The following is a 114,958-nucleotide window of genomic DNA, read 5'->3' as shown; positions in this document are numbered from 1 at the left end:
TCTTATGCCGTATGGGATAGAGCATCGTCGGCGAGCCCCGATAAGACTAAAATCGCGATCATCGAACAGACAACTCTGCGACTACTGCATTAGCTATCCCCATGCCCACCCACCCCACCCTCCTCACCACCGAGCGCCTCCTCATGCGTCCGCACACCCAGGACGATTTCCTCGATAGCTACGCAATGTGGTCCGATCCCGAAGTGATTCGCTACATCGGCGGGCGGCCGTTCACGCGCGAAGAAGTCTGGGCGCGTCTGCTGCGTTACGCCGGTCACTGGGCAATGCTGGAGTACGGCTATTGGGTCGTGCGGGAAAAGGAGAGCGGCCGCTTCCTCGGTGAAGTCGGCTTTGCCGACTATCACCGTGAGATCGAGCCATCGTTGATCGGTACACCGGAAGTCGGTTGGGCGCTCGACCCCGCCGTGCACGGTCGCGGCTACGCGACCGAAGCCGTGGACGCCGCGCTTGCCTGGGCCGACAGGCAGTGGCCCGGCGCAGACACCGCCTGCATCATCGCGCCGGAGAACCTGCCGTCGCTGCGCGTCGCGCAAAAATGCGGGTATCGCGAGCGGCTTCGCACGACATATAAAGGCGAGCCGACCATCGTGTTGCGGCGCGCGGCAGGCTTAGGCTGAAGCTGAAGCTTTTGAAGCCTCTGCTCGTTGCCGCGCGATCAGATCGACCAGCCGTTCCTTCTGCTGAGCTTGCGCATCGAAGTTGCCGGTGTCGAGCCATTGCGTGTAGCTCGGACGCAGCGCCGGCCATTCGCTATCGATGATCGAGAACCACGCGGTATCGCGATTGCGCTCGTGATACACGATCGCCTGACGGAAAATCCCCTCGAACGTGAAGCCGTAGCGCAGCGCCGCGTTGCGCGACGGGCCGTTCAGCGAATCGCACTTCCATTCGAAGCGGCGATAGCCGAGGTCGTCGAAGACATGCTGCAAGAGCAGGAACATTGCCTCGGTCGCAATGCGCGTACGCTTCAGCCGCGGCGAATAGGTGACATGGCCGACTTCGATCACACCGTTCGTACGATCGATGCGCATCAACGCCAGCGTGCCGATCGCCTTGCCCGTCGCCAGATCGATCACCGCGTGATGCAGCGGATCGGCTGACGCGGCCGCACGCGTCAAATGCTCGCGATACGCGGCGAGGCTCCCGAACGGGCCGACGTTCAGATAAGTCCAGTCGCGGCCGTCGGCGGCCGACGAATACGCTTCGTACAGGTCCGCCGCGTGGCGCTCCACGTCCACCCGCTCGATCCGGCAATACTGCCCCGCCAGCGGCTCGCCGCCGGGCGCCTGCGCGCCGTTCCAGCCCGGCACCGGAGCGCCGATCGGCTGCTCGAATGCGTTACGTCTGGGTTCCATGTCTGCTCTCCTGTGAGTGGTTGTCTTCAGGAACGATACGGCAAACGTGGTATGTTAAAAAGATCCAGTCCAAACCTATTTCATGGGTCCAGAGGCGATGATCGAGATCATTGGCCCGCTCAGCGGTCCGGCCAGCAGCAGCGGAACGGCGAGCGCCAGCGCGAAGCACGCGACACTGCAGAAACAGCTGATCGAGCGATTGCAGCAGGCGATTCTCACGGGGCGTCTGCCGGGGGGCTCGCTGTTGCCGTCGTCGCGGTTGCTGGCGGCGGAGATGGGCGTGTCGCGCAACACCGTCGTGATCGCTTACGAACATCTGGCCGCGGTCGGCTACGTGATTGCCGACAAAAAGGGCACGCGCGTGAGCCCGCTTTCCAGTCCGACGGCGCGGGGCGAGCCACAGGCGTCGTCGGGCGTGCCGGACGTGGCTTATGCCGCACGCGTCGACCGGTTCGCGGCGACCCGCACGCACGTCGCCAACAGCTTGCCCCTGACGCCCGGCACGCCGGCGCTGGATCGCTTTCCGCTGGGCGCGTGGCGGCGCTCGCTCGAACGGTCGATGGAAAGCGCGTTGCCGCGCGCGCTCGGTTACGGCGACCCGGCGGGCGAACCCGCATTGCGCGACGCGATCGCGGCGCATCTGCGGATGGCGCGCGGCGTGCGCTGCGACGGCTCGCGGGTGGTGATTACCGAAGGCGCACAGGAAGCGCTGAACCTGTGTGTGCGGCTGTTCACGAATCCGGGCGATATCGCGTGGATCGAAGACCCCGGTTATCGCGGCGCAAAGGCGGCGTTCAATCTCGGCGATCTGACGATGGTGCCGATGCCGGTCGATCCCGAAGGCATCGCCGTGCCGTCCGACGCGTGGCGCACGCACGCGCCGAAGCTGATCTACACGTCGCCGGCGCACCAGTATCCGACCGGCGCGGTGTTGTCGGTCGCGCGGCGGCTGGAATTGATCGCGCAGGCGCGGCGCTGCGGCGCGTGGCTGATCGAAGACGACTACGACGGCGAGTTTCGACACACCGGTGAGCCGATCGCAAGCATGCAGGGTCTGGTCGACGATGCGCCGGTGTTGTACGTCGGCTCGTTCAGCAAGACGATGTTTCCTGCGCTGCGTATCGGCTTCGTGGTGCTGCCGCGCGCCATCGCCGCGCACACCGAGGCGGCGTTGCAGGAAATGCTGCGCGGTGGGCATCGGCTGGAGCAACTGGCGCTCGCGCATTTCATCGAGAGCGGCGAATTCGGCCGTCATCTCGGCCGTATGCGGCGTTTGTATCGCGAGCGGCAGCAGGCGCTGCGCGACGCGCTCAGCGAGTATTTCGCGCCGGCGCAGATTCTCGGCGGCGATTGCGGGATGCATCTGACGCTGCGTCTGCCGCCGGACATCCGCGATCGGACCCTGGTCGAACGGGCGTGCGCGACAGGGCTCAACCCGCGCGCGTTGTCCGGTTTCGCGCTGCAACAACGCGCCGACACGAACGGGCTGGTGATCGGTTACGGCAGTACGCCCGCCGATCGGCTGGCCGCGTCGGTCCGTGTGCTGGCCGAGCTGGCGGGGCTCCCGGCCGATCGTCGCAGCGTGTAACTTTTTGCGTTTGTCCGCGTGGCCCATGTCGCGCTATCGTGTCGTTTATGCGCGGCGATTCCTGAGCGCATCGCATCGACGAATCGCCCGCAGCTCATGCCCCGCGTCACCGCTCTGCCGGATCGGCCGGCAGGTGGCGCGCGGTCACCGGGTCGTAGTCAGGCCCGGGCATGAAGAATGCCGTTATGTGCTTATCTATGACGATCAATCCGACTGGAGACGACATGAAGGAAATCGAACCGACCGCGTGGTTTGAGCTGGCCGCCCATACGCCTGTCCGTGAAGGCTGGTACGAAGTGCAACTGACGAGCGGGGACACGGCGTTTGCGAAATACGGGGACGGCGTCTGGACCGAAAAACCGTTGCTGGTCTTCACGCACTGGCGCGGTTTGTCTGCGGATCCTGCGAAAGCCGCCGAGGGCGAGGCGGAATCGATTGGCGCTGAGGCCACCGCGGCGCAAGGCGTGCGCGCTGCGTGGAACGCATTTTTCCCGGGGCTCGGCGAGGAGCAGCATAAACCGCTGGATGCCGTGCCTAACGGTAAAGCGCCGCATTGATGTTTTCGAAGCGGCGGCCTTGGCGGCTGCCGCTTTGTCTGTGTTTCACCGTTGCACCATGCCTTACCACGCTTCGGCAGTCGGCCAACCGATGTCTGGCGACCCGGCCGTTTTTACTACGCCATCAACCGCGCGCCGAATTTTTCTTCGGGTTCCTGCGCAACTTTCAGCATCGCAAACTTGCCATCCGCGACCCGAACATCGCGTGTCAGTTCGCGAGGGAAGCGGCGCGAACGACGGCGGCCAGCGCCGCCTCGGGACTCGTCAACGGCTTGTCGCCGCGGGTGACCAGCGCGGCCGCGCCGGTCATCGACGCTTGCGCCAGCGCGACGACATCCGCGCCGTCGGCATAGGCGGCCTCGGCCGCGGCAGCAATCGTCGACAGATAGCCGGCCGTGTCGCCGGCTCTGAAACGCTCCCATGCGCGTTCGACCAGTTGCACCCGGAGGTCGACTGCAACGCCGGCATGCGATGCTGCTTCCGCGAACAGGCGCGTGGTGGGCTCGCGCGTAGTGGACACGGTGTAGAGCACGACGACCTTACCGCCGTTTTCTACTGCCCGTTGCGCCAGCGCGGCGTCGACGCGGACCACGGGCACCGGCGCGGCTCGCGCGGCGAGCGTTTCATCGACAACCGGACCGAGCGTCGTACAGTTGAGCAACACGGCGTTGGCGTCGCGACACAGCGCGAGTACGACTTCGCGGGTTTGCGCGGCGATCGCGTCGGTCAACCCGCCAACCTGTTCGGCCGCGGCGAGCAGATCCGCGCGCACCCTGTGCTCGAGTTCGAGCGAGTGGAAGCGGGCGGCGCGAGCCGCTTCGTCGAATATCGCGATGTTGCTGTCGGCGGTATGGAGGCAAACGATGCGCACGGTCTTTCCAGCGAGTTTGAACGAGCGGGCATTCTCGCCTGAATTGCGCGGCAACGGTGCGCGCACGCGCATCATCCTGCGACGCTACAATCGCCGTCATCCATTTGACGCGGAACGTACGTATGAATATCACCCGGGAACCCGTCGCATTGTCGCGGGCCACGCAGTTACTGAATCACGGACCGGTCACGATCATCACCAGTGCACACGGCGGGCGCTCGAACGTGATGGCGGCTTCGTGGGCCATGCCGCTCGATTACGATCCGCCGAAGGTGGTCGTGGTGGTAGACAGCCGGACATTGACGCGCAAGCTGATCGAAGCAGGCGGCGTATTCGGCCTGCAATTGCCGAGCCGCGGATTTGCCGCGCAAACGCTGGCGGTCGGCTCGAACGAAGGCACCGAACTCGACAAGTTCGCGGCTTTCGATCTGGAGACGTTCCCCGCACAAAAAATCGACGTGCCGATGCTCGCCGGTTGCATCACGTGGATGGAATGCAAGCTGATTCCGGACGACAGCCAGCGGCACGATCTGATCATCGGCGAAGTGGTCGCAGCCTATGCGGACAGCCGCGTGTATTCGAACAACCGCTGGCATTTCGGCGACGATCCCGATCTGCGCACATGCCATTACGTGGCAGGCGGAACGTTCTTTGCCACTGGCGATGCATTCGAAGTCGAGCCAGTGGTGAGCGGCGCGGCCAAGTGATCAGGTAACGCGGCGCGGCGCGTTGCGATGGCATGCCGCGAAAACCTTTAGACCTCACTCTCCGCGAACGCCTTCAGCGCGTCACCCGCGAGCCGATAGCGTACCCATTCGCTTTGCGCGCTTGCGCCGATCGATTCGTAGAAACCGATGGCCGGCTCGTTCCAGTCGAGCACGCTCCATTCGAAGCGGCCGCAGCCGGTGTCGCAAGCGACGCGCGCGAGATGCCGCAACATCTGTTTGCCCGCACCGCTACCGCGCGATTTCGGCGATACGTACAGGTCTTCCAGATAGAGACCTTGTTTGCCGAGCCACGTCGAGTAGGAAAAGAAATAAACGCAAAAGCCGATGGGTTCGCCGTTCATCTCGCAGATCAACGCATTGGCAGTGGCGCCTGCGGAGAACAGGCTCGCTTCGATGTCTGCGACACCGGCGACGACTTCGTGCTCGGCCTTTTCATACACCGCGAGTTCGGTGATGAAGCGGAGAATCAGCGCGGCGTCGGCTGAAAGGGCGGGGCGGATCTGGATGCTCAAGATAAGATGCTCGTTCGGTTTGGACTCTCCATCCTATCGTTTATTCTGTTGCGCTGGCGAGCAAACTCCAGCTTTCTACGACAATTAAGTACTCCGTGTTCGAGGTTTTATGATGAAGCGAATGTCCATTCTGATTGCCGGCTGTCTATGGTGGTGCGGTAGCGTTCAAGCTGCAACGATCGATTGCAAGAACGCGTCGGACCAGGCTTCTCTCAACCAGTGCGCCGACCTCGACTACCAGGCTGCGGACAAAAAACTGAACGACACCTACGGCAAATTGCTGAAGAAGGTGAGCCCGCAAGGCAAACAGCGCTTGCAGAAGGCCGAGCGTGCCTGGGTTACTTACCGCGACGCGCAATGCGATTTCCTGAGCTTCTCACCGGACTCGTATAGTGCTCGTCCGATGATTCAACTGGCGTGTCTGAGCCGTCTCACGCAGGAGCAGACCCGACTGTTCGACGAGCAACTGCATTGCCAGGAAGGCGACATTGGCTGCGGACAGCAGTGAGTTTAAAAAGCGGTTGAAGTTGAATTGACGATTGACGTCTCTGTACAAGATCGTTTACTGTCGAACCATGGACTTCCACTCGATTCCCTTCGCTGCCGTCACCACCACGACGACCACCTTCACAGGCGGGTCGTCTGGAGGTTGCGCACGCTAGCAGCACGAAGCAGTGGCAGACCACCAAAGGCCCCGCCGGAAACGGACGGGGCCTTTGGCGTTTTATGGACCTCCGTTGACGGCATCGATTGCGATATCTGCTGTACTAACAAATGGAGCGTCACCATGCACGACATCGACCATCGCGTACTCGGCAACAAACTCGATCTATTTCACCAGCAGGAAGAGGGCGCCGGCATGGTGTTCTGGCATCCGCGCGGCTGGGAGCTGTATCGCGTGCTGGAGGACTACATTCGTGGGCGCATGCGTCGGGCGGGCTTCCGCGAGATTCGCACGCCGCAACTGCTGGCGCGTTCGTTGTGGGAAAAGAGTGGCCATTGGGAGAAGTTCGGCTCGGCGATGTATTCGCTTGCCGACGCGGAAGGAGGGCGCGCACTGAGTCTGAAGCCGATGAGTTGCCCGTGTCACGTGCAGGTGTTCAATCAGCGAGTGCGTTCGCACCGCGAGTTGCCGGTGCGGTATAGCGAATTTGGCGCATGCCATCGTGACGAACCATCGGGTTCGCTTGAAGGGCTGAAGCGCGCGCGTGCCTTCGTGCAAGACGACGCCCACGTGTTCTGCATGGAGGCCCACATTGAAGACGAGGTCGCGCGCTTCTGTGAATTGCTGCGGCAGGTCTACGCAGACCTTGGCTTTCCTTCCTTCAAGGTCGCGCTGGCGACGCGCCCTGCACAACGCGCGGGCAGCGACGAAGGATGGGACCGCGCGGAAGCCGCGTTAGCGAAAGCCGCGCGCGCGGCGGGCCTGGAGTTCGACGTCCTGGAAGGCGAGGGCGCCTTCTACGGTCCGAAGCTGGAGTTCCATTTAATGGATAGCCGTGATCGTAGCTGGCAATGCGGCACGGTCCAACTGGATTTTGTGCTGCCGGAGCGGCTGGAAGCGGAGTATGTCAACGAGCGCAACGAACGCGAGCGACCGGTGATGATTCACCACGCGGTGCTTGGGAGCATGGAACGATTTATAGCGATGCTGCTGGAGCATTACGAAGGATGGCTTCCGCTATGGCTTGCGCCAGATCAGGTAGTAGTCGCGACGATCAGTGAGGCAAACCTGGCTTATGCGGAAGAGGTGGTGCAAGCACTGGAGGAAGCGGGCATCAGGGTGGTGCAAGACAGCCGACCAGAGCGCTTGGAAAAGAAGATCATGGACGCACGCGAGAGGCAGATACCAATTCTGGTGGCATTGGGATCGCGGGACGAACGCGACGGAACGGTCAGCATTCGGGAGAGAGATGGCCAACAGCAGACGCTTGTGCTAGAGGAGGGCGTGGCGTGGTTGCGAGAAGCCGCACGACCACCGGCAAAAGACGGCGCGATAGCATTTGAACGCACCGCACCTTGATTAACCGCGGACGTCGGATCTTTCTTGAAAATCATTCGGATTGTCTTTATTTTGGACTGCGATTTTCTACTCGGAAAACGACTGCAAATATCCCAAAAACATAGGCATCAGGCAATCTGCTAGGTTTACGCCGTCACATACGAAGGAGACAACGTGGCGGCGCCCTACTCTTTTCAGGAAGGCAGCATTACTCCACCGAGCGACTGGAAAGACCAGTCCATGACGGTTTTTCGCTTTGCGGGTTCAGGCAACACGGGTGGTCGTGACGCAGCCCTTGTCATTACCCGCGATCACGATGCGGGCGACGATCTGACGGGATATGTCAATCGCCAGCACGAAGCGTTTCGCAACCAGTTTCCCGGCTATACCCCGCTTGCCCGCAATCACATCACACTCGGCGGCTTGCCGGGCTACCTGATCGACTATCGCTGGCAGGGACCCAATGCGGTGATGCGTCAGTGCCAGGCCGTAGTACGTATGGGAACGACCAATCTTATCTTTACACTCACGGCGCATGTCGATGACTTCGAGCGTCACCTGCCCACATGGAATGCCGTGCTGGCTTCGTACAGGCAAAGTGGGCAGACACCGGAACTGCTTGAGACCATCGGACCCGACGTCGCGAGGTTTCCTGCCGAAGTCCTGCGGTCTTATGTGTTCGCACTCGCCGTTGCATCGCATGAACTGTATGTGTATGCGGATGCGGGTTATGCGGCGTCCCGTGTTTCGCCTTACGAGGTTGGCGAGGGGCAGTGGTTGTTTTTTGCCAGCGACGGCACGCCGCTTGAGCCGCACGTTAGCGGACAACCGTTTCGCCGCGGCATCGTCGATGGCATATACACTCTGCGTAGTGGGACAGACCGGCCCGGCGATATGCTGCAACAGCACCTGTCCTTCATTCAGACCGTCAAGGGTCTTGCGCCGCTGGATTCCCTGGATACTGTGCGGGCATGGCTTATCGGGTCAGCCAAGGCGGAGCGCACGGCGTGAGCGTCGGCGCAACGAGTTTTGGCGCGGCCCGTGAGGGTGATGAGATCGGCCACGACTTCGGCATGATGGGGATGGTCGCAGGCATGCTGGCCGGTGCGGCCATCGGGGCCGCTATCGTTGCTGCCGGCGTGGCTACGGGCGGTCTCGCTATTGCGGCAATTACGTGCGGTGCCGTGGCGATGGGTGGTCTATCGGGGGGCTCGCTTGCTCACGGAATACAGACCTTGTTCGGTATTGCCGATCCGACGACCGGCGTGCTTGCAGGCGGTTCGTCCGATACCTACGTCAACGGCAGACGCTCGCAGCGTGCGGGTGTGGATGGAGCGAGTTTCTGCAACGGCCTGTTCGGTTTTAACCATACGCCGATTCGCGTAAAAATCGCGCAAGGGTCGAAAACAGTGCGGGTCAACGGAAAGCCGATGGCCCGCGTCTCGAGTCAGATGACGTGCGGTGCAGTCATCAAGACGGGCAGTTCGAATGTACGCATCGGCGGCCCGACGGAGACCGTACTCGAAATCGATGACGCTGAATCCGAACTCGAAATGGCACTCGGAGTGCTCGGTCTTGTGGCACTTGGTCTTGGTGGCGCGGCTGCGATTTCGGCGGGCCTGCTTGCGACGGTGACTTTTGCCGGTTTGGTAACCGCATCCGGCTTCGGCATGAAGGCGCTGAAATCCTGGGGTGATTCGCTGGCTCCTGGGGTTGGCGATATCATGGTTGGCGTCGTCGGGTTCGCGCTGCTTGGTTTGGGGCCAAGGCTCGATGGTGAGGTCACTCCTGGTGCAATCAAACCCATCGTAACGGCGAAAGGCGAAATCGGCGGCACAGTGTTTTCTGACGTCAATCAGACTGCTAGAGCAACTGAGCTAGCTGATCCGAACAAGCCAACGCTTATTGCCGACCGTGTATCAGCCAAGGCCGAAGCAACGGGAAAGGCCTTGCCAAACGGGAACATGGCGGACGCTCACGCTGAAATTGGTGCAATCCAACAAGCGTTTGACGCTGGTACGACTCAAGGGGCGAATATGTCTATGACAGTGACAGGAAAGGATGTCTGCGGATTTTGCAAAGGCGACATTGCGGCCGCAGCCGACAAAGCTGGCTTAAATTCTCTTACTATCCAGGCCGAAGACGACGTGACAGGGTTGCCTAAAACGTATTACTGGTCGCCTGGAATGAAATCAATTAAGGTGCGTCCATGAGAACGATATTGGGTGGTTACTTCATAGGTGCAGACTCATCGCGCACGCGACTTGACGTCATGACTGATCCAGATGACGTGACAATTGAAAAGACAATCGCGTCTGTTGCCCGACGTGCTGCCGTTCTCGGTATGCGGCGTGATCCAATTCCTGAGTTCGGCCCTTATGAACTGAGCCTCTATGCCCAGGATGGTCAGTTCCTGATCATGCTTAACGAAGTTATCGAGGATGGGGAGAACAATACAAAAACGTTGACGAACCACACCGCTGCAAATGACAAGTTCATTGTTATCCTGGGGGAGAAATATCCTGCGAAGGCAGTGATAGATGACATTGAACTCGTACGCTCGATTTTTCTGGAATTTGCACACACAGGATCCGTCTCGAACGATCTGCTAAGCTAAATTGTTCCGCGCAGATCGTCGAGTCAATCCTCACACGATCAAATCACCTTATCCAACGTAATAGGCAAATCGCGAATACGCTTGCCAGTGGCATTAAAAACCGCATTCGCAACCGCAGCCCCCACCCCCGTAATCCCGATCTCCCCAACACCGCGAGCACCCATCGGCGTATGAGGATCCGCGTCTTCGCTCCAGATAACATCGATCTTCGGCACGTCGAGATGAACCGGCACGTGATAATCGGCAAGCGAAGGATTCATCACGCGGCCCGTTCTCTCGTCGAATTCGGTTTCCTCCATCAGCGCAAGGCCGAGACCCATGATGATCCCGCCGCGAAACTGACTGGCAGCGGTTTTGGCATTGATAATCCGACCGCAATCAAACGAACCAAGAAAGCGGCTCACCCGAATCTCGCCGGTGACGGCATTGACCCGCACCTCGCAGAACAGCGCGCTATGGCTATGCATGGACCAGTGCTGCAACTCGAACGGCATCGGTGCATCCGCCTCGACAGAGATTTCTTTCCGCCTCGCACGGGCGAGTATCGACGTGTAGCTCTCGAATCGGCTCTCATCCTCGAGAGCACAAAGACCGCCATCCCGTCCGCCGACTTCGTCCGGTAACAGGCCGGAAAGAGGCGAACTGTTGCCCGCGAGCTGGAGCAGTTCCTTGACGAGCTTTTGATGCGCCGCACTCACGGACGCGCCGATAGCAGCCGTTTGCTGCGAACCGCCCGCCAGCACCACGCCAGGCAATCGGGAGTCCGCGTATTCGAAGTCGACGTCGTCCATGGTCAACCCGAGGCGCTCGGCGGCGATCTGGGTCTGCGCGGTCGAGGTGCCCATGCCCATTTCATGCGCGGCGATGCCGACGGTGGCGCGCCCTTTGTCGGTCAGCGTGATCCGCGCCGTGCCGCCCGGCATCCGGTAGTAAGGATAGGTGCCCGTCGCACAGCCCATGCCGACGAGCCAATCGCCCTCGCGCCGCGCGCCCGGTTCCCCACGCGCGTCCCAGCCGAATCGCTCGCGCCCGGTCTTCCAGGCCTCGACGATGCCGCGCTGGGAAAACGGCAGCCCCGTCGTCGGATCCTTGTCCGGCTCGTTCCTGATCCGCAGTTCGATTGGGTCCATTCCCATCGCGTGGGCGAGTTCATCGATACCGCATTCCAGCCCGAATGTGCCCACCGCTTCGCCAGGCGCCCGCATGAAAGTATTGGCCGTCATGTTCATTTTGACGGTCTCGACATCGAGCAGAAAGCTTCGGGAAGCGTAGGCGCTTTTCGCGGGCAGAATGAAGGGTTCCGGCATGTTGTTGTGTGGCGTCATCGCGACCGTGCCGGTGTGGATCAACGCATCCAGCGTCCCATCGGCCTGGGCGCCCAACGCCACGCGTTGTTCGGTGAGCGTGCGCCCGCCGACGATGCGAAACACGCCTTCCCGCGACAGCATGATTCGCACAGGGCGCTTTACCAGCTTCGCCGCCGCTGCGAGCAGTTGATGCTGCCACACCGTCTTCGAACCAAAGCCGCCGCCGACATATGGCGAAGTGACGTGCACGTTTTTCTCGTCGATGCCGAACACCTGCGCGACAGTCCACGCTTCGTGCGCGACTGCCTGCACGGTGTCGTGGATCCGCAGCGTGTCCCCGTCCCAGGCGAGGGTCGCTGCATGCAGCTCGATAGGATTGTGATTGTGACGAGGGGTCGTGTAGCGCACGTCGATCTTGTGGGGCGCGGCGGCCAGCATGGCCTCCGCATCCTTGATCTCGAGCTTCAGCGGCTCGCCCTGAAAAACACCGGGCTCTGAACCGTTCGCCTTGGCCGCGTCGAGCGATGTCACGCCGTCGCTGCCGGTCTCATAGGCGACCCGGATCAGAGACTGCGCGTGGTCCGCCTGCTCCTGCGTGTCGGCCAGCACCAGCGCAATGGGTTGGCCATTCCAGTGAACCTGATCGTCCTGCATGATCGCCAGGTCGTCGCCCCCCGCGGCTTTGGGCTGAGTCATGAACGCCGGCATGGGCTTGAGGCGAGGCGCGTTTTTATACGTCATCACGAGTGCGACACCCGGCGCGGCTTCGGCGGCGGCAATGTCGATATCGACAATACGCCCACGGGCGATAGACGAGTACTTGAGCGCCGCGTAGGTCAACCCTTCCATTGGGAATTCCGCGGCGAAGGTCGCGCGACCGGACACCTTCAACGGCCCGTCGATCCGGCTCACCGATGCACCGATCAGACCATGCTTGTGGAGGATCAGGGGGTCCGGCTTGCCGCCGGGGACGAAGCTGTCCGGCGCGAGGGCAATGGCCTTTTTCATGACCGCTTGCATGGCGTCTTTGAGGATAGGCATCAGCGAATCTCCTGAAGAGCGGTCAACTTGAGCAGCGTGTCGGCGATCACGCGCTGGGCCAGGTCAATCTTGAAGGCGTTGTCGCGCAGACCTCGTGCGGAAGCGAGCTCCGCCTGCGCCGCCGCACGAAATGCCGCCGCGTTTGCCGGACCGCCGATGAGTGCTGCCTCGGCCGCTTTGGCGCGCCACGGTTTGTGAGCGACGCCACCCAATGTGATCCGCACCTCTTTCACGATGCCGTCCTGCACGTCCAGGACCACCGCGACCGAGATCAGAGCGAATGCATAGGAAGCGCGGTCGCGTACCTTCCGATAAGTGGAAAGGCCCTTGAGGCCGGGTGGCAGCGAAACGGCGGTGATCAGATCGCCTGGTTCGAGCACTGTTTCGATGTGTGGCGTTTCGCCGGGCAGCAGGTGGAAATCGATCAGCGGAATGTCGCGTGCGCCGTTGCAGCCTTCTACCGTGACGGACGCGTCGAGAGCGGCCAGCGCTACCGCCATGTCCGAAGGATGGGTGGCGACACAGGCAGCGGAGGCGCCAAGGATCGCATGCATGCGGTTGAAGCCGTCTATCGCGTCGCAGCCCGCTCCGGGCGAGCGTTTGTTGCAGTGCGCGGCCTCGTCATAAAAGTAGCCGCAGCGCGTGCGCTGCAGAAGATTGCCGCCCACCGTCGCCATGTTGCGGATCTGGGCTGAAGCCCCTGCGAGGATGGCTTCGGCCAGCATGGGGTAGTGCTCGCGAACGTGCCGGTCAGCCGCCACCGCCGTGTTCTTGACGCCAGCGCCGATTCGCAGGCCACCGCCGTCCGTTGGCTCTATCGCGCGCGATAAGCCTGTGACGTCGACCAGCGCAACAGGATGCTCGATGGTCTCGCGCATCAGGTCGACGAGATTGGTGCCCCCGCCCAGGTATTTGACTCCGGGACGAGCGCCCAGCGTTAGCGCCGCCTGCTGGTCGGAAGCGCGTTCATAGGTAAAGGGGTTCATTGTGCGGCCTCGCGCTCGCCGGGTTCGGTGCCAGCAGCTGCACCGAACGTGTCCTGAATCGCGTCGACGATACCGTTGTAGGCGCCGCAGCGGCATAGGTTGCCGCTCATTCGTTCGCGCAGTTCTGTGCTGGTCAGCGTGAAGTGTTGTGCGGCCACGTCTTCGCTGACATAGCTGGGCACGCCGCACTTCAACTCCTGAACCATGCCGATCGCCGAGCAAATCTGGCCGGGGGTACAGTAGCCGCACTGGAAACCGTCGTGTTCGACGAACGCGGCCTGTAGCGGGTGAAGATTGCCGGGTTCCCCCAATCCTTCGATGGTGGTGATCTCGCAATCCTGATACTGCACGGCCAAAGCGAGGCAACTGTTGATGCGTGTGCCGTCCACCAGCACGGTGCATGCGCCGCACGCGCCCTGGTTACAGCCCTTTTTTGCGCCGAAGAGGTGACGGTGTTCACGGAGCAAATCGAGGAGCGATGTCCTGGGATCGAAGTCCAGTTCCACCTCGTTGCCGTTGATGACGAAATGCATGCTTGCTCCCGTTCGGTATTGGCCCTCAGGTTGTGAATTGGAGCAATTCCCGGGCCTTCTGGCGGGGCGCCGAGGCGTGCAAGTTTTCGTTCGTTCGAAGGGTTTGGGCGTGGACAGCGTGTAAAAAGCGCAAGTGCCAATGGCTTTTCTTACGTGGCGTCGGCGAGAGCGCTGGGACGGCACATGTCCGTGTGTTGGTCTGGAACTGCCTTGCCGTCGCAAATAAATAATCTCTTTCGTGTAACCCGGAGCACTCTTTGAACGAAATCAAGGGTCGAGGTCGAACCGGCACAACACGTCGACCGCGCGAAACAAAACGGATAATCGGTCGCTTGTCGCGGCTTCCCGTTTGCCCGAAATGTCCCGGAGAGATACTTCCATTGCGGCCATGACTCCAAAGAAAATACTCAGCCTCGTTTCGCGTTTCTTCGGCCAGTCGGAACCGGCACATAGTGCGGATCAACCGCTTCTTGATAGTCTGCTCGCCCTTGCGTGGGTGGTAGAGGCCCGCGATCCCTACACCGGCGGCCATTTGTGGCGAGTCTCCCGTTACGCGAGTCTGCTGGCACGACAGATGGGTCTTTCGGATCGCGATGCGGCGAACGTCTCGGTGGGTGGATTCGTGCACGATCTCGGCAAAATCGCGATTCCCGATTCGGTCTTGCTCAAAACGGAGCGTTTGACCGATGCGGAGTATGCCGTCATCAAAACGCACCCTGAAATCGGCAAACGACTTCTTGCGAAACACCCGTTCGGCGAACGCATTGCGGACGCGGTCTACGCCCATCACGAGCGGCCCGACGGCAAAGGTTATCCGTTAGGCCTCACTGGCAACGAGATCACGCCTATGGCTGCGATCATCGGCATCTGCGACGCCTTTGACGCGATGACCAGCACACGCTCATATCGCAAGGCGATGTCGATTGACGATGCCTTTGCCGTAGTACGCGACAATCTCGGCACCCAGTTCAATCGCGAATATGGCGAAATGTTTTTGAAACTGGGGGGAAGCGTCAATCTGTACCACATCGCAGGCCATAGCGATGAAGGAATACCGCTCCAGCATTGCCACACATGCGGTCCAACGATTGTCGTCAGATCGGATACACCTTTGGATGCCGAAGTATTTTGCCCGGCATGCACGACCGGCTATCGGTTCAAAGGTTTGTTCTCCACCCCGCGGCCGACGGGAAACAAGGCGAATGCCGCCGATCTGGCTCCCTCACCGGACCTGGCGCTCATCGAGCGCGTTGCGGGTCAGCTACGCACCTTGTCATGACACCGTCTGCCTGGCGAGTCATGCGAATGCGGGATTGCTGACTCTTGACAACGAAAAGGACAGCGAGCGTCCGGTGGGCCGTCTTACCCCACGCGGCGAGCGTGCCTCGCATTCCGGTGAAGCGGCGGCCGATTTCACGTTCGGATGTAACCGAAACAGGTTTCAGATCGAACTAGCAAAGGATCGATTGCAGCCGAGGTTGGGCTGTCTTTCGTTTCCCTTGCGTGTACCTGTATTCAGGTTTCTGAACCTCGAGATCGATATGGCCATGGATATAAGCTTCGCATGCACGATGTGCGGCCTTTGTTGTCACAACCTGCGCCTGCCCCTTAGCGTTCACGAAGCCATACGCTGGTTAGAACGAGGAGGGGACGTCCAGGTGTTTTGCGAAGCGATGCCGTGGCCCGTTGAGCCATCGACAGACGATGGCCAGGTAAAACACCGGCGAATCCGATCTTTTGCCGCCGAAAGCGGTGAACTTGCAATCCGCGTGATGGTGACAGTCGTTGCCGCCTTCGATGGCGCCTGCCCGCACCTGCAACCGGATATGCGATGCGGCGGATACGAAGCAAGGCCGAACGTGTGCAGAATTTATCCGGCTGAAATCAATCCTTTCATTGAACTGATGCCAGCACACAAGGCTTGCCCGCCTGAAGCCTGGGCCGTCGACAGGCCCTCATTCATCAAAGGCGGTCAAATCGTGGATTCCATCACGGCGGACTTGATCCAGAACTCGCGTGATGCAGCCATCCACGATGTTCCTGTGAAAGAGCGTCTGTGCGGCAATGCTGGTTTTCATACCGCCTCTTTGGCCAATGAGGGATTTGTGACGTACACGCTCCCTCGTCGTGCCATGCTCGACGAGTTATACCGGGCGTTGGATCCGGCCTTGCCTGCTACGCAGGCGGGACCGTGGCGCATCCTGTCAAATCGACGCTCTACCGTAGACACCCTCAATTCGGTGGGCGCTCATTCGGAAATGCACACGGCTCTGTTGCCGACCGAGGGGTACATTCCGCTCTTTGAGGCGAACTAGTGCTGTCCCATTGGATTCCGAAGGGCCGCAGGCTAATCTTTGTACGTGCGATGCCACGCGCCACAAACTCGAGTGTTTTTGCCGCTACGTCAACCGCCCGTACGTCGAAACCGGTACTGATGGCGTACCCCGGAGCGACGGAAACGACCATGATGCAAAATTCGCGTGCCGGGGCCGAGCATGAGAACGGATGATCTTGTCGAATTGCTCTCGACCGGCATAACCCCCGTAAAAAGCGGCACTGCGGCCCGTCGGTTCGGCATCTCGGTGCCGGTTGCCGTCATTGGCGCGACGGTGTTGATGGCTGCGGTATTTGGCATTCGCCCTGACCTGGGCGTCGTCGTCGACACTGCTATCTTCTGGGAGAAACTTGCTTTCCCCTTGTGGCTCGCAATCGGTGCCCTGATTGTATCGGCCCGGTTGGCGCGCCCAGGCGCGAAGGTCGGAGCGGGATGGCTCGTCGCGGCGATACCTGTGGTTGCTGTCTGGATCGCGGCAATATCGGTCCTCGTCGCCGCCGCACCAGAAGACCGGTTGCCGGACATCCTCGGGCAGTCCTGGCGCTCGTGCCCGTTTAATATTCTTCTGCTCGCTGTTCCAGGCTTTGTCGCCATATTCTGGGCTGTCAAAGGTTTGGCGCCGACTCGTCTACGGCTCGCCGGCGCCATCTCGGGCCTGCTCGCAAGCTCGATCGCCACCGTTGTGTACTGCTTTCATTGTCCTGAGATGAACCCGGCGTTCTGGAGCATCTGGTATATGGCCGGCATGCTGCTTCCGGCCGCGCTCGGAGCAGTGCTCGGACCTTTCCTCCTTCCCTGGTGACGGGTGCGCTGCGAGGGGCAATCCAACGGCCAGTCGAACGGCTGAAGCCAAAGCATCAGAAATCGAAATAAAAAAGAAATTCTCCCTGTAACCCGAACTCCGAATCTCCCGAATTTACTGGTGTATCCGCCACGGGTACCTTCCAACTCAACTTCTGGAGAGATTCAATGTCCGCAAAGATCACTGTCAGTTCCACCTTGCTCGCCGGTGTTGTCGCAAGCCTGCTCGCGTCGGTCGCCCACGCCGCACCGCTCACAAAGGCAGAAGAGGGCGCAGCCATCGCTGCTCATAAGGAAAAGTGCTACGGCATCGCGTTGAAAGGGCAGAACGATTGCGCCGCGGGTCCCGGCACGACGTGTCAAGGCACGTCCGCGGTGGATTTCCAGGGCAACTCGTGGAAGTTCGTTCAGGGCGGCACGTGCACGAACATCGAAGTGCCGGGCGGCGGCCACGGCTCCCTCAGCCCGATCAAATCCTGATCCAGCGAACGGCAAGAGGAATAGGGGCGGCTATGAATGACTCCAGGCAAGCGCCGGTAGTGAGTGAGCGGGGTCGCCCCCTTGGCGGGAGCACGGGTGTCCCGGACCTCGTCGGTACCAGTTTCAAGCACGAACACCTGGCCGCAATTCTCGCGGACAGGCTGAAGGACGGTTTCTTCGAAGTTCATGCCGAAAACTATATGGGCGCCGGCGGCCCGCCGCATCGGGCGCTCGCGGCGATCCGCGAGGCCTATCCGATCTCTGTTCACGGCGTGTGCATGTCGATTGGCGGATCCGGCCCGCTGGATGTCGTGCATCTCGCGCGCTTTCGCGATCTGGTGATGCGTTACGAGCCGTTGCTGGTGTCCGAGCATCTGGCGTGGTCGTCGCACGGTGGTGCATTCTTCAACGATCTCCTGCCTTTGCCATACACGAAAGCAACGCTCGACACCGTCTGCGAACACATCGACCAGGTTCAGGAAGCGATCAAACGCCCGATGCTTCTCGAGAATCCGTCGACGTATATTGCGTTTGCGTCTTCGGCGATGAGCGAAACCGAATTCATCCGCGCAGTCGTACAACGCACCGGCTGCGGACTATTGCTGGACGTCAACAACGTTTTTGTCTCGGCCACCAATCACGGCTTTTCCGCGCAAGCTTATCTCGACGGATTGCCGCTCGAACAGGTAGGTGAAATACATCTTGCCGGACATAGCGAGCAACGCGACGACGAAGACGAACTGCTGCTGATCGACAGTCACGACTGCGCGATTTCCGATCCCGTCTGGAGCCTCTATTGCAATCTCGTCGCGCGGATTGGCCCGCGTCCCACGCTAGTCGAATGGGACAGCAAGCTTCCCGCCTGGCCCGTGTTGCGCGCTCAGGCGCTAGCCGCGCGGCAAATCATCGCTGAAGAAGCGCTTTCGCTCGCGGCGGAGGTCAGCGGTGCAGCCTGAAAACGCTTCATACCAGTACACCACCGCATTTGCGCGGGGTTTGACGGACCCTTCGATCACGGCGCCTGACGACGTGGTTGCCGCGCCGGGCAAACGCGTAGTCAAGCGGTACAACGTCTATCGCAACAACGTCACGGTCAGCCTCATCGATGCGCTTGCAGCGGTCTATCCTGCGATTCAGCGTATCACTGGCGTCGACTTCTTCAGGGCGATGGCGCGTTTCCACGTCCGCGCGACGCCGCCCACTTCGCCGCTGCTGTTCGAGTACGGACGAGACTTTCCTGCGTTCATCGAAACCTACGAATTCGCCCGCGAAATGCCCTGGCTCGCGGATACCGCGCGTATCGAAAGGGCGTGGCTGGATGCTTATCACGCCGCCGATCTGCCCGTGCTTACTGCCGAAGCGTTAGCGGAGATCGACCCGGAATCTCTCGCCGAAATCCGCTTCACGCCGCATCCTGCTACGCGCGTCGTGCGCTCACCGTATCCGACTGTCGCGATCTTTGCGATGAATCGAACGGATGGCCCCGTTACGCCGCTGCGCTCGAGCGAAGCCGAAGACGCACTCGTGACACGCCCTGAGCAAGAAGTCCTGGTATCGCGCCTGCCGCCCGGCGGCGCGAAATTTCTCATCCGTCTTATCGAAGGCACATCGCTCGGCGAAGCGGTTGCAGCAGCACTCCAGGAGGCCCCCTCCTTCGGTATCGAGGCCAACCTGGCCGGGATGCTTTCAGCCGGCGCCTTTACCGGCATTCAACACGGAGATCGACCAGAATGTCCGACCACCAGAACATGAAACTGCCCCTTCCGGCCGTACTCATCTCCGCGATCGGCGCGTTGAACCGGCTGATCCAGACGCTCGCGCAACCGTGGCTGGTTCAGCTCGTGCTGCGGCTCGCGCTGGCCGTGCCGTTCTGGAAATCGGGGATTCTGAAATGGCATGGCTTCTTTCAGCTTAGCGATACGGCCATCGATCTGTTCACGCAGGAGTTCCAGTTGCATCTGCCTGGCGGTCCCTATCCGTTTCCTGCGCCGACGGTTTTTGCGTTTCTGTCGGGATGTGGCGAGGTCACGTTTCCGGTAATGCTCGTGCTTGGCTTCGGAACCCGCTTCGCGGCAGCCGGCCTGATCTTCATGACCGCCATCGTCGAGCTGACCGTGCCCGAAGGCTGGCCGATTCACCTGACCTGGGTGGCGATGGCGCTCGGCATCGCGGCCTGGGGACCGGGCCGGTTATCCATTGATTATCTGCTTGGCGATAGGTCGTTCAGATCTTGACCCGAGGTATCCGTATTGGACAGCGTATCGCTCTCGGAATGTCAGGATGTTTTCCAATGAACAAGATGAGAACTTCAGATCTGATACTCAGGCTCGGTAACGATCTGACGCCGGTTGAGCCGAACTTCGCTTCGAAGAGGCTCAATCGTGCGCTAAGTACTGGCCTCGCCGGCAGCACGGCATTGCTGGTGGTGCTTTACGACATCCGCAGCGATATGCCGGAATTGCTGTTGACGACGATGTTCTGGGTTCGGCTGGCGTTTCCGGTAGCGGCACTCGTCACGGCATTGAACCTCGCTGAACGTCTCGGGCGACCCGGCGCACCCGTCAAACTGGCGTGGTTCGCGGTCGCACTACCATTCATTCTCATGTTGCTCGTTGCCATGGTGATGGTGCTCGCGACCCCGCCAGGCTATCGCCTGCAACTGATGTTAGGTACAACCTGGCGAGTCACCACCGCGAATATTGTCCTGCTCTCTCTGCCATCGCTTGCCGCGGTGATGCACGCGCTGAAGGGACTCGCTCCTACCCGCCTGGTACTGGCGGGTACAGGCGCCGGGCTGCTCGCTGGCGCGCAGGGTCTGCTGGTGTATTCCCTTTACTGTTCAGAGATGTCGGTACCGTTCTGGGGTGTCTGGTACGTACTGGGCATCGTCATAACCGCGGGTATAGGCGCCCTGTCCGGTCCGCTCTATTTGCGGTGGTAGTCCCGAAAGACCGCAAGGTGAAGTCACGTTGCTGGACAGCACGTTGCCTGGTCAATACGGGTTGTATGTGTTGACTGCCTGCTGAGTCGACGCTCGTCGCAACCCATACGCGAAGGAAAATCGTGAGAATTACCGGTAACCTCAAAATCGGCGTTCGCCTGGGAATCGGCTTTGGCGTCACGCTCGTTTTGCTATGCCTGGTGGGCGCACTGGGTTTGATCCAGGCCTCCCACATTTATGATGGCACACAGGACCTTGCAACCGACCTCCTTCCCAGTGTCCAGCGCCTGGGCAATATCCGGGCTCTCGCCGATGAGACCCGCCAGGCCTCCTTAAGTTATCTGATTGCAACGAGCCCTTCGGAACGTAAGTTTCAGCGGTCGAAACACGACGCAGCGCTGAATGAATTGCTGCGGGTGTGGCCGCAGTACGAGGCGGTGGTCGGCTCTGCTGAAGAACTGCAATTGTCGAACCAGATCAAGGCAGCATGGAGTACCTATCTCTCTCTGGACAAACGGCTGAACGAGCTTGTCGACAGTGGAGATGAGCATTTCAGTGACGCACGGTCTTTCGCTGGGGGTGAGTCTTTGCGCGCGTTCACCAAAGTCACTGAACTCATTGCGCGGGACATTGCCCTCAATAGCCAGGGAGCGGACGATTCCAATACCGTGGCCGCGGCCGCCTTCCACAGCGCGTTGCTCTCTACGAGTGTGCTGATCGGAATAGCCATCGCGTTGAGCCTGATTGTTGCGTTCATCATCACTCGCTCCATCACGGCTCCAATCCGTATGTCCGTAAAGATTGCACAAACGGTCGCGCAAGGCGACCTCACCTCGACAATCGAAGTACGCGGCAACGACGAAACGAGCCAGCTACTGCGAGCGCTCAAACATATGAATGAGAGACTCGCGGAACTGGTTGGACAGGTACGATCCGGCAGCGAGACCATTGCAACGGGCGCTGCGCAGATCGCAGCAGGCAACACCGATCTGAGCCAGCGCACGGAAGAACAGGCTGCGTCGATTGAGGAAACCGCAGCGAGCATGGAGGAGCTGACTTCCACCGTCAGGCAAAACACGGAAAGTGCCCGGCAAGGCAGTGCACTTGCGGCAAATGCGTCCGATATCGCACAGCGTGGCGGCAATGTCATGGGCCGCGTGATCGAGAACATGCACGCGATATCGGACAGCTCGGCCAGGATTACCGACATTATCTCCGTGATCGAAGGCATCGCTTTTCAGACCAATATCCTCGCGCTCAACGCGGCAGTAGAAGCGGCGCGTGCGGGTGATCAAGGCCGTGGTTTTGCCGTAGTCGCTGCAGAAGTAAGGACGCTTGCTCAGCGAAGTGCCAGCGCCGCAAAGGAGATCAAAGGACTCATCACGCATTCAGTCGACCGTGTGAAAGCCGGTTCGGATCTGGTGAGCGAAGCAGGCACGACCATGGGCGAGGTAGTCCAGGCGGTCGGGCGAGTCTCGGACCTGATGGAAGAGATCACGGCAGCCTCCCTCGAACAGCACACCGGTATTGAACAGGTCAACACGGCCGTTGCCCAGATGGACCAGGTGACGCAGCAGAACGCCGCCCTGGTTGAAGAGGCCTCGGCCGCAACGCAATCAATGTCAGCGCAATCCAGCACGCTGCGCGAGGTCGTGTCAATTTTCAAGCTGGGAATCATCCGGTAGACCGCTGCAACGAGCGGTCGCTTCGGTCCTTCCTGAGCAGAGGCTTTCAATCCGCTATGGCAATGGGTCTTGGAGCGGGCAGGCCCACTACGCTACGTCGATTTCATTTCAAGCGATCCCGAGTGCCTGCAATATCGGTAGATGAATCTGGGCAAAGCGGTTCGCTTTCGTTGTCAGATCAGCCAGAGAAACCGCTGCGCCCGATGGCTGCCCTGTTTGCGGAGTCGCGCGTAACACGGACTCCGCGAACGCAGCCCATTGCGACGGCTGCTGCATGTGTCGCAGCCGTGCCAATAAAAAGAGTTGCGCCACACGCGGCACCGAAACTCCTGAACCCGAAACTGGACTCACCAGAAACTGAACTTCCTCATGATGGCACGCGTGTTCGCAGATCGCCGCGTTCAGCCTTTTCGCCAACGGCTCGGCGGCACGGATTTGCGCATCGTTTTGGGCATTCAGCAATACGCCCATACCAACCAGTAACATCACGGCCTCGACGATCTGCGTCAGTATGATGCCCTGTCCACGAACGCAGTTTTCGATGCCCGACAGGGTCATCGGACGATAGCTGTGCAGCGCGTCGAGAATAGGGCCGTATAGCTTTTCCGGTAATAGCGTCTCCCCCAGCGCACCACGCACTTTCAGCATCACGGAAGCTCTCGGCAGTGCCAGGATCACCCGATGGGCGCGCAGATTGGCGTCCCGCTCTTCCTCATTGATCGTCTGTGGGGACTTGATCCAGTAATCGCGCCGCAGCGATCGGTTCACGCAAAAATCGCGCACCGTTTCTCGCAGACTCGTATCCGCAATATCCGCCAATAAAGCGCACTGCGCTGCGTTGAGGTTAATCTCATCGACGTGATCGCGATAGTCCGCAGATCCTCCATAAGTCAAACCCGCCGCAGCAAGCGACGAGTTGACCTGCAAGAAAGACATGGGGTGCCAGTCACGGTTGAAATATTCATGCGCGAGATAGTTAGGTTTTTCTCCGGACAACGCGTCGACCCGCTCGGCAAGCAGTGGGCTAACCAGTGCATAGCCCGGCTGCGTCGCAAATACGGCCCGCGCAAAATCGACGGCGGCTTTAATGCGCACCCGCGTGCGCTCTTCGGCACCCGTGTCGTCGTGAGGCCCGGATACTGAACCGATTTGAAAATGCCGCTGCATCAATTCGCGCACGGGCAGCATCGCAGCCCATCCGGGCTGGGTGTTGTAACTCAGATACAGCACGCCACCGGTCTTGAGCTTGCGGCGTATGAATTCAACAATCAGCGCACGACTCTCGTCAGAAACCCAGCTCCAGATGCCGTGCATGCCGATGAAATCGAAATCCGGCAAATCGTCACGCCGACAGAATTCCGAAAAAGGCTCACCGAACAATTGCGCCTGCGATTCGGCACTGTCTGCCAGTTGTCGGGCGAAGTTCGCGTGAGGCGGGTGGAAGTCGGTGCCGTACCATCGCGTCGAGGAGCCGGCCGCGTGAATATTGACACTCACGCCGTGGCCAAAGCCGAGCTCGCAAGCAGTATGTACAGTTGGCAAAGCAAGTCCAGCTCGCAGCAACGGAAGTCTCAGCCGTAGCGGATTCAGCTCGTCGCAATAGCCGAATGTGTACGCAATCTCATCAATGTAGCCTGTGTCCGACTCACTCACGTTTTAGCTCTCGTTCTTTGCGCGGGTACCCGCGTGGGCTCCGCCGATTTCCGAACCGCCAGCGAACTGGAGATATCTCTGCGCTAGAAGTGTTGGCATTTGCTTGCTGGCCCCGTTCCTGAAAAAAGAGCCGCAATGCTATCTGCGTTAGCAAATTTTCTCCGTTGAGTTGTAAGAAGTGCGTCGTCGCACCGACTAAGCACGGCCAATGAACCTATTGCGACCCTGCGACAGACGAAACTGCGATGACAAAGAAAATCGACCCGGCGCTCGCGCGCCTTGGCGAAGAACGTTTGCGAGGCCTTCTGATGCGGGCGCTCGACGGCGATTGCGCCGCGTATCATACGTTCCTTGCCGATCTGACTGGGCATTTACGCGGCTTTCTGCGCAAGCGGCTCTATTACCTTCCAGACGACATCGAAGACATTGTCCAGGAGATTCTGCTTGCAGTGCATAACGCACGGCACACCTATCGCCAGGACGAGCCGCTGACCGCGTGGATACATGCAATTTCCCGCTACAAACTCGCGGATCACCTTCGCGCGCGCTCGCGACGAGAGGCACTGCACGATCCGCTCGACGACGAGTCTGAACTGTTCACCGAATCGGACGTCGAGCCAGCCGATGCGAAGCGCGATCTCGAAAAATTGTTGAGCCATTTGCCGGACAAGCAGCGCCTGCCGATCGTCCATGTCAAATTGCAAGGTTTGTCGGTAGCGGAAACGGTCCTGCTGACCGGTCTTTCCGAGTCCGCGATCAAGGTCGGCGTTCATCGAGGTTTGAAAGCATTGGCATTGAAGATTCGCGGTGCTGCCGCATGATGTCCGCTCTGGCTTTCTTCAATGCGGAAATGATGGCGTCGCGGTTCGCCGGATGATTGACCGCGTAATCGTACGGCCTAATTCGTGTTGCAATGCTCCGCCGTTACAGTTGCTGCGAGAAGAAATTATTTAGAGCCATTCCCAACCCCGCTCGATAGTCTTTTCAGGACTTTCGCCGGGTCACCGCACGCCACGCGAAAAATCGCACGCCGGCCGTAACCGGTTCAACGTTCACAACGAACTACACGTCGGGCTGACGTTCAGCCACCAGAAGCCGTCGCGGCCCAACTCGTCCACATCGGGCGGCATTCGGTTTTATTCCGGTACACCAACAACATGACGAGGCTTCGATGAATAAAACGCTTGCGGTAACAGCGGCGATGTCAACCCTACTTGCGGCGTGCGGCGGCAGCAGTGACAAACTCACCCCCGCTCCGGTTTCACAACTCTTCGCGCAGACTAACGACAGTACGAATGCCGTGGTCCAGTTCATTCGCAACGCCGACGGCACGCTCACGTCGAAGGGCAGTATTCAGACCGGTGGAAAGGGGACCAACGGTGTCAATTACTTCATGGGCAATATCGTTGCGCCCGATGCGCTGACCAGCAACAACAGTCTGATCCTATCGACCGACAAAACGCGCCTGTTCGTTGCAAACGCTGGCGATAATACGGTCAGTACGTTTTCCATCAGTAGCAGCGGCGATATCAATCTGCTCGCCGTGTCTCCGACCGGCGGCACGCGGCCTACGTCCCTCGCTTATTTGAATGGCGTGTTGTACGTGACGCATCAGCAAGGCGCACAGGAGCTGGGCGCCTATCGCGTCGGACAGGACGGCAAGTTGACTGCGATCGCTCAATACACCGTGGTCCAGCAGGACGCGCTGCCCACACAGGTCGCAGTCAGCCCCGACGGAAAATTCGTGGTGGTGAATGGTTTTCTGAAAACCGTTAATCCTGTTCAACCGGCCAACGCATTGCTCGCGTTTCCGATCAACGCCGACGGGTCGCTGGGCACGGCCGTGAGCAGCACGTCAGCGGGGATCGGTCCGTTTGGCGGCCGCTTTGGATCCGGCTCACTTGCGAGCTCGTATGTGGTCACCGAGGCTGCCGGCGACACTGCGAGCTCGTATTCACTCGCGTCGAATGGGACATTTTCGACAGTGAGCGGCCCCGTGACGGTCACCGGCCAGGCCGCGCCTTGCTGGCTCGCTATCACTCCGGACAACAAGTTTGTGTACGTCAGCAGCGGCAGCGGCACAGTGTCGCTGTTTTCGCTCGACGCTAGCGGAAAACTGACTCTTTCAAATGCGACTGCCGCAACGGAGGCAGGCGTGTCGTCCAGCACATCGAGCTTTGCCAACGATTCGTGGATCAGTCCAGACGGCAAGTATCTCTACCAGGATTATGCCGGCGACGACAAGATTGTCGCGTACTCGATCGCGACAAATGGAGCACTCACAAAGATCGGTGAGGGGCCCGTCACCACCCAATCGAAAATCAGTCTGCAAGGTCTGACCGGAACGTAATGTCATCAGGCGGCATCTGTCGATGCCGCCTACATCGGTGTCCAGGCCGTACATGTTGACGCGCCTGTTCAGCATCCTGATGGTCAGCCCGCCTTGCCATCCCCCCAAAAACGACCTACAACCAAAACGCGCGTCCCCACCCTAAGCCGACGCCCCCATTCTGCTATCCTTTTCAGCGTGCTCCGGCGTGTGGCGTATGAATTCGACGTCGGTACCACTGGCAGGCGGTATCCACTCAAGAGGGTTGAGATCATCATGACCAGTAGCCAGTCGAATTCGCGGGGCGTGATCGTCGTCATCACATTGCTCTTCACTGCCCTGACCGCGCTGTATCTGCTGATCGGCGGCGCATGGCTGCTGGCGATCGGCGGCTCGCCGTACTACGTCGTCACAGGGGTTGTGTTGTTGGGCGTTACCTGGCTGCTTTGGCGCCGCAGTCCCGCAGCACTCCTGCTTTATGCGCTCGTGCTAATCGGCACCGCAATCTGGGCACTCTTCGAGTCGGGTCCCGACTTCTGGGCACTTGCACCGCGCGCCGGCGTGCTCGTCGTCTTCGGCGTGTGGTTGCTGCTTCTCGTGAGCTGGCGGCTGGAGGGGCCGCGCAATCTGGGTGTCGCATCGCTCGTCGTCGCGCTGGTGGCATGGGCGGGCATCCTCGTCTACGCGAACTTCAACGACCCGCAGCAAATCAACGGCACGCTCAGTGCAGCCGCGTCAACGAGTGCGCGAGGCACCCCAATCAATCCTGCCGACTGGCCCGCTTACGGCCGTACTCAGGAAGGCACGCGCTACTCGCCCTTGCAGCAGATCACACCTGGGAACGTGAAGAATCTCCAGGTTGCCTGGACCTTCCGCACCGGCGACATCAAGGGTCCTAACGATCCTGTCGAGATTACGAACGAGGTCACGCCGATCAAAATCGGTGACCTGCTTTACCTGTGTTCGCCGCATCAGATTCTGTTCGCGCTCGACGCGAAGACCGGCGCGCTCAAGTGGAAGTTCGATCCAGAACTGCGGGCCGATCCATCGTTCCAGCACGTGACCTGTCGCGGCGTTTCCTATGTCGACCTATCGGCGAGCGCCGCGTCGGGCGCACCCGCAAGCGACGCAGCCGCAACGCCCTCGACTGCCGCGTGCACACGCCGCATCTACCTCCCAGTCAACGACGGCCACCTCTACGCGCTTGACGCGCTAACCGGCGAACGCTGCGAGGGCTTCGGCAACCACGGCGACCTCGACCTTCAGCATGCGCAACCTGTCACGACGCCGGGCATGTACGAGCCCACGTCGCCGTCGATCATCACCAGCAACGTGATCGTCGTGGCGGGCGCGGTCGAGGATAACTTCTCGAGCCGCGAGCCGTCGGGTGTGATCCGCGGCTTCGACGTGCGCACCGGCGCAATGCTCTGGGCGTTCGATCCCGGCGCCAAAGATCCGAATCACATGCCTGGCGAGGGCGAGCATTACACCTGGAATTCGCCGAACTCATGGGCACCCGCTGCCTATGACGCGAAGCTCGACATCGTCTATCTGCCGATGGGCGTGACGACGCCGGACATCTGGGGCGGCAATCGCACACCGGAGCAGGAGCGCTACGCGAGCGGACTGCTGGCACTGCATGCATCGACGGGCAAGCTTGCGTGGTTCTATCAGACCGCACACCACGATCTGTGGGACATGGACCAGCCGTCGCAGCCCACACTCGCCGATATCACCGACAAGAACGGCAAGACCGTGCCGGTGGTGTACGCGCCGGCCAAGACCGGCAACCTGTTCGTGCTGGACCGCCGTACCGGCGCACTGGTCGTGCCGGCGCCGGAAACGCCGGTGCCGCAGGGCGCGGCTCCCGGCGATCATGTCTCGCCGACGCAGCCGTTTTCGCGACTCACGTTCCGTCCGTCGCAGAAGCTGACCGACGCCGACATGTGGGGCGCGACGATGTATGACCAACTGGTGTGCCGTGTGATGTTCCACAAGCTGCGTTACGAGGGCACGTTCACGCCGCCGTCGCTACAGGGCACGCTCGTGTTCCCAGGCAACCTGGGCATGTTCGAGTGGGGCGGGATTGCTGTCGACACCGACCGCCAGATTGCCGTCGCAAATCCGATCGCGCTGCCGTTTGTCTCGCGTCTGATTCCGCGTGGTCCGGGCAACCCGATCGAGCCGCAGCAGGGCGCGAAAGGCAGCGGCACGGAGTCGGGGATTCAGCCGCAGTACGGCGTGCCGTATGGCGTGACGCTCAATGCGTTCCTCTCGCCGCTGGGCCTGCCCTGCAAGCAACCGGCCTGGGGCTACATCTCCGCGATCGATCTGAAGACCAATGAGATCGTGTGGAAGAAACGCATCGGCACCGTGCGCGACAGTTCGCCGATTCCGTTGCCGTTCAAGATGGGTATGCCGATGCTGGGCGGTCCGATCGTGACGGCGGGCGGCGTCGTGTTTATCGGCGCGACGGCGGACAATTATCTCCGTGCGTTCGACGTGAACAACGGCAATCAGCTTTGGGAGGCTCGTCTTCCCGCAGGCGGTCAGGCGACGCCGATGAGCTATTCGATCGATGGTCGTCAGTACGTGGTGATCGCCGCGGGCGGGCATGGCTCGTTTGGCACGAAGCTCGGCGACTATGTGATGGCGTACGCGTTGCCGCAGCAGTGAGCGGTCGGTGTCGCGTTTTATTGTTCGTCCCAAAGTTGTTGAACCCTTGGCGAATAGTCTTGCATCTCGTCGAGGTGAGAATGTGTGGACCCCGGAGTGATCGACTGATCGGTATTTAGATGGCTTCCTGTGTCGGATTTCTACCAGGCTATGTCCGAGCGGGCAAGTGATGCCGTAGGGCTAAGCGCGTACTCCTAGCGAATTTTCCGATTTGAAATCTCGATATGGGATTTCCGAATTTTCTTATTTCTGCGCCAGTTCCCGGTGTTGCAGTGTCGTGATTCTTACGAATTTCTAACGACGTTTTGCAACCGGGAGACTCATGAAACCAAGTAGCTTATTTAACGGCCCTGCGTCGGACCTGGTCCGTTTGCTGACCGCGTTCTTTCTGCTTGCGTTCGCCTTCGGCGTCAACGCGCAAAGCAGTTGCATAGACCTATACGCAAAATCCGGTGGGATTCCAGGGACTGCACAGTGCGTCCTGACCGTTGCAAGCAATACCCCTGGTGGGATGGGGAGCTACGGGTGCAGGAATGACATCGACGCGATCACCGCATGGTGTGCAACACCCTCCGCGGAAGAGCCCGAACAGAGTTGCCCGGTAGCCGATCCTGTGTATCCCGGTAGCGGTGCTGTTTCGCTGACCTCTACTGATTTCAGGAGTGGCGACGATACGCCGATGCTGTTCACTCGCAGTTACCGGTCAAAGCCGCTAGTTAAAAGCGCTAACGCTATGGGACCGGTCTGGTTTCATAGCTGGCAGCGCAAGCTCGACCTCGCTAATGCAAATGCCGGTAGTTCATCCAAGGTGCTGGCGTTGCGTGAGAACGGCGACGCGGTAACGTTTAACTGGTCGGGTGGCTATTGGAAGACAGCGGCCTATAGCGGCCTGGTACTGTTGCAGATTGGGAATGACTGGACGTTCACTGACACGACTACAGGTGTAGCCGAGACGTACTCGTCGCAAGGCATTCTGCAAGCAGAAAGGAACAGAGTCGGGTTCACCAGAACGCTGGTATACGGCGGCGCCGGGCAACTTGCAACCATCACACAGCATGTTAATGGCACCAGTGCAAATGCGGACATAACGCTCCGTCTCGAGTACGACGACAAGGGGCGCCTCTCAAGACTGAACGACCCCATGGGCGGAATGACGCAATACGCCTATGACGCAAATAACAATCTGGTGTCCGTCACGTGGCCTGACGGTCATGTGCATCGATACATCTATGACGATTTGCGCTTCAAAAACGCGATCACCGGAGAGATCGATGAAACAGGTACGCGCATAGCCACATGGACCTATGACGTTCGGGGGCGAGCAAGTTCGGTCAGTCATCCTGACACATCGCGCAACGTGCAGTTCGCATACGGTGACAAATCGACCGCGATAAGCACTAGCCAGAACACGACTACGCTGAGATTTTCTTCTGTCGCTGGAGTTTTGCGTCCTATCGGCAGCAGTTCGCCGTCTGTGACGACCAGTTCCGTTTACGACGCATTGGGCAACGTGCTGAAAGACGTGACAGCAAGTGGTGGCGTTGTCGAATACGGTTACGACGATGCAGGCCGCCCTATAAAGCGAACCGTACGCTCCTCTGGGGGCACAGCGTCTTTCTCGGTCAGGTATGCCGACGCAACCAGTCTTCGTGCCTCGATGATTGCGATGCCTGGCAAGATCCAGTCATTCGTTTACGACGCAAACGGCAACGTCACAGGGTCTAGCGAATTTAAAACCAGCGATCTAACCGGTGAAGCTGGATTCGATGCCATTGCAACAGGGCAGCAAAAATCGATCGGTGTGCACTACAACGCATCAAACCGGATCGACACGCGGCTGGATTTTGCCAACGGGGAGAACATTGCCACGTGGCAGTACATCTACGATGCGACGGGCAATCTGCGACTCGCTGTCGAGCAAAAATCCGGTTGGACATGGGGTGTTATTCAGCGAGACAACGCACACAGACCCACTTATCTGGCTGGCGACAATCGCGAAGCAACGGCTGCATATGATGCACGTGGGCACGTGACACGATTTATCTATCACGAGTATCCGACCGTGGCGAACGGAAGTCTCTATCGAGTCCTGACCGTCAACTACGGATATGCAGCTGATGGACAACTCGTTTCCAGAATGGGCACGGTCGCACAGAACGGCGGCGGGTCTACGCCGATGGGCACTCCGGGCGCAATCGGCGACGACGAGCTTGATCTGTGGCTTGATAATTATGAGCGCGGTGTGAACCCTATCTCACCGCCGGCAAACCGGCTGGGGTGGATGCGGTCTTTGCTCGGAGCGTCTCGGGAGGAGGGGTTGATTCCAATCTGTATCGAGTGCATGTTCAATCCTGCTCTCGGTTATGGATGGACCCTGTCTTCGGATAATGATGATCCGTTCGGGATACTCGGGGTTGCGGGAACGATTCGAGGATGGGTGAATAAGGGCGCGCCGCAATGCAAGGCGACGCAGGTCAGCAAGGACGAACTACTGGCGGCAGCGAATAAACCCTTCAAGGAGGGGCAAACCATGTCTGCGGCTGGCAGAGCGGCCACCAAGCACCCGGAGTATTTTGGGTTCAATTCCGCCGAGGATTTGCGCCAGACTTATCGGACTACCGACCAGCTAAACCAATTGGCATCCGACGCAGTGAAAAACGCATTGGATAATGGAGTGCGCAAAACAGGTATAGGGGGGCGTTACGTGGACGGATGGGTGACCTATACTCCTCCTACCGGACCTTCGGCGTCTTTCCATCCAAACGGCGATTTTATCGGATTCAGGAAATAAATTGGCTACTCTATATTTTGAGTTATTCGCTGATGTCACCGCGGTGCACCCATACATCGCGGTCCATCTTTTTGAAGATGGCGAGTCTTACGATCCCGGCAAGTTCAATCCCTTTATGGAGCTTGCGGTTGAGCAGGACAAAAGTCTTGTTCTTACGGTCTATAAGACAGATAAGGCTCAGTCCTTGACCATTGAACAATGGGACGAGATTTCGAGGCGCGCACGCGCCTATCATGCAGAAATTCTGGCCGGTGGAGAAGACTGGTAGCACGACCGAACCAATAAAAAAAGAGGCGCGATTTCTCGCACCTCTTTTTTTATTGATTCAGACGCTCACACAAAAATATCAATGATGCCACCCAGCAAACCGACTACCGGCGTGATGGCCGCTGCCACGACAGCAACATCGCTGGCGATGCGCCCGACGGTTTGAATGATATTCGAAGTGGATGCCGTCGACCGCGGATTTGACGATGCTGTCTGCTGATAGGCAGGTGCACCCACGGTGTTTGCCACGGTACTGAAATTCATGCACACCTCCGGTAAGGACAGGTTACGGCATCAACCAGCGGCTCTTGCGGACGCCCGGCGTATGCACGAAACGCTGAAATAATATGGAACATTACCCTTACCCGCAAGTGAGCGCCCGTAATTTTTTGTGAGCGTCGACATGAACGGGTCAAAATTCACCGGCGTCCCCGGCACGCGTGGCGGCGCGATCACCAAGCTTAACGAGATCGACAAAAAAAGCCGTCGCGTACGCCAGCACCTCCCTCAACCCCTCATTTCAGCGAGAATCTGTTCAGCGAGAAAATCACAAGGCGGCCGCCCGGACCTGGCACTGCGAGCCAGCACGACCTCAATCTCATCCAGTTGCGGCAAGCCGTCGTTCTGCGATAGCTGCACCAGATGGGGAGGCACGCTGCATTTTGCAAGCGGCGCGATCGCAAGCCCCGCTTCGACCATGCTGATCAGGCCCAACAGGCTCGGGCTTTCGTAAGACATCCGATATTTGATACTTTCCCGCTGAAGTGCGCTGATAGCGAACGCACGCGCAGTACTGCCGTGTTCAAAAACGGCGATTGGAAGCGGGCGCTCCTGCCACACTTTTCTTGCGGGCGACCCGACCCACACCAACGGCTCGAAGCGGATGAATTCCGCCGCCACGCCTTTCATTTTCGTGAAGCAGGCGAGGTCGAGCGTGTTGTCCTTGAGTAATGGAACGAGTGCGCTGCTGGGCAATCCGATGACCCGAATCTCGACCCGCGGATGAGCAATCGCAAACTTCCCAAGAACCTGCGGCAGCAGCGATGACGCGTAGTCGTCGGGAACCCCGATGGTGACGCGACCTTTCATTTCGGGGCGAACTATCGACGCCCAGGCTTCATCGCGCATGGCGAGCATTCGACGAGCGTAGTCCAGAAGCATCTTGCCTTCTGCCGTAATCGCGACGTTACGTGTGCTGCGTAAGAAAAGCGGTTTTCCGAGCGCTTCTTCAAGCGCCTTGATTTGCATGCTCACGGCCGATGGCGATCGATGCACGGAGTCCGCACCTTGAGCGAACGATCCGGTGTCGGCAATTGCCACCACCATCTCGAGCACATCCAGATCGAGTTTTTTCATTCTGGTCAGAAAATCTGATTAATTGGTTCAGTTTAATTCGTTTTACCGGATGATGAACGCGTCCGATACTAGGCTCGATCAGCACCTGGAGAGCCAGAAAAATGCACGCTACGGCATCGATTTACGGGTTTCTTGCAGTCGGCGGAATGCTGGCGGTGACACCGGGACCGAACATGGTCTACGTGATGTCGCGCTCTATTGCGCAAGGCCGCAGGGCCGGACTTATTTCGCTTGCGGGCGTGATGCTCGGCTACCTGTTCTATATGTTCGGCGCGGCGTTCGGCATCACGGCGCTGTTTCTGAGCGTGCCTTTTGCGGGCAGCCTGCTCGGCGCGGGCGGCGCGGCGTATCTGTTCTATCTCGCGTGGCAGGCTGTGAAGCCCGGCGGCCGTTCTCCGCTGGAGGTTCGCGAACTGCCGCGGGAACAGCCCCGCCGGCTCTTCGCGATGGGCGCCGCGACCAGTCTGCTGAATCCCAAGCTTGCGATGATCTTTCTGTCACTGCTGCCGCAATTCATCGACTATCAAAACGGCAGCGTTCTCAGGCAGTCGCTCGTGCTCGGTTCGTCGCTGATTGTCGCCTTTGCGTCGGTCAATGGTTTCGTGGCGATCTGCTCCGGCGGTATGGCGACGTTCCTCGCCAACCGGCCGGGACTTCTGCTGGCTCAACGCTGGACGATGGGTGTCGTTCTGTTTGCGCTCGGCGCCCACATGAGCATGGACGCGTTGAGGCTGGCGGGCATTCATTGACGGGTCTTGCCGGAGATTGAAAGCAGCCCTTCTGCTGTTCCCGACACGGATGCAATTTCAAGTATTCGCATCCTTTATGTGATCGCATGGAATATTTCGTTTCGCCGCGTGTTCTCGTTAGCGCCAAGTGTTCTTTGCATCGCTACCGCGGACCTCTCTCCGAATATGAAATTTTCCGATCTGTCGTCGCTGTCGTTTTACGAGAATCCCTATCCGCTCTACGACGACCTGCGGGCCGAGGGTCCGCTCGTGCCATTGGGCCCCCACTCGCTGATCTCCGGACATTACGAAGTCGTCGAGGCATTGCTGCTCGATCGCAGGATGGGCAAGAATTATCTGGAAAGCGTTCGCGTTCGGTACGGTGACGAAGCCGCACGGCAACCCGTGTTTCAAGGCATCAGCCGCATGTTCCTGATGTTGAACCCACCGGTTCACACGCGGCTGCGCAGCCTGATGATGAAAGCCTTCAATGCACGGCAAGTCGAAGTCATGCGCGAAATCGCGTACAGCACGGCAAACCGGCTCATCGACGCATTCGTTCACGACGACACCGTCGACCTCGTGCGCCAATACGCACTGCCGCTGCCGGTGGAAATCATCGCGCGTCTGCTCGACGTGCCGATCGAAGACGCAACGAAGCTAGGCGAAGCCACCAGCCAGTTCGTGCGGGTGCTCGAGGCCGCGCCGTTGCCGCCGGACGAGCTCAGCGCGGCGAACAGCGCTTATGAAACGCTCGAACGTTATTTCGTGGAGGTCGTCGACACCCGGCGCACGCGGCTCGGCTCCGATCTGATTTCGATGCTGCTGAGTGTCGAAGAAAACGGCGAAGCATTGACCCCCGATGAAGTCGTGTCGAACGTCATTCTGTTTTTTGTCGCCGGTCACGAAACGACTTCGAACATGATCGGCAATGCGCTGATCGCACTCTATCGGCATCCGGAGCAACTCGCCGCGCTGAAGCGCGATCCGTCGCGGCTGCCGGCCGCGGTCGCCGAGTGCGTGCGCTACGACTCCGCTGTGCAAATGGTCGTGCGCATCGCGCAGGAAGATGTCGAGGTTGGCGGTATGACCGTGCCGCGCAATACGCTGGTGTTTCTGGCGCTCGGCGCCGCGAATCGCGATCCGTCCAGGTTCGACCAACCGGAGCGCCTCGATTTCGAGCGGGAGCCAAGCCGTCTGCTGTCCTTCGGCGGCGGCATTCACTATTGCCTCGGCTACCGCCTCGCGATGCTGGAACTCGAGGCCGCCCTCGGCACGCTGCTCGCGCGCCTTCCCAATCTGCGGCTTCTCAATCTCGATGAACTGCGCTGGCATCGCCGTCTCACTCTGCGTGGCGTCGAGACACTCACGGCGAAGTGGTGAGGCGTCAAGTTCGACGCCGTTTTTATGCACATTCGGTGCTGCGGCGATCAGGAATTCGCCGTGAAAATAATTTCATTTTCAATTCTCAATTCCTTCAAATCAATTCGATAAGCGGGCGGTAGTTAATAAAACGAAAGCAATTTTTCACGTCCGTGACACGTATCTGTCCCTGTTTTGATGCGCGATCAATAAAAGTGGGGTACTAAGGGTTTACACCTGGTTAAAGTTTCCGGTCCCGGCCGTTATCCGCGGTAACCGGGCTAGGGTCATCCCCTATAGGGTAAGGCAAACGTTTGCTAATCGCCGTCATGAACGGGCGATGGGCGACTGACCGGTGTGGTGAATGAATTAGCGTGCGAACGCCCGTGCCTGCCGGCCGGGGGTTCGTGCGTCGTAGGACAGGGGCGGCGCGCCCGATTCGGGCGGCCTTGAGCAACGAAATAAGACGGAAAAAACTGGAAAAATCAACATGCGCAAAAATGTTAGGCATTCCGCCTGGCAGGGTGCGGGTTTGTTGCTCCTATGGGGGCTCTTCCTGCTTTCCGCGATGCAGGCGCGAGCGGCCGTAACACTGCCGCCGAGCAATCACATCCGGATCAATCTGGGTGCGACACCGTGGAGATACATCAAGGACGTCGACAATCCGAACTCGAAGTGCCCGACTGCGGGCGATTCGAGCGTCGGTTGTGCGCCGTTCGACGACTCCAGCTGGCAGTCGATCGGCGTGCCGCAAACGCCTGCCGACAACGACACCTTCATCAACATGGAATCGGGCGGTGGCCAGGGCCAGTTGACGGGTAACACCAACTGGTACCGCAAGCACTTCAAGCTCGATCCGTCGTACGGACCCGACCAGCTGAATCGCAAGATCCTGATCGAGTTCGAAGGCGCGCATACGGGCGTGCAGGTGTACATCAACGGTCACTTCATTCCCGGCAACAGCCAGGTGCAGGCGAACGCGCAAGCGACGCACGTGATCGGCTTCATTCCGTTCATCGTCGATATCACGCCGTATGTGAAGTTCAAGGACGCGAACGGTCAGCCGGTCGACAACGTGCTCGCCGTGAAGGTGTCGCGTGGCGACAGCTTCTTCGAGTCGCCGAGCTTCTCGGGTGCGTTCCGTTTCGGCCAGGACGACACGGGTCTGTTTCGTCCGGTGTGGATGCACATCACGGACCGCGTGCACATTCCTGAGAACATCTACGCGGTGTTGAACACGTGGGGCACGTATGTGTCGACGGTGTCGGCGAACGACGCGTCGGCGACGATCCGCGTGCAGACCAACGTGCTCAACGAATACTCGACGACGCAGCCGGTCACGTTGACGACGCAAATCGTCGACGCGTCAGGCAACATCGTCGCGACCGCGCAGGATTCGCAGACGATCCCGGCAAACAGTTCGGGACCGCTGACTCCGACGTTGTTCGATCAGGTGCTGACGGTCAACAACCCGACGCTCTGGTATCCGAACAACAGCATCTACGGTCACCCGTACATGTACCGCGTGATCCACTCGGTCAGCCTGAACGGCGTGGTGGTGGATACGAAGGAGAGCCCGCTCGGCATCCGCACCATCACCTGGGACAGCAACTTCCCGATCATCAACGGTCATCCGCATTACCTCTGGGGTGCGTCGGGCCGTTATGACTATCCGGCGCTCGGCTCGGCCGTGCCGCCGAATCTGCAATGGCAGGATTTGTCCCTGCTCGCGCAGGCAGGTGGCAGCTCGTATCGTCCTGGGCATTCGAGCCAGGGTCGTGAGTGGCTGGACGCCGCCGACGAGTACGGGATCATGATGCTGCAGCCTAGCGGCGACGGCGAGAACGGCTTCGGCGCGATCTGCGCCACCGCCGGTCAGGGCAACTGCGCGACGCCGGACAACATCACGTTGAAGGAAGAGCTGCATCGCGACATGATCATCCACGATCGTAACCATCCGTCGGTGCTCGCGTGGGAAGCGAACAACGGCACGATGGACGAGAGCGTCGCGAAGCAACTCAAGCAGATTTCGCGGCAGTGGGACTTCGTCAATACGCGCGCGCAGGCCGACCGTACGCCGGATCCGGCAAACGGCGACATGCTCGGCTGTAGCGGTCAGGGCTGCGACATTCACGTCAAGGCAACCTATCCGAATTCGCCGGCCTACGGCTCGGAATACTGGGGCGACGGTCTCGGACGCTGGAAGTACAACTTCGAGATCCAGTTCGCAGCCTCGTACATCCGCGACTGGGTGCATAGCGTGGCGGGCAAGTCGTTCGGTATCGCGCACTGGTATCTCGCGGATACGCCGGGCGAAATCAACACGCAGACGGACGGCACGCTGAACAGCGAAGTGCGTTCGAACGGCGCGTCGATGATGGACTGGAACCGCTTTCCGCGGCTCATCTACTACATCTACGAAGCCGTCTGGACGCCGTATTCGATCAAGCCGGTGGTCAAGCTCGCGAACACCTGGAACCAGTCGGGCAGCGTGCGCGTGAACGCGTTCAGCAATTGCCCGACGGTGCAGTTGCGCCTGAACGGGCAGCTGGTCGGTGGCGCGCAGCCGCCTAACCCGGTGAACTCGGATCCGTCCGCGGACATCACGCAGAACACGGTGCTGCTGCCGGGCCAGGTTCACTGGGACAATATTGCGTTCCAGCCGGGCACGCTCGTCGCCGAATGTCTGAACACCAACGGTCAGGTTGCCGCGACCGACACGCTCGTGACGGCCGGCCCGGCCGACCACCTGGTGCTGACGGTCGATCCGCAAATAACCAAGCCGGACGGCGATCAGTTCCAGTTGACGGCAAACGGCACGGATGCCGCCACGCTGACGGCGAAGGTCGTCGACGCGAACGGCAACCTTGTGCCGGACGCGGGCCAGACCCTGACGTTCAGCGTCAGCGGCCCGGGTACCTATCGTGGCGGTTCGGACCACTACGTGGTCGACAACCAGCCGCAGGGCTACCACGCGCCGGGCGATCCGAACCTGTCCGCGGAAGGCGGGATGGCGAAGGTCGCGGTCCGCACGCAGTTCACGACGGGCGCGGTGCAGGTGACGGTCACGTCGCCGAATCTCGGTAGCGCGACGGCCTCGTTCAACGTGGTGCCGGCAGTCAACGCGCAGGCGTTCGACGGCAACGGCACGGTCGTCGGCCAGCAGGATCAGACGGCGCCGCAGATCGTCACGCAACCGGCCGACCAGGTCGTCACGCTCGGCCAGCCCACCACGTTCACGGTGCTGACGGCCGGTGCGACGCCGATCAGCTATCAGTGGTTCAAGAACGGCCAGCAGATTCCGGGCGCGAACAGCTACACGTACACGACCCCGGCGCTGCAGCAGGCCGACAACGGTGCAACCTTCAGCGTGGCCGTCAGCAACACGATCGGCAACGTGTCGTCGCGCAATGCTGTCGTTACGCTGGTGCAACCGGCTGCGCCGCAGATCGTGACGGCGCCGCTCGCGAAGAACATCACCGCGGGTCAAAGTGCCGAGTTCGCCGTGGTCGCGTCGGGTTCGCCGGTGCTGTCGTATCAGTGGCTGAAGAACAATGCCCCGATCGACGGCGCCAACTCGCCGGTCTACGACACCCCGGCCATGGCTGTCACGGACAGCGGCGCGCAGTACAGCGTCGTCGTCACGAACAGCGCGGGCTCCATCACGTCGACTCCGGTGACACTGACGGTTAGCGTTGCGACGCCGCCGGTGATCGTCTCGGATCTCGCCGATCAGAGCGTGCCGTTCGGTCAGGCCGTGACGTTCAGCGTCAGCGTGACGGGTTCGAATCCGCTCAACTATCAGTGGACCCACAACGGTCTGCCGGTGGGCGACAATTCGGCCAGCTTCCTGATCGCGCAGGCGCAAGCCAGCGATGCGGGCAGCTACGCGGTGGCGATCAGCAACGGCGCGGGCACGATCAACAGCCGCACCGCGACGCTCAACGTCAGCGGCACCGACGCGTCCAATCTCGCACTCGGCGGCATCGCGAAGTCGAGCAGCGATCAGAATGGCGGCCTCGTCGCGGCCAACGCGATCGACGGCTCCATCAGCACGCGCTGGTCGTCGGCACCGGGCATCGATCCGTCATGGCTCGAAGTCGACCTCGGCTCGGTGAAGACCTTCGACAAGGTCGTGCTGGTCTGGGAAAACGCGTACGCGTCGCAGTACGACATTCAGGTGTCGAACGACGAAAAGACGTGGACGACCGTGTTCCCGAACGGCCAGCCTGACGGCGCGGGTAATACCACGGCTCCGGTCGACGGCGTCGGCGGCACCGAGACGCGCTTCTTCCAGAGCACGTCGGCGCGCTACATCCGCATGCTGGGTCTGAAGCGTGCAACGCAGTACGGTTACTCGCTGTTCGAGTTCGAAGTGCTGGACGCGCCGCAGTGTGGCGCCGATACCGAGCGCTTCACGCCGATCCCCGCGCAACCGGGTATCTGGCAATCGACGATTCCGGGCCTGCCGAACGGTCCGTATATCCCGACCGTGAAGGACAACGTCAGCGGCTTGACGTGGCAGCAAACGTACACGACGTTCGCGGCCGACGGTGCGCAGTTCACGCAGCAGATCGCCAGCCAGTATTGCCAGTCGATCGGCATGCGGGTTCCGACGCTGAATGAAGCGCTGACGGTGGCGCGCGCGAATTATTCGTCGTGCGCATTCCCGTCGCCGTGGCGCACGTGGACGACCACGCCGGTTCCGGGCCTCGCGAACAACGCGTGGCTCGTGGACTCGTCGGGCAAGTCGTGGCCTGGCATCATCAACAACACGCCGGCATGGGTGATGTGCGTGTCGGGTCCGACGGTCCCGGCTCCGGTGATCGCCGTGTCGCCGGCAAGCACGACGGCCAATGAAGGTCAGAGCGCGACATTCACGGTTGGCGTGACCGGTACCGGTCCGCTCGACTTCGAGTGGCAGCGTAACGGCCAGCTCGTGGGGATCACGACGATCCCGTCGTACACGACGCCGGCTCTGACGGTCGCAGGTGACAACGGCGCGGTGTATAGCGTCAACGTCAGCAACGCGGGTGGTACGGCTTCGAGTGGGACCGCGACGCTGACCGTGGTGCCGGCTCCGGTGAACACCGGTGGTAATGGTGGCAACGGTGGTAATGGCAACACGCCTCCGCCGCCGCAGCCGCAGGCTCCGAGCGCGAACCTTGCGATCGGCAAGCTGACTACGTCGAGCGGCAACGAGAGCGACGGCTATGGTCCGGCCAATGCAACGGACGGCAGCCTGAATTCCCGCTGGTCGTCGGCATTCTCCGATCCGCAGTGGATCGAGGTGGATCTGGGCTCGGTCCAGACGGTGGATCGCGTCGTGCTGCGCTGGCAGGATTCGTTTGGTGTGGATTACAAGATCCAGACCTCGACGGATAACCAGGCGTGGACCGACGATGTGACGAAGACCGGCGACACCGGCGGCGTCGAGGACCTGCATTTCGGCGCACCGGTCCAGGCTCGCTACGTCCGCATGTACGGGACGAAGCGCGCGACGCAGTTCGGTTACTCGCTGTTCGAGTTCGAGGTGTACAACACCGCGAACACGCCGCAGCTCCCGATCACCGCAACGTCGACGGGTAGCGGCACGCTTTCGCCGGTCGGCAACACCACGGTGTACCAGGGCGGCGTGCAGACGTATCAGTTCGTACCGGCTGCGGGTGTCGCAGTGACGGGCGTGCAGGTGGACGGCCAGGACATCGGTATCGTCAATCAATACACGTTCGACAACGTGCTTGCTGCCCATACCCTCAACGTCGTGTTCGGCTCGGCTTCGGCTGCGGTGAACCTGGCGCTGGGTACGACGGCAACGGCGAGCGGTCTTGAGAACGCCGGCTATCCTGCGTCGAATGCGATCGACGGCAACCTCAACACGCGCTGGTCGTCGAATTTTGACGACAACGCGTGGATCACGATCGACCTCGGCAAGGAAACCGCGTTCAATCGCGTGGTGCTCAACTGGGAGAACGCTTACGGTAAGCAGTATCAGATTCAAGCCTCGCACGACAACGTCGACTGGTCGAATACCATCTTGACCCAGAGCAACGGGCAAGGCGGCATTGAAGATCTGACGCTGCCCAACACGACCGCACGTTATATCCGTCTGCAAGGGGTGCAGCGTGCGACGGGTTACGGCTACTCGTTGTTCGAGTTCTCGGTCTATAACGATCCGGCGAAGGCTGGGTCGGGAAGCGGAACGGGTACGGGCACTGGCACCGGCACCGGTACGGGCACTGGAACGGGTACCGGCACCGGTACTGGAACCGGCACTGGAACCGGCACTGGAACCGGCACCGGCACTGGCACTCAACCTCCGCAACCGACGGGTCCGTTCGTGCTGCAACCGGCGACGCAGACTGTGCCGGTCGGCCAGAACGGCCACTTCGCGGTGGTGATGTCGGGTACGGGGCCGTTCACGTATCAGTGGCAGCTCAACGGCCAGCCGATCGTCGGCGCGACGAGCCGGACGTACGACACGCCGCTCACCGTCGCTGGCGACAGCGGCAAGGTGTTCAGCGTGGTGGCGACCGGCCCGGACGGGACGGTCACGACGTCCAGCAATGCAACGCTGACGGTCAACACGACGGTACCGACGTACACCGTCAAGCCGGGCCTCATCGGCGTCGACCTGCAGAACAACACGCAGGGTGCGTATACCGACGACCAGGTGTATATCGCGGTCATCGCGCGCGATCCGGCAACGGGTCAGTTCGCGTGGCTCAAGCCGGACGGAACGATCGTGGCGTCGCTAGCTTCCGACAACGACGCACCGAACCACCTGACGGCGCCGAACGGCCAGAACTACAGCAACTACTTCTTCACGCTCGCACAGAGCAAGACGTTGCAGTTGCCGCCGCTGGCCTCGGGGCGGATCTTCGTGTCGCTCGGCAATCCGTTGTATATCAAGATCATCGCGGACCCCAACACCGGAATCATCGGTTTTGCTCCGCCTGATCCGAACAACGCTACGGATCCGAGCCTTGCCATTCCGTTCGACTGGTATGAGTTCTCGTATGGAAACAACGGTCTGTGGATCAACACGACGCAGGTCGACGAGTTTGGCTTCCCGCTGACGCAGGACGTCTACTCGAAGAACGGCACCGTGCATCAGCAGACGGGTATCACGCAGCGTCGCGCCGATCTGTTCCAGGCGTACACACGTGAGGTGTCGGCGGCGTTCCAGCCTCAGTCGTCGTCGAACATCCGGATCATGGCGCCGGCCCACGGGTCGTTCGCTGCGGGCCAACCGAACGGGAACTACTTCGACGGTTACGTGAACGACATGTGGACGTATTACGCGTCGAATAACCTGCAGGTAGTGGCGGGCGCTCGCAAGTTCGTCGGCAATACGCAGGGCACGCAGTTGGTGTTCACGGAAATCGACCAGGGCAACGGCCAGTTCGTCGGCAGCACGTATGCCGTCAACAAGCCGAGTACGCAGGACGTGCTGCTTTGCAACGGCATATTCCTGGATGGCGACGGCACGCAGCAGCAGATCGAGGCGCAGCTTTGTGCCGCGATCAACCGTCACGTGATGGGCGACACGAGCAAGTGGAATGTTCCGTCCGCCTACTACGCGGCGTCGCCGTCCAACGAGTACGCACGCTTCTGGCACGACCACGGCATTAGCGGTCTGGCCTACGGCTACGCATTCGACGACGTCAACAACCAGAGCTCGACGGTTCAGGTGGTGAATCCGGAGCACATCACTCTCGGTATCGGTAACTGATGTCGTAGCGGTACTTGCGATGAAATCAGGGCGCCCGAAGTACGGGCGCCCACTAATTTTTTCAGATGGGTGATCGATGAGTAACGTGACGGCTGTCCCAATCATGGGTAAGCGAAATGAGCGGCTCGCGCCGCGGCGCCGCGCGAAGGGTTTCACGCTGCTCGAATTGCTGGTGGTGCTCGTCATCATCGGCATGCTGGCGGCGATCGTCGGACCGCGTTATTTCGCGCAACTGGGCAAGTCGCAGGTGACGGTTGCGCGCGCGCAGATCGACGTGCTGAGCAAGGCGGTCGACAACTTCCGGCTCGACGTCGGCCGTTTTCCGACGGCTGAAGAAGGGCTTCAGGCGCTGGTGGTACGTCCGGCCAGCGCGGACAAGTGGAATGGTCCGTATCTGAAGAAGGAAGTGCCGCTCGATCCATGGGGGCATCCGTACGTCTACCAGGTGCCCGGCACCAAGGGCGACTACGCGGTGATCTCGTACGGCCGCGACGGGCAACCGGGCGGTTCCGGCGAGGACGCCGACATCAGCAGCGAATGAAGTAGCGAATGAAGTATCGAAGGGTCCGCCACCGGCGGACCCTGCATGGCGGTGCGCCCCGCAACGGACGCACCCCCATGCAGCAGGCAGTTCCGACCAAAGGTAACGCGGCACCATGCAATTTGAAGTCAGAGCGCTTTCGCCGGAGAACCGGATCATCGCCCTCGTCGTCGACGCTCAGGACGAGGCTGGCGCGCGCGCCCACACCGAGGCGCGCGGCCTTCACGTGACGCGCGTCGCGCCGATGCGCGCGCTGCGCCGGCCGGCCGGTTCGCGCGGCCGGATCTCGCTGGTGCTGTTCAGCCAGGAGTTGCTCGCGTTGCTGAAGGCGGGTCTGTCGATTGTCGAAGGGCTGGAGGCGCTGCTCGAACGCGAAGGCGGCGCGCGGCTGCGCGGCGTGCTCGGACGCCTGCTTGCCGGACTGCGCGAAGGCAAGCGTTTCTCGAGCTTGCTCGGCGAGCAGCCCGATGTGTTTCCGCCGCTTTACGTCGGCATCGTGCGCGCGGCCGAAGGTACGAGCGACCTGCCGCGCGCGCTGCAACGCTATGTCGATTATCAGGAGCGCATCGACACGGTGCGCAACAAGCTCGTCAGTTCGGCGATCTATCCGAGCATTCTGCTGGTGGTCGGCGGCGGTGTGTCGACGTTTCTGATCACGTATGTGGTGCCGCGCTTCGCGACCATCTACGAAGACACCGGCCGTGCGTTGCCGTGGATGTCGCAGATGCTGCTCAACTGGGGCAAGTTCGCGGCCGCCCACGGGTTGCCGTTGGTGCTCGCCACGCTCGGCGTTGCCGCTGCGCTGTTCATGGGCGCGCGCGCGGCGATTGCGCGGGTCGGCCTCGTCAGTCTGCTCGGCCGGCTTCCGCTGCTCGGCTCACATTTGCGGATTTATCAGTTATCCCGACTGTATCTGACGCTCGGCATGCTGCTCGAAGGCGGCATTCCGATCGTCGCCGCGATGGAGACGGCCTGTGGCACCGTTTCGCCGGCGATGCGCGACGGGCTGCTGAACGCGCGCGCGTCGGTCACGTCGGGCGAGCCGTTGTCCGCGGCGTTTCTCGCACAGAACCTGACCACACCGATTTCGTTGCGGATGCTGAGGGTGGGCGAACGCTCGGGCGAACTCGGCGCGATGCTGACCCAGTCGGCCGCGTTCTACGACGGCGAGATCAGCCGCTGGATCGACCGCTTCACGCGGATGTTCGAGCCGCTGCTGATGGCGGCGATCGGCGTCGTGGTCGGCACAATCGTCGTTCTGCTTTACATGCCCATTTTCGATCTCGCGGGGAGCCTGTCATGACCATGCAGGAGACGCACGCTCCGCTGCATACGCCGTCGGAGGCGCCGTTGCACGCGCCGTTGCACACGCCTCTTTTCGACGCCGATCTGCTGGTTCGCGCGCGTGCGGCTGCGGCCGCCACGCAGCGTCATCTCGTCGAAGAATTGCAGGCGCTGACGGGCGCCGAACCGTTCGAACTGCTGCGCGCGCTCGCGGCGCAGCTCGCGATGCCGGTGATCGAGACCGCGGGCATGCTCGCGCTCGCGCCGGCGTTCGACCGCGTGCCGCTATCGCGCGCGATGCAGCGCCGCTGCGCGTTGTTGCGCGATACGGACGGCGCGCTGGTCGGTGTCGTCACGAGCCCGTTCGATCTCGATCTGCAGACGTGGCTCGTATCGCAGTCCGGCGCGGCCGTCGAAATGCGGCTTGCGCTGCATGGCGATCTGCTCGCGTATCACACGCGTATGGAGGAATCGACGCGCGCGGTCGACAGCCTCGTGTCCGTCGACGACGGCACGCAAGTGGACGGCCGCGCCGCGCAGGTGCTGTCGTTCCAGACCGTCAACGAAGCGGCGAGCCCCGCCGTCAAGCTCGTGAACTCGACGCTTTACGATGCGTTGAAGGCCGGCGCATCCGACATCCACCTGGAAAGCACGTCGACCGGACTTTCGCTGAAGTATCGCGTCGACGGCGTGCTCGATGCAGCCGCGACGATCCAGGGTGTCGAAACGGCGGAGCAGGTGATCTCGCGGCTCAAGGTGCTCGCGGAACTCGACATTGCCGAGCGGCGCGTGCCGCAGGACGGCAGCTTCCGCGTCGCGGCGGGCGGCCGCGACATCGACCTGCGCGTGTCGATCATGCCGAGCATTCACGGCGAAGACGCGGTGATCCGGATTCTCGACAAGCGCGCGATGATCGAGGCCTATGGCTCGCTGACGCTCGAGGCACTCGGCTACGACAGCGAATCGCTGGTCGCGCTGCGCTCGCTGGCCGAGGAACCGTACGGGATGCTGCTCGTGACCGGTCCGACCGGCTCGGGCAAGACCACCACGCTGTACGCGGCGCTGACCGAGATCCACAACGGGCGCGACAAGATCATCACGATCGAGGACCCGGTCGAATATCAACTGCCCGGCATCCTGCAGATTCCCGTCAACGAAAAGAAGGGGCTGACTTTTGCACGCGGGCTGCGTTCGATCCTGCGGCACGACCCGGACAAGATCATGGTCGGCGAAATCCGCGATCGCGAGACCGCCGAGATTGCCGTGCAATCGGCGCTGACGGGTCACCTCGTGCTGACGACCGTGCACGCGAACAACGTGTTCGACGTGTTCGGCCGCTTCAGCCACATGGGCATCGATCCGTATGCGTTCGTGTCGGCGCTGAACGGGATCTGGGCGCAGCGGTTGTTGCGCGTGAACTGTCCGCGCTGCGCGGCGCCCTATGTGCCGACCGACGCCGAGCTCTCGCGTCTGGGGCTGACGCGGGAAGGCGTCGCCGATTACGCGTTCCGCCAGGGCACCGGTTGCGGCGACTGCCGCGGCACCGGTTATCGCGGCCGGCGCGCGATCGCCGAAATCCTGATTCTCGACGACGAAATACGCGATCTGGTCGTCGAAAAGCAGCCAATCCGCGTGATCAAGGAAGTGGCGCGCCGCAACGGCACGCGGCAGTTGCGCGAAGTCGCGCTCGGTCTCGTGAAGCGCGGCGAGACGACGCTGGCGGAAGTGAAGCGGGTGACTCTCAATGCTTGAACGCTGGTTGAAACGGTTTGCGCGGCGCGGCTACTGCCGGCTCGCGCTGTCACGCGGAATGCTGACGGTGCGACGCGTCGGTGCATCGCGCCATGTACCGGCGCAGTTTGTCGAACGGCTGCTGCCGGCCGGCGCCGATGCGTCGCAGGAGACACTCGCCGCGCTGATCGGCGCCGCGCTCGACGAGTCGGGCGGCAGCGGTTTGCCGGTGCATGTGACGTTCGCCGACGAGCTGGTGCGCTATTTCATCGTCACACCGGCCGACAACAGCGTGCGGATGCAGGATCTGCGCGCGGCTGCCGGCGTGCGCTTTCACACGCTTTACGGCGAAGATCCGGCCGGCTGGCAACTGGTCGCCGACTGGCAGGCCGCAGAGCCGTTCCTCGCGTGCGCCGTGTCGCGCCGCTGGTCCGACGCGTTGCAGCAGGCCGTCGTGGCCGGGCGCGGTTGCGTCGTGTCGGCGTTGCCCGAATTCGTCGCCGCGTGGAACCGCTCGCGCCGCGAGCTTGGCGCCGACACCTGGCTCGCGACGCGCGGCGAACGCGCGCTGACGCTCGGTCTGATCGCGGCCGAGCCGCGTCCGCGTGTGGCGGCAGTGCGCACGCTCGCACTGCCCGATCCTGTGCCGTCGATCACGTGGCTGCGCGAGCAGGTCGCGCGCGCGGCGTTGCTCGACAATCTGCCGGCGCCTGCGGCGCTGCTGCTGCACGGTCCGCGCTGCGACGTGTGGCTGCCGGGTGCGACCGACTTCACCGATCCGGGGATGACCGTGCGCTGGAGCGAATCCGCCGATCGCGCGACGCCTGGTGCAAACGCCGCCACGGCGCAGCCCGCGCCGCTCGCATGGAGCGGCACCACGTCATGAGGAGCCTGCCTATCGATCTCGCGCCGTTCAGCATACGGCGCGAGTGGTACCGGATTCGTCCGTCCGCGCGCGCGCTCGCGCTGGCCGGTGTGCTGCTGTGCGGTGTCGCCGCGTACCGTGCGCAGACGCTGCTCGTGCATCTGCAAACACTCGACGGCGAATCCGCGCGAATCGTCGAACGCAACGATCGGGCCGCGCATGCGTCGCAGCGCATGCATAGCGAGCCGGTCGACGTGAAACAGGCTACGGCCGTCAATCTCGCTGTTGCGCGGTTGAATCTGCCGTGGGACAACCTGCTCGACGCAATCGAGGCCGCGACGCCGACGCAGATCGCGCTGATGTCGATCACGCCGGAACCCGGCCGCGCGCTGATCCGGATCGAGGCCGAGTGCGCGGCCAGCAAGGACATGCTCGATTACCTCGGTTCGCTCGGTCAGCAACCGCTGCTGGGACGCGTCACGCTAACCCGGCACGAGCTCGTGAAGGACGGCATGGACAGCCTGTTCCGGTTTCAGGTCGAGGTGCAGTGGCGGGGGACGGTATCGTGACGATGCAGTCAGTTATCCGCAGCTTGTTGCGGCTTCGTCTCGCGCTCTCGCGTTTCGGCACCGGCACGCTGCTGGCGGCCGCGCTACTCGCCGCGGCGGCGCTGCTGTGGCTCGGCGTGCTGCCCGGCATGTCGGCGCGTGTCGCCGACGAGACGCGCTCAGTGGCCCGCCTGCGCGCGCAGCCGGTGCCGAAACCAGTTGTGCCGGCGCCCGTGCTCGCGGCCGGCCGGCTCGCGGATTTCTACGCGGGGCTCGGCGATTCCGCGCATACCGGCGAGATCGTGATGCGGTTGTTCGACGCGGCCGCGGCCGCCGGTGTCACGCTCGATAAAGCCGAGTACAAGCCGGGGCACGATGCGCCCGGTCGCTTCGACACTTACACGATCGTGTTGCCGGTCAAAGGCGACTACGCGCGCTTGCGGCAGTTCAGCGAGAAGGTGCTGGTGACGGTGCCGTACGCGGCGCTCGACGATATGCGCTTCCAGCGCAACTCCGCGAACGATCCTGGTGTCGAGGCTAATTTGCGGTTTACGGCGTTTCTAAGGCCGGTGACGATTGCGCCCGTTAGCGCGTCGGCGGTGGCTGCGGCTGCGGTTAACGCCTCAGCGGCTGCGGTCGCTGCTGCGTCGGGCGCATCGGCCACGGCGGTTGCTACGTCCGGCGCTTCAGGGGCTGCTGTTGCGGTGGCCGCTGCGCCTGGAGCTCCGACGAGAGCTGCTGTGACGGCCACTGCCTCGCCGGAAGCCTCGATGGCCGCAGTGACGATTGCTGCCCTGCCGTTAGCCGCGCCTGCGGTCGTCGTATCGGCCGTGCCATTACCGACGACTGCTGCGACAACTGCGGCAACGCTCGCGCACACCTCTGCGGCACAACTGAAATCCGGCTTGCCGCAGCCGCACAAACCATCACCCGCATCGGCACCAGCATCGCCAGCTACCGCGCGAAGCGCGTCGGCGCCATCGGCCGCCACGCCGCAAAAAATCGCCGCATCGCAAGGAGCCACGCGATGAAACGCCAGCACATCGTCATGGCCGTGCTGTTCGTCGCGTGCGCACTGGTGCTCGTATTCACGAACCATTCGCAGGACGACTCGATCGTCGAGGCCGCCCCGCACGCGGCCGCCGCGCCGTCGACATCCGTATCGAGCGCGGCGCCAGGCGTACGCGCCACGACCGGCGTCGTCACGATCCTGTCGGTCCGCGCGCGCGAGGATCGCACCGGTTCCGGCGCGCATCCGCTGTTCAACACGCTGATGCTCGCGCCGCCGTTGCCGTCCGCCGCGCCCGCGCAGGCCGATGTGCCGCCGCTGCCGAGCACGCCGCCGATGCCGTTCACCTACATCGGCAAGCAGCAGTCGGCCGGGCATTGGGAGGTCTATCTCGCGCGCGGCGACGACACGCTGATCGTGCACGACCAGATGCTGATCGACGGCGATTACCGGGTCGATTCGATCGCCCCGCCGAACATGACACTTGTCTACTTGCCTCTGAAACTTGTCCAGACGCTGGATATCGGCAATGCCGACTGATCCGCGCGTTACGAGGAACGAACCGTTGCCCAAGTCACTCCCGATTCGAAACCGACCGCGCACCGCGGGCGCCGTCGCGATACGCCATCTGCGGCGCGGCGCGCTGCTCGTTGCGCTGCCAGCGCTGCTGGCTGCGTGCGTCGAGCAACAGTCCTATCGCGACGGCCAGAAGCTGCTCGCCGCCGGTCAGGTCGACCAGGGCGTCGCGAAGCTCAAGGACGCGTCGAAGCAGGAGCCGGAGGACGCGAAGTACCGCGAGGTCTGGCTCGCAGAGCGTGAGAAGCAGATCAACGATCTGATGGATCAGGGCGACCGGCTCTCCGCGAACGGTGCTCGTGACGCCGCGCGTGCCGCTTATCAGCACGTGCTCGCAATCAGCCCCGGCAACGAGCGTGCGTTGGCCGACATCGCCACGCTCGACACCGACGCGCGGCTCAACCTGATGCTGAGTCGCGCCGAGGCGCTTTTCGTGCGGCACCAGCCCGACGACGCGCGGCATCTGCTCGACGCCGTGCTGACCGAGGCGCCGACCAACCGCCGCGCGCTCGAACTGCAGCGCAAGCTCGCCGCCGAGACGGGTTCGGCGCGTGTCGAAGCCGCGCTCGCCGCTGCGTATCGCAAGCCGATCCGCATCGACTTCCGCGATGCGCCGCTCAAGCAGATATTCGACGTGATCTCGCGTTCGTCGGGTATGAACTTCCTGTTCGACCGCGATGTGAAGACCGACCAGCGCACCACGATCTTCCTGAAGAACAGCACGATCGACGCGACCGTCCGCTACGTGCTCGCGACCAACCAGCTCGCGCAGCAGGTGCTCGACGAGAATACCGTGCTGATCTACCCGAACACGGCGCCGAAGGTGAAGGACTATCAGGAGCTCGCGGTCCGCACGTTCTTCCTGTCGAATACCGACGCGAAGACGATCGCGAACACGCTGAAAACGATCCTGAAGATCCAGAACGTGGTCGCCGACGAGAAGCTCAACATGGTGATCGTGCGCGACACGCCCGACGCGATCAAGATGGCCGAGCGGCTCGTGTCACTCGAAGACGTGCCGGAACCGGAAGTGATGCTCGAAGTGGAAGTGCTCGAAGTGCAGCGCAACCACGAGGTCAACCTGGGCGTCGCGTGGCCGAGTTCGGTCAACGTGACGCCGTTGCCGCTCGGCAGTGTGATCGCGCCGGTTACCGGGCAGTCCAGCAGCGGCTCCAACGTGTCGTCGATCAATCCGTACGGCAGCGTCTCGTCCGGCAGCAACGGCTCCTCTCCGGCGCTGACGCTGAACGATCTGGTGCATCAGACGGTACGCACGATCGGTTTGTCGTCGCTGCAGGCGACCGTCAACGCGAACGTCACCGACTCCGACGTCAAGCTGCTGACGAATCCACGGATTCGCGTGCGCAATCACGAGAAGGCGAAAATCCTGATCGGCGAGCGCGTGCCTAACATCACGTCGACGGCGACCTCGACCGGCTTCCTGTCGCAGTCGGTCAACTATCTCGACATTGGCCTGACGCTGAACGTCGAACCGACCGTCTATCTCGACGACACGGTCGGCATCAAGCTCGCGCTGGAGGTGAGCAGCCTCGGCAACGCGGTGACCACCACCACGGGCACGGCCGCATACCAGATCGGCACGCGCACGGCCAGCACCGTGCTGCAACTGAAGAATGGCGAGACCGATGTACTCGCCGGCCTGATCGACAACGAGGAACGCGTGTCGGGCAACAAGCTGCCCGGCATCGGCCAGTTGCCGATTCTCGACCGCCTGTTCGGCGCCAACGACGACCAGGCGAAAAACACCGAAATCGTGCTCGCGATCACGCCGCATCTGGTGCGCAACATCCGTCGCCCGGATGCCGATCTCGCCTACTTCACGTCGGGCACCGAGACCAACATGCGCAGCATGATCCAGTCGAACGGGCTGGCGCTGCCGGCTGCGTCGTCGAACTCGCCGGGAGCGTCCGCGTCGGGTGGCAGCGGCGATGCGGCGCGTTTCGGCGCGGGCGGGCAGCCGAATAACACGAACGGTGCGTCCGGCGCGGGAGTGGGCGGCTATAGCGGCACTGGCGCGTATAACGGCTCCGGTGCGTATAACGGCGGCGACGGTCTGTCCGCGCCGGGCGCGGGCCCTGTGGTCGGCACTGCGCAGATGACGATCGAAGGGCCGCCGCAGGTGAAGACCGGCGATTCGGTCACCGTGTCGCTATCGATGTCGGCCGATCAGCCGGTCGCGAGCGCGTCGTCGATTGTCGGCTTCGACGCGACGAAACTGCAGTTCGTCGGCGTAACGGAAGGCGACTTCCTGAAGCAGGGCGGCGCGCCGACCTCGTTCTCGAGCCGCGTGAGTACTGGCCAGGTGCAGTTGTCGGATTCGGTGCAGGGCGGCTTGGGCGCTGCGTCGACGGGGACTTACGCGGTGCTGACTTTCCGCGCACTGGCGCCGGTATCGCAGACCGCGATCAAGATCACGCCGGGTTCCGTCGTCGGCCTGACCGGCACACCGATCACGCTGACGCCGCCATCCGCGTACACGTTCACCATCATCGCGACACCATGATGCGTGCTTCACTAACTCGCGGCGTGGGCGCTTTACACGCGTTTCGTGTGCTTCGTGCGATGCCTGCGGCCCGCTTCGGGCGTCGCGCGGCGGCCGGCTTCACGCTGATCGAGCTGCTCGTCACGCTCGCGATCCTCGGCGTGCTCGCGAGCATGACGGTGCCGGTCGCGCAGGTGATGCGGCAGCACGAACGCGAGCAGGAGTTGCGCGACGCGCTGCACCAGATCCGCGGCGCGATCGATGCGTACAAGGCGGCTGCGAAAGACGGCCGCGTGCCTGTCGAGATCGGTACGTCGGGTTATCCGCCGAAGCTGAACGTGCTCGTCGACGGCGTGAAAGACCAGAGCGATCCGAAGGGCGCGAAGATCTATTTTCTGCGCCGTTTGCCGCGCGACCCGATGAGCAACGACCCGCAACTCGACGCCGTGGACACCTGGGGCAAGCGCGCGTACGCGAGCGAACCCAGCGATCCGCAGGAAGGCGACGACGTGTACGACGTGTACTCGATGTCGAACGGCGTCGGGCTGAACGGCATTCCCTACCGGAACTGGTGACGGCGATGAGAAACCCGCTACGCAAACGGAACGGCTTCACGCTGATCGAACTGTTGATCGTGCTGTCGATCATCGCGTTGATGCTGACGCTCGCGCTGCCGCAGTATTTCCACTCGATCGATGCGTCGAAGGAGAAAATCCTCGCGGAGAATCTGCACGTGACGCGCGATGCGATCGACAAGTTCTACGGCGATCTGGGCCGTTATCCCGATTCGCTCGACGAACTCGTCGACAAGCACTATCTGCGCGCGCCGCCGTTCGATCCTGTCACGGACAGCGCGACCACCTGGCATATCGTGCCGCCCGACGAGCAGTTTCCCGGCAAAGTCTACGACCTGAAGAGCGGCGCCGAAGGCACGACGCTCGACGGGCAGCCGTTCGATTCGTTATGACGGAGCAAGAGGCGCACGAGGCGCACGAGGCACGGGACGCGCAAGAGGCACGAAGAGGGCGGCGCGGCTCGTCCCGGACCCGCATCGCGCGGCGGTCGCGGCGAGGGCAGCGCGGCTTGGCGTATCTCGCGTTGCTGATCGGCATCGCGATTATCGGCGTCGCGGCGGCGGGCACGATCCAGCTTGGCGCGCTTTACCAGCGGCGCATGGCCGAGCGGGAACTGCTGTATATCGGCGATCAGTTCCAGCGCGCGCTGCTCAGTTACTCGGACAACACGCCGCTCGGCCAGCCGACCCAGCCGCGCACGCTCGACGAACTCGTGCGCGATCCGCGCTATCCGAATCCGATGCGCCATCTGCGCCGTGTCTATGCCGATCCGATGACGGGCAAGGCCGACTGGGTGCTGGTTCTATCGCCGAATGGACAGACGATCGTCGGCATCCATAGCGCGTCGCAGGAGCATCCGATCCAGCTTCGGCAGTTTCCAGACCGGTTTCGCGGTTTCGAGGACAAGCGCAGTTACACGCAATGGGTGTTCATCGCGCGACCGCCGCAACTGGCGCTGGGGCAGCGGCCGCCGAACTCGGGTGTGCCGGGGGTGCTGGGGGTGCCTCTGCCTGGTGTGCCGGTGCCGGTCGGTGGGGCGAATGATGGGGTGCAGCCGGGTGGGGATGATTCGGGGAATGCGGGCGGATCCGCGAACGGCGGGTTTTCTAACGGTAGTGGTTTTTCGAATGGCGGCGGATTCTCGAACGGCAGTGGCTTTTCAAACAACGGTGGTTTTTCGAATGGCAGTGGCTTTTCGACGAATGGAGGTTCATCTTCCGGAAGCGGCTCGTTGAACGGAAGCGGCTTTTCCAACGGAAGCGGTTTTTCCAACGGAAGTGGCTTCTCCAACGGAAGCGGCTTTTCAACCGGCGGCGGCTTTTCGTCGAGCAGCGGCACGGGCAACTGAGAAAACACGCCGACGCTCGTCCCGCCGTGCTCAAGCGCTATCACGATACGCACTGCACCACGCGTCGAGTTCCGCCGCCATCGCCTGCCGGAGCGCCGCATAGGCCTCGACGAGCCGATCAAGCGGGAAGGCACGATTGAGCCCGCTTGGATTGGGCAAAACCCAGACGCGGGCGTCCGCGAACGTCGTAGTCTGCGGTCCCCATTCGATATCGCGCTGGCCGCCGATCGGCACGAACGCCGGCTTGCCGAGGAACGCAATCATGCGCGGCCGGAAGTGCGCGATCTTTTCGCGGAACGGCGCGACCGCATCGCTCATCTCGATGCTGCCCACCTCCGCTGCGCGGCGCGTCGGACGCGTCGCCATTGCGCTGATTCCGCAGCCGTAGTGCAACAGCGAGCGATCGTCGTCGGCGCGCAGCCGCGATGGCGTGAAGCCCGCCAGATGCAGCGCGGGCCAGAACCGGTTCGACGCCGATCCGAAGTTATGCCCCGATTCCGCCGCGCGCGGGCTCGGGTTGATGCCGCAGAACAGCACCGGCAGATCCGGCAGAAGGACGTCGAATGAAGACAGGGCGATCGGTGTGTTCAAAACGTGAGTCTGTCAGGTGGCAATGGCGGGTATCTTGCCAGAGCTTCGTTCAGACCGATCGTATGGCGAGCGACTAGCCGCGTGTCTTCCCCGAACCGATCTTGTCCAGCGACGACAGGACATCCGCCGGCAAGCTGAGGTTCACGCTGTCGATGTTCTGCTTCAGATGCTCGACCGACGACGTTCCGGGTATCAGGAGAATATTCGGCGCGCGTTGCAACAACCATGCAAGCGCGACCTGCATCGGCGTTGCGTCGCACTGGTCCGCGGCGTCATTCAGTGCATCGGCCTGTAGCGGAGAGAAGCCGCCGAGCGGGAAAAACGGCACATAAGCGATACCGTCTTTTGCAAGGGCGTCTATCAGCGTGTCGTCGTGCCGATGAGCAAGGTTGTACATGTTCTGCACGCACGCAATGCGCGTAATCGAGCGGCCTTGCGCCACCTGCGTCGCGGTCACATTGCTGAGTCCGATGTGACGAATCAGGCCTTTCGCCTGAAGCTCGGCGAGCGCCGTCAACGGCGCTTCGATGTCACCTTCGCTCGGTGCCAGCACGCTGAACATAACGCGAAAATTCACGACATCGAGCACATCGAGACCGAGATTGCGCAGATTGTCGTGCACCGCCGACTCCAATTCGGCCGCCGATGACGCAACGTTCCATGAAGCATCACTGCCTCGGATCGCACCAACCTTCGTAACAATCGTGAGCGCGTCGGGATAGGGTCGGAGTGCCTCGCGGATGATCTGATTGGTAATGTGAGGGCCGTAATAATCGCAGGTATCGATATGCGTGATGCCGCTTTCCACCGCGGTACGAAGCACGGCTATCGCGGCGGCACGGTCTTTCGGCGGCCCGAATACATGAGGTCCCGCCAACTGCATCGCGCCGTAGCCCATGCGCGTAACCGACGTGTCGCCGAGTTGAAAAGTGCCTGCTCGCGTAACTTCAGTCATTGATGTACTCCTTCGTACAAATTGTCGTTTCAGTCGTTCCAGGATGTTCGGATAGAATACGAATAATTATTCAGATTGTGAATTCGCATATGCGCACGGATAACGGACAGGGGCTGGACGCCCGCAAACAGCCGCAGCAGGCGCGTTCCCAGGTGACCGTTGACGCGATTTTCGACGCGACTATTCAGGTTTTGCTGGCGGAAGGCTTGCAGCGGCTTACCACCATCCGCGTGGCCGAACGGGCCGGCGTATCGGTCGGAACGCTTTACCAGTACTTTCCGCAGAAGCAGGCGCTTCTTTTTGCCGTGCTGCAGCGGCATCTGGAAAGGATAGTGAAAGCCGTCGAAGATGCCGCTGCATCAGCGCACAACGAATGTTTGTCGACGATGGTGAAGGCGGTCGTTACTGCATTCGTGAAGGCGAAGACGCAGGATCTGGACGAATCGCGCGCGCTGTACGCGGTTGCCCTCGAACTCGATTCACGCAGCTACGTTCGCAAGTTGGGGGCTCGCAACCGCGCGGCGCTGCAGGCTATGCTGAAGACCGCGTCCGACGTGCATTTCGACGACATTGCGATGACCACGTTCATGCTGATGGGCGCATTGATCGGTCCCGTGCGTTTGCTGCTGGAAGGGAAGTCGTCGCAGTCGATGATCCGGAAGTTTCGTGATCAACTGGAGTCGCTCTGTTTGGGGTATCTGGAACGCGAGGCGCGTTCCAAGTGAGTGGTAGGCTCGGCGACAGCGGTGAAGGTCTATTCCTATAACTTCAACGATGCTTCACTCACTGGCACCGAGCGTCGCGCTTACGCGGCAGCCGGATCGCTGACGAGGTCGTGTCCATTTTCGAGGCGCCCCGCGAAGCGGCGCAGAAACGCTGGCTGGGTATCGACTGTCACCGTGAAGTCGTACCAATTGCCACTTGCCGATACGGGCCACGTGTTGCTCACATTGCCGCCCGCCGGCACGGAAACCGTCAACGGACGTTTCTCCGTGCGATAGGCATTCGATCTGACGGTAAAACGGCACCCCACACGGCCTGAATTCCGCAGGTTGACGCAGACAGCGTTATTCGCGATGTCGTAGCTCACCTCGATTTCTGGTTCTGCTGTCATCAGCCCCGCCTTTCTGCCGAGATCCCCGCGAAAGATCCGCAGGAAGCCATTCGCACCATGTAGCGCTATCGAATACTTCGTGCCGTCGAGCCCGGATCGAGTCCAGTTATCGGAGAGTTGCGTGCCGGGATCGAGCGCATAGCGGCGCGGCGAGTGGGTACCCTTTGCGAGGTCGTAAGCAGAAAACGCCGCGCCCGCTTTCCCGCTGTTGACGAGTAGAAGCGAGAACGTACGCGTGCTCGCATCCACACTCCCATTCGCGTGAAACTCATAAGGCAACGCCCGCGAAGGGCGCGTACCGGGTTCCTGTTTCGGCATGGACTGCACTGCTGGAACTGCGGGTGGCGGCAGCGAACTGCATTGCAGATTGGCACGCGCAACGTAGGCGCTCGTTTCCGGTAACGCAGGCCAGCTCGAATCAGGATTGTCGAAGTTGAACGCCGACGTCAGATCGCCGCAAATAGATCTTCGCCATGCGCTGATATTGCGGCAATGAAGCCGGAACCGTCGTTCGATAAACTGAATAATCGATGTGTGATCGAACACTTCCGAACAGACATAGCCCCCTCGCGACCACGGCGAGACCACCGTCATCGGCACACGAAATCCAAGCCCGATCGGCAGACCATCATAGAGTTCGCCGGTCGTCGCGACGGTTGTTTTCCCCTCGGCGTCGTTGCCTGGCGGCGTGGGCGGCGGTACGTGATCGAAGAAGCCACCTTGTTCGTCGTAGTTCAGAAGAAACACCGTGCGCGACCAGACCTCGGGTTTCGCCGCCAGGGCCGCCAGCAATCGCGCGCTCAGATCCTCGCCGGCTTGCGGATGGTAGTTCGCGTGCTCGGACAGTGCCGTCGGCGCGATGATCCACGAAACCTGCGGCAGCTTGCCCGAAGCGATGTCCGTGGCGAAGGCGTGGGCGATGTCGTCGACCGTCGCCATGCCTTTCCGGTAAAGCGCGCTCGTCGGCGAGGCCGACTTGAAGTTGTGAAATAGCGCAAGGGCGTTGTCGTCGAAGTTATCGGGCTGCTGATAGACGCGCCAACTGACGCCCGCAGTTTCGAGCATCTCGGCGACCGTTTGCCACTTGAATCCCTGGGTCGGCTCGGCATTGTCCAGCGTCGGTTCGAATCCCGCCGACAGGCCGCTGCTGCCGCTGAACAGGTGCAGTCTGTTCGGATTGGTCTGCGTAAACGTCGACGCATAGTACTGGTCGCAGATCGTGAAGGCGTCGGCGAGCGCATAGTAGAACGGCAAATCGTCCCGCGAAAAATAACTCATGCCGAGACCGGGCAGGCGCGCCGTATTCCACGCGTTGCAGAGACCCTTGTTCCACATCGCGATGTCGGTCAGATAGCTCATCGAGGGCGCTTTCGCGCAGGTCGCGCTGGTGGTCGCCGTGTCGAGATGGAATGGCAGGATGTAGTTCGTGCTCGTCGGCTGTTTCCAGACGGGATCGCCGTTGGGTAATCGGATCGCCATCCGGTCGTTGAAGCCGCGCACGCCGCGAAGCTTGCCGAAGTAGTGGTCGAACGAGCGGTTTTCCTGCGTGAAGATCACGATATGCTGGACGTCGTCGATCGTGCCGGTGGTTTTGTTTGCCGGAACCGCCAGCGCTTCCCGGACCCAGCACGGAAGCAGTGTCGCCGCGATCGAAGCGCCAAGCGAGCTTGCCGTTATGCGCAGGAAATCACGGCGTGGCGCAGCGGACTCCCGGTTGTTTTCCTGGGCCGGAGATACCGACCCCCCCGATAATTTCCGGTGACGTCCCCTATCCATCGCACCACCCGCTCAGTTATTACGCGCCGGGTCCCGCGACGGTCCGACGCTGGGCAGCATTCGCTGCAACACATGATCTTTTAGAACACGACGCCCTGAACCACCCCGATCGACGAAGCACATGGCCCGGAATTCTTCAACCGGCGCTATGGATCGGGCATCGTGCAAGTTCTTTGAGCCTAGCTAAATTACCTTAAGGAAACCTGATGGAACGGATCGCGACATGATCAAGGAGAGCCCGCGCGGCTGACTACATCGCATCCCATCGCCCTGAGCAGAATCATCATTTCAACAATACTTGAAATATAGAAATGAATCGTTTATTGTTCCTGCCATGGACTCAAATCTCGTTGTACGCGCGTTGAGCGCGCTGGCTCACGAATCGCGCCTCGCCATCTTCCGCTTGCTGGTCGTGGCCGGCCCTGAAGGCCTGGCGGCCGGCGAAATTGCGCAGCAGGTCGGGCTATCGCCGTCCAGTCTCTCGTTTCACCTGAAGGATCTGTCACATGCAGACCTGGTGACGCCACGACAGGAAGGACGTTTTGTCATCTACACGGCGAATTTCGACGCGATGACGGGCCTGATCGGCTTCCTGACCGAGAACTGCTGCGCGGGCACACCTTGCGCCGCAAGCGAGCGCCCCAAGTGTTGCGGAGACTCGGCATGAAGCGGATTTACATCAACATTGCTGTAGGCGAGCCGAAAAATGAGCAGCACTGAGACAACCGTCCGCGCAGCACGCCTGGCAATCGGATTTTTCGAGCGTTACCTGACGGTCTGGGTCGCGCTTTGCATTGTCGGCGGCATTCTGCTCGGGCAACTACTTCCGCCACTCTTTCAGGCGATCGGCCGCATGGAGGTGGCGGAAGTCAATCTGCCGGTCGGCGTACTGATCTGGGTCATGATTGTCCCGATGCTGGTCAAGATCGATTTCGCGGCCATGACACAGGTGAAAAGCCAGTGGCGCGGTATCGGCGTGACGCTCTTCGTCAACTGGTTCGTCAAGCCTTTCTCGATGGCGTTGCTCGGCTGGATCTTCATTCGCCATGTGTTTGCGCCGTGGTTGCCTGCGGATCGTTTGGATAGCTACATTGCGGGTTTGATTCTGCTGGCTGCTGCGCCATGTACAGCGATGGTGTTTGTCTGGTCGCAACTGTGCAAGGGCGATCCGTATTTCACGCTATCGCAGGTCGCGCTCAACGATTCGATCATGATCGTCGCGTTCGCACCGCTCGTCGCGCTGTTGCTGGGCCTGTCCGCGATCACGGTGCCGTGGGACACGCTGATTATCTCTGTCGGTCTCTACATAGTCATTCCCGTCATATTTGCCCAGATACTGCGCAGGCAGCTACTTGCAAAAGGCGACGCTCATTTCCAGCGAGCTGTCGCGCATCTCGGCCCGTATTCGATCTGCGCGCTTCTGGCGACGCTGGTGCTGCTGTTCGCATTTCAGGGGCAAGCCATCGTCAGGGAACCGCTCGTTATCGCGATGCTGGCCGTCCCGATCCTGATTCAGGTGTTTTTCAATTCCGGTCTTGCCTACGTGCTCAATCGCAGACTCGGCGTGGCGCACTGCGTGGCGGGACCATCGAGCCTGATCGGTGCGAGCAACTTTTTCGAGCTTGCGGTAGCCACTGCCATCAGTCTGTTCGGCTTTCAGTCGGGTGCGGCACTCGCGACCGTGGTCGGCGTGCTGATCGAGGTACCCGTGATGCTGCTGGTCGTTGGCGTGGTTAACCGGTCGCAGCACTGGTACGAAACAGGGAGCAGGTTCAAGGGGCAGCAAACATGAGCGTCACGATTTATCACAACCCGGACTGTGGCACGTCACGGAATACACTCGCAATGATCCGCAACGCGGGCATCGAACCGGAGATCGTCGAATACCTGAAAGCGCCGCCGGATCGGGAGACGCTAAAGATGCTCATCAGTCGTGCCGGCCTGACCGTGCGCGCCGCACTGCGCGAAAAAGGCACGCCATACGCCGACCTCGGTTTGGCCGACGTCTCGTTGCACGACGAAGAGCTGCTCGATGCAATGCTGTCCAATCCCATTCTCATCAATCGGCCATTTGTGATAACTCCGCACGGCGTGCGCCTGTGCCGCCCTTCCGAAGTCGTTCTGCAAATCCTGCCCGAAGCGCTGAACAAGCCATTTACGAAGGAAGACGGTGAGGTGGTGATCGATAACGAAGGACGGAGAGTGGGAATTGATTGACGGCCTGCCGAACATCAGTAGTTCGCATCTCGATACGCCGGACCTGCAAAAGCTTACGCCGCCTGCGGTATCGCAGCATGCACCGCGGATTCTGCTCCTCTATGGGTCGCTGCGATCCACGTCTTATAGCCGTCAGTTGACGTTCGAGGCTGAACGCATTCTGCGTCACTTCGGCGCCGAGACGCGAGTGTTCGACCCGTTCGGCCTTCCAATCGCCGATAGCGTAGCGGCGGATCATCCCAAGGTTGTAGAACTTCGCAAACTGTCGGAGTGGTCGGAGGGTCAGGTTTGGTGCAGCCCTGAACGTCACGGCACGCTCAGCGCGGTGTTCAAGAACCAGATCGACTGGTTGCCGCTGGAAAGTGGTGGTGTCCGTCCGACTCAAGGGCGCACGCTCGCCGTGATGCAGGTGTGCGGCGGGTCTCAATCGTTCAACGCGGTGAACGCACTGCGCGTACTCGGGCGCTGGATGCGCATGGTGACGATCCCCAATCAGTCGTCGGTGGCGAAGGCATGGCAGGAATTCGACGCGGACGGACGAATGAAGCCGTCCGCGTACTACGACCGGGTTGTCGATGTGATGGAGGAGTTGTACAAATTCACGCTGCTTGTGCGCGACCGCTCGGACTATTTGACAGATCGCTACAGTGAGAGAAGGGAGGCCCACCCGGAACTTGCGGAGCAACTGGCCGCGGCTGCGATGGATCATGAAGCCGATGCCAACCATGTCGACACCGACGAATGAAGGTTCGGTGGCTCTTCGCCGTCTTCATGGCGGAGGCAGCAACGCTCGCCGCGTTCCGATGAATAGTGACGGATTGAACGGTGGGCAACCGTCAGAATGTCCGCAGTTCACGGACATAAGGAGCCGACGCAATGGTGCAATTCACGACGCCGGGCGAATATATCGTGCTGCCCGCGAGTACGATCGAAGACGTGCCCACCTCACCAGGAAGCGTTTAAACGATCCGGCGATACTTGCGGGTGCGGTGAACCTGCCTAGCGGTTCATAGCCTGCGCATAACGAGCGCAAGCGCTGATCGTGCCGTCATACGACATGTTCGTCATCACGTCCCGGCTATCGACTTCGATGTCGATCTTGCAACTGACATTCGTCGGCACCATCGTTCCGCCAAAGGTGTTGGCCGTGTAATGACCTCCGCCTGATCCTCGGGATGCATTGGCCGTCGTAAAGCTGCTTGACGCCTGATAGGTCGACACCGTTTGCGACGTCGTCCATGTGTAGACATGACGACCCGCGAGGGTCCGGTCGCTGTTCGGCACGCCGAGCCTGTCGACGGCCATTGACAGCGGTTGCCCGCGCAGACGCTGCCAGCCCGTGTCCAACTGGTTTCCCACGCATGCCGCAAGCGGCAATAGCGTCAGAAGCGAAAATTTTCTCTGCGTTGATTTCGAAGGAAGCCGCTTGAGCACGGCGAATGCACCTTTGTGCGCCTTGATGATCGAGATCGCGTCTCGAAGAAGGAAAGTCGACATATCGGCCCGTCATTGAATGAGGAGGTTGTCATGCTGCAAGCAGCCTGATTCGTGCCGTGCTTGCCGGCATGGCGTCGATTATAAACCGATATGGTTTATGTTCAACCGATATGGTTGGTTGTTGGCGCGGGGATTCGAGTGAGCCCGCTTGTGAGCTCGTGGACGCTCACTCAGCCCGCGCCCGATAGATGGGCGCGGACAAAGCGCGCCACTTCCGCGCGCAGTTCCCGATCTTCCGGCGCGCCCATGAAGCCGCCGTGGGGCATTGCTTCGAAGACATGCAATTCGCAGGGTACGTCGGCGCGGCGTAGCGCACGGTGCAGTCGTACCGCATTCGACAGGAACAGGTCGCGCGTGCCGCTCTGAATAAAAGTCGGCACGAAGCCTTTGGAAAAATCGCCGAACAGCGGTGACAGATACGGATGAGCGAGGTCGGCGCCATTGGCATACAGCAGGTTGTTGGGCATCAGCGACTTAGGCAGCAGGACATCGACAAGCTGGTTCAGCACGAAGCTGTCGCCCGACTCGGTCAGGTCCACTTCCGGCGATAGCAGTACGAGCGCCGCCGGCAACGGCAAGCCTTCGTCGCGTGCTCGCAGCAGCATTGCGGCGGCCAGATTGCCGCCCGCAGACCGGCCGCCGATGACGATCTGGCGCGCCGGATACTGTTGCAACAGCCGGCGATACACGGCGATGCAATCGTCGAGCGCGGCCGGATACGGATGCTCCGGCGGCATCCGGTAGTCGATGCCCCAGCAGCGCAGGCCCAACTGCTCGGCTTGCATTTGCGCGCCGATGCGGCAGACGTCGCCGCCGCCAAACACGAGGCCGCCGCCGTGCAGATCGACATAGATCAGGTCGTCGGCGACAGCGCTTGTCGGTGTCGCGATGTGTACCGTGGCGTCGTCGATCTGAACGGTTTCCACGGCCGCGCGCAGTTGGCCTGCCAGTTGCGCGACGGCCGCGCCGTATTGCGCGTCGGCGGCGGCCTTGAAGCGCATCCAGCCGTCGAAATCGTCCGGCTCGGGTGGGTTGTACAACGCGTTCAGTGGGACGCCATCGGCATTGACCAGGCGGCGCAGCGCGGCCTGAGCCTCGGCGCTGATGCTGCGCGGAAACGGGATGTCACGGGCCGGAACGCGGACGCCGTCGGCTGGAGTGGGATTCATTGCAGAACTTTTTTAAAGGACTTCGGGGGCGGACGGCCACTGCTCAAGCGCGACATGCAGCGCGTCGAGACTGCGCCGCCATGAGGTTTCGCTGTCGGGCACGCTGTGGGCAAATGAGCTCGACAGTTCGAGCGTGACATAGCCCATGAAAAAGCCGCCGAGAAAGCGGATTGCGTGGACCTGTTCGGCGTCGGGCAGCGCATAACCGCGCAGCACCGCGCGACTCAGTTGCGCCAACTGAGGGCCGGCACTGGCTGCGGCGAGTTCGGGGGACAACGGTTGACGGGCGGCGGCGAAGCGGCCGGGATACTGGCGCGCATAGTCGCGATGCGCATCGGCCAGCGCCACCAACGCATCTTTGCCGGCGCGGCCGGCGATGGCCTGGGCCGCGGCATCGGCGAGTTGCCTGAGCGCGAACAGCGCGACCTGGCATTTCAGCCAGTCCAGGTTTTCCATGTGCGAATAGAGGCTGGCCAGCCGCACATTGAATTTGCGCGCCAACGCGGCGCCGGTCAGTTGCTCGAAGCCGATTTCGTCGGCGAGTTCAGCCCCGCCTTCTATCAGTCGCGCAACCGTTAGCCCTGTTTTGGCCATGGGGTTCCTCGCACGATTCCTAACTCAATAAGTTATTTTCCTAACTATATTAGGAATCGTGGAGGCGGTCAATTCGTCCAGGCTGACTGCGGATCTTCAGGCCGCCGTGCGTCCCCCCAGATGCTGCGCGAGAAACACTTCCATCGCCTCATAAAATTCGAACTGGTTTTCTTCGTTGCGGAAGCCGTGTCCTTCGTTGTCCTTGAGCATGTACTTGACCTCGACGCCGCGCTCGCGCAGCGCGTTGACGATCTGGTCGCTTTCCGCCTGCTTGACGCGCGGATCGTTCGCGCCTTGTGCGACAAACAGCGGCGTCACGATGCGGTCCGCGAAGAACAGCGGCGATGCATCGTGCAGCGCCTGCTTGCCGGCTTCGGTCTGCGGGTTGCCGATCATTTCATACATCATGTCGATCATCGGCTTCCAGTACGGCGGCAGCGATTCGAGCAGCGTGAACAGATTCGACACGCCCACATAGTCGACTGCGGCCGCGTAGCGTTCGGGCGTGAACGTCACGCCCGCGAGCACCGCATAGCCGCCGTAGCTCGCGCCGTAAATGCCCACGCGCGCAGGGTCGACGAGACCTTGCGCGACGAGCCAGTCGATGCCGTCGTCGATATCGTTCTGCATCGACTTGCCCCATTGACCGAAGCTCGCTTCCCAGAACGCGCGTCCATAACCCGTCGAGCCGCGGAAGTTCAGTTGCAACACCGCATAGCCGCGATTGGCCAGCAATTGCGCTTCGGAATTGAAACCCCACAGATCGCGCGCCCAGGGGCCGCCATGCGGATTGACGACCAACGGAAGCGGGCGCTCCAGCTTCTGTCCGCGTTCGACACCTACGGGCAAGGTCAGATAGCCGTTGATGTGCAAACCGTCACGCGCGACGAAACTGATCGGCTCCATGTGCGCCATATCCGCCGGATCGAGCCAGGGCATCAGATCGATGAGCTTCGAAAGACGGCGGCTCGCAATGTCGTACGTGTAGGTCGAGCCCGGTGAGAGATCGCTCGAAGCGTGAACGATCGCGCGGGTTTCATCGCGCGTGATGCTCGTGACCGTGACTTCCTGGCCTGGCAACTGACGTGTCAGGTCCTCGAAGAGCGAGCGCGCCCATTCGTCGAAGAACTTGCGATGCACGCGGTCGTCCACATACCACGCGGCCGTCAATACGCGACGATGATCCGAATAAGCGAGCCCGCTTACGTCAACGTGTTCGGCCTCGAACAGCAGTGTGCCTTCCTGCGCGGTTTGCGGGTCGAACTCGAAGATCGCGGTCTTGTCGCGGCCGCGGTTGGAGATCGCGTACAGGCGCTGATTGTCGAATGTGAAGAACAGCGGCGCGACCGTTTGACGGAAATCCGTCGTCAGGATCGGACGGAACGGTTCGGTCTCGGTGTCGCGATAGAGCAGGGTCGTGTTGACGCCGTCTGAAGCCGTCGCGACACGCAGACGCCCGTCGTGATCGGTCATCCAACCCATGATGTTGCCGGGATTTTCAGCGATCGGCGTGAACTCGCCGGTGACCACGTCGACGCGAAACACATCGAACACTTGCGGATCGCGCCGGTTCATCTGCAACAGGACGTAGCGGTCATCGTCGGGGAGATCGTCGACGATGCTCGCTCGCACGCCGTCGAACGGCGTCAGGTCGAATGCTTCGCCGCCGTCGATAGGCACTGACAACACGTGAAAATTTTCGTCGCCGCCGAAGTCCTTCACGAACAGGATGCGGTCGTTTCCCTTCCAGCCGTGGCCAGGGACGTCGCGTTCGGATTCGTTGGTCAGCGCGCGCGCTTCGCCAAGCGGCGAGCCGTCGGCGCCGAGTTCCTGAACGAAGATGTTCTGGCGGCCCGCATGCCGCGCCATAAACGACAAATGCCGACCGTCGGGCGAGATCGCGAACCCATGCTTGTCGGGTCTGCGGAAGAAGTCGCGTGCCGAATAAACCTTGGGGGTCCGGCCAGCGGCTTGCTGTTTGTCATTCACGGCGACCATGCATTTCTCCTTGAAAACTGCATTTGACCATGATTGGAGGATTCGCAGCGCCGGACAGGCAGGGATCGTCAAATGGAATTTCCACGCACGCAAGCCAGCGTTTGCCGTCGCGGAGTTATTGCACTTACGTTCCGGATGCGAAGTCGGGGGACGGGTTGATCTCGACGTTTTGCGCATGGCTCGAGCGCGAGGGTGAAACACGCGTAGCCACGACAGGCGTGCGATAGTTTTTCGCGCAGCGCTTGCCCGTACCTATTTCGCAGAGCCGCGGCGACACACCACGGCGTCGCCGAACCCTAAATCCGCCGACGTAATTAGCGCTGCTTGCGAGCCTTTTCTGCGCCCGCAGCTTGCGCGTCGTCGCGTTCACGGCTCCACGTTTCAAGCAGCGTGCGGGTCTGTGCGCGAATGGTCGACTTGATCATTTCAGCCTTCTCCGGATCGATGCTTTTCCAGCCGAGCAGCGACAGCGTCGAGCGGTGCGCGACGTGAAAGATCACCAGTTGCCCATGCAGGCTGAAGATGCGGATCAGGGTGACCGGATCGTCGGCGGCGCGCCCGGAGATTCGCGCGACGAGCGCCGCGCTCACTTCGTTCAGCGGCTCGCGGATCTTGCAGGTCAGAATCTTCGTCGCGCTTTCGGGCTCGTAGCCGGCCTGTTCGCGCGCGAAAAACATCCGGCGCCCCGGCTTGTTCGCTTTCGCAAACGCGCTATCCGCCATTGCTTCCTGAATGCCGATGAACGCGTCGATCAACGTCGCGGTGTCGGCGTTCTCGCGCAGCACCGTTTGCGCGCGCTCGACTGACGGCGCGAAGTTCTTCCACGCGGTGTCGGCGAGCTCCTCGATACACGCGCGGTACACCCCTTCCTTGTTCTCGAAGTAGTACTGCAGCGCGGGCGCGTTGACGCCGGCGCGGGTCGCGATGTCGCGCGTCGACGCGCCATCGAAACCATGTTCGCCAAACAGTTCGACCGCCGCTTCGATGATCCGCTGCCGCGTTTCGTCACCCCGCGCATAGCCGCCCTCTGTCGTGCGGCGCAGCCTCTTTGCGGTGTTCATGCGTTGCTCTCCGCCTTTCTCTTTAAAGCGCCCGTCGGAACCCCTCCGGGACATCTTCCGAAATATATCACTTGACACATTTTTATCAGCTGGAATAATTGTTCCACCTGGAAACAATTGGACCGATACGAATGTCAGCGACCGCAGGCTCTCCCTCCCGCCCGATCCCCGCCGAAGACTCACCGGCCGCGGGCACCCGGCGTCCCACCCGGCGCACGGTGCTGATCGCACTGGGCGTTGTCGCGCTGATCGTCGGCGCGGTCTGGCTCGGCCGGTGGTGGACGGTCGGGCGCTTTATCGAAAGCACCGACGACGCGTATTTGCAGGCCGACAGCGTCACCATCGCGCCGAAAATCGCGGGCTATGTCACCGAGGTGTACGTCGCGGACAATCAGGTCGTGAAGGCCGGCGACCCGCTCGTGCATCTGGACGCGCGCCAGTATCAGGTCGCGCTAAACCAGGCGCTGGCCACGATCGACGCGCGCAAGGCCGACATCGAACGCGCGCAGGCCGAGATCGAACAGCAGCAGTCGAACATCGCGCAGGCTCAGGCGCAGCAACAGGTGGCGCGGGTGAGCGCGCAGCACGCGAGCGACGAAGTGCGTCGCTATGCGCCGCTCGTTTCGACCGGCGCGGAAACCAGCGAACGGCTCGCGGAACTGACCAGCAGCCGCGACCAGGCGAACGCCACGCTCGTTGCGAACACGGCGGCGGTGGAAGCGGCGCGCTCGCAGATTGGTTCGAGCACCGCGCAACTGGCGCAGGCGCGCGCGCAACTCGAAGCCGCGCAGGCGAGCGCCCAGCAATCGCAACTCGATCTCGACAACACCGTGGTGCGCAGCGTGCTCGGCGGCAAGGTCGGCGATCGCACCGTGCGGGTCGGTCAATACGTGCAACCCGGCACGCGGATGCTGACGGTCGTGCCGGTGCAAAACACCTATCTGCTGGCCAATTTCAAGGAAACCCAGGTGGGCCGGATGCGCATCGGTCAGCCGGTGGAAATGCATGTCGACGCGTTGCCCGGTCATACGCTGCATGGCGTGGTCGATAGTTTTTCGCCGGGCACGGGCTCGCAATTCGCGCTGCTGCCGCCTGAGAACGCCACCGGCAACTTCACGAAGATCGTGCAGCGAGTGCCTGTGCGGATTCGCATCGACACCGGTGCGGAAACGCGTAGCGTGCTGCTGCCCGGACTTTCGGTAACCGTGGATATCGACACGCGTTCCGCGCGCGATCGCGACGCACGCATCGATAGCGAGAACCATCGTGGCTGACGCCAAAGCCGTGGCGCCGGCCGCGCCGCATGCCGAGGAGCGGGCCAGTGTCGGCGACTGGGTCGCCGTTGCCGCGGGCGCGCTCGGCGCATTGATGGCCACGCTCGACATCTCGATCACGAACTCCGCCCTGCCGCAGATTCAAGGCGAGATCGGCGCCACCGGCACCGAAGGCACGTGGATTTCGACCGGCTATCTGATGTCGGAAATCGTGATGATTCCGCTGGCCGCGTGGCTCACGCGTGTGTTCGGCCTGCGCAATTTTCTGCTGACGAACTCGGCGCTTTTCATCGCGTTCTCGATGATGTGCGGCTGGTCGCACACGTTGCCGATGATGATCGCCGGCCGCATCGGTCAGGGCTTCACCGGCGGCGCGCTGATCCCGACCGCGCAAACCATCATCCGCACACGTCTGCCGCTGTCGCAGTTGCCGGTCGGCATGACCATGTTCGGGCTGATCGTGTTGCTCGGGCCGCTGCTTGGGCCGGTGGTCGGCGGCTGGCTCGCGGAGAACATCAGTTGGAGCTGGTGCTTCTTCATGAACCTGCCGATCTGCCTCGCGTTGATGACACTGCTGATCGTCGGTCTGCCGTCGGATAAGCCGCATTGGGAAGCGTTTTTCAAGGCGGACTGGCTCGGCATCGTCGGTCTTGCAATCGGTCTCAGTTCGCTCACGGTCGTGCTCGAGGAAGGGCAGCGCGAACGCTGGTTCGAATCGTCGATGATCGTGACGCTGAGTTTGCTGACCGTGTTCGGCATGCTGTTAATCGCCGCATCGCAAATGACCGCGAAGAAGCCGATCGTGCGGCTCGGCCTGATGCGCAATCCGAGCTACGCCAGCGTGATCGTGATCGTCTCCGCAGTCGGCGCGGCGCTGTATGGCGTGTCTTACCTGGTGCCGCAGTTTCTCGGCGTGGTGGCGGGCTACAACGCCGAGCAATCCGGCGCGATCATGCTGCTGTCCGGCTTGCCCGCGTTCATGATCATGCCGTTATTGCCGCGGCTTCTTGCCAGATTCGATTTCCGCGTGCTGGTGATCACCGGGCTGCTGCTCTACGCGATCAGCTGCATGATCGACATCGACCTGACCGCGCAAAGTGTCGGGCACGATTTCGTCTGGTCGCAATTGATACGCGGCACCGCGCAGATGCTCGCGATGATGCCGCTGAATCAGGCTTCGATGGCGGCCGTGTCGCGCGAAGATTCCGGCGATGCCGCGGGCCTCTACAACATGGCGCGTAATCTCGGCGGCTCGATCGGTCTTGCGATCATCGGCACCGTGATCGACCGGCGCACCACGTTTCATACCGCGATGATCCGCGAGTCGGTCAGCGCGAATTCGCTGACCGGTCAGGAAAGCCTCGCGGCGAATGCGGCGAACTGGTTCGCTCACACCGGCGATCTGGCTTACTCGCAAATGCGCGCGCTCGGTCAACTCGGCGTGCAGATCACGCAGCAGGCTGTCGTGATGACCTATTCCGAAACCTTCTATCTGCTCGGCATCGCGCTGCTCGCCTGCATTCCGCTCGCACTGTTTCTGAAAACGCCGAACAGGAATGCGCCGCCGCCTTCGTCCGCGGGACACTAATGTCTTCTGATCTCAACATGATGTTCAACCGTCCCTCGTGTTTCGCGTTGGCTGCCGCCGCGCTGGTTTCCGTTTTGTCGGCGTGCACGGTCGGCCCGGATTATCACGGTGCGCCACCGCTTGCCGGCGACGCACACAACCTCTCGACTTTCGTGCGCACGCCGGCTGCCGGCACGAGCGCAACGCCTGCACCGAACCAATGGTGGCTCGCCTTCAACGATCCGCAACTGAACGATCTGATCGCCGCTGCGTTGGCGCATAGTCCCGACGTGCACATCGCGCAGGCGCGCTTGCGGGAATCGCGTTCGCAATTGCAGACGCAGCGCGCGAACGCATTGCCGAAGGTATCCGCCGATGCGGCCGCGTTGCGCATGCGCTCGCCGGACTTGAGTTCCTTCGGTTCGTCGGACGGGAATGGCGCGGCGTCGTCGTCGGGTCGCGGTCCGTTGCAGCTCTATACCGCGGGCTTCGACGCCACATGGGAAATCGATCTGTTCGGCGGCACGCGTCGCGCGATCGAAGCGGCATCGGCGGATGCGCAAGCTGTCGATGCCGATCTCGCGGACACCCAGGTGTCGCTCGCCGCCGAGGTCGCGCAGGCGTACATCGAACTGCGCGACGAGCAGACGCGGCTCGAACTCGCGCAACGTCAGGCGCAAACCGAACAGAAGATGCTGACGCTCACGCAGCAGCGCCGGGAGCGCGGCACGGCCGCGGACGTCGATGTCGAGCGGCTGACCACGCAGGTCGAGAACACGCGCGCGACGCTGATTCCGCTCGACGCGCAACTGACCGATTCGCTCGACCGCCTCGCCGTGCTGACCGGCCGTGAGCCTGGCGCGCTGGACGAACAACTTGCCGTTGCGCGGCCGCTGCCGGCGTTGCCCGCGACGGTGGCGATCGGCGATCCGTCGGCAATGTTGCAGCAGCGTCCCGACATTCGCGCCGCGGAACGGCGGCTCGCGTCGAGCAATGCGCAGATCGGCGAACACATCGCGGACTTTTTCCCGAAGGTGACGCTGCTCGGCGATATCGGCTTCAGCGCGGGCGATCCGGGTCACCTCGTGCGCAAGAGCAACTTCAGTTGGATCGGCGCGCCGTATCTGCAATGGAATGCGCTCGATTTCGGCAGGACGCTGGGCAGCGTGCATGCCGCAGAGGCCTCGCGTGACGAAGCCGAGGCCCGCTATACGAAGACCGTGCTCGGCGCGTTGCAGGACGCGAATTCGTCGCTGTCGCGCTATGGGCATCAGCGCGAGCACGTTGTCACGTTGCAGAAGGTGGAGGCCTCCGCGAGTCATTCGGCCACGCTGATGCGGCAGCGCTATTCCGCAGGCGTTGCCACGTTGATCGACCTGCTCGACACGCAACGTGAAGAGTTCACCGCGCAGCAGAATGTCGTCGCGGGACAGGCCGAGTTGCTCAAGAACTTTGTGTCGCTGCAGAAGAGCCTCGGTATCGGCTGGCAGGCGCAACAGGCACAACAGGGTTAGATTCATCGCGGCCTTGGCGCACGTCGCGTCTTTTCGAGTGCGTGCTCTACAGATTGCTCGGCGGTATAGGTCCGCAGTCGCGTCTGCGCGACTACCATGCACGTTTCCCGTCGCGTGCGTGGGTAGGCGGCGGACCGTTTCCATACCGAGCTTTCACATGAGTCTGATCATCCGTTTGCTGTTTCTGTTATTCACCAGCCGCCGCCGGACCCGGCTGCAAGTGCTCGACACCTGCGTCACACCTTTTCGGGTCTGGTTCAACGACCTCGACGTGTTGTTCCACATGAACAACGGCCGCTATTTCACGATCCTCGATCTGGCGCGCGTCGATCTGATGATGAGAAGCGGCCTGTGGCGGCAGTGAAAGCACGCCGCTGGTATCCGGTCGTCACACTCGAGACAATGCGTTTTCACCGCTCGCTTGAACTCGGCGACCGTTATGACGTTCACACGCGCGTTATCGGCTGGGACGAAAAACATATTTTCATCGAACAAGGGTTCGTGCGCGGCGATGTGCAAGTCGCGTTGGCTGTCGTGCGGGCGCGCTTCCTGAAGCGAAGCGGCGGCGTGGTGAGCACGGCCGAGTTGATCGAGGTGGCGGGGATTACGCAGGCGTCGCCGACTTTGCCCGAATGGGTTGCGCGCTGGAGCGACGCGGAAGGCGGAATGACGTTTTCGTAGCCGTGCTCGCCGTTGTGCATTCGAGTGGTTGACGCTCGGCAGCGACTTATCAATCGATGAGACGCTGAGGCAAGTAATCGGGATGTACAGGCAAATTCCTTCAATCGCCCGCTGCTACCATTCCTTCGCCTGATTCTTCAGGTGATACGACTGTGCGATGAAACCGTTATCGCGACGGTTTCAATTTCTACCGCACATCGGTTAAACGACTTCTCCAATTGCCGCTCCGTTCGTCGCTCGCTCGATCGCTCGACGAACGGAATCACTGTTTGCGCCGATATAAGCGACGAGAAGCATCGAATTCGACCATCGCATTTCTGGAGATATCCTTGAGCAAGAAAGGACTGAAAGTCGTCGCAATCTCGGCAATCCTGCTGACCGGATTGTCGGCCTGCGGCACGACGCAAATGAATATGATCGACGTGCAGAAGACCACGGCTAAAACAATCGGCCTCGCTTCTTCCGACGAACTGACCATTACCAACGTCAAATACGGGCAAGGCAACTCGCTCGGCGGCAAACCCGTGACCTATGACGCGACGACCGGAAAAGGCCGGCGATTCGGCTGCTCGGTATTCATGATTCCTGGGCTGACGCCGCTGGACGCGCCGGCTTACCGGGATTGGGAGTGCCATCCGCGTTAAGCTAGTGGATGTGTTGTCTGCTTAGTTGTGCGGTGGTTCTTCGACGGAAACTGGATTGTTTATCGCGTATCCGTCGGGGAAAGATATCAATGCGTGCCGCGCCTGCATTAAATCCCGGCCAACGGTGCCGAATAGCGCCACTTGCTTGCGTTGGAATCGATGCGAGCGTCGTTGATGCGGCGTTGTTCCGCCCGCGCCATGTCGGCCTGTTCGAGCACGAGCGCCTGTGCCTGACGTGACAGCGCATATTCGCTCACGGTGCCGCTCGTACGGGTTGTCACTTTCATTTGTGGTCGCATGATCGCTCCAGAATAAGGGTGGCCGAATGCGACCGGTAGTCCGACTGTATACCCATCGCCCCATGTAAGCACGGCTTTCCTGCATAAAACACGCTATACGTTAGATGAATTGAGTAAAGTGGCACTCGATATTGATAACTCGATGTCATTTCATTAATGCCACTCATGTCATTTTGTTTCCCTCCACGGTTGTCCACAATGCCCTTCGACAACACTCATTTGGAGAAGCAGACATGTACGCGATCACGGGAATCACAGGAAAGGTAGGCGGCGCGGTGGCGCGTGCGTTGCTCACGGCGGGGCAGCCGGTCCGTGCAGTGGTGCGCGATGCTGCGCGGGCGAGTGCATGGGCGGAGCTGGGCTGTGAGATCGTCACGGCCGACATGAACGATGCGGCTCGCCTCACCGCTGCATTTAAAGGCGCGCAAGGCGTCTTCATTTTGCCGCCGTCGGATTTCGATCCGTCGCCTGGCTTTCCGGGCGCACGCGCCGTGATCGACGCCGTAAGCGCGGCGCTCCAGTCGGCGCAACCGGAAAAGGTCGTCTGCCTGTCGACGATCGGCGCGCAGGCCACCGAACTCAATCTGCTCACGCAACGCACGTTGATGGAACAGGCGCTGCGCGACCTGCCGGTGCCCGTGACTTTCCTGCGTCCAGGCTGGTTCATGGAGAACTCCGCATGGGACGTGGTGCCGGCTCGCGATACCGGCATCATGTCCAGCTTTCTTCAGCCGCTCGACAAGCCCGTGCCGATGGTCGCGACGGCGGACGTGGGCCGCGTCGCCGCGGATCTGTTGTTGCAGAGCTGGAGTGGCACGCGTGTGGTCGAACTCGAAGGGCCGCGCCGGATCACGCCGAACGACATCGCCGCGACTTTTGCCAGGATCCTCGGCAAAACGGTGACAGCGCAGATCGTCGCGCGCGACACATGGGAAGCGTTGTTCCGCGCTCAAGGGATGAAGCATCCGCTGCCGCGCATGCGGATGGTCGACGGCTTCAATGAAGGTTGGATCGACTTCGAAGGAAAGCCGGCCGAAGTTCTCAAAGGCGAAGTGGAACTGGAAACCGTGCTGCGGGCGCTCGTCGCGAAGGCTAATAGTTGATGTACCCGCAACTGGCGATGCGCTGTGAGTTCATGGCGCGTCGCCGGTTATCAATCAATCAATCGCTTGCGTGCGTGCTGAAAGCCAGCGTCTTAACGCTGTCGTCACTGCATAGGCCGCTTGCGCGATAACACGTCTGATACAGGCGCAGGCGAGCAAACGGCTGGGGAGCGCGTCAACGCGCGCCACCAGATCACGCCGGCGCTTGCCGACAGCACGCCTGCAATCAGCACACTCCACCGCATGCCGTCGCCGATCTGCGGGTGAGCGGCGATCAACGAACCCGAAAGCGCCACACCAAGCAGCGCGCCCATCTGGCGCGCGGCGTTCAGCACGCCGGCTGCGATTCCCGAGCGATCACGCTCGACCGACGCCATCATCGCGGCCGTGGTCGCCGGCGTGATGAGGCTTGCGGCGAGACCGATCGCCGGAAGCGGCAATGCGAGCCATGCATAAGGCGCCGACGCGCCGAGCGCCATCAAGCTGAGATAACCGGCCGCCGCCAGCAGAAACGCGCCGGCAACCAGCCCCTTCTCTCCGAACCATCCGGCTGCACGCTTCGATAACAGACTGCCGATGGGGACCACGATCGTCAGCGGCAAAAACGCGAGGCCGGCGTGCATCGGCGAGTAGCCGAGTTGTCGCTGGAACAGCAGGCTCAGATCGAACATCAGCCCGTAGAACGTGAAGGCGGACACCATCGACACCCACGCGGCGCCCGAGAACACCGCGTTGCGAAACAGGTCGAGCGGCATCATCGGCTGGAATCGGCTGGCTTCAATCGCGATGAAGGCGACGCCGGCCGTCAACGCCGCGACGCTGCATCCGATGATCACAGGCGAGCCCCATCCATAGTGGGGTGCAGCGATTACCACAAGGTTAAGCAACGCCAGCGCAGCGATTCCCGCTATCTGCCCGGCAACGTCGAACGAACGCTTTGTCGCAAGCGGCGAAACCGGTTCAGCAATACGAACCCTTAGCGCGAGCACGACACCTGCAACGCAAATCGGCACGTTGACCAGAAAGATGCTGCGCCAGCCGATCGAGCCGATCAGCAGGCCGCCGATCAACGGCCCCGATGCCATCGCCACGCCGCCAAGTCCGGCCCACAAGCCGAAAACCGCGGCCCGTTCACGAGGATTCGGCCAGGTATCGTTGATGAGCGTCATCGATGCCGGAACCAGCAACGCCGCGCCGGCGCCCTGCAAAATGCGACCCGCGACGAGCAAAGCAAGACTTTGCGCGACGCCGCACAGCGCCGAGGCCACGGTAAACGCCAGCAATCCGGCTACATAGACGTTGCGCGCGCCTTGCCGGTCCACCAGCGTTCCGCCAGTCAGCAACAGGCTGGCGAACGTCAACGTGTAAGCGGTCACGACCCACTGCAATCCGGCGATGCCGCCCGCGAGACTCTCGGCGATCCGTTCGAGCCCGACATTCACAATCGATGTATCGAGAATCACGATCACATAGCTGATACTCGTCGCGAGTAGCACGCGCTGTTGATGCTTGCTGCGATCCATCTAGGGCCGCCTCTTTGCGTGGTGTGGTTTGCGCAGTATCGAGGGCGCGTTGCATCCGATGCTTCGATGCGTGTCGAAACATGCGACCATTGAAACCGCTTATGCTTCGCGCTGAAGTCACGGAGATCGCCTTGAATGCTCAGCCCAATCTGTCCGCCACCGCTTTCCTGATCGCGGATGCCGCCCGCGCCGCGATGTTGATGGCATTGGCCGACGGCCGCGCGCGGCCGGCCGGCGAACTGGCCTATGCAGCGGGCGTCACGCCGCAGACGGCCAGCAGTCATCTTGCGAAGCTGCTCGATGGGGGGCTTGTCGTCGTCGAGAAACAGGGGCGTCACCGGTACTACCGGCTCGCCGACCCGCAAGTCGCGTTGGCGCTCGAAAGCCTCGCGTCGATCGGCAAGCCGCCGACGGTCCGCAGGAAAGCGCCCAGCCGCGACGCCGAAAAGCTGCGCTTCGCCCGCTGTTGCTACGATCATCTGGCGGGCAAGGTCGGCGTCGCGATCACACACACGCTGACCGCGCGGGGCTTTTTAGCCGCCGCGCCGGACAAGCGGTTCGAAGTCACGGATGCAGGTCGAACGTGGTTGCGCACGCTAGGACTCGATATCGATGCGACAAGACCGGGCCGCTATGGAATCGCACGCCAATGTCTCGACTGGACAGAGCGCCAGCATCATCTCGCAGGACCGCTCGGCGTGGCGTTGCTCGAGCTTTTATGTACGAAGGGTTGGCTGATGCGCAACCGCGCTTCGCGGTCGGTGCAGATCACGCCCGAAGGCTGGACGGGATTGCGGCAACAGTTCGGACTGACGCCGGACGCGATCGAACATGTCGGTGAAGAGAGCGTGGGTTGAAGCAGTCCGGGCGGATTGCCGGTAATTCGCTCGGCTTATCTATTGCCGTCGCTTTCTTTGGCCGCGAGTGCTTCCCACAACTCCTGCACGAGACTCGCGCTGTTCTGCCCGTCGCGATATAAGCGCAGTTCCAGTTCGAGCTTCCACCGGTCGTCGCCGGCCAGAACCAGCGCACCCGATGCCACTTCGCTTTCGATCAGACTACGCGGCAACCACGCGACGCCTTCGCCGTTGAGCGCGAGTTGCTTCAGCACGTCGGCCATATCCGATTCGAAACGAGTGCCGAGTACGGCCTTCGTCTGCACCTGATGCAACAACAGACTCAGGCAGCGCCCGAAATACGTCCCCGCGCTATACGCGATCAACGGCACCGGATGCGCCGACGTACCCGGCAGCCGGTACAGCGGACCGCCGCGCTGGTTCGGCGCCGAGATCGGCACGAACACGTCGGTGCCCACCCGCAACGACGGGAAGCGCGTGGGATCCAGATGCAACGGCAACTCCGGATGCTCGTACGCGAGCATCAATTCGCACGAGCCGTTCAGCAGCATCAGGATCGAGTCGTGCACATTGGTCGGCACGATTCGCAGATGCAGCTGGCGGAAACGCTGACGCAACGACTTGATCCACGCCGGCAGAAAGCCGACGGAGATCGCGTGTCCGGCTGCCACCTGCAAACCGGCGCCGGGAATGCGCTGCTCGGTGCGAATGATCGCGCGAACGTCGAAGAGTCTGAGCAGCACGTCTTCGCCGGCTTCGAGAAACAGTCGGCCTGCGGAAGTGAGCGTTGGCGGATAGGTGCTGCGGTCGATCAGTTCCGCGCCCACCCACTGTTCGAGCGATTTGATGCGGCGGCTGAGGCCGGATTGCGTGACGTTGCGAACGTCGGCTGCGCGCGAGAACGTGTGATGCCGCGCCACTGCGACAAAGTCCTCGATCCATTTGACTTCCATACGCTTTCCTCCGCGCCACTCGCTATCTGGTCACGCCTGGCGGCGTCAATGGAGAATCTTCGCGAGAAAGTCGCGTGCGCGATCCGATTTCGGATTCGCAAAGAATTCGTCTTTGCGGTCGTCTTCGATGATCAGGCCTTTGTCCATGAAAATCACGCGATGCGCGACCTTCTTCGCAAAGCCCATTTCGTGCGTGACGCACATCATCGTCATGCCTTCCTGTGCGAGTTCCACCATCACATCCAGTACTTCGTTGATCATTTCCGGATCGAGCGCGGAAGTGGGCTCGTCGAACAGCATCGCGATCGGATCCATCGACAGCGCGCGGGCAATCGCCACACGCTGTTGCTGACCGCCCGACAACTGCCCCGGAAATTTGTCCGCATGCGCGCGCAGACCCACGCGGTCGAGCAGCTTCAATCCCTTGGCCGCGGCTTCGTCTTTCGAGCGGCCGAGTACCTTGATCTGCGCGAGCGTGAGGTTTTGTGCAATCGACAGATGCGGAAACAGCTCGAAGTGCTGAAACACCATGCCGACTTTCGAACGCAGTTTCGACAGATTGGTTTTCTTGTCGGTGAGCGATTGACCGTCGATAACGATCTCGCCTGTCTGGAACGGCTCGAGGCCGTTCACGGTTTTGATCAGCGTGGACTTGCCCGAACCGGACGGCCCGCACACCACGACGACTTCGCCCTTTTGAATAGAGGTCGTGCAGTCGCTCAATACCTGAAACTGACCGTACCACTTCGAGATGTTGTTAATGGAAATCATATTGCCACTCGCCGTTGAAAATATCTGACCGATGCGGACGCCAGCGCACAGATCACGAAATACGTTGCACCCGCAAACAGTGTCATCTCGATGCTGGTGCCGTCGCGATCGCCGACATTCGTCGCCGTGCGGAAGAAGTCCGCGAGGCTGATCACGTAGACGAGCGACGTGTCCTGAAACAGAACGATCGCCTGCGTCATCAGCAGCGGCACCATTGCGCGAAACGCTTGCGGCAGGATCACGTAGCGCATCGTCTGCGTGTAGGGCAAGCCGAGCGCGAGTGCGGCGTTCGCTTGCGCGCGCGGCACCGCCTGAATTCCGGCGCGAATGATTTCTGCGTAGTACGCGGCTTCGAACAGCGAGAACGCCACCAGTGCCGATGCAAGCCGCGTGTCGAACGCGCCGGACAGACCCAATACCGCCTGCAACACCTGCGGCACGATCAGGTAGAACCACAGCAGCACCATCACGAGCGGGATCGAACGGAACGTGGTGACGTAAGCCCGTGCAAACCACTGCAACGGCCGTAGCGGAGCAAGCCGCATCAGCGCGAGCACAGTGCCCAATGCCATGCCGGCGACGAGCGCCACCGCCAGGATTTTCAGCGTGATCAGCGCGCCGAGCCACAGCGTGGGCAATGCGGCGGGAATGCCGCTCCAGTCGAGACGATGCATTACTTGCCTCCGATAAAGCCGACAAGCCGCGTGCGCGACTCGACGCGCCGCATCAACTGGAGCACGACGATGTTGATCGCGAAGTAAGCGACCGTCACCGCGATAAACGATTCATAGGTTTGCGCGGTGTAGTCGACCAGCTGACGCGCTTGCGCGGACAGATCGAGCAAGCCGATCGTCGATGCGACCGCCGAGTTCTTGAAGACGCTGACGAACTCCGACGTCAGCGGCGGCAGGATCGTTCGAAACGCAACGGGCAACAACACGTACCGATAGGTCTGCGGTTGCGTCAGGCCGAGCGCGAACGCGGCCGCCCGTTGACCGCGTGGCAACGCGGCGATACCCGAGCGCACCTGCTCGCAAACGCGTGCGCCGGTGAACAGCCCAAGACACACGATCGACGACGAGAAGAACTGCACCGACGGCGACAACGCCTTGAATGCATTGCCGGCCGCAGCGGGCAGCAGTTCGGGAATCACCAGATACCAGATGAAGAATTGCACGATCAACGGCACGTTGCGAAATAGCGCGACGTAGGCGGTGCCGAGCGCGGCGAGCCGTTTGTCGTCCGTGCTGCGCAATACGCCGAATGCCGTGCCGACGATGAGCGCGATCACCCACGCGGCAAGCGACACGATCAGCGTGGTCGCGAGGCCGGACAGCAGCCAGCCGAGATAGGTCGTGGGTTCACCCGTCGAGACCGGGCTGAGCAGAATGCTCCAGTTCCAGTGGTATTGCATGTGCCGATCCAGAATTCAAAAGAGGACGCGAGAGGACGCGACGCTCGCGCGTCCGTGTTGCATCGCGCTCGTTGTGCTTGTCAATGCGCGTAGTCGGGTTCGTCGCGATCGAGCTGCCGCCGGATGCTCGCCAGATGCTGGCGTGCGCTGTCGCGCTCGCCGGCGCGCATCTGCCGATACGTCTTCGCGGCGATGGCGGGGTCGATGATCTTCAAGGGCCGTCCTGTCGACAGCGCGAGCTGTTGCACTTCGCACGCGCGTTCGAGGTAGTAGAGGTCGTCCCATGCTTCGGCGATCGTCGCGCCTACCACCATCACGCCGTGGTTCTTCAGGAACGCGACGTCCGCGTCACCGATTGCAGCGGCAATGCGGTCGCCTTCGGAACTGTTCATCGCGAGGCCGTTGAAGTTTTCGTCGACGGCGGTGCGGCCGTAGAACTTCAACGCGGTTTGCCCTGCCCACAGCAGCGGCGGACCGTCGAGCATCGCCAGTGCAGTTGCGTTCGGCATATGCGTGTGAAACGCGACCTTGATGCGCGGCTGCCGCAGGTGCACACGCGCATGAATGTAAAACGCGGTGATCTCAGGCACGCCGTCGCCCTGCACGACATGGCCGTGCATATCGCAAACGAGCAGCCTGGACGCGGTGATTTCCTCGAACGCGTAGCCGTACGGATTGACGAGGAACAGATCGTCGTGACCCGGCAATACCGCCGACAGGTGATTGCATACGCCTTCGTGCATGCCGAGTTTCGCGGCCATCCGGAAGCACGCGGCGAGATCGATGCGTGCTTCCCTGATCTCGGCCGTGTCCAGTTCGCCGGGTTCCACCTTCACGGGTTCCGTTGTCTGGGTGGGAGTGAAGCCATGTGCCATTGCTTTCTACCTCGAAAATGGGAAACACGCGCCGCGCCGATGAATTGCACGGCGCGCTGCATCCGCTTTGCGTCCGCTTGGTATCAATACGCTGCCTGGTCGTCGGGATGCGCATAGAGCTCGCGCAGTTGCGGCGTCATCGCGAAGTTGAAGTTGATCTCCTTCGGCGGCACGGGCTTCTGGAACCACTTCGCGTAGATCGCATCGATTGCGCCCGAGGTCATTACCTTCGAAAGCGTGCCGTCCACCAGCGTCTTGAACGCGGGATCGTCCTTGCGGATCATGAACGCATACGGCTCTTTCGATTGCGCGGTGCCGGTGACGATCCAGTCGTCCGGTTTGCGCGACGTGGTGCGCGCGCCGGACAGCAGCACGTCGTCGAGCATGAATGCCTTCGCGCGACCCGTTTCGAGTGTGAGGAACGACTCGCCGTAGTCCTTCGTCGAGATGATGTTCATGTTCAGTTTCTTGTCGACGTTCATCCGGCGGATGATCGACTCCGCGGTCGTGCCCGCATTGGTGACGACGGTTTTGTTCTCCAGATCGCCGAAGTCCTTGATGCCCGAATCCTTGTTCACCAGCAGGCGCGTCAATGCGAGAAAGATCGTGTCCGAGAACGCAACCTGCGCGTGGCGCGCATTCGTGTTCGTCGTCACGCCGCATTCGATGTCGATGGTGCCGTTTTGCAGCAGCGGTATGCGGTTCTGCGAGTTGACCGGCACGAGGCGCACCGTGAGGTTCGGCTTGCCGAGCTTCGTCTTGACGGCGTCGATAACTTTCTGACACAGGTCTTGTGAAAAGCCCACCACGTTCTGATTGGCGTCGTAATACGAGAACGGAATCGACGCCTCGCGATGGCCGACGACGATCACGCCCGCCGAGTTGATCTTGTTGAGCGTGGGGCCGAGGTCCTCCGCGGCCGCCAGTTGACACGCCGCGATAGCGGTTCCGGCAACGATTGCGCCGATGATGCTTCTGATCGTTTTCATGCTTGGCTTACCTCAGCACATGGGTCAAAGAGAGAGTGGAAATCGTCGCGATCATCCGCGTTTTGCGCTGCGCTTTGCGCTACATTCCGCGCTGCGTTGCAAGCCGGTCCCGCGACAGTGAGCGCAATATAGCGGCGGCAAAAATGGCGCACGATGCTGATCGCGCAAGGTGCGTTGCGGAAACGGAATAGTTACGCCGAACTCAGGCGGGCATAGGCCAGCGCGGCGATGGCCGCGTCCTGCAACGCGTTGCCGACCGCCTTATAAACGACGATGCCGTTGCAATCGGGCGCGCGTTGGCGACCGCTGCCGACAATGCCGGAGAGATCGGCAACCGTCTTGCCGGCGAGTGCGGCGGGATCGAGTAACAGGAAGTCGCCCGACTCGGCCAGCGCCTGCCCGGTCCAGTCGGCGACCACTTCCGTCGCTCGCTCGATGCACGCGTCGTCCATTTCTCGCTGGTCGGGACGCGTCGCGCCGATACTCGCGACGAACGCGCCTGGTTGCAGCGATACGCCGTGGATCACGGGGGTGGACGCGCGAGTCGCGAGTACCACGATGTCGGCGCTGGCCGCGTGTTCGGCACTCGTTGCATGCGCGTGGATGCCGAAGCGCTCGTGCAGCGATTCGGCGTAAGCCGTTGCTTCGTCGGCATCCGGTGCATATACCGAGACCTGTTCGAGTTGGAAGGTCTCGATGAACAGATCCACGTGCGCGCGTGCCTGCACGCCGCAACCGGCGACGCCCAGCCGGCGGCTGTTCGCGCGGGCCAGATGCGTCGCCGCGAGCACGGTCGTCGCGGCGGTTCTGAAGCGCGTAAGTTCGTCGCCTTCCATCAACGCGAGCATGCGACCGTCGTCGAGCGACATCAGTGCAATGTAGAAGCGGAACTGGCCGTCGAGTGTCGTGTACATCTTCACGGCGGCAACGCGCTCGGTCGCGAGCATCGCGGACATCGTGCTGAACTTCGCATCAGTCAGCGCGATGCGGCTGCGCGGCTGCACGGCGGCGTCGCCGCGATGCATTGCTTCGTGGGCGGCGCGCATCGCCGTCAGCGCGTCGCGGCCGCTCAGCACGGCGGCGATCTGCGCGTTGCTGTAAAGCTGTGTGGACTGAAGCATGGGATCAGGCCTCCTCGATCAGACAGACCGGGCCGCTGAGCCAGCAGCCCTGGCGCGCGTCGGCGGGATCGCGGAAGTCCACGCCGATCGCGGACGGACGTCCCATCGCCACGCCCTGACGCACGACGATCCCGCGTTCACCCGCCGCGACGAGTCCATAGCGATGCGCGCCGAACAGCAGCGCGGCCGCCGCAATGCCGGTCGCCGCGTCTTCCGGATAGCCGGATGAGCGGGGAAACTGCCGTGCGTCGAACACGTGCGGCGCGTCGGCGTCGAGCGAAAACGGATAGAGACCGGTCGACGACAACGCGTCGCATACCGCTTCGATGCGCTCCAGTTTCGGCGCGATGGCGTTCAGCCGCGCGGTCGTGCGGACCGGCACCAGCGTTTTGGTGCGGCTCGTGGTGGCGTTGACGATGCCGAGCGGCAGCAGATCGTCCGCAGTGAGGTTCAATGCATCGAGCGTCCGGGCGATCAGCGCGGTGTCGTTCACCGGCTCGACGCGGCCAGCGGGCTGGCTGACTTCGATACGCGAGTCCGACGCGTCCGATGCATCCGACGCCTGGTAACGTGCTTCGACAATACCGCTCAACGTCTCGATCCGCGCCGTATCCGTGCGCCACACGCCGGTGTGACGCAGCAGCCACAATGCGCCCAGCGTCGCGTGTCCGCACATCTCCATCTCGTGATTCGGCACGAAGAAGCGGAACCGGAAGTCGTGGCGCGGATCGGCGGCGCGCATGACGAACGCGCTTTCATGGCCGTAAGCGCGTGCCACGTCTTTCATCTGCGTGTCCGACCAGCCGTTCGCGTCGAGTGCAATCGGGGCCGGATTGCCACCGTTGTCGGTCGTGGAAAATACCCGTACGAGTTGTACCGGTTGTACGTCGTGCATGCGCGTGTTCCCTTATTCTGGCGCACCCCGTGGGTGTGTCGCGTTTCGTGAAGCGGGGCCGAAGCCCGGCCTGCCATGCTTCGCAGCATGCGCGATCGGTTTTTTTTCTTCGCTTCCATTTGGGCCGAAACACTCGCACTATTGGGCCATCGTGGCTTGCGGACAGCGCATGCGTTGTCCGCAACGGCCCGAAACCCGAGTCGCAGGACCCCGTTATGTCTTATCAAACCGCTGCTTCGCACATTCCCGCCGATCGCGTGTCCGCGACCTGCCGCATCACCATGGCCGGTTACGCGACGTCGTGGCACGAGCATGAGGAGTTCATGTTTCTGCTGCCGCGCCGGGGCGCGTTGACGTTGAATTCGGAGCATTCGAAGCACGCGCAGCGTATTGCGGCCGGTGTGCTCGCGGTGGTGCCGCCCCGAGGTTTCCACGAAACCGCGAGCAATCGCGGCGAGCATTGCCATACGGCGGTGTATGTACAGCGGGATTTCGTGTCGTTTTGCGCGCGCAAGGTCAACGCTGCGATGGCTGGCGGCGATGCGCCGCGCTATTTCACCCCGTCGCCCGCACTGCTCGGCGCACTGCATCTGCACGGCCAGTTGAGCCATGTCGACGCCGGTGCCGCTGCGGATGTCGCCGATGAACTGCCCCGCTACCGGCAGGATCTGCTCGACCGGCTGATTGCGTCGGCATGCGTCGAGGTCGCGCTGAGCGGCGCGCAAAACCGTGCTGCCGATGCCGGGCTGTCACGCGAACAACTCGTCGACGAGATCAAGGGATATCTCGACGCAATGCTCGCGGAGCGCGTCGATATCGATACGATTGCGTTGGAGTTCGGGATGTCGCGGCGTCATCTGACGCGCGTTTTTCGCGAGCAGGCCGGCGAAAGCATCACCGACTATCAGATGCGCCAACGTGTGGCGCGGGCCGCCGCGCTGCTGAATGTGCCCGGCACGACCGTGCTTGCGGCGGCAATGAGCGTGGGCGTCGAATCGCCTTCCTATCTCGCGCGGCTATTCAACCGGTTCGGCATGCCGTTGCCGCGCGCTTTCAAAGCGTGAAGCCGGAGTTCGACGCTTGCGCAGTCGTATGAAAATTCACTCCTCGCATTTCACGTCCTGCTTTCGCACATAGATGATCGCCGGATAGTCGCCGTGATCGAGTTCGACACGCGCGACCACCGCGATTGTCGTGGCGTCGATCTCGTCGTACACGCTGACTTTCTCGTTCCTCAGGCTGGTGAGGCCGGTACAGCCGGACGCGCGGCCCTCATCGGAAATCTTGCATTGAATCGGGTTGTCCGCGAAATAGCGATATCGGTCGCGCTCGGAGGTCGCCATGTACTCGCGAAAGCTCTGTTCCGATCCGCCGATGCCGGTGACATAACCAATTGCGCACTGCAGTTTCGGCGTATCACCACCATTGGACGTTTGGGCCGCCGCGCCCGTGCTTGCGGCCACGATGAGCGCCGCGAATGTCGATGCAAGGAGGTATTTCATGCGCGCTTCACGTTGGATGGATCGAATGGCTGAATTGTAATGGCATCTCGCGCAAGGCCGCAGTGGACTCGAATCTGTGAGCGTTTTCGACGCGCCGCTATAATCGCCGTCGAAACCGAATAGAGGACATGGACTCGTGAAAAAGATTGCTGCCGTTACGTTTATTGCGCTCGCACTCGCTGCATGCTCATCCCCGGAAAAGGAAGCGGCGCGCGCCCAGGCGTTCGTCCATGACGAGACCAGCCTGGCCGCCGCGCAACGCAATGCGGCGGTGGATTGCACCGCGGCGAACTGCGACGCGGCCTGGGCGCTGACGAAACGCTATATCGAGCAGCAGTCCGATACGGCGGTGACGCGCGCGGATGCCGTCGCGATCGACACCGACGTGCCTTCCCGCTCGGGCAAGGTCGCATTTTCGGCGACCCGCGATGCCAGAGGTGCAGGCGCAACGCTCACGCTGTTCGCGCAGTGCCGCGGCATGTACGGGCCGGACAACGCGAAAGGCTCGGACTATGACGAGTGCGCGGAGAAAATCCTCAAGACGCAGAACGGTTATGTGGCGTTTCTCCGGGCGCATGCGTCCGCGCAATAAAAAAGCGTCCCTGGAAATCCCGAAGTATCTTGCGCTAGCGGTCCAATGGCATGATGATGACCTCGCTTATCAACTCGCCAGCCTCTCTCGAACATGTCGAATCTGATCGTACATGGCGGCCTGCCGCTACGCGGCGAGATCGTGCCGTCCGCCAACAAGAATGCCGTTCTACCCATCCTGTGCGCCACGCTGCTGACCGATCAGCCGCTGCGTCTCATCGGCGTCCCTGAAATCACCGACGTGAAGAAGATCCTCGAGATCTTCCGCACGCTCGGCAGCAAGGTGTCGATGGATTTCGCCACCGGCGTCCTCGATTTGCATCACCATGCCACGTTCTTCGATCCGGTCGCGCACCGGTTGCCCGAGGAAATGCGCTCGTCGATCATGCTGGTGCCGCCGTTGCTGGCGCGCTTCGGTGTCGCGCGCCTGGAGAACGACGTGAAGGGCTGTACGCTCGGCGTGCGCGAGATCGATCCGCACGTCGAGGTGTTCGAGCGTTTCGGCGCGGGCGTGGAGCGCACGGCGGACTCGCTGATCGTGCGCGCCAGCACGCGAATGGTCGCCAATCACCATTGGCTCGACTACGCGTCGGTTACCACCACCGAAAACTTCGTGCTGTGCGCGGCGTCGGCAAACGGCACGTCGACGCTGGTCAACGCGGCCTCCGAGCCTCACGTGCAGGAGTTTTGCCGTTTTCTCGCGATGCTGGGTGTGCCGATCGAAGGCCTCGGCACCTCGCGTCTGAGTGTGGAGGGCGGCCATAAACTCGGCGGCGGCGAGTTCCGGTTTAGCGAGGATTTCCACGAGATCACGACGTTTCTCGCGCTCGGTGCGATCACCGGCGGCGATATCGCGGTCAAAAATACCGCGCCCGATCAGTTCCCGCTGATCGACCGCACGTTCGCGAAGTTCGGCGTGGAAGTCGTGCATCGCGACGGCTGGTCGCGCGCGGTTCGCGAAGGCCCGCTGCGAGTGCGCCGTCCGTTCACGCAGAACATTCTCACCAAGGTGGAAGCGGCGCCGTGGCCGTATTTGCCCGTCGATCTGCTGCCGATCTTCATCGCGCTCGGCGTGAAAGCCGAAGGTAGTGCGATGTTCTGGAACAAGGTCTACGACGGAGCGATGGGCTGGTCCGTCGAACTGTCCAAATTCGGCGCGCACGTGTTCCTATCCGATCCGCATCGTTTGATCACGTTCGGTGGGCTCGCACTGAGTCCGGCCAAAGTCGAGAGCCCGTACATCATTCGCGTGGCCATTGCGTTGCTGATGGTGGCCGCGAGCATCGAAGGACGCTCGGAAATCACCAATGCATTGCCGATCCGGCGCGCCCACCCGAATTTTGTCGAGAATTTGCGTTCGGTGGGCGCGAACGTGGAGTGGACCAGCAGCGAATGATGGCTTCGAATAACTAGCATTTAACTGGTATTTCGCAGGGCGATGCTTCGATATGTTTATCGAGTTTCGCCCGTTGCATTTGGCAGGGAGCGGCGTCGCGAGGTCTTATTTTCAGCGTAAAATTCCGGCTGGCGCCGCGATTTACCGGCGTAGATCCCTCCCGTCCGCAATGCAAGTCGACCTTATTACCCTTTATCTCCTTGCGATAGGAACGCTTCTCGCCAGTTCCGGGATGACGCTCTGGGAGCATCGAACTCATCCTAAACGCAGCAGGGAATTGAGGATACTGGCAGCGGGATACGCGACGCTAGCCATCGGTTGCGCGGCCGCCGCGTTCCGTCGCGAGTTGCCCGGTGTCGCGGGCTCGGCGGTGAGCAATCTGATTATCGATTGCGGTTATCTGCTGGTTCTGCACGGCGTGGCGTCCCTGAGCGGGCGGCAGTATCGGCTGAGTTCGATCGGCCTTCTCGCGGTGCAGGCGCTGATGTGGGCGGTTGGCGGCACGCAATGGCAAGAAGTTGTCTGGATCTATGCGAGCGCGCTGCCCATTGCGATTGCGTCCGGCATGACGTCGATCGAATTGCTGCGAAGCGACGGACTGAAACGTTTGCAGGCGCGCAATATTGCGGCAATCGTGGCGGGCATTCATGCGCTTTTCTATGCCGCGAGGGCGTTGATCTTGCCGTGGCTGGTCGCGGCTTATGGGAAAGATCTCGCGTTGGTCGTCAGCAAAATCACGATGTATGAAGGCGTGCTGTATTCGGTTATTTTGCCGATGACGTTGCTGAAACTCATCCGCGAAGAAACTCACGGGCAGCTTTTGCAGGAATCGCAAACGGATTATCTGACCGGTCTCGGTAATCGCCGCTGGTTTTTCGAAGAAAGCGCGCGCGTCATTCGCAACGGCGCGGCGTCCACGCCAGTTTCACTGCTTGCACTCGATCTCGATCACTTCAAGACGATTAACGATCGATACGGTCACGAGACCGGCGACGAAGTTCTGAAATCGTTTGCACGAATTGCACGCGGCTTAGTGGGACCCGACGCGGTTCTCGCCCGCATAGGCGGCGAGGAATTCGCCGTGTTGCTGCCAGGTCATGACAGCGCCCGCGCCAAAGCGGTGGGCGACGCGGTGATCAGGCGCTTCGCCGAGACGATCTCGCACAGGTACAACGGCGTCGAGATACGCGCGACGGTCAGCATCGGTCTCGCGCAGTCGGCAGGCGTCGCGCTCACGCTCGCCGATTTGCTGGCCGCCGCGGACCACGCGTTGTATAGCGCGAAATCGCTCGGCGGTAACCGGCTCGAACTGGCACGGAGCGGCGCGCACTCGAACTTGCCTGACGCTGAGCATGCGCGTCGCCAGGAAAACACCTTTTAAGTCGCCTGCGCTGTGTTGTAGCGAGCCCTCAGCTCATCCGAGTTTGCAGGCCAGATCTTTCGGCGTCTTACCAAATCGGCCTTATCACGTCCGTATGCCTAAAGTTTTCCGGCAAATCGTCGTCAATGCCTAGGTAGTTTCACTTAATTCGATGACGAGGCCGAAGCCGGCACGAACGCGGGTCGCCGGTTCGATAGTCGGTGCATTGGTCGCAGCGGACGGAAAAAATATCGTGACGTATTTAAAAAATATGAGAGTGGTGACGCAGCTTGTTTCAGCCTTTGCGGTAGTCATTCTCCTGCTGGTCGGTCTGGGCGTGTTTTCGCTGAGCGAGGTGAGTGCCGAAAATGATCACGTGGCGGCGCTGCGCGATAAATGGTCCGCCAGTGTCAGCAGCAGTCTGCGGATGCAGAACGCGCTGAACCAGATTCGTCTCGCGGAATTCCGGATGGCCTCGACCGACAAGCTCGACGAGGTGCAAGGGGTGGAGTCGAGGATGGACCCGCGCATCGACGAGTTCCGGCGCGCCAGCGCGGACTACGAAAAGCTCATCTCGGAGCCTGAAGAGAAAACGGCGTTCGCGGAGGTGCAGAGGCTGGCGCCCCAGTACATGGATTTCGACCGCCAGGTGCGCGATCAGGCGAAGGCCGGCAACCCGCAGCAAGCAATGAGCATCCTGACGGGCCCGGCGGGCAAGGTCCGCGATGCAATCATCAAGAACATCGACACGATCGTCGCCATCAATGAGCAGGGCGCCGCGAGGGAAGGAAAGATCGCCAACGACGCGTATCACACCGCGATTGCGCTGACGATCGGTTTGAGCGCCGCAGCCGCGGTGATCGCGTTGGGCGTGGCGCTCGTGATCGCCCGCGGCGTGGTTGGGCAGCTCGGCGGCGAGCCGCGGGAAGCCGCGGCCATGGCGAGCGAGATCGCCGCCGGCAACCTGCGCATCGCCGTGCGGTTGAAGGCCGGCGACACCAGCAGCCTGATGTATTCGCTGGTCGCGATGAAAGAGCAACTGACCGATATCGTGCGTGGCATCAAGGGTTCGAGCGAATCCATTACGATTGCCGCCGCCGAGATTGCGCAAGGCAATACCGATCTGTCGCAGCGCACGGAGGAACAGGCTGCGTCGCTGGAAGAGACCGCGTCGAGCATGGAAGAACTGACGAGCGTGGTGCGCCAGAACGCGGACAACGCCAAACAGGCAAGCCAGTTGGCCGAAACCGGTTCGAGCGTCGCGCAACGGGGTGGCTCGGAGATCGGCCGCGTCGTGGCGACCATGCATGAGATTGCCGAGAGCTCCGCGCGCGTCGCCGAGATCATCAGCGTGATCGAAGGGATCGCTTTCCAGACCAATATCCTCGCGCTCAACGCGGCTGTCGAGGCCGCACGCGCCGGCGAACAGGGCCGCGGTTTTGCGGTCGTGGCCGGCGAAGTCCGCACGCTCGCCCAGCGCAGCGCGACCGCCGCGAAGGAAATCAAGGACCTGATTACCGAATCGGTGACGCGGATCGACAACGGCTCGAAGCTGGTCGAAGACGCGGGTCGTACGATGGACGAAATCGTGTCGTCTGCGCGCCGCACGACCGACATCATGAACGAGATCGCCGCAGCTTCCGAGGAACAGAGCACCGGCATCGGACAGGTGAACACCGCGATCACGCAGATGGATGAAGTGACGCAGCAGAACGCGGCGCTCGTCGAGCAGGCCTCGGCGGCGGCGCAGGCGTTGGCGCAGCAGGCGCAGGAGCTGCGCAGTGCGGTGTCGGTGTTCAATGTCGAGGGCGGCGCTCCGAGGACGGCCGCGGAGCCGCTAAAGACTGCGCTGCCGGTCTCGCGCAATTCGGGAAGCACGGCTAAGGCTCGTGTTCAGGCCCAGACCGCCCGCACGCGGATAGCCACGCGTGTCGAACCGGTGCGTGCAGCTGTGTCCGGTAGCGTAACCACCAACGACGCCGATAACTGGCAGACTTTCTAAGCAAACGGGAGCGGGTTCTCCGCCCGACTCCCGCGACTTCATAGGCATCGTTTCAGCGCGGCGCGGCTAGGCGAGCTGCGCCGCCTGAAACGATCGATCGTCTACGTCGAATATCAATTCCCTTTTGCCCCAGCGGCAATGCGCGCTAAATCGGTATTTGCCTGTTATACCTGGTTGATTTCAAGCGCTGCGCATAAATGGCGTCAATTTCCCATTCAATATCCGCCAATCCGACTGGCGGCCCGGAACAATGGAATTTAAAGATAAACGTAATGTCTTGTCGTGCTGACCTTTCTCATTTAAATTCGTGGGCACTCCAATGAAAGACTAAACAGGATCGAGCGCATGCTGAATACCACAAAGCCAATGAAATGGATTTATTCCGTTATTGCGGTCGGTCTGATTGGAATGGGTGTGGCCGCCTGCAGTTCACCAGGGGCGAATGTGGCAAATCAGGCGAGTGCGGCTGCGCCTTCCGATGACGAGATCGTGTCGGCGTGGAATTATCTGTACGGGCGCTATCTGGTGTTGCGGCAGGAGAATTACGACATCAATGTCGAGAAAGTCGGCTACAACAAGATCAAATACAACCCGCTGGGCTCGGCTCAGTTCGTCAATCCCAACCTCGACGTCGCCTATCTCGAAGCATGGCTGGTTGCGGACAAGGATCACGCTGTCATCCTGAACGTGCCCAAAATCACCGGGCGCTACTACACCGCTCAGTTGCTCGACGGTTGGGGCGAGGTCATCGCCAACATCAATGAGCGGACCTATCCGGATCACCCGTATGGCAAGTTTGCTCTGGTGATCAAAGGCACCAATCCGCCTGTACCTGCCGGCGCGGTCAAGATCGAGTTGCCGTCGGCCAAAGCGAAACTGCTGGCGCGAGTCGAATTGAAGAACTCGCCGAAAGTTGCGGTGAAGTTGCAGCGCCAGTTCACGGTGAACGCGTCACCGGATATCCAGATCGATCCGCCTTTCCCCGTGCCGTCGTTTACGCCGTCCGCACCGATCGGCGCGGAAATATTCGATCACGTGAGCGAGGCATTGGCCACCTATCCGGACGCAATGCCGAAGGCCGCCGAATATCAGGCGTCGGCGATCAAGGTTGCAACCTATGCGAAGAGCGACGATGCGTCGCGCAAACGGGTGAGCGACGTCGTCAACGCGAAGGCGATTCCGGGTTTCCTCCAGCATGCGAAGGGCTTCGGCACGCAGAAGGACGGCTGGTCGGTGACTTACGTGGCGGGCAAGTTCGGCAATGATTACGTGGCGCGCGACATCGTCAATTACGGCGGTTTGTGGGCTAATGTCATCAGCGAGGCGATCTATTTCGTGGGCCTCAACGACAGCGACAAGCAGCCCCTCGACGGAAGCAAAACCTATGAGATCCGTTTCCCGAAAGGCGATAGACCGGATCAGCATGTGAATGCATTCTGGTCCGTGACGTTGTACAGCGTGCCGGACTATCGCGTCGTGCCCAACGCGCTGCGCCGCTATAACCTGAACAACATGTCCCACCTGAAGGCGAATGCGGACGGCAGTACGAGCATCTGGCTCGCGCCTGCGCGGCCGAAGAACGTGCCGCAAAGCAATTGGCTGCCCACGCCGGAGGGTAAGGGGTTCTCGTTGAACTTCCGTACCTACGTTCCGAAGGACGAAGTCCAGCAGGGCAATTGGTTTCCTGCGCCGATTGTGAACGTGCAGTGATCCATGTCTAGAACAGCTTTTGCCATTGCTCCTGCTTCTGCATGTCGGCGCGTGTATTGATTTCGATCAGTACGCCGTCGGGCGAGCGACAAAAGAACCGCGATCCACGTGAATTGTTGAAGACGCCGGTTTCCATCCGAACGCCGCCATCGAGGAATTTTTGGTAGAGGGTTTGGAGGTCCTCAAGGCTATCGACCTCCAGCCCGAAGTGGAAGTTGGCCGGCCAAACCGGTACTTCGTGTTCGACATGGTCCAGAACGATGTCGAAGCCGTTGCGCTTGAGCAGGCAGCTATTTCCAGCAGCGACGATTTCGCAGCCGAGGTATTTTTCGAAAAATGCGGCCGTCTCGGCTACGTTGGTGGTGGGAAAGCTGAGGTGATTCAGCTTTGCTTCTTTATGAAGATTCATGATCGATCTCGCAGGAAATGGGTGTCGTGTGGAAGGGTAGTCGTCAGCTCGACTTACGCGATTAACCTGACCGCGTCGTTCCACAGAACCCATTTTGCGAGTGATTGCTCGCTTTTTAAACTCGCTTTGAGCGGTATGGGTGTGCGGGCTTGAAACTCAATAGTGGCAAGGCTCCCGGCCATCTGCCGCAACACGGGCGCAAACCATTGCTCGTATTTGCGAACGCCACCAGGTTCTCAGAGCGGCACCTGCCGACGACATACCCATGGTGAGGTCCGGCCCGATCGCTCCGGTGGCGAACTAGAACAACGTCCGAATCCCGACCCGCACCGCGGTCGAAGACTGCCCGCTGCTCACATACTCGCCATTTGCAAACACAGGCGCGGCGCCGCCGCCCAGAAACACCGGCGCCGCGCCGCCTGAAGCGCGCAGATATGTCGCGCTGGTGTAGACGTCGGTGCGTTTGGACAACGCATAATCGAGCAGCACCGTCACGTTTTGCCATTTCTGTGCTTCGAGCTTGCTATACCAGTAGCCACCCATCAGCGTCGTGGCGGGCGTGAGTTGAAATACTTCATTCGCCTCGTAAGTGGTCATCGATCCACTATCGTTGCGAACTCGAAAATGCGTATCGGTGAATAACAAGCGGGTGAGGCTTCGGCCAAAACGGTAACTGCCGCCCACTCCGACACTGCTGACGCTGTTCGCCACTATCGGTCCGGCGGGCAGATCGGGAAACAACGTCGTGCCGGCCTGCGTCGGCGCATTGACCCCAAGGTCATGCGTGTCCGTATAAGCCGCGCCCAGGTTCAGCGGCCCGTTCGAATAGCGCAGCCCGAAAGCGATCACGCGGCCCGTGCCCGCCGAAACGGATTGCGAAGGAAAGGCGTACAACGCGCCGGCGGAGAATCCGCCATAGTTCGGCGAAGTGTATTTGAGCGCGTTGTTGATATGCAGCGTGCCGGCCAGATGGTCGAAGTCGCCGGGGTGCCATGCATACTGGCCGGCGAGTTGCCCCATTGCGAACTGCGTGAGGTTGTCCCAGAAGAAGTCATATTGCTTGCCGAGCGTGAACGTCCCGTATTTCGGCGCGCTCAGTCCGAGCCATGCCTGGCGGCTGAACAGCACACCCGATTGCACCATCGTGCCCGAATACAGGTTGAAGCCGTTCTCCAGGTCGAAAACGACTTTCGTCCCGCCGCCGATATCTTCGACGCCACGCAAACCCCAGCGATTGGATTGAATCGAGCCGTCGTTCGCGACAAACGTGCCGTGGCCGTTCAGGTTGCTGAAGTACGTCAGTCCGGCATCGATAATGCCGTACAACGTGATGCTGCTTTGCGCATAGGCGGTATGGCTAGTCACTGCCAATACGGCTGCCGCGCTCAAACTCAACGCAAACTTTTTCATTGCTCGTCTCCAGGTTTTATTTTTTAAAGGCAAAGCGGTGCCCTCCCTTTCTGGAAGGGATTTCAATTCCCATGTGGGACTGCCCGGCTGGCCGCCGGGCTATTCAGGTTTCGACGAAGCCGCTAACCGTTGAAGCGGTACACGGCCGAATCGGTACGAAAGCGAATCTCCGCGCTCAGGCTATTGCTGACGGCCAGATAGCGCTGAGCGTCGATCGTGAAAGTGCGGGCGTCAGTCGCGGCGGACGTTGCAAAAGTTTCGACGAGTTCGAAACGATCCTCGCGCCATTCGAAGATTTCCGATTGCGGCACCACGACCGGCGCTTTCGGCGTCCCGGTGATAAAGCACGCACGCACCAGATAAAAGCCGCGCTCGCCGTCGATCAAACAGAGTTCACGGCCGCCTGCTTCGCCGAGAGTCTGCACGGCAACGAATCGGCCGCCTTCGAATCGGTACAGCGTAGTGTGGTGGAGCAGATTCGCATGAAGCATCCACAGCATTCCGTTCGCTTCGAAAAAGCGGAATGCGCGACCGCCGCTTTCGTCGAACAACTGGAGCGTTTCGAATTGCTCGCCGTTCCAGCGATACACCGGCGAACCGCCCACGTGATCGGCGTACGCGAGAAAGTGTTCAGTACCGAAGGAGACAAATGCGAAGTTGTAGCCCCACGGTCCGTCGAGTGTCTGAAACGGTATGAAGCGCTCACCGTTCCATTCGAAAATGCACGACGTACGTGGATTCTTCGGCTCGACGCCTTCAATCACGACACCTTGAGCTAACGCGAGAAAATGCCGGCCGTCGAGCGAAAACGCGAACCATTGCTTCGCGGCAAAAACCGGAAAGTGCTGAAAAGCTACCCACTTTCCTGCGGCTCTTTCGTACAGGATGGCATCGCAATCGAGTTCGTATGGACCTTTGCCGGTCCGAATACCGGCAGTCGCGAGAAACTGCCGGCCGGTGATTTCGAAGTAGGCGAGATCTTCGCCGCCATGCACCGGCAACGCGTCGTGCTCGACAAAGCGGCCGTCCTGCCAGCGATAAATCGGTGCGTCGATATCGCTGTCGCCGCCGTTCATATACGGCGCTTCGCCGGCGACATCGCGTGCCAGTTGCGGCACGCCGAGGAAGGTGCCTTCGTCGTTCGTGAAGACTTCCACGGCGCGTGCGCCGCTCGTCGGCAGTTGCTGCAATAGGGTAAGCAGCGATGCGCCGCGCTCAGTGTTTGCCATTCCCTAACTCCGAACCGTTGATTGCAAAGGACGCGGGCGCAAGCGCCGGTCCGCTTTCTTCGCGCGGCCGCCATAGATTCGACAGACCGATGCCGAGTGCACCGCCGAGCGCCAGTAGCGCGGCCACCATGAACAACGTATCGAACGGCAGATGTTGCGACAGCAGAATGCCGCCCACCAGCGGCCCGATGATCGAGCCGGTGCGTCCGATCGCCATTGCCCAGCCGATGCCTGCGGCGCGCACGTCGGCGGGAAAGAGCCGGCTGGCGATGGCGGGGAACGTCAGTTGTCCGCCGACGAGGCATGCGCCCACCGCGAACAGCATCGCGAATGCGACGTTCCCTGCGCCGATGATGTGCCCTAGCGCGAGCGTCAATACTGCGCCACACAGGAATGAGATTGCCACCGGCACGAACGGTCCGCGCTTGCCGACCACCGTCGAGATCAGCAGCGCGCCGGCGATCGCGCCGATGTTCAGCACCACCGCGCCGAGCGCGGCGCGTGCGGGCGCGACACCGTTCATGTTCAGGATCGTCGGCATGAAACTGACGAGAAAGCCCGACAGGATCATGCTCGAGAGCACGCCGAACCAGAGCGCCAGGGTCGAGGCGAGGCGGCCGCCGCTGAACAGGTTGCCGAACAGCTTGCCGGGCAAACCGGCCCCTGACGCCGTCGCGCGCTGCCGCAGCGCGGCCAGTTGCGCACGCGAAACGGTCTGCTTCGGGATGACCAGCAACACCGGGATCAGCGCGGCGAGTGCGGCGCTGCCGCCCATCAGGAAAACGAACGGCCAGCCGAAGCGCGTCATCAACGCGGCGGTCAGCGCGCCGCCCACCACCGCGCCGAGCGGAAAGCCGATGAACATCAGAATCACCAGCGACGAGCGGCGTTGCGGTGAACTGCTTTCGGCGGTGATTGCCGCCACCGGCGGGATCGCGCCGCCCATCCCGAGGCCGCCGATAAAGCGCAGCGCTGCCAGCGTCGTTGCAGACGTGGCGAACGCACAACCGAGCGTGAAGATGCCGGTCACGCACAACGCGAGCACCAGCATCGGCCGACGCCCGAAGCGATCCGCGAGCGGACCTACGATCAGCGAACCGAGCACGGTACCGACGAAACCCGCGCCGAACACGCGTCCGAGCGATGCGTGATCGATCTGCAACGACTTCGCAAGCAGGGGCGCGACGAACGACAACATCAAGGTGTCGAAGCCGTCGATCATCGACACCGCGAAGCACACGAGCGTGATGCGCAGCACGTTGTGCGACGGCGGCCCGCTGGATTGTTCCAATCCGAAAGCGTTCATGTCTGTCTCCATCCATCAAGGGCGTTCGATTCAGCCGGCGCGTGTGCCCTCACGCGCCGGTCGGTTGTTCAAGCGGTCGGCAACGGTGCCCGCCGTTCCGCTTTATCGCTTTACGGCTTCGCCATGTCCGGATACGACACATTGGTGAAGCCGGGGATCGCGACGTTTTGCGGCTGATTGCCGTTGTCGTGAAGCTGATCGACGATGTAATCGGCCACGCAATTCGACAGCAGTTGCGCGGGGTCTTCCATGATGCGGCGCAGCCGCGCGGCGGTGGCGTCGCGATCGTCGATCGAGGTGATCGGCGGCATGCTGTCGGCGGGCGTCGGATCGAAGCGATACGCGGGCTGGTCGGGAAACAGCCGTCGCGCGATATCGATGCTCGAGCGCGTGTTGAGCCAGATACTGCGATACGTGCGCTCGAGTTCGGCGAGGCCGGCCGCGTCCGGAAGCTCGGCCGCCGAAAAAGAAGGCGCGTGCGGCGCGACGAGAATGCGCTCCGGTTGCAGCACACGTTCCGACGCGCGCCAGACGAGGTAGCACATATTGTTCGACGCCCACGTTGCGCCCGCTGTCGGGCGGCCCGATCGGCCGCTCACCAGCACCATTGCGCGTTGCCAGTCGAGCGATTGCGCGCGCAACCAGTTGCCGATCCGATAGACGATATCGAGGAACGCGAGGCCGAAGGTGGCGAACATCACATCGTTCATCGGCACGGCCAGTGCGGCGCCTGGCGGCGCGGCAAAGTACTCCGCATTCAGACACTCAAAACTCAGCAACTCGGGGTTCCGCTCGGCTCTCGCCAGCCATTCGATCGTCGTGCCGCATGTGTAATCGACGAGGTTCGCGATCTTGCGCTCCTGACCGCTGAAGCTTTCCACGGCCACATGCTCGCGCCATAACGCAACCGAGTTGGCGTCGCGCGTGGCCTCTGCATGCTGGCGCAAACGGGCCGCATCGCTTTTCCAGGCGTCGTCGTGCGGCGCGACTTCGCGCATTCGCGCGAGATAGGCCAGCGCCAACGGCAAATGCGATACCGCGGTCAGTTCGATAAAGCCGCGCGTCGATTTGCGAAAACTCTCGATGGACGGCGGCCGCCCCGCGCCCGGAAACAGCACGATATCGCTGCCGGTCGAGACCAGCATGGCTGCGTCTTCGGCTTGTTGCGCCATCTGCTGCGTCAGATGCGCGCCGATGCTTTGCGGGTCCGATGTGAACGCGCGAAACAGACCGGCAAAGGCCGCGTCGGGTTGATAGGCCATAAGCTTGCGTGTCCCCTAAAAATCGAACAGACGCGCCGGATTGTCCGACAGGATCAGCTGGTGCGCCGCGGCGTCGTCGGTCCATGCGCCGAGCAGATTCAGCAATTCGCCGGTATCGCGCGTCGAGTCGGGGATGTGCGGCCAGTCCGAGCCCCAGATCACCTTGTGCGGCGCCGCCTTGATGATCGCCTCGGCCATCGGCGCGACCGCTTCATACCCGCGATGTTTGGCGATGCGATACGGTGCGCTGAGTTTAAGCCAGCAGTTGCCGTCTTTCAGCAGATTCAACAGACGATCGAAGTCGGCCTGCGTGAGACCGTCTTCTTCCAGCATGTAGCCCATGTGGTCGATCACGAAATCGCTCTGCACGTCGGCGAGAAACGGAATCAGATTGCGCACGACCCAACCCGGTGCGTAAAACTGCACGTGCCAGCCGAGACTCGCGCACAACCGCGCCATGCGTGTGATGTATTGCTGGATCTCCGCGGTCGGCAGTCCGGCCCGCGCGAACAGATCGAGCCGCACCGCGCGCACGCCGGCCTGGTGGAAGCTGTCGAGCGTCGCCGTAGCGGTGTTCTCCTCGATCATCACGACGCCGCGCGCGATCGAGCCGGCCACATGCAGCGCGTCGATCATGCAACGGTTGTCGGTGCCGTAAAAACTCGGCTGCACGATCACGAAGCGCTTCAATTGCAGCACGCTCATCATCTGCAGATAGTGCGAAAGCTTGCCGTCCGGCAGCGTGTAATGCGGATGCTCGACCTTCGGATATTTATCTTCGGGGCCGAACACGTGCATGTGCGCATCGCAGGCGAGTTCGGGAATCTTGAACGACGGGCGCGACAGGGTTTCGTAGTCGCGCATCGGCGTGGAAATCAGCGGGGTTTCTGCCATGATCTGAAGATAGGAAAGAGTCGGATTAAAGTTGACGTGCCTGTTCGGCGCGCTCGCGCAGCGCCGCGAGATAGACATCGCTGTCGATGCCGGCAAAGATGAATGGCGCCGCGCCGTCGCGGCGCAGTTGGTCGAGCGCCTCGCACTCCGGCATCCCGCCGACGATCACCACCTTGCCGTGCCGCTGCGCCGCGGCGATCACCTTGCGGCATGCCGCCACGACGTCGGGGTGCGCCGATTCGCCGGTGTGTCCCATATCGGCCGACAAGTCGTTGCAACCGAGGGCGAGCACGTCGACGCCTTCGATCGAGGCGATCGCGTCGGCCGCTTCCACACCAGCCTGGCTTTCGATCAGCACCTTGAGCACGGTCGCGTCGTTCAGGCGACGGTTGAGTTCGCGGGCGGGTAGTTTCTCGAAGCTGACATACGGCAGCGTTGCGAGTTGCGAGCGCTGACCGAGCGGCGGAAAGCGCGTTGCGACCACCGCGTCGCGAGCCTGTTCGGCGCTTTCGACGCGCGGCACGATGATGCCGAGCGCGCCGCCATCCAGCACGCGGTTGATCGTGCCGTAGTCGCGCTCCGGCACGCGCACCCAGGGCATCAGGCCGAGATCGACCGCGCACGAGCACAACTGCGAAACGGTGTCGACCGGCAGCGAGCTGTGTTCCATGTCCACCCAGATCGTGTCGTAGCCGGCAGCTTTGGCCCAGCGGACGGCGTCCGTGGTGCGTGACGCGCGAATGCCCAGCGCAATGATTTTCTGCCTCGCTCGCAGTCGTTCGACGAGTTCCGCACCGTTCATGCTGTCTCCGTATTCGATGTTGGTGGAAGACAGTATCGCCCCGGAAACAGTTTTGATTTATTCTCTAAATCGAGGTTATTGATTTACAGGGCAAATCAATGAATATCCGTCATCTGGCGTTTTTCGTGGTCCTCGCGGAGGAACTGCATTTCCGCCGCAGCGCCGAGCGGCTGGGCATCACGCAGGCCCCGCTGAGTCTCGCGATCCAGTCGCTGGAGGCGGAGCTCGGCGCGCGGCTGTTTCACCGCACGCGCCGCACGGTGGCGCTGACCGAGGCGGGGCTCGCGCTCGTCGACGACGCGCGGGCGATCCTCGCGCGCATCGAGCATGCGAAAGAAAGCGTGTGGGAGACAGTCAGCGGGGAAGTGGGGCGCTTGCGGGTCGGCTTCACGAACGCGTCATCGTTGACGCCGCTCTTTCCGCGTCTGATTCACGCTTACCGGACGCAGCGGCCGAAGGTGAACATCTCGCTGCTCGAGCTGTCGTCGTCGTTGCAGATCGAAGCGATCGAGCAGCGTGAACTCGACGTCGGTCTGCTGCGCCTGCCGGATGAAACGCCGCGCACCGAACTCGTCTTCACGCCGTTACTGGAAGAGCCGTTGCTGGTGGCGATGCATGCCGGGCATCGGCTGGCGAAGGCCGCTTCGATCAGGATCAAGGATTTGCGTGGCGAGCCGTTCATCGCGTATCCGCGCGAGGCGGGCGTGGCGGTCTCGCAGCAGACGCTGGCGCTGTGCGCGAAACGCGGTTTCGAGCCGCACGTGGTGCAGGAGGCGCAGCAGGCTTCGACGTTGATCGGCTTGACGGCGACAGGCCTCGGCATCGCGCTGGTTCCAGCCACGCTACAGACGATTGCGGTGCCGGGCGTCGTCTTCCGAACACTGGACGAAACCGACACCACGACCACGCTGTACATCGCACACCGTTACGGCGATGCCAATGCACGAGCGATGCAATTCGCGGAGCTTGCGTTGGGGTTGCGCTGAATCATCAGGTGTGAGATGCCGGTACGACGGCGGAGGCGAGCGTCAATACCGCTCTGTGGTCGCCTCACCGGCGCCGCGCGATACATCGTGACCGTGCGCATCGGCGGACGCGTTCGCGCCGCCTGCTTGCCCCGGACGCAACAACAAACCGCCGAGAATGCCGGCAGCCGCCGCGAAAATCGCGCCGAACAGAAATGCCACGTGGTAGCCGCTATTGAGCGCCGCGACGGCGTTTTCCGACGCCTGCATCGCTTCGCTGCGCGCGGCGGCGAGGCTCGCGAGCACCGCGAGGCCGAGTGCGCCGCCCATCATGAACGACGTGTTGACGATGCCCGACGCCAACCCGGAGTCGCCCGGATCGACATCGCTCATCGCGGCGAGCAACATCGGATTGAACGCGATGCCCGCGCCGAAGCCGAGCAGCACCATGCCGGGCAGCACGTCGAGCACAAAGGTCCCGTCGACCGGTGCGCGCGCGAACAACGCGAGACCGCACGCGGCAACCAGCAGACCGACCGCAAGCGGGACGCGCAGACCAAAGCGCATCACCACACGCGCCGATAGCCCGAGCGAAAAGAACGCCATGATCACATTGGCCGGCAGGAACGCGAGCCCGACCTGCAACGGCTTATAGCCGAGCACACGTTGCAGATACAGCGCCGAGATGAAGAACCACGCGAACATTGCCGCTGCCCACAACACGCCGACTACGTTGGCGGTCGCGACATTGCGCAAGCGGAACAGTCCGAGCGGCATCAGCGGATGCTGAACGCGCGCTTCGATGGCGAGAAACACGCCGAGCAGCGCGAGCGCGACGAACAACAGGCCGAGCGTTTGCGCCGAGGTCCAGCCGGCTTCGTTGCCGTTCACGATGGCGTACACGGCAAGCATCAGCGAAGCCGTGACCGTGATTGCGCCGGCGACATCGAGCTTCTCGCCGTGCGCGTTGCCGCGCGCGGACGGCAATAGCGCGACGCACAGCGCGTAGACCGCGATGCCGATCGGCAGATTGACCAGAAAGATCCAGTGCCAGCTGAGCAGGTTGGTCAGCAGTCCGCCGAGCAACACGCCGATGCTGCCGCCGCCCGCGCACACGAATCCGTACACGCCCATCGCTTTCGCGCGCTCGCCGGGCTCGGTGAACAGATTCATGATCAGCGACAACGACACGGCCGACACGATTGCGCCGGCCACGCCTTGCACGGCACGTGCACAGACCAGCAGCACTTGCGAGGTCGAGAGGCCGCATGCGAGCGATGCGAGCGTGAACAGCGTGATGCCGGTCAGGAACAGCTTGCGGTGGCCGTACAGGTCGCCGAGACGGCCGCCCAGCAGCAGACAGCCGCCGAAGGTCAGCATGTACGCATTGACCACCCATACCAGCGAAGTTTCGGTGAAGCCGAGGTCGGCCGCGATCGACGGCAGCGCGACGTTTACGATCGTCGTGTCGAGCACGATCATCAGCACACCGAGACACAGCACGATCAGGGCCAGCCAGCGTTTATCGCCGTGAATGGAGTGAGTCATGCGGTGTCTTTGACGGCAATCGGGGGATTTTTCAGTCTAGCACCCGCCAGTTTCGCGCCACAACTACGATTTCCTGGTCGGCGCAAGGGTCAATCGCCGCCCAGCAATTCGTATTTGCCGCCGCGTTCGAGTGCTCGTTGATAAGCGGGCCGCGCATGAATGCGTTTGAGGAAACCGGCGATCGCGGGGATCTGCCCTTCCATGCCGCCGCGCGCGCTGGCGGCTTCGAGCGGGAAGCTCATCTGCACGTCGGCGGCCGTGAAGTCGTTGCCGACGAACCAGCCGGTCGCGCTCAATTCTTTGTCGATGTAACCGAGGTGCAGTTTCAACTGCGGATCGACGAAAGTGGACTGCAGTGTCGAGGCGATCTTGCGCGCAATCGGTTTGGCGAAGAACGGCATCGGCGCGGCGGCGATCCGCAAGGCCACCAGTTTCAGCAGCAATGGCGGCATCGCGGAGCCTTCCGCGTAGTGCAGCCAGTAGGTGTAACGCAGCCGTTCCGGCGTGCCCGGTGCCGGCGCGAAGCGGCCGTTGCCGTACTTGTCGATCAGATATTCGATGATCGCGCCCGACTCGGCGATGGTCTGGCCGTTGTCGGTAATCACGGGAGACTTGCCGAGCGGATGCACGGCGCGCAATTCGGGCGGCGCGAGCATCGTTTTCGGATCCCGCTGGTAGCGCTTGATCTCGTACGGTACGCCGAGTTCTTCGAGCAGCCACAACACGCGTTGCGAGCGGGAGTTGTTCAGATGGTGGACGGTCAGCATGTGTTGTCGTCAGGTGGGCTGTGAAACGTCACATGATAGGGGTGTTATGCAGAGGCGGGGCTCTAGTCCCGCCGCCACCCTGAACGACCACTCCGGCTCACGAGGTTGCCCGCTTGAGGGTTACGTCATCGTGCGCAACTCGAAGCGTTTGAGCTTGCCGGTTTCGGTGCGCGGCAATGCGTCGACGAAGGTAACCATGCGCGGATATTTATACGGCGCAACGCTATTTTTCACGAAATCCTGTAGCTGCGCGATCAGTTGGTCGCTCTGCTCGAAGCCTGGGTTCAGCACGACGAAGGCTTTCACGACCTGTCCGCGAGTGTCGTCGGGCACGCCGATCACGCCGCATTCGGCGACCGCTTCATGTTGCAGCAGCACGCTCTCCACTTCCGGGCCGGAGATGTTGTAGCCGGCGGAGACGATCATGTCGTCGGCGCGCGCCTGGTAGAACACGTAGCCGTCTTCGTCCAGATAGACCGAGTCGCCCGGCAGATTCCAGCCGTCGCGCACGAACTTCGCTTGCCGGTCGTCTGCGAGATAGCGGCAGCCGGTCGGACCGCGTACCGCGAGCTTGCCGATCGTGCCGGGCGGCACCGCTTGCATGTGATCGTCGACTGCCTGCACGACATAGCCGGGTACCGCGCGGCCGATCGCATGCGGGCGGATCTGCTCGCCTTGCGCAGAGATGAAGATATGGATCAGTTCGGTGCCGCCGATCCCGTCGATCATGTCGATGCCGGTCGCGTCGTGCCAAAGACGCCGCGTGGAATCCGGCAGCGCCTCGCCGGCGGACACGGTTTTCTTCAGGCTCGACATGTCGTGATGCGCAACCAGCGGCGCCATCTGCCGATAGAACGTCGGCGCGGTAAACATGATGGTCGCGTGAAAACGCTCGACGGTCTGCAACAAGGTCTCGGGCGTGAGCTTCTCGATCAGCACCGTCGATGCGCCCGCGCGCAGCGGAAAGCACAGGAGCCCGCCGAGTCCGAATGTGAAAGCGAGCGGCGGCGTGCCGCAAAAGATGTCGTCCGGCGATGGCTTCAATACATGGCGCGGAAACAGATCGCACATCGCCAGGACGTCGCGATGGAAATGCATGCAGCCCTTCGGCGCGCCGGTCGTGCCGCTGGTGAAGGCGATCAGGCACACGTCGTCCGCGGCCGTGTCGCATGCGGTGAAGCGATCGGGTTTGTTGATCGCGAGCGTGTCGAGCGAATCGGGCGCGTCGTGATGGAACAGCAGTGTTTGCTTCAGGCCCGCGCAGTAGAACTCGTCTCGCGGATCAGTGCAGCGCGCGAGTTCGTCGGTAAGACGAGCGTCGCATAGCGCCGCGCCGACCTGCGCTTTGTCGACGATCTGCTTCAGTTCCTTCGCGCGCAGCAGTGGCATGGTCGGCACCACGACCAGACCGGCCTTTAGCGCAGCTAGTGCCGTCACTGCCATGTGCAACGTATTCGGCCCGCGCAACAGCACGCGGTTGCCGGGCTGCAAACCCATTTCGTCGATCAGCACGTGCGCGCTGCGATTCACCAGCGCAAGCAATTCGCCGTATGTGGTGGCGTGCAGCGTGCCGTCGACGTCGGACCAGATCGCGGGCCGGTCGCGATGACCTGCTTCGATGTTCCTGTCGAGCAGTTCGGTTGCGCAGTTGAAGCGCGCCGGATAGGCCACGTCGGGATTGTCGAGCAGAAAAACGGGCCATTGATCCTGCGGCGGAAGATTGTCGCGCGCGAAGGTATCGACGTGTGCTGACGGTTCCATCATGGTCTCCCGGGCGTTGAGCCGGCTGAATGCGCTTCGGTTGGCTTGGCGGTTTCGCGTGTCGTTCGGGTTATTGCGGGATCACCGCCGTGGCTTCGATCTCCACTTTCGCTTCGTCTTCGATCAGCGCGACAACCTGCACCGCGCTCATCGCGATGTCGTAATCGCCGATCAGCTCACGAAACGCGCCGCCGATATTTTTCAGCGAGGCGAGGTATTCGCGCTTATCGGTGACGTACCACGTGAGGCGCACCAGATCGCGCGGCTCGCCGCCGGCTTCGCGCAGCACGGCCACGATATTTTTGAGCGCCTGAATCGCCTGTTCGGCGAAATCGTGGGTCTGGAACCGCGCCTGTTCGTCCCAGCCGATCTGTCCGGCGATGAACACCTGCGTGCCGGTCGCCGCGACGCCGTTCGCGTAGCCGCGCGGCTTGACCCAACCGGCGGGAAGGAGAGCTTTTTTCATGAGCGCTGGGCCTCGATGGAGTCGTTGAATTCGGGTTGCGGAGCGAACTTCGCGAGAGCGCTCGCGATGTCGCGGGGAATCTCGATCGCGTGGCCGGCTGCCAGCGATGTCGTGACCAGAACCTGCTTCGCGCTGAAGCGCGTTTCGTCGCCGCAACGGCCGACGATGTCGATGCCGATCGAGCGGCGGCCGATTTTCGTCACCGCCAGCGACAGCGTGATCGTTTCGCCCATCTGGCTCGGCCGCGAAAACTCGCAATCGAGTTTGACGATCGGCAGGCCGATGCGACGGTCGGCGATCATTTGCGCGTAGTCGATTCCGAGGCCTTCGTTGAACCAGTCTTCGACCAGCGCGTTGGTCATCACCAGATATTGCGGAAAGAACACGATGCCCGCCGGGTCGCAATGCGAGAAACGCACACGTACGGGTCTTTCGAAGATCGCGTTCATTTCGCTCGATCCTTCGCGACGGCGGCGTGCGCTTTCAACAGATCGCGACCGACGATCAACTGCTGTACTTCCGTGGCGCCTTCGTAAATGCGCAGCGCGCGGATCTCGCGATAAAGCATCTCGACGGCCGTGCCGCTTTGCACGCCCATGCCGCCGTAAAGCTGCACGGCGGCGTCGATGACTTGCTGTGCGCCTTCGCTGGCGTGCCACTTCGCCATTGCGGCTTCGCGCGTGACGTTCTCGCCCTGATCGCGCAGCCACGCGGCGCGATAGACCAGCAACGCGCTGCTGTCGATGGTCAAGGCCATTTGCGCGAGCCTGGCCTGCGTGAGTTGAAAGTCGCCTAGCGTCTGGCCGAACATCTTGCGCGATGCCGCTCGTGCGAGACCTTCCGCCATCGCATGACGGGCGAATCCCAGCGACGCTGCTGCCACGGACGTGCGGAAAATATCGAGCGTACGCATCGCGAGTTTGAAACCTTCGCCGGGTGCGCCGAGCATCTGGCTGCGCGGCACGCGTGCGCCAGCGAAATGCAGGCGTGCGAGCGGATGCGGCGCGATCACGTCGATACGTTCGGCGATTTGCAGACCGGGCGTGTCGGCGTCGACGATAAACGCGCTGATGCCGCGTGCGCCCGGTGCTTCGCCGGTGCGGGCGAACACCACGTAGAAATCGGCGATGCCGCCGTTCGAGATCCACGTTTTGTCGCCGTCGAGGACATACGCGTCGCCGTCTTCGCGAGCGGAAAGCGCCATTGCGGCGACGTCGGAACCGGCTTCCGGCTCCGACAAAGCGAATGCAGCGATTGCCGTACCGTTCGCAACGCGCGGCAGATAGCGGGTCTTTTGCTCATGCGTGCCGCCGAGCGAGATCGCGCCCGAGCCGAGACCCTGCATGGCCAACGCGAAATCGGCCAGGCCGTCGTGCTTCGCCAGCGTTTCGCGCAACAGGCAAACGGCGCGCGTGTCGATCGTGTCGCCGTGACCGCCGTACGCGGTGCCCCCAACGCCGTATTTCAGCCAGCCGGCCGCGCCGAGCTCGCGCACCAGATGCCGGCATGCCGCGTCCGTGTCGGTGTGGTCCACGTGGGTGAGATGCTCGCCGGCCCATGCGTCGATTGCGGCGGCCAGTTCGCGATGACGCGGTTCGAAGAACGGCCACGCCAGCGCGCTATGCAGATCGATTTCAGTATTGGCGCTCAACTCAATCTCCTTCGAAGACCGGACGCGACTTCGCGGCAAACGCCTTATAAGCCCGCTCGAAATCGCGCGTGCTCATGCAGATGGCCTGCGCTTGCGCTTCGGATTCGATTGCCTCATCGACGCTCATGCTCCATTCCTGATGCAGCATTTTCTTCGTGATGCCGTGCGCGAAAGTCGGTCCCGCGACGAGATCGGCCGCGAGTTTTTGGGCTTCATCGAGTAGTGCAGCCGGTTCGCACAAGCGGTTGTAGAAGCCCCATGCGTGACCTTCTTCGCCGCTTGCCGAACGGCCTGTGAACAGCAATTCGGCGGCGCGCCCCTGGCCGATGATGCGCGGCAGGATCGAACACGCGCCCATGTCGCAACCGGCCAGGCCCACGCGTGAGAACAGAAACGCGAGTTTGCTGCGCGCAGTGCCGAGGCGCAGGTCGGACGCCATCGCGAGAATCGCGCCGGCGCCGGCACAGACTCCATCGACGGCGGCGATCACCGGCTGCGGACAATGGCGCATTGCCTTGACGAGATCGCCGGTCATGCGCGTGAACAGCAGCAGTTCAGGCATCGGCAGATCGATCAGCGGCGCGATGATGTCGTGGACGTCGCCACCGGAACAGAAGTTTTCGCCCGCGCCGTGCAGTACGACGGCTTTCACGTCGGTTGCGTACGCGAGTTGGCGGAACAGGTCGCGCAGCTCCGCATACGATTCGAACGTCAGCGGGTTCTTGCGTTCGGGGCGGTTTAGCGTGATCGTCGCGACTTGGCCCGCGACCGACCAGCCGAAATGCTGTGCTTCGTAGCCGGCTAGCGTGACTCGGTTGCCGGCTAGCAGTGCTTCGGCGTTGGATCGTGTCATGTGTGTCTCCATTCCCATGCGAGGCCCGATTCAGTCCTTGAGACTATCGAGCAGATGCTTCTTGAGTTTGCCGAGACGCTGGTGTGTGCGCGATTTTTCGTCGAGACTCAAACCGCCGAACAGTTCGACAACCCATTGCTCGTGCGCGACCGCCATCTTGTCGAATGCCTTGCGGCCGGCCGGCGTCAGACAGACGCTAATCGAGCGGCGATCGTTCGGGTCGTTGTCGCGCGACACGAGGCCTTCTTTTTCGAGTTGATCCGTAATGCCGGTGACATTGCCGCCCGTAACCATCAAACGTCGCGACAACTCGGTCATCTTCAGACCTTCGGGATAACGTTCGAGCTGCGCCATCAGATCGAAACGCGGCAACGTAGTGTCGAACTCGTTACGCAGACGCTTGCGCAACTCCGCTTGCACGAGGTTGGTCGTGGTCAGCATGCGCAGCCACAGACGCAGCCCCATGTGACTGTCGGCGCCGGTACTCATTTCCAGGTCCACGACGTTCTCCGCGGGTTTGGCGACGCCTTTGCGGGGCGGTTTGTTTTCGGCTGCCGTTGCAACGGGCTTCTTGATGTTCGTAGACTTAGTCACATGACTTCTCCACCGGAGATGGATATGGCTTGGCCCGTGATCGCATCCGAGCCGGGTTGGCATAGCCATAAAACGGAATTGGCGACCTGTTCCGGACTGACGAAGCGGCGCTGCGGATTCGAGCGAAGCAGCGTTTCGCGCGCCTGCTGTTCAGTACGGGAGGTCTTGCTGGTGATCTGTTCGAGCGACGCGTGCAGCAATTCGGTTTCGGTGTAGCCTGGACAGACGGCATTGACCGTGATGCCTTTCGTCGCGACTTCCAGCGCAAGCGAGCGCGTCAAACCGATTACGCCGTGTTTGGCCGCGCAGTAGGCGGCCACGTACGCATAACCGATCTGTCCCGCTGTGCTCGCCACGTTGACGATGCGCCCATAGCCGCGTTCCAGCATGCCGGGGAGTGCCGCGCGCGTGCCGAGGAATACGCCGGTGAGGTTCACGTCGAGCATGCGCTGCCAGAGCGCCAGGTCGGTATTCGTGAACGGCGCGGCCTGCGCTTGCCCCGCGTTGTTGACGAGGATGTCGATCGCGCCCGCTTGAGCAAACGCGTTGTCGACGGAAGCTTCGTTCGTGACGTCGACGCTGATGCATTCAACCTCGCCGAGCGCCTGGCATTTTTCGCGTTGCGTAGCGAGACGTTGCGGGTCGCGGCCCATCAGTGTGACGCGTGCGCCGGCCTGCAGCAGCGCTTCGGCAACGGCCGCGCCAATACCACTGCCGCCGCCGGTGACGACCGCGTGCTGCCCTGCGAGTGACTGCGTGCGCGTGTTCACGTGGTTCCTTCTGCGCGTTGCGCGCGCTCTTGTGGCGACAGGCCGGCATTCAACGCCGCCTGTGCCCGTTCGCGTTCGAGATTGCGTTCGAGTTGCGACTTGGCCGCCGTATAGGGCTTCGGCCACATCACGTCGAAGTAGCCGATTTTGGCGGCCTCGTTCAAGGTCCACGCAGGGTTCGCCAGATGCGGGCGTGCAATGGCGCACAGATCCGCGCGGCCTGCCGCGATGATGCTGTTCACGTGATCCGCTTCGGAGATCGCGCCGACAGCGATCGTCGCGATGCCTGCTTCGTTGCGCACGCGATCGGCGAACGGCGTCTGGAACATACGGCCGTACACGGGCTTTTCTTCTTTGCTGACCTGGCCCGACGACACGTCGATCATGTCCGCGCCGGCCGCCTTGAACGCGCGCGCGATTAGCACTGCATCGTCCGGCGTGGTGCCGCCTTCGACCCAATCGTTGGCGGAAATGCGCACGGAGATCGGCTTATCCTGCGGCCAGACCGCACGGATCGCTTTGAAGACCTGCAACGGATAACGCAGACGGTTCTCGAGCGAACCGCCGTATTCGTCGGTGCGATGGTTCGTTAGCGGCGAAAGGAAGCTCGACAGGAAGTAGCCATGTGCGCAGTGCAGTTCGAGCCAATCGAAACCGGCTTGCGCCGACATCTGCGTTGCGCGGACGAATTGCGCTTCGATCTCGCGCAGATCGTCGGGCGTGGCCTCGCGCGAGTGCTGGCTGATGCCGCGCAAGTACTGTTGCGACGATGCCGAAACCAGCGGCCAGTTGCCTTCGTCCAAAGGCTGATCGATGCCTTCCCACGCGACACGTGTCGAGCCTTTGGCGCCGGAGTGTCCCAATTGAATGCCGATCTTCGCATCCGATTGCCGATGCACCAGATCGACAATGCGCTTCCAGGCCGTGAGATGTTCCGGCGCATACATGCCGGGACAAGCCGGAGTGATGCGTGCTTCCGGCGATACGCAGGTCATTTCCGTCATCACCAGCGCGGCGCCGCCCATCGCGCGAGCGCCGAGGTGCATCAGGTGATAGTCGCCGGCCACGCCATGTTCGGCGGAATATTGCGCCATCGGCGAGACCACGACCCGGTTCTTCAACGTGATGCCGCGCAACGTGAACGGCGTGAACATCGGCGGCACCGGGTGTTTGTCAGGTGCACGTTCTATGCCGGAACGGCGGGCCAGCCAGTCTTCGAACGAGCCGAGATAAGCGGCGTCGCGCTCGCGCAGATTCTCGTGCGAAATACGCTGCGAGCGCGTCAGCAAGGAATAGGCGAACTGCTCGGGTTCGAACGACGTGTAGCGATCCACGTGTTCGAACCATTCCGTCGAATTGCGCGCCGCGTTCTGAATGCGCAGCACGTCGATGCTGCGCACGTCGGTGTAATGCTTGAGCGCGGCGGCCAGATCGCCGGGATGCGCGCCGATGCTGTTCGCGAGTTCGATCGAATCTTCGAGCGCGAGCTTGGTACCCGAACCGATCGAGAAATGCGCGGTGTGCGCCGCGTCGCCCATCAGCACGATCGGCGTTTGCGTGCCGTTCGCGTTGCTGCGCCAATGCACCCATTCCTCATTCACGACGCGCGGGAAACGGATCCATTGCGATGAACCTCGCAAATGCGCGGCGTTGGAAAGCAGCGGATGACCGTCAAGGTACTTCGCGAACAGCTTTTCGCAGAAAGCGATGCTGTCCTCCTTGCTCATCTCGTCGAGACCGGCGGCGCGCCACACGTGTTCCGGCGTTTCGACGATGAAGGTGGAGGTTTCGTCGTCGAAACGATACGCGTGCGCCTGGAACCAGCCGAATTCCGTTTCTTCGAAAGCGAACGTGAAGGCGTCGAAGAGTTTTCGGGTGCCGAGCCAGACGAAGCGGCAATCGCGCATGTCGATGCTGGGGTTATACGTGGCGGCGTATTTCTGGCGGGTCGCGCTGTTGGCGCCGTCGCACGCGATGATCAGATCGGCTTCGTATTGGGTGTCGTCCGTGACCTGGGTTTCGAATACCAGCTTCACGCCGAGTGCTTCGCAGCGCGCCTGCAGGATATTCAGCAGACGTTTGCGGCCGATCCCGCAGAAGCCGTGTCCTGACGAGCGCACCTGCTGCCCGCGGAAATTGATTTCGATGTCGTCCCAGTGATTGAACGCGCCGAGGATCGCATCGGCACTCGGGGCGTCTGCCGCGCGCAGGTTGCCGAGGGTCTGGTCGGAGAACACGACGCCCCAGCCGAACGTGTCGTACGGGCGGTTGCGCTCGACCACGGTAACGTCATACGCCGGGTTCCGGCTTTTCATCAACAGGCCGAAATACAACCCGGCCGGACCGCCGCCGATGCAAACGATGCGCATGCTGGTTCCCCATGGTGGATGCTGCCGTTGGGGGTAATTTAGGCCTAGATAGTTTAGGTGTCAAGTAAATGGTGGGGGGTGAGGTCGTGGAGGCTCATGAACGTGATCGGAGAAATAAGGTCGCTCATGGCAGCCTCGCTGCCCGAGGCGGAAGGGAGAGGCTCGGCAGCGCCCAATACTGTTGGGAAAAGGACAATCCGCGATGCAAAACCATTTACTTAACGCTCAAGAGCAGATGCGTCTATCGAGTGGTGTCGAGAGACTTCGTCCGGTTGATCGGCGAGCGTTTGTTCTTTGCGACGTTCTCGACAAGCGCAATCAGTTTCGTCACTAGCGCGTTTCCCGTGTTGTGCCGCGGCAGGTAGATGCATGTCCGCATGCTCACGCGCGGCTCGAATCGGATCGCGACCAGTTCACTGAATGCCCCGCCTTTCAGCGCTTCCGGATGAACAAGCCCGACGCCGGCGCCAATGATCGCGAGATAGCATGCGGACATGCTGTTGCTGACTTCGAATGCCACGTTCAATTGATGCCCCGCCTCGGAGAACGCCGCTTCGAGCAGATCGATCGTTTGCGATTTCCTGTAGAGCGTGATGAGCGTCTCGCTCGTCAGATCGGCCGGTCGCAGCACGCTGCGCTTCGCGAGCGGATGATCGCGGCGGAGCACGGCCACCAGCGCCGAATTCATCACGTCGCGGATTTCGCATAGTTGCAGGATTCGTGCGCTAACGTCCTGACGCGGCGGCGTGGCGACACCCAGATCGATTTCATGGTTCGCGACCATTGCGAGGATCTTGTCAGTCGGTTCGTTGATCAATTCGACGCGCAGCGTGGGCTCCGTTTCGCGCAGCCGCCTCAGCGCTTCGGGCACGAGATAGGGCAATGCGCCGCCCCCGGCTGCGACCGTGATCAACGGCCCGGCCGCGTCCGCGAGGTGCGCGATTTCACGGCTTGCGGCCTCGACGTGACTCAGCGCCCGCTGCACGACAGGCAACAGCCTGTGCGCTTCCGGCGTGGCCTGCAGACGGCCGCCGACCCGCACGAACAGCTTGGCGTGCGACTGGCTCTCCATCACGGCAAGGGCCTTGCTAATAGCGGGAATCGAACAACCCAACTTGGTCGCAGCTTCCTTCAGGCCGCTGCTGGTCATCATTGCCGCGAAAGTCGTGAGTTGTCTGACCGATACCTTCCCGAGTTCCATCGTGCCCTCGCATTTAACCAAAAGTGAAAAGGTTTTTCGTTGCTGGTTGAATTTTGCCAAATCACCATAGCGCCGTGTCAAGCGGCACGACAAAAGTTTGGGTTAATGGGGTCCGCGATGAAAATAAAGAAGACAGTCTGGTTAGTTGCCTGCATTGCCGCCTCGGCCGCTCATGCACAAAGCAGTGTGACGTTGTACGGCAGTATCGACGTCGGCGTGGCCTACGTGAACAACGCGGGTGGCGCGAGCAAGGTGTTCATGGAGCAAGGCGAGTCGCAGCCCGACCGGTGGGGCCTGTATGGTGTCGAACATCTCGGCGGCGGACTTTCAACCGAATTCCGGCTCGAAAACGGCTTTTATACGAACTCCGGAGCAATGGCTAGTCCCTCGACGTTGTGGAACCGTCAGGCGTGGGTCGGTCTTGTATCGGAGTCCATCGGCACGCTGCGGCTCGGCCGTCAGACGCCGTTCAGCTTCGACTGGCTGAGCCCGTTCTCGACCGCTTATCAGTCGGGCAACTGGTTCGCATTCCATCCGGGCAACATCGACCAGCTTGCCGATACATCGGTGGTCCCGTACAACAACGCCGCACGCTACATCTCCCCGTCGTTTCACGGTTTGACGGTGGGCGCGATGATGGGCCTCGGCAATACGACGAACTTCGGCTACGGACGTAACCTGAGCGCGGCAGTCAAATACGACCTCGGTGCGTTCCATGCGACCGCCGTTTATCAGGACGAGCACAACCGTACGCCGACGATTACGACTGTAACGGCGCCCACGTTCGGCGGTCTTCCCGCCGCATCCTATACGGCCGACAGCACGGAAGAAGAAGGGTTCGGTGCCAGTTACGACCTTGGTGCTTTCAAGCTGCATGCGATGTACACGCGCGTCAAACTCACCACTGCCGGAATCAGCGAACTGTTCCAGTCCTACGATGGCGGTGTCAATTACCGTGTCAGCCCTGCCAGCCTGATCGGATTCGGCGGTGCAACGACGACGCTCGCTGGTTCTCGCTACACCCAGTTCTCGCTTGGCTACAACTACTCGCTGTCCAAGGCGACGCAGGTGTATGCCGATACCAACTTTGAGCGCGCATCGGGCGATAACGCGCGTGCGGCCCTCTACACAGCCGGAATCTCGAGCACGTCCAATCAGCTGTCGTTCAAAATCGGTATGCATCACTCGTTCTGAACGACTGAGACGGAGCAGGTATGTCAACTACACCGGGTCATGTCGCGCTCGACGATGAGTCGAGCCGCGCGGCGTTCCCGCAGGCTCATGAGAGCCTCGTGCGACTGGAGGCGGTGCCTCTGATTTCCGCCGCGGCGGTCTGGTGGCTTCGCATAGAGACGAAAGGCAAGGTATTGGAGGCGATCGAGGTGTGAGTATTGCCTCGCGCCGGCGTTACGGCGCAGAGGAAGTCGTCCGTGACACGGACCCGTGAGTGCGCCGGTCCGTGTGGGCCGTTTTGTGAGTCGGAGGATTGAATGGGTTGTATCAGGAAGGTACTTGTCGTGGGTGCGGGAATTGCCGGTTGTAGCGTTGCAATCGCGCTGAAGGACAAGGGAATCGATGTCACGCTCGTCGAGAAGCAGGATCAATGGCGCTTCCAGAGTTCCGGCATTTTCGTGTACGGCAATGGTCTTGGCGCGTTGGGTGCGGTGGGTGTCTTACCGGAGATCATCGGAGCCGGGTTCGCGATTGAAGGCGGAAACAACCTGTACTTCGATCACGAAGGGTCGCTGATTACGGAAACACGGTATCCCAGTCCGCGGGACGGCGTGCCTGCGATTCTCGGTATCAAGCGAGCGGAGATGCACCGTGTGCTGGCGAACCGGCTGCGAGGTCTCGACGTCGAGATCCGTTTGTCTACGACACTGCAAATCGTCGACGAGGATGCGAAGGCCGGTGTTGTTCATGTCGTGTTCGCCGACGGCACTGCAGACACTTTCGATCTCGTGATCGGGGCCGATGGCATCCGCTCGCAGGTCAGGACGCTGTTGTTCGGTGAGATCGAGCCGCAATATAGCGGCTTCGGCGTGTGGCGCAGCGTGCATGAAAGGCCCCGCGAACTGACGAAAAAAATTATGCAGATGGGCATCGGAAAACGGCTCGGCATTCTGCCGATCAGTGACGACAGGCTCTATATGTTCGGAACCGTGCGAGAGCCCGGCAAACCGTGGTACGAAAAGGAAAGCTGGGCCAGCGTAATGCGTTCGAAGTTCGCGGAGTTTTCGGGGCCAGCGCGACGCTTCCTTGACGAGCTTTGCGAGAAGACCGAGATGCTCTACACCGCTGTTGAAGAGGTCGCGCTGCCGCAGCCATGGCATCGCGGACGGACGGTCCTGATCGGCGATGCCGCCCACGCGTCGACGCCGTTCATGGGGCAGGGCGGAGCAATGGCTGTCATGGACGCGGTGCTGCTGGCCGAACAGGTATCGGACTGCA

General features: G+C 61.6%; 106 protein-coding genes and 1 pseudogene. 61 read left to right on the top strand and 46 right to left on the bottom strand.

Annotation, left to right across the window (positions count from 1 at the left end; all coding sequences use genetic code 11):
* Positions 1-101 precede the first annotated feature (101 nt).
* Positions 102-638: a GNAT family N-acetyltransferase gene (locus PQQ51_RS18690; protein ID WP_408498277.1), complete on the top strand. Its 537-nt coding sequence runs from the start codon at positions 102-104 to the stop codon at positions 636-638.
* Here the strand turns inward: PQQ51_RS18690 and PQQ51_RS18685 are convergent.
* Positions 630-1,376 carry a GNAT family N-acetyltransferase gene (locus tag PQQ51_RS18685; protein ID WP_408498276.1) on the bottom strand — a complete coding sequence of 249 codons (747 nt, stop codon included), beginning with the start codon at positions 1,374-1,376 and terminating at the stop codon, positions 630-632. The genes PQQ51_RS18690 and PQQ51_RS18685 overlap by 9 nt on opposite strands.
* 97 nt (positions 1,377-1,473) lie before the next feature.
* On the opposite strand from PQQ51_RS18685, the gene pdxR reads away from it, so the two are divergent.
* Positions 1,474-2,964: a MocR-like pyridoxine biosynthesis transcription factor PdxR gene (pdxR, locus tag PQQ51_RS18680; RefSeq protein ID WP_408498275.1), complete on the top strand. Its 1,491-nt coding sequence runs from the start codon at positions 1,474-1,476 to the stop codon at positions 2,962-2,964.
* Between the two features lie 224 nt (positions 2,965-3,188).
* The gene (locus PQQ51_RS18675) at positions 3,189-3,521 is read left to right on the top strand and encodes a hypothetical protein (RefSeq protein ID WP_408498274.1); all 333 of its coding nucleotides are present in this window, start codon (positions 3,189-3,191) and stop codon (positions 3,519-3,521) included.
* Positions 3,522-3,729: 208 nt separating this feature from the next.
* Here the strand turns inward: PQQ51_RS18675 and PQQ51_RS18670 are convergent, their stop codons facing one another.
* Positions 3,730-4,458, bottom strand: a complete 729-nt coding sequence (locus PQQ51_RS18670) for an aspartate/glutamate racemase family protein (RefSeq protein WP_408498273.1) — start codon at positions 4,456-4,458, stop codon at positions 3,730-3,732.
* A gap of 56 nt (positions 4,459-4,514) precedes the next feature.
* On the opposite strand from PQQ51_RS18670, the gene PQQ51_RS18665 reads away from it, so the two are divergent.
* Positions 4,515-5,099 carry a flavin reductase family protein gene (locus tag PQQ51_RS18665; protein WP_408498271.1) on the top strand — a complete coding sequence of 195 codons (585 nt, stop codon included), beginning with the start codon at positions 4,515-4,517 and terminating at the stop codon, positions 5,097-5,099.
* 47 nt (positions 5,100-5,146) lie between these two features.
* Here the strand turns inward: PQQ51_RS18665 and PQQ51_RS18660 are convergent, their stop codons facing one another.
* A complete protein-coding gene (locus tag PQQ51_RS18660; protein ID WP_408498270.1) occupies positions 5,147-5,632 on the bottom strand; it encodes a GNAT family N-acetyltransferase in 486 nt (161 codons plus the stop codon).
* A gap of 121 nt (positions 5,633-5,753) precedes the next feature.
* On the opposite strand from PQQ51_RS18660, the gene PQQ51_RS18655 reads away from it, so the two are divergent.
* The 5 genes from PQQ51_RS18655 (at position 5,754) to PQQ51_RS18635 (ending at position 10,251) form a co-directional block, all read left to right on the top strand.
* Complete coding sequence (locus tag PQQ51_RS18655; protein ID WP_408498268.1) at positions 5,754-6,140, top strand: lysozyme inhibitor LprI family protein; 387 nt, start codon at positions 5,754-5,756, stop codon at positions 6,138-6,140.
* A 279-nt stretch (positions 6,141-6,419) separates the two neighbouring features.
* On the top strand, positions 6,420-7,655 hold the full coding sequence (thrS, locus tag PQQ51_RS18650) for a threonine--tRNA ligase (protein ID WP_408498267.1): 1,236 nt from the start codon (positions 6,420-6,422) through the stop codon (positions 7,653-7,655).
* A 153-nt stretch (positions 7,656-7,808) separates the two neighbouring features.
* Positions 7,809-8,645, top strand: coding sequence for a DcrB-related protein (locus PQQ51_RS18645; RefSeq protein WP_408498266.1), 837 nt, complete (start codon positions 7,809-7,811; stop codon positions 8,643-8,645).
* The gene (locus tag PQQ51_RS18640; RefSeq protein ID WP_408498265.1) at positions 8,606-9,847 is read left to right on the top strand and encodes a cytidine deaminase-like fold-containing protein; all 1,242 of its coding nucleotides are present in this window, start codon (positions 8,606-8,608) and stop codon (positions 9,845-9,847) included. The genes PQQ51_RS18645 and PQQ51_RS18640 overlap by 40 nt, the downstream gene beginning before the upstream one ends.
* Complete coding sequence (locus PQQ51_RS18635; RefSeq protein ID WP_408498264.1) at positions 9,844-10,251, top strand: DUF6911 family protein; 408 nt, start codon at positions 9,844-9,846, stop codon at positions 10,249-10,251. The genes PQQ51_RS18640 and PQQ51_RS18635 overlap by 4 nt, the downstream gene beginning before the upstream one ends.
* A gap of 38 nt (positions 10,252-10,289) precedes the next feature.
* Here PQQ51_RS18635 and PQQ51_RS18630 read toward each other — a convergent pair whose 3' ends face one another.
* The 3 genes from PQQ51_RS18630 to PQQ51_RS18620 are packed head-to-tail and all read right to left on the bottom strand — an operon-like array spanning position 10,290 to position 14,118.
* Complete coding sequence (locus PQQ51_RS18630; RefSeq protein ID WP_408498263.1) at positions 10,290-12,578, bottom strand: xanthine dehydrogenase family protein molybdopterin-binding subunit; 2,289 nt, start codon at positions 12,576-12,578, stop codon at positions 10,290-10,292.
* A 20-nt stretch (positions 12,579-12,598) separates the two neighbouring features.
* Positions 12,599-13,585: an FAD binding domain-containing protein gene (locus PQQ51_RS18625; RefSeq protein ID WP_408498262.1), complete on the bottom strand. Its 987-nt coding sequence runs from the start codon at positions 13,583-13,585 to the stop codon at positions 12,599-12,601.
* Positions 13,582-14,118 carry a 2Fe-2S iron-sulfur cluster-binding protein gene (locus tag PQQ51_RS18620; protein WP_408498261.1) on the bottom strand — a complete coding sequence of 179 codons (537 nt, stop codon included), beginning with the start codon at positions 14,116-14,118 and terminating at the stop codon, positions 13,582-13,584. Before PQQ51_RS18620 ends, PQQ51_RS18625 begins: the two co-directional genes overlap by 4 nt.
* Before the next feature lie 388 nt (positions 14,119-14,506).
* On the opposite strand from PQQ51_RS18620, the gene PQQ51_RS18615 reads away from it, so the two are divergent.
* The 9 genes from PQQ51_RS18615 (at position 14,507) to PQQ51_RS18575 (ending at position 22,360) form a co-directional block, all read left to right on the top strand.
* Positions 14,507-15,397: an HD-GYP domain-containing protein gene (locus PQQ51_RS18615; protein WP_408498260.1), complete on the top strand. Its 891-nt coding sequence runs from the start codon at positions 14,507-14,509 to the stop codon at positions 15,395-15,397.
* A 34-nt stretch (positions 15,398-15,431) separates the two neighbouring features.
* A complete protein-coding gene (locus tag PQQ51_RS18610) occupies positions 15,432-16,433 on the top strand; it encodes a YkgJ family cysteine cluster protein (protein WP_408498259.1) in 1,002 nt (333 codons plus the stop codon).
* A 180-nt stretch (positions 16,434-16,613) separates the two neighbouring features.
* Positions 16,614-17,255 (top strand): DUF1109 domain-containing protein, encoded by a 642-nt coding sequence (locus PQQ51_RS18605; protein WP_408498258.1) that lies wholly within the window; start codon positions 16,614-16,616, stop codon positions 17,253-17,255.
* A 167-nt stretch (positions 17,256-17,422) separates the two neighbouring features.
* Positions 17,423-17,734, top strand: coding sequence for a BufA1 family periplasmic bufferin-type metallophore (gene bufA1 / locus PQQ51_RS18600; RefSeq protein ID WP_408498257.1), 312 nt, complete (start codon positions 17,423-17,425; stop codon positions 17,732-17,734).
* A 32-nt stretch (positions 17,735-17,766) separates the two neighbouring features.
* Entirely contained in the window at positions 17,767-18,690 is a 924-nt protein-coding gene (gene bufB / locus PQQ51_RS18595; RefSeq protein WP_408498256.1) for an MNIO family bufferin maturase, read from the top strand.
* Positions 18,680-19,486 (top strand): HvfC/BufC N-terminal domain-containing protein, encoded by an 807-nt coding sequence (locus PQQ51_RS18590; protein ID WP_408498255.1) that lies wholly within the window; start codon positions 18,680-18,682, stop codon positions 19,484-19,486. The genes bufB and PQQ51_RS18590 overlap by 11 nt, the downstream gene beginning before the upstream one ends.
* The gene (locus PQQ51_RS18585) at positions 19,465-19,968 is read left to right on the top strand and encodes a DoxX family protein (protein WP_408498254.1); all 504 of its coding nucleotides are present in this window, start codon (positions 19,465-19,467) and stop codon (positions 19,966-19,968) included. The genes PQQ51_RS18590 and PQQ51_RS18585 overlap by 22 nt, the downstream gene beginning before the upstream one ends.
* A gap of 65 nt (positions 19,969-20,033) precedes the next feature.
* Positions 20,034-20,675, top strand: a complete 642-nt coding sequence (locus PQQ51_RS18580; RefSeq protein ID WP_408498314.1) for a DUF1109 domain-containing protein — start codon at positions 20,034-20,036, stop codon at positions 20,673-20,675.
* 122 nt (positions 20,676-20,797) lie between these two features.
* Complete coding sequence (locus PQQ51_RS18575) at positions 20,798-22,360, top strand: methyl-accepting chemotaxis protein (protein WP_408498253.1); 1,563 nt, start codon at positions 20,798-20,800, stop codon at positions 22,358-22,360.
* Positions 22,361-22,468: 108 nt separating this feature from the next.
* Here PQQ51_RS18575 and PQQ51_RS18570 read toward each other — a convergent pair whose 3' ends face one another.
* Positions 22,469-24,013 carry a methyltransferase regulatory domain-containing protein gene (locus PQQ51_RS18570; RefSeq protein WP_408498252.1) on the bottom strand — a complete coding sequence of 515 codons (1,545 nt, stop codon included), beginning with the start codon at positions 24,011-24,013 and terminating at the stop codon, positions 22,469-22,471.
* Between the two features lie 245 nt (positions 24,014-24,258).
* On the opposite strand from PQQ51_RS18570, the gene PQQ51_RS18565 reads away from it, so the two are divergent.
* From PQQ51_RS18565 to PQQ51_RS18545, 5 genes are all read left to right on the top strand, one after another.
* Positions 24,259-24,834, top strand: a complete 576-nt coding sequence (locus PQQ51_RS18565; protein ID WP_408498251.1) for a sigma-70 family RNA polymerase sigma factor — start codon at positions 24,259-24,261, stop codon at positions 24,832-24,834.
* A 350-nt stretch (positions 24,835-25,184) separates the two neighbouring features.
* Positions 25,185-26,363, top strand: a complete 1,179-nt coding sequence (locus tag PQQ51_RS18560) for a lactonase family protein (protein ID WP_408498249.1) — start codon at positions 25,185-25,187, stop codon at positions 26,361-26,363.
* A 255-nt stretch (positions 26,364-26,618) separates the two neighbouring features.
* Positions 26,619-29,018, top strand: coding sequence for a glucose/quinate/shikimate family membrane-bound PQQ-dependent dehydrogenase (locus PQQ51_RS18555; protein WP_408498248.1), 2,400 nt, complete (start codon positions 26,619-26,621; stop codon positions 29,016-29,018).
* A 322-nt stretch (positions 29,019-29,340) separates the two neighbouring features.
* Positions 29,341-31,809, top strand: a complete 2,469-nt coding sequence (locus PQQ51_RS18550; RefSeq protein ID WP_408498247.1) for a DUF6531 domain-containing protein — start codon at positions 29,341-29,343, stop codon at positions 31,807-31,809.
* 1 nt (position 31,810) lies between these two features.
* The gene (locus PQQ51_RS18545) at positions 31,811-32,077 is read left to right on the top strand and encodes a hypothetical protein (protein WP_408498246.1); all 267 of its coding nucleotides are present in this window, start codon (positions 31,811-31,813) and stop codon (positions 32,075-32,077) included.
* A 65-nt stretch (positions 32,078-32,142) separates the two neighbouring features.
* Here the strand turns inward: PQQ51_RS18545 and PQQ51_RS18540 are convergent, their stop codons facing one another.
* Both PQQ51_RS18540 and PQQ51_RS18535 read right to left on the bottom strand, forming a co-directional pair.
* The gene (locus tag PQQ51_RS18540; RefSeq protein ID WP_408498245.1) at positions 32,143-32,340 is read right to left on the bottom strand and encodes a hypothetical protein; all 198 of its coding nucleotides are present in this window, start codon (positions 32,338-32,340) and stop codon (positions 32,143-32,145) included.
* Between the two features lie 243 nt (positions 32,341-32,583).
* On the bottom strand, positions 32,584-33,432 hold the full coding sequence (locus tag PQQ51_RS18535) for a LysR substrate-binding domain-containing protein (protein WP_408498244.1): 849 nt from the start codon (positions 33,430-33,432) through the stop codon (positions 32,584-32,586).
* Between the two features lie 101 nt (positions 33,433-33,533).
* Between PQQ51_RS18535 and PQQ51_RS18530 the strand changes: the two genes are divergently transcribed.
* The 14 genes from PQQ51_RS18530 (at position 33,534) to PQQ51_RS18465 (ending at position 54,237) form a co-directional block, all read left to right on the top strand.
* On the top strand, positions 33,534-34,181 hold the full coding sequence (locus PQQ51_RS18530) for a LysE family translocator (RefSeq protein ID WP_408498243.1): 648 nt from the start codon (positions 33,534-33,536) through the stop codon (positions 34,179-34,181).
* A 165-nt stretch (positions 34,182-34,346) separates the two neighbouring features.
* Complete coding sequence (locus PQQ51_RS18525) at positions 34,347-35,543, top strand: cytochrome P450 (protein WP_408498242.1); 1,197 nt, start codon at positions 34,347-34,349, stop codon at positions 35,541-35,543.
* A 469-nt stretch (positions 35,544-36,012) separates the two neighbouring features.
* On the top strand, positions 36,013-43,257 hold the full coding sequence (locus tag PQQ51_RS18520; RefSeq protein WP_408498241.1) for a beta-1,3-glucanase family protein: 7,245 nt from the start codon (positions 36,013-36,015) through the stop codon (positions 43,255-43,257).
* A 103-nt stretch (positions 43,258-43,360) separates the two neighbouring features.
* The gene (gene gspG / locus PQQ51_RS18515; protein WP_408498240.1) at positions 43,361-43,798 is read left to right on the top strand and encodes a type II secretion system major pseudopilin GspG; all 438 of its coding nucleotides are present in this window, start codon (positions 43,361-43,363) and stop codon (positions 43,796-43,798) included.
* A gap of 115 nt (positions 43,799-43,913) precedes the next feature.
* The gene (locus PQQ51_RS18510) at positions 43,914-45,101 is read left to right on the top strand and encodes a type II secretion system F family protein (protein ID WP_408498239.1); all 1,188 of its coding nucleotides are present in this window, start codon (positions 43,914-43,916) and stop codon (positions 45,099-45,101) included.
* A gap of 2 nt (positions 45,102-45,103) precedes the next feature.
* On the top strand, positions 45,104-46,834 hold the full coding sequence (locus tag PQQ51_RS18505) for a GspE/PulE family protein (RefSeq protein ID WP_408498313.1): 1,731 nt from the start codon (positions 45,104-45,106) through the stop codon (positions 46,832-46,834).
* The gene (locus PQQ51_RS18500) at positions 46,827-47,699 is read left to right on the top strand and encodes a hypothetical protein (protein ID WP_408498238.1); all 873 of its coding nucleotides are present in this window, start codon (positions 46,827-46,829) and stop codon (positions 47,697-47,699) included. Before PQQ51_RS18505 ends, PQQ51_RS18500 begins: the two co-directional genes overlap by 8 nt.
* Positions 47,696-48,247: a PilN family protein gene (locus tag PQQ51_RS18495; RefSeq protein WP_408498237.1), complete on the top strand. Its 552-nt coding sequence runs from the start codon at positions 47,696-47,698 to the stop codon at positions 48,245-48,247. The genes PQQ51_RS18500 and PQQ51_RS18495 overlap by 4 nt, the downstream gene beginning before the upstream one ends.
* Before the next feature lie 2 nt (positions 48,248-48,249).
* Complete coding sequence (locus tag PQQ51_RS18490; RefSeq protein ID WP_408498236.1) at positions 48,250-49,257, top strand: hypothetical protein; 1,008 nt, start codon at positions 48,250-48,252, stop codon at positions 49,255-49,257.
* On the top strand, positions 49,254-49,775 hold the full coding sequence (locus tag PQQ51_RS18485) for a hypothetical protein (protein WP_408498235.1): 522 nt from the start codon (positions 49,254-49,256) through the stop codon (positions 49,773-49,775). Before PQQ51_RS18490 ends, PQQ51_RS18485 begins: the two co-directional genes overlap by 4 nt.
* Positions 49,776-49,800: 25 nt before the next feature.
* Positions 49,801-52,335, top strand: a complete 2,535-nt coding sequence (locus PQQ51_RS18480) for a secretin GspD/PilQ domain-containing protein (RefSeq protein ID WP_408498234.1) — start codon at positions 49,801-49,803, stop codon at positions 52,333-52,335.
* Positions 52,336-52,394: 59 nt separating this feature from the next.
* Positions 52,395-52,889, top strand: coding sequence for a prepilin-type N-terminal cleavage/methylation domain-containing protein (locus tag PQQ51_RS18475; RefSeq protein ID WP_408498312.1), 495 nt, complete (start codon positions 52,395-52,397; stop codon positions 52,887-52,889).
* A gap of 5 nt (positions 52,890-52,894) precedes the next feature.
* On the top strand, positions 52,895-53,281 hold the full coding sequence (locus PQQ51_RS18470; RefSeq protein ID WP_408498233.1) for a type II secretion system protein: 387 nt from the start codon (positions 52,895-52,897) through the stop codon (positions 53,279-53,281).
* Between the two features lie 116 nt (positions 53,282-53,397).
* The gene (locus PQQ51_RS18465; RefSeq protein ID WP_408498232.1) at positions 53,398-54,237 is read left to right on the top strand and encodes a type II secretion system protein; all 840 of its coding nucleotides are present in this window, start codon (positions 53,398-53,400) and stop codon (positions 54,235-54,237) included.
* A gap of 30 nt (positions 54,238-54,267) precedes the next feature.
* Here the strand turns inward: PQQ51_RS18465 and mug are convergent, their stop codons facing one another.
* Positions 54,268-54,828, bottom strand: a complete 561-nt coding sequence (mug, locus tag PQQ51_RS18460) for a G/U mismatch-specific DNA glycosylase (protein ID WP_408498231.1) — start codon at positions 54,826-54,828, stop codon at positions 54,268-54,270.
* A 73-nt stretch (positions 54,829-54,901) separates the two neighbouring features.
* Positions 54,902-55,783, bottom strand: a complete 882-nt coding sequence (locus PQQ51_RS18455; RefSeq protein ID WP_408498230.1) for an aldo/keto reductase family oxidoreductase — start codon at positions 55,781-55,783, stop codon at positions 54,902-54,904.
* 2 nt (positions 55,784-55,785) lie between these two features.
* On the opposite strand from PQQ51_RS18455, the gene PQQ51_RS18450 reads away from it, so the two are divergent.
* A complete protein-coding gene (locus PQQ51_RS18450) occupies positions 55,786-56,508 on the top strand; it encodes a TetR/AcrR family transcriptional regulator (RefSeq protein ID WP_408498229.1) in 723 nt (240 codons plus the stop codon).
* An 80-nt stretch (positions 56,509-56,588) separates the two neighbouring features.
* Here the strand turns inward: PQQ51_RS18450 and PQQ51_RS18445 are convergent, their stop codons facing one another.
* Positions 56,589-58,673, bottom strand: a complete 2,085-nt coding sequence (locus PQQ51_RS18445) for a phosphocholine-specific phospholipase C (protein WP_408498228.1) — start codon at positions 58,671-58,673, stop codon at positions 56,589-56,591.
* 334 nt (positions 58,674-59,007) lie between these two features.
* On the opposite strand from PQQ51_RS18445, the gene PQQ51_RS18440 reads away from it, so the two are divergent.
* The 4 genes from PQQ51_RS18440 to arsH are packed head-to-tail and all read left to right on the top strand — an operon-like array spanning position 59,008 to position 61,635.
* Positions 59,008-59,340, top strand: coding sequence for an ArsR/SmtB family transcription factor (locus tag PQQ51_RS18440; protein WP_408498227.1), 333 nt, complete (start codon positions 59,008-59,010; stop codon positions 59,338-59,340).
* A gap of 39 nt (positions 59,341-59,379) precedes the next feature.
* Entirely contained in the window at positions 59,380-60,465 is a 1,086-nt protein-coding gene (arsB, locus tag PQQ51_RS18435; protein ID WP_408498226.1) for an ACR3 family arsenite efflux transporter, read from the top strand.
* Positions 60,462-60,890, top strand: a complete 429-nt coding sequence (gene arsC / locus PQQ51_RS18430; RefSeq protein ID WP_408498225.1) for an arsenate reductase (glutaredoxin) — start codon at positions 60,462-60,464, stop codon at positions 60,888-60,890. The genes arsB and arsC overlap by 4 nt, the downstream gene beginning before the upstream one ends.
* A complete protein-coding gene (arsH, locus tag PQQ51_RS18425) occupies positions 60,883-61,635 on the top strand; it encodes an arsenical resistance protein ArsH (RefSeq protein ID WP_408498224.1) in 753 nt (250 codons plus the stop codon). The genes arsC and arsH overlap by 8 nt, the downstream gene beginning before the upstream one ends.
* Before the next feature lie 254 nt (positions 61,636-61,889).
* On the opposite strand, the gene PQQ51_RS18420 is transcribed toward arsH, so the two are convergent.
* The 4 genes from PQQ51_RS18420 to PQQ51_RS18405 all read right to left on the bottom strand — a co-directional run bounded on the left by PQQ51_RS18420 (position 61,890) and on the right by PQQ51_RS18405 (position 66,148).
* Positions 61,890-62,387, bottom strand: coding sequence for a hypothetical protein (locus tag PQQ51_RS18420; protein WP_408498223.1), 498 nt, complete (start codon positions 62,385-62,387; stop codon positions 61,890-61,892).
* A 170-nt stretch (positions 62,388-62,557) separates the two neighbouring features.
* Positions 62,558-63,556: an alpha/beta hydrolase gene (locus PQQ51_RS18415; protein WP_408498222.1), complete on the bottom strand. Its 999-nt coding sequence runs from the start codon at positions 63,554-63,556 to the stop codon at positions 62,558-62,560.
* A gap of 12 nt (positions 63,557-63,568) precedes the next feature.
* Complete coding sequence (locus PQQ51_RS18410; RefSeq protein WP_408498221.1) at positions 63,569-64,150, bottom strand: TetR/AcrR family transcriptional regulator; 582 nt, start codon at positions 64,148-64,150, stop codon at positions 63,569-63,571.
* A 96-nt stretch (positions 64,151-64,246) separates the two neighbouring features.
* Complete coding sequence (locus PQQ51_RS18405) at positions 64,247-66,148, bottom strand: S9 family peptidase (RefSeq protein ID WP_408498220.1); 1,902 nt, start codon at positions 66,146-66,148, stop codon at positions 64,247-64,249.
* 95 nt (positions 66,149-66,243) lie between these two features.
* Between PQQ51_RS18405 and PQQ51_RS18400 the strand changes: the two are divergent.
* Positions 66,244-66,375, top strand: a pseudogene (locus PQQ51_RS18400) (transcriptional regulator); the annotation flags it as partial.
* Between the two features lie 87 nt (positions 66,376-66,462).
* Here PQQ51_RS18400 and PQQ51_RS18395 read toward each other — a convergent pair.
* Entirely contained in the window at positions 66,463-67,209 is a 747-nt protein-coding gene (locus tag PQQ51_RS18395) for a CerR family C-terminal domain-containing protein (protein ID WP_408498219.1), read from the bottom strand.
* Positions 67,210-67,340: 131 nt separating this feature from the next.
* On the opposite strand from PQQ51_RS18395, the gene PQQ51_RS18390 reads away from it, so the two are divergent.
* The 6 genes from PQQ51_RS18390 to PQQ51_RS18365 all read left to right on the top strand — a co-directional run bounded on the left by PQQ51_RS18390 (position 67,341) and on the right by PQQ51_RS18365 (position 72,889).
* Positions 67,341-68,483 carry an HlyD family secretion protein gene (locus PQQ51_RS18390; RefSeq protein ID WP_408498218.1) on the top strand — a complete coding sequence of 381 codons (1,143 nt, stop codon included), beginning with the start codon at positions 67,341-67,343 and terminating at the stop codon, positions 68,481-68,483.
* Complete coding sequence (locus PQQ51_RS18385; protein ID WP_408498217.1) at positions 68,476-70,071, top strand: MDR family MFS transporter; 1,596 nt, start codon at positions 68,476-68,478, stop codon at positions 70,069-70,071. The genes PQQ51_RS18390 and PQQ51_RS18385 overlap by 8 nt, the downstream gene beginning before the upstream one ends.
* A 17-nt stretch (positions 70,072-70,088) precedes the next feature.
* Entirely contained in the window at positions 70,089-71,564 is a 1,476-nt protein-coding gene (locus tag PQQ51_RS18380) for an efflux transporter outer membrane subunit (RefSeq protein WP_408498311.1), read from the top strand.
* Positions 71,565-71,721: 157 nt separating this feature from the next.
* Positions 71,722-71,928, top strand: coding sequence for an acyl-CoA thioesterase (locus tag PQQ51_RS18375; RefSeq protein ID WP_408498216.1), 207 nt, complete (start codon positions 71,722-71,724; stop codon positions 71,926-71,928).
* On the top strand, positions 71,916-72,245 hold the full coding sequence (locus PQQ51_RS18370) for a thioesterase family protein (RefSeq protein WP_408498214.1): 330 nt from the start codon (positions 71,916-71,918) through the stop codon (positions 72,243-72,245). Before PQQ51_RS18375 ends, PQQ51_RS18370 begins: the two co-directional genes overlap by 13 nt.
* A gap of 329 nt (positions 72,246-72,574) precedes the next feature.
* Positions 72,575-72,889 (top strand): hypothetical protein, encoded by a 315-nt coding sequence (locus tag PQQ51_RS18365; protein WP_408498212.1) that lies wholly within the window; start codon positions 72,575-72,577, stop codon positions 72,887-72,889.
* A 107-nt stretch (positions 72,890-72,996) separates the two neighbouring features.
* On the opposite strand, the gene PQQ51_RS18360 is transcribed toward PQQ51_RS18365, so the two are convergent.
* Entirely contained in the window at positions 72,997-73,176 is a 180-nt protein-coding gene (locus PQQ51_RS18360; RefSeq protein WP_408498211.1) for a hypothetical protein, read from the bottom strand.
* Positions 73,177-73,421: 245 nt separating this feature from the next.
* Between PQQ51_RS18360 and PQQ51_RS18355 the strand changes: the two genes are divergently transcribed.
* Positions 73,422-74,291, top strand: a complete 870-nt coding sequence (locus PQQ51_RS18355) for an NmrA family NAD(P)-binding protein (protein WP_408498210.1) — start codon at positions 73,422-73,424, stop codon at positions 74,289-74,291.
* 104 nt (positions 74,292-74,395) lie between these two features.
* Here PQQ51_RS18355 and PQQ51_RS18350 read toward each other — a convergent pair whose 3' ends face one another.
* Positions 74,396-75,814: an MFS transporter gene (locus tag PQQ51_RS18350; RefSeq protein ID WP_408498209.1), complete on the bottom strand. Its 1,419-nt coding sequence runs from the start codon at positions 75,812-75,814 to the stop codon at positions 74,396-74,398.
* A 131-nt stretch (positions 75,815-75,945) separates the two neighbouring features.
* Here PQQ51_RS18350 and PQQ51_RS18345 point away from each other — a divergent pair, with 131 nt between their 5' ends.
* Positions 75,946-76,671: an ArsR/SmtB family transcription factor gene (locus PQQ51_RS18345; RefSeq protein ID WP_408498208.1), complete on the top strand. Its 726-nt coding sequence runs from the start codon at positions 75,946-75,948 to the stop codon at positions 76,669-76,671.
* 35 nt (positions 76,672-76,706) lie between these two features.
* Here PQQ51_RS18345 and PQQ51_RS18340 read toward each other — a convergent pair whose 3' ends face one another.
* The 8 genes from PQQ51_RS18340 to PQQ51_RS18305 form a co-directional block, all read right to left on the bottom strand.
* Entirely contained in the window at positions 76,707-77,624 is a 918-nt protein-coding gene (locus tag PQQ51_RS18340) for a LysR substrate-binding domain-containing protein (RefSeq protein ID WP_408498207.1), read from the bottom strand.
* A gap of 45 nt (positions 77,625-77,669) precedes the next feature.
* Positions 77,670-78,395, bottom strand: coding sequence for an amino acid ABC transporter ATP-binding protein (locus PQQ51_RS18335; protein WP_408498206.1), 726 nt, complete (start codon positions 78,393-78,395; stop codon positions 77,670-77,672).
* Positions 78,392-79,069, bottom strand: a complete 678-nt coding sequence (gene gltK / locus PQQ51_RS18330) for a glutamate/aspartate ABC transporter permease GltK (RefSeq protein WP_408498205.1) — start codon at positions 79,067-79,069, stop codon at positions 78,392-78,394. The genes PQQ51_RS18335 and gltK overlap by 4 nt, the downstream gene beginning before the upstream one ends.
* Positions 79,069-79,809 (bottom strand): amino acid ABC transporter permease, encoded by a 741-nt coding sequence (locus PQQ51_RS18325; protein WP_408498204.1) that lies wholly within the window; start codon positions 79,807-79,809, stop codon positions 79,069-79,071. Before PQQ51_RS18325 ends, gltK begins: the two co-directional genes overlap by 1 nt.
* Before the next feature lie 80 nt (positions 79,810-79,889).
* Positions 79,890-80,684, bottom strand: a complete 795-nt coding sequence (locus tag PQQ51_RS18320) for an aldolase (protein WP_408498203.1) — start codon at positions 80,682-80,684, stop codon at positions 79,890-79,892.
* 83 nt (positions 80,685-80,767) lie between these two features.
* Entirely contained in the window at positions 80,768-81,673 is a 906-nt protein-coding gene (locus PQQ51_RS18315) for a glutamate/aspartate ABC transporter substrate-binding protein (RefSeq protein WP_408498202.1), read from the bottom strand.
* A gap of 191 nt (positions 81,674-81,864) precedes the next feature.
* Positions 81,865-82,794, bottom strand: coding sequence for an ornithine cyclodeaminase family protein (locus tag PQQ51_RS18310; protein WP_408498201.1), 930 nt, complete (start codon positions 82,792-82,794; stop codon positions 81,865-81,867).
* 4 nt (positions 82,795-82,798) lie between these two features.
* Positions 82,799-83,689: a PhzF family protein gene (locus tag PQQ51_RS18305; protein ID WP_408498200.1), complete on the bottom strand. Its 891-nt coding sequence runs from the start codon at positions 83,687-83,689 to the stop codon at positions 82,799-82,801.
* Positions 83,690-83,904: 215 nt separating this feature from the next.
* Between PQQ51_RS18305 and PQQ51_RS18300 the strand changes: the two genes are divergently transcribed.
* Positions 83,905-84,753, top strand: coding sequence for a helix-turn-helix domain-containing protein (locus PQQ51_RS18300; protein ID WP_408498199.1), 849 nt, complete (start codon positions 83,905-83,907; stop codon positions 84,751-84,753).
* Between the two features lie 36 nt (positions 84,754-84,789).
* Here the strand turns inward: PQQ51_RS18300 and PQQ51_RS18295 are convergent, their stop codons facing one another.
* Positions 84,790-85,191 (bottom strand): hypothetical protein, encoded by a 402-nt coding sequence (locus PQQ51_RS18295; protein WP_408498197.1) that lies wholly within the window; start codon positions 85,189-85,191, stop codon positions 84,790-84,792.
* Positions 85,192-85,327: 136 nt separating this feature from the next.
* Between PQQ51_RS18295 and PQQ51_RS18290 the strand changes: the two genes are divergently transcribed.
* From PQQ51_RS18290 to PQQ51_RS18270, 5 genes are all read left to right on the top strand, one after another.
* Entirely contained in the window at positions 85,328-85,783 is a 456-nt protein-coding gene (locus tag PQQ51_RS18290; RefSeq protein ID WP_408498196.1) for a hypothetical protein, read from the top strand.
* Positions 85,784-85,876: 93 nt separating this feature from the next.
* On the top strand, positions 85,877-87,178 hold the full coding sequence (locus PQQ51_RS18285) for a UDP-N-acetylglucosamine 1-carboxyvinyltransferase (RefSeq protein WP_408498195.1): 1,302 nt from the start codon (positions 85,877-85,879) through the stop codon (positions 87,176-87,178).
* Positions 87,179-87,347: 169 nt separating this feature from the next.
* The gene (locus PQQ51_RS18280) at positions 87,348-88,559 is read left to right on the top strand and encodes a GGDEF domain-containing protein (protein ID WP_408498194.1); all 1,212 of its coding nucleotides are present in this window, start codon (positions 87,348-87,350) and stop codon (positions 88,557-88,559) included.
* Between the two features lie 232 nt (positions 88,560-88,791).
* Complete coding sequence (locus PQQ51_RS18275; RefSeq protein WP_408498193.1) at positions 88,792-90,540, top strand: methyl-accepting chemotaxis protein; 1,749 nt, start codon at positions 88,792-88,794, stop codon at positions 90,538-90,540.
* Positions 90,541-90,885: 345 nt separating this feature from the next.
* Positions 90,886-92,250 carry a DUF1214 domain-containing protein gene (locus PQQ51_RS18270; RefSeq protein WP_408498192.1) on the top strand — a complete coding sequence of 455 codons (1,365 nt, stop codon included), beginning with the start codon at positions 90,886-90,888 and terminating at the stop codon, positions 92,248-92,250.
* 7 nt (positions 92,251-92,257) lie between these two features.
* Here PQQ51_RS18270 and PQQ51_RS18265 read toward each other — a convergent pair whose 3' ends face one another.
* The 7 genes from PQQ51_RS18265 to PQQ51_RS18235 form a co-directional block, all read right to left on the bottom strand.
* Positions 92,258-92,659, bottom strand: a complete 402-nt coding sequence (locus PQQ51_RS18265; RefSeq protein WP_408498191.1) for a VOC family protein — start codon at positions 92,657-92,659, stop codon at positions 92,258-92,260.
* 300 nt (positions 92,660-92,959) lie between these two features.
* Positions 92,960-94,069 carry a porin gene (locus PQQ51_RS18260; protein WP_408498190.1) on the bottom strand — a complete coding sequence of 370 codons (1,110 nt, stop codon included), beginning with the start codon at positions 94,067-94,069 and terminating at the stop codon, positions 92,960-92,962.
* Positions 94,070-94,191: 122 nt separating this feature from the next.
* On the bottom strand, positions 94,192-95,298 hold the full coding sequence (locus tag PQQ51_RS18255) for a hypothetical protein (RefSeq protein WP_408498189.1): 1,107 nt from the start codon (positions 95,296-95,298) through the stop codon (positions 94,192-94,194).
* A complete protein-coding gene (locus PQQ51_RS18250) occupies positions 95,285-96,604 on the bottom strand; it encodes an MFS transporter (protein WP_408498188.1) in 1,320 nt (439 codons plus the stop codon). The genes PQQ51_RS18255 and PQQ51_RS18250 overlap by 14 nt, the downstream gene beginning before the upstream one ends.
* Positions 96,605-96,714: 110 nt before the next feature.
* Positions 96,715-97,866: a DUF5624 domain-containing protein gene (locus tag PQQ51_RS18245; RefSeq protein WP_408498187.1), complete on the bottom strand. Its 1,152-nt coding sequence runs from the start codon at positions 97,864-97,866 to the stop codon at positions 96,715-96,717.
* 15 nt (positions 97,867-97,881) lie between these two features.
* Positions 97,882-98,760: an amidohydrolase family protein gene (locus PQQ51_RS18240; protein ID WP_408498186.1), complete on the bottom strand. Its 879-nt coding sequence runs from the start codon at positions 98,758-98,760 to the stop codon at positions 97,882-97,884.
* Between the two features lie 25 nt (positions 98,761-98,785).
* Entirely contained in the window at positions 98,786-99,562 is a 777-nt protein-coding gene (locus tag PQQ51_RS18235; protein WP_408498185.1) for an HpcH/HpaI aldolase family protein, read from the bottom strand.
* Positions 99,563-99,660: 98 nt separating this feature from the next.
* On the opposite strand from PQQ51_RS18235, the gene PQQ51_RS18230 reads away from it, so the two are divergent.
* Positions 99,661-100,548 (top strand): LysR substrate-binding domain-containing protein, encoded by an 888-nt coding sequence (locus PQQ51_RS18230; protein ID WP_408498184.1) that lies wholly within the window; start codon positions 99,661-99,663, stop codon positions 100,546-100,548.
* A gap of 42 nt (positions 100,549-100,590) precedes the next feature.
* Here PQQ51_RS18230 and PQQ51_RS18225 read toward each other — a convergent pair whose 3' ends face one another.
* The 11 genes from PQQ51_RS18225 to PQQ51_RS18175 all read right to left on the bottom strand — a co-directional run bounded on the left by PQQ51_RS18225 (position 100,591) and on the right by PQQ51_RS18175 (position 112,507).
* Positions 100,591-102,075, bottom strand: coding sequence for a DHA2 family efflux MFS transporter permease subunit (locus PQQ51_RS18225; RefSeq protein ID WP_408498183.1), 1,485 nt, complete (start codon positions 102,073-102,075; stop codon positions 100,591-100,593).
* Between the two features lie 89 nt (positions 102,076-102,164).
* Positions 102,165-102,842 carry a glutathione S-transferase gene (locus PQQ51_RS18220; protein WP_408498181.1) on the bottom strand — a complete coding sequence of 226 codons (678 nt, stop codon included), beginning with the start codon at positions 102,840-102,842 and terminating at the stop codon, positions 102,165-102,167.
* A 120-nt stretch (positions 102,843-102,962) separates the two neighbouring features.
* Entirely contained in the window at positions 102,963-104,603 is a 1,641-nt protein-coding gene (locus PQQ51_RS18215) for an AMP-binding protein (RefSeq protein ID WP_408498179.1), read from the bottom strand.
* Positions 104,604-104,673: 70 nt separating this feature from the next.
* Complete coding sequence (locus PQQ51_RS18210; RefSeq protein ID WP_408498178.1) at positions 104,674-105,069, bottom strand: RidA family protein; 396 nt, start codon at positions 105,067-105,069, stop codon at positions 104,674-104,676.
* Entirely contained in the window at positions 105,066-105,518 is a 453-nt protein-coding gene (locus PQQ51_RS18205; protein ID WP_408498177.1) for an acyl-CoA thioesterase, read from the bottom strand. Before PQQ51_RS18205 ends, PQQ51_RS18210 begins: the two co-directional genes overlap by 4 nt.
* A complete protein-coding gene (locus tag PQQ51_RS18200) occupies positions 105,515-106,720 on the bottom strand; it encodes an acyl-CoA dehydrogenase family protein (protein WP_408498176.1) in 1,206 nt (401 codons plus the stop codon). Before PQQ51_RS18200 ends, PQQ51_RS18205 begins: the two co-directional genes overlap by 4 nt.
* A gap of 1 nt (position 106,721) precedes the next feature.
* Positions 106,722-107,573, bottom strand: a complete 852-nt coding sequence (locus tag PQQ51_RS18195) for an enoyl-CoA hydratase family protein (protein ID WP_408498175.1) — start codon at positions 107,571-107,573, stop codon at positions 106,722-106,724.
* Positions 107,574-107,603: 30 nt separating this feature from the next.
* On the bottom strand, positions 107,604-108,167 hold the full coding sequence (locus PQQ51_RS18190) for a MarR family winged helix-turn-helix transcriptional regulator (protein WP_408498174.1): 564 nt from the start codon (positions 108,165-108,167) through the stop codon (positions 107,604-107,606).
* Positions 108,164-108,937, bottom strand: a complete 774-nt coding sequence (locus PQQ51_RS18185) for an SDR family NAD(P)-dependent oxidoreductase (protein WP_408498173.1) — start codon at positions 108,935-108,937, stop codon at positions 108,164-108,166. Before PQQ51_RS18185 ends, PQQ51_RS18190 begins: the two co-directional genes overlap by 4 nt.
* The gene (locus PQQ51_RS18180) at positions 108,934-111,306 is read right to left on the bottom strand and encodes a bifunctional salicylyl-CoA 5-hydroxylase/oxidoreductase (protein WP_408498172.1); all 2,373 of its coding nucleotides are present in this window, start codon (positions 111,304-111,306) and stop codon (positions 108,934-108,936) included. Before PQQ51_RS18180 ends, PQQ51_RS18185 begins: the two co-directional genes overlap by 4 nt.
* Before the next feature lie 241 nt (positions 111,307-111,547).
* Positions 111,548-112,507 carry a LysR family transcriptional regulator gene (locus PQQ51_RS18175; protein ID WP_408498171.1) on the bottom strand — a complete coding sequence of 320 codons (960 nt, stop codon included), beginning with the start codon at positions 112,505-112,507 and terminating at the stop codon, positions 111,548-111,550.
* Positions 112,508-112,624: 117 nt separating this feature from the next.
* On the opposite strand from PQQ51_RS18175, the gene PQQ51_RS18170 reads away from it, so the two are divergent.
* The 3 genes from PQQ51_RS18170 to PQQ51_RS18160 form a co-directional block, all read left to right on the top strand.
* On the top strand, positions 112,625-113,701 hold the full coding sequence (locus PQQ51_RS18170) for a porin (protein WP_408498170.1): 1,077 nt from the start codon (positions 112,625-112,627) through the stop codon (positions 113,699-113,701).
* Between the two features lie 20 nt (positions 113,702-113,721).
* Positions 113,722-113,895: a hypothetical protein gene (locus PQQ51_RS18165; protein WP_408498169.1), complete on the top strand. Its 174-nt coding sequence runs from the start codon at positions 113,722-113,724 to the stop codon at positions 113,893-113,895.
* A gap of 129 nt (positions 113,896-114,024) precedes the next feature.
* The coding region (locus PQQ51_RS18160; protein WP_408498168.1) for an FAD-dependent monooxygenase at positions 114,025-114,958 on the top strand (934 nt) is incomplete at its 3' end.

Source organism: Paraburkholderia xenovorans (assembly GCF_046030735.1).
Classification (GTDB): Bacteria; Pseudomonadota; Gammaproteobacteria; order Burkholderiales; family Burkholderiaceae; genus Paraburkholderia; species Paraburkholderia xenovorans_A.
This window is presented reverse-complemented; position numbering and strand designations above follow the sequence as displayed.

Coding starts and splice junctions, on each gene's coding strand:
- PQQ51_RS18500 (WP_408498238.1), top strand. CDS start 46,827: ATGCTTGAACGCTGGTTGAAACGGTTTGCGCGGCGCGGCTACTGCCGG.
- PQQ51_RS18320 (WP_408498203.1), bottom strand. CDS start 80,684: ATGGCACATGGCTTCACTCCCACCCAGACAACGGAACCCGTGAAGGTG.
- PQQ51_RS18340 (WP_408498207.1), bottom strand. CDS start 77,624: ATGGAAGTCAAATGGATCGAGGACTTTGTCGCAGTGGCGCGGCATCAC.
- PQQ51_RS18540 (WP_408498245.1), bottom strand. CDS start 32,340: ATGAATTTCAGTACCGTGGCAAACACCGTGGGTGCACCTGCCTATCAG.
- PQQ51_RS18240 (WP_408498186.1), bottom strand. CDS start 98,760: ATGGCAGAAACCCCGCTGATTTCCACGCCGATGCGCGACTACGAAACC.
- PQQ51_RS18390 (WP_408498218.1), top strand. CDS start 67,341: ATGTCAGCGACCGCAGGCTCTCCCTCCCGCCCGATCCCCGCCGAAGAC.
- PQQ51_RS18530 (WP_408498243.1), top strand. CDS start 33,534: ATGCACGCTACGGCATCGATTTACGGGTTTCTTGCAGTCGGCGGAATG.
- PQQ51_RS18355 (WP_408498210.1), top strand. CDS start 73,422: ATGTACGCGATCACGGGAATCACAGGAAAGGTAGGCGGCGCGGTGGCG.
- PQQ51_RS18335 (WP_408498206.1), bottom strand. CDS start 78,395: ATGATTTCCATTAACAACATCTCGAAGTGGTACGGTCAGTTTCAGGTA.
- PQQ51_RS18270 (WP_408498192.1), top strand. CDS start 90,886: ATGCTGAATACCACAAAGCCAATGAAATGGATTTATTCCGTTATTGCG.
- PQQ51_RS18415 (WP_408498222.1), bottom strand. CDS start 63,556: ATGAATCCCACTCCAGCCGACGGCGTCCGCGTTCCGGCCCGTGACATC.
- PQQ51_RS18520 (WP_408498241.1), top strand. CDS start 36,013: ATGCGCAAAAATGTTAGGCATTCCGCCTGGCAGGGTGCGGGTTTGTTG.
- PQQ51_RS18295 (WP_408498197.1), bottom strand. CDS start 85,191: ATGAAATACCTCCTTGCATCGACATTCGCGGCGCTCATCGTGGCCGCA.
- PQQ51_RS18245 (WP_408498187.1), bottom strand. CDS start 97,866: ATGGCCTATCAACCCGACGCGGCCTTTGCCGGTCTGTTTCGCGCGTTC.
- PQQ51_RS18235 (WP_408498185.1), bottom strand. CDS start 99,562: ATGAACGGTGCGGAACTCGTCGAACGACTGCGAGCGAGGCAGAAAATC.
- PQQ51_RS18180 (WP_408498172.1), bottom strand. CDS start 111,306: ATGCGCATCGTTTGCATCGGCGGCGGTCCGGCCGGGTTGTATTTCGGC.
- PQQ51_RS18260 (WP_408498190.1), bottom strand. CDS start 94,069: ATGAAAAAGTTTGCGTTGAGTTTGAGCGCGGCAGCCGTATTGGCAGTG.
- PQQ51_RS18310 (WP_408498201.1), bottom strand. CDS start 82,794: ATGCTTCAGTCCACACAGCTTTACAGCAACGCGCAGATCGCCGCCGTG.
- bufA1 (WP_408498257.1), top strand. CDS start 17,423: ATGTCCGCAAAGATCACTGTCAGTTCCACCTTGCTCGCCGGTGTTGTC.
- PQQ51_RS18525 (WP_408498242.1), top strand. CDS start 34,347: ATGAAATTTTCCGATCTGTCGTCGCTGTCGTTTTACGAGAATCCCTAT.
- PQQ51_RS18280 (WP_408498194.1), top strand. CDS start 87,348: ATGCAAGTCGACCTTATTACCCTTTATCTCCTTGCGATAGGAACGCTT.
- PQQ51_RS18195 (WP_408498175.1), bottom strand. CDS start 107,573: ATGACACGATCCAACGCCGAAGCACTGCTAGCCGGCAACCGAGTCACG.
- PQQ51_RS18490 (WP_408498236.1), top strand. CDS start 48,250: ATGCAGTCAGTTATCCGCAGCTTGTTGCGGCTTCGTCTCGCGCTCTCG.
- PQQ51_RS18585 (WP_408498254.1), top strand. CDS start 19,465: ATGTCCGACCACCAGAACATGAAACTGCCCCTTCCGGCCGTACTCATC.
- PQQ51_RS18505 (WP_408498313.1), top strand. CDS start 45,104: ATGCAGGAGACGCACGCTCCGCTGCATACGCCGTCGGAGGCGCCGTTG.
- PQQ51_RS18420 (WP_408498223.1), bottom strand. CDS start 62,387: ATGTCGACTTTCCTTCTTCGAGACGCGATCTCGATCATCAAGGCGCAC.
- PQQ51_RS18350 (WP_408498209.1), bottom strand. CDS start 75,814: ATGGATCGCAGCAAGCATCAACAGCGCGTGCTACTCGCGACGAGTATC.
- PQQ51_RS18305 (WP_408498200.1), bottom strand. CDS start 83,689: ATGCACGACGTACAACCGGTACAACTCGTACGGGTATTTTCCACGACC.
- PQQ51_RS18360 (WP_408498211.1), bottom strand. CDS start 73,176: ATGAAAGTGACAACCCGTACGAGCGGCACCGTGAGCGAATATGCGCTG.
- PQQ51_RS18410 (WP_408498221.1), bottom strand. CDS start 64,150: ATGGCCAAAACAGGGCTAACGGTTGCGCGACTGATAGAAGGCGGGGCT.
- PQQ51_RS18440 (WP_408498227.1), top strand. CDS start 59,008: ATGGACTCAAATCTCGTTGTACGCGCGTTGAGCGCGCTGGCTCACGAA.
- PQQ51_RS18215 (WP_408498179.1), bottom strand. CDS start 104,603: ATGGAACCGTCAGCACACGTCGATACCTTCGCGCGCGACAATCTTCCG.
- PQQ51_RS18205 (WP_408498177.1), bottom strand. CDS start 105,518: ATGAACGCGATCTTCGAAAGACCCGTACGTGTGCGTTTCTCGCATTGC.
- PQQ51_RS18550 (WP_408498247.1), top strand. CDS start 29,341: ATGAAACCAAGTAGCTTATTTAACGGCCCTGCGTCGGACCTGGTCCGT.
- gltK (WP_408498205.1), bottom strand. CDS start 79,069: ATGCATCGTCTCGACTGGAGCGGCATTCCCGCCGCATTGCCCACGCTG.
- PQQ51_RS18380 (WP_408498311.1), top strand. CDS start 70,089: ATGATGTTCAACCGTCCCTCGTGTTTCGCGTTGGCTGCCGCCGCGCTG.
- gspG (WP_408498240.1), top strand. CDS start 43,361: ATGGGTAAGCGAAATGAGCGGCTCGCGCCGCGGCGCCGCGCGAAGGGT.
- PQQ51_RS18625 (WP_408498262.1), bottom strand. CDS start 13,585: ATGAACCCCTTTACCTATGAACGCGCTTCCGACCAGCAGGCGGCGCTA.
- PQQ51_RS18605 (WP_408498258.1), top strand. CDS start 16,614: ATGAGAACGGATGATCTTGTCGAATTGCTCTCGACCGGCATAACCCCC.
- PQQ51_RS18565 (WP_408498251.1), top strand. CDS start 24,259: ATGACAAAGAAAATCGACCCGGCGCTCGCGCGCCTTGGCGAAGAACGT.
- PQQ51_RS18615 (WP_408498260.1), top strand. CDS start 14,507: ATGACTCCAAAGAAAATACTCAGCCTCGTTTCGCGTTTCTTCGGCCAG.
- PQQ51_RS18675 (WP_408498274.1), top strand. CDS start 3,189: ATGAAGGAAATCGAACCGACCGCGTGGTTTGAGCTGGCCGCCCATACG.
- PQQ51_RS18405 (WP_408498220.1), bottom strand. CDS start 66,148: ATGGTCGCCGTGAATGACAAACAGCAAGCCGCTGGCCGGACCCCCAAG.
- PQQ51_RS18255 (WP_408498189.1), bottom strand. CDS start 95,298: ATGGCAAACACTGAGCGCGGCGCATCGCTGCTTACCCTATTGCAGCAA.
- PQQ51_RS18225 (WP_408498183.1), bottom strand. CDS start 102,075: ATGACTCACTCCATTCACGGCGATAAACGCTGGCTGGCCCTGATCGTG.
- PQQ51_RS18175 (WP_408498171.1), bottom strand. CDS start 112,507: ATGGAACTCGGGAAGGTATCGGTCAGACAACTCACGACTTTCGCGGCA.
- arsB (WP_408498226.1), top strand. CDS start 59,380: ATGAGCAGCACTGAGACAACCGTCCGCGCAGCACGCCTGGCAATCGGA.
- PQQ51_RS18450 (WP_408498229.1), top strand. CDS start 55,786: ATGTACTCCTTCGTACAAATTGTCGTTTCAGTCGTTCCAGGATGTTCG.
- PQQ51_RS18285 (WP_408498195.1), top strand. CDS start 85,877: ATGTCGAATCTGATCGTACATGGCGGCCTGCCGCTACGCGGCGAGATC.
- PQQ51_RS18555 (WP_408498248.1), top strand. CDS start 26,619: ATGACCAGTAGCCAGTCGAATTCGCGGGGCGTGATCGTCGTCATCACA.
- PQQ51_RS18560 (WP_408498249.1), top strand. CDS start 25,185: ATGAATAAAACGCTTGCGGTAACAGCGGCGATGTCAACCCTACTTGCG.
- PQQ51_RS18470 (WP_408498233.1), top strand. CDS start 52,895: ATGAGAAACCCGCTACGCAAACGGAACGGCTTCACGCTGATCGAACTG.
- PQQ51_RS18685 (WP_408498276.1), bottom strand. CDS start 1,376: ATGGAACCCAGACGTAACGCATTCGAGCAGCCGATCGGCGCTCCGGTG.
- PQQ51_RS18300 (WP_408498199.1), top strand. CDS start 83,905: ATGTCTTATCAAACCGCTGCTTCGCACATTCCCGCCGATCGCGTGTCC.
- PQQ51_RS18395 (WP_408498219.1), bottom strand. CDS start 67,209: ATGAACACCGCAAAGAGGCTGCGCCGCACGACAGAGGGCGGCTATGCG.
- PQQ51_RS18315 (WP_408498202.1), bottom strand. CDS start 81,673: ATGAAAACGATCAGAAGCATCATCGGCGCAATCGTTGCCGGAACCGCT.
- PQQ51_RS18665 (WP_408498271.1), top strand. CDS start 4,515: ATGAATATCACCCGGGAACCCGTCGCATTGTCGCGGGCCACGCAGTTA.
- PQQ51_RS18220 (WP_408498181.1), bottom strand. CDS start 102,842: ATGCTGACCGTCCACCATCTGAACAACTCCCGCTCGCAACGCGTGTTG.
- PQQ51_RS18690 (WP_408498277.1), top strand. CDS start 102: ATGCCCACCCACCCCACCCTCCTCACCACCGAGCGCCTCCTCATGCGT.
- PQQ51_RS18580 (WP_408498314.1), top strand. CDS start 20,034: ATGAGAACTTCAGATCTGATACTCAGGCTCGGTAACGATCTGACGCCG.
- PQQ51_RS18230 (WP_408498184.1), top strand. CDS start 99,661: ATGAATATCCGTCATCTGGCGTTTTTCGTGGTCCTCGCGGAGGAACTG.
- PQQ51_RS18485 (WP_408498235.1), top strand. CDS start 49,254: ATGAAACGCCAGCACATCGTCATGGCCGTGCTGTTCGTCGCGTGCGCA.
- PQQ51_RS18475 (WP_408498312.1), top strand. CDS start 52,395: ATGCCTGCGGCCCGCTTCGGGCGTCGCGCGGCGGCCGGCTTCACGCTG.
- PQQ51_RS18170 (WP_408498170.1), top strand. CDS start 112,625: ATGAAAATAAAGAAGACAGTCTGGTTAGTTGCCTGCATTGCCGCCTCG.
- thrS (WP_408498267.1), top strand. CDS start 6,420: ATGCACGACATCGACCATCGCGTACTCGGCAACAAACTCGATCTATTT.
- PQQ51_RS18495 (WP_408498237.1), top strand. CDS start 47,696: ATGAGGAGCCTGCCTATCGATCTCGCGCCGTTCAGCATACGGCGCGAG.
- pdxR (WP_408498275.1), top strand. CDS start 1,474: ATGATCGAGATCATTGGCCCGCTCAGCGGTCCGGCCAGCAGCAGCGGA.
- PQQ51_RS18210 (WP_408498178.1), bottom strand. CDS start 105,069: ATGAAAAAAGCTCTCCTTCCCGCCGGTTGGGTCAAGCCGCGCGGCTAC.
- PQQ51_RS18510 (WP_408498239.1), top strand. CDS start 43,914: ATGCAATTTGAAGTCAGAGCGCTTTCGCCGGAGAACCGGATCATCGCC.
- PQQ51_RS18265 (WP_408498191.1), bottom strand. CDS start 92,659: ATGAATCTTCATAAAGAAGCAAAGCTGAATCACCTCAGCTTTCCCACC.
- PQQ51_RS18165 (WP_408498169.1), top strand. CDS start 113,722: ATGTCAACTACACCGGGTCATGTCGCGCTCGACGATGAGTCGAGCCGC.
- arsC (WP_408498225.1), top strand. CDS start 60,462: ATGAGCGTCACGATTTATCACAACCCGGACTGTGGCACGTCACGGAAT.
- PQQ51_RS18445 (WP_408498228.1), bottom strand. CDS start 58,673: ATGGATAGGGGACGTCACCGGAAATTATCGGGGGGGTCGGTATCTCCG.
- PQQ51_RS18655 (WP_408498268.1), top strand. CDS start 5,754: ATGTCCATTCTGATTGCCGGCTGTCTATGGTGGTGCGGTAGCGTTCAA.
- bufB (WP_408498256.1), top strand. CDS start 17,767: ATGAATGACTCCAGGCAAGCGCCGGTAGTGAGTGAGCGGGGTCGCCCC.
- PQQ51_RS18535 (WP_408498244.1), bottom strand. CDS start 33,432: ATGAAAAAACTCGATCTGGATGTGCTCGAGATGGTGGTGGCAATTGCC.
- PQQ51_RS18620 (WP_408498261.1), bottom strand. CDS start 14,118: ATGCATTTCGTCATCAACGGCAACGAGGTGGAACTGGACTTCGATCCC.
- PQQ51_RS18325 (WP_408498204.1), bottom strand. CDS start 79,809: ATGCAATACCACTGGAACTGGAGCATTCTGCTCAGCCCGGTCTCGACG.
- PQQ51_RS18455 (WP_408498230.1), bottom strand. CDS start 55,783: ATGACTGAAGTTACGCGAGCAGGCACTTTTCAACTCGGCGACACGTCG.
- PQQ51_RS18630 (WP_408498263.1), bottom strand. CDS start 12,578: ATGCAAGCGGTCATGAAAAAGGCCATTGCCCTCGCGCCGGACAGCTTC.
- PQQ51_RS18635 (WP_408498264.1), top strand. CDS start 9,844: ATGAGAACGATATTGGGTGGTTACTTCATAGGTGCAGACTCATCGCGC.
- PQQ51_RS18250 (WP_408498188.1), bottom strand. CDS start 96,604: ATGAACGCTTTCGGATTGGAACAATCCAGCGGGCCGCCGTCGCACAAC.
- PQQ51_RS18375 (WP_408498216.1), top strand. CDS start 71,722: ATGAGTCTGATCATCCGTTTGCTGTTTCTGTTATTCACCAGCCGCCGC.
- PQQ51_RS18640 (WP_408498265.1), top strand. CDS start 8,606: ATGGCTTATCGGGTCAGCCAAGGCGGAGCGCACGGCGTGAGCGTCGGC.